Genomic DNA, 114272 nt, shown 5'->3' on the forward strand with positions numbered 1-114272 from the left:
CAGGATGATCCCGATCGCGATGCTGACCCGCAGCCCAGACAGGATCCCCGGCAAGGCCCCCGGCAGCACGATCTTGCGCACGATGCTGGCCCATGACAGGCCAAAGCTCTGGCCCATGCGGATCAGCGTGCGGTCCACGTTGTCCACCGCGCCATAGGTCGCCACGACCGTGGGGGTAAAGGTTCCCAGCGCGATCAGGGCGTATTTGCTGCCCTCGTCGATGCCGAACCAGATCACGAACAGCGGCAGCAGGGCGATCTTGGGGATCGGGAACAGCGCGGCCACCAGCGGCACCATGCCCGCCCGCACCAGGCTGAACAGCCCGATCATCACCCCCGCCGCGACCCCCGCGCTGATCCCCAGCGCTGATCCCACCGCCAACCGGCTAAGCGACGGCAACATGTGTTTCCACAATAGCCCGGTTTCGATCAGGTTGCGGAACGTCTCCAGCACGGCCGAGGGGCGCGGCAGCGTCAGGTTGGAAATCCAGCCCGTCCGCGTGCCCCATTCGATCAGTGCGATCAGCACCACGAACACGGCCAGCCCGACCCCGCGCACCCGGCGGGGACGGAAACCGCCGCCCCGGAACGGGACATCCTTGGGGGTGTCAGACATGGCCCAGCTCCTTGTCGGCCGCTTCGGCCTCTTGCCGCATCAGGTGCCACAGCCGCGCTTGATGCGCCTCCAGTGCCGGATCGCCCGCGCGCCGTTCGCCCAGCGGCGTGTCGATGGTGACGACCTCTCGGATCGTGCCGGGACGGCGCGACAGCACGACGATGCGATGACCAAGGCGCACCGCCTCGGACAGGTTGTGCGTGACGTAGACGGCGGTGAAGGGCGCGCGCTCCCACAGGGTGACCAGATCGTCCATCAGCAGCTCGCGCGTCTGGGCGTCCAGCGCCGACAGAGGCTCGTCCAGCAGCATCACCGCCGGGTTCACCGCCAGCGCCCGCGCGATGGCGACGCGTTGTTTCATCCCGCCCGACAGCTGCTTGGGCAGGGCCTTGTGGAAATCCGACAGCTTGGTGCGCGCCAGAACGTCAGCGATGATCGCCTCGGCCCGCGCGCCCCGGATGCCGTGATCCTCGAGTACCAGAGAGATATTGCCCGCCACGTCCCGCCACGGCAGCAGCGCGAAATCCTGAAAGACATAGGTCAGCGGGTTCAGGCAGCCCTCGGGCACCGGCCCCGATTGCAGCACTTGGCCGGTATCCGGCCGCTCCAACCCGCCCAGAAACCGCAGCAGGGTGGATTTTCCGCAGCCCGATGGGCCAACGATACAGACGATCTGCCCCTCGGGAATGCCAAGGGTGATGTCAGACAGCACCGTCACATCGCCATAGGCGTGTGACACGGCTTCGAGTGTCAGCTCCATCGTGGGCCTATCATTATGCGGGGCTCGCCACCGTCAAACAGCGGCGAGCCGCCGGATATCACATCGTTTTCACGTAGGACGGATCGACCAGCATCTCCATCGAGACGGTGTCCTTCACCAGCCCTTCGGCCTTGAACCAGCTCAGCTGATCCTGAACCGAGCCCATGTTCAGCGCCGCCTCCGCGTTGATCCGCATCGCGCCGTTGACGATGCCGGGCTTGGCCTTGTCATAGGGCTTGTCGCTGTAGACATACTTGTGCACCAGCTGGATCATCGCTTCGGCTTCGTCCGCGCTGGTGGTCTTGTCGACCAGCGCCGCGTTGAAATCCGCCGCCCCTTTCGAGAACGCCGCCAGGAACGCCGCGGTCTTGTCCCGCTCGTTCGCCGCGTTCCCGGCCGAGGTGAACACCGTCGTCACCTGGTAATCCGGGATGTAATCGGCCAAGTCCCCGATGATGTGCACAGCCCCCGAACCCGCCAGCGGCTTGGCGATATGCGGCACGATCGACCACGCGTCGATCTGGCCCGACTTCAGCGCGCCGATCACCGCGCCGACCTTTTGCAGCGGCACGTATTCCAGGTTGATGCCCTCGGCCGCCGCGATCTTGGCGCCCATGTAGTGGAAGGAAGACCCCGCCTGCGTCATGCCGAACTTCTTGCCGTCCAGCGCCTTGGGGGTGGTGACACCCGCCTGATAGGCCGCGTCCGACACCAGGATCTTCTGGCCGTCGATGCCCTTTTCCTCGGACAGCGCGCCGCCGATGACCTTGGCCGCGCCCTTTTCGGCAAGGCTGATCAGCCCGCCGGAAATCGCCGTCACCGCATAATCCGCATCGCCCGAGGCGATCGCCACCGCCATCGGCTGTGCGGCCTGGAAGAACTTGAATTCGACGTCCAGCCCGGCCTCGGCGAAATATCCGCGCTCGTACGCGACAAAGCTGGCCGCGTGGCTGGTGAAGTTCAGCGCCCCAACAACCACCTTGGTGTTGGCCAGCGCCGGACGGCCCAGCATCGGCAGTGCTGCAGCACCGCCCATCAGTCCCAGCGCCCCGCGGCGTGTGATCCCTGTCATGTCGTGTCCTCCCCTCATGACGTGTCAGCGCACCCTGCGGCGCCCTTGCCGGGATTGTCACCGCAAAGCGTGCCGGGGATCAACCCGCCGCGCGTACAGTAGTCCTACGGTGTCCGGACCGTAACGCAGGGGCATTGCTGCGCCGCGACATACGTGTGGGTTGCCCGCGTGCGCGCCTTCGCATAAACCCGCCGGCGCAGGACATCGAAAGGACCGACATGGCGCGCGCACCCGTCACCGTCACCGAAGAGCGTGAGAAATCCAAACGCGTGGGCGCTCTGCGCGACCTGTGGCCGTTCCTCAGCCCTTACAAGGGCATGGTCGCCCTTGCTGGCATGGCGCTGACGCTGACCGCCTCGGTCTCGCTGATCCTGCCGCTGGCCGTGCGCCGGGTCGTTGACAATTTCAACGCCCAGAACGACGCCCTGCTGAACCGCTATTTCGCCGCCGCCCTGCTGATCGCCGCCCTGCTGGCGCTGGGAACCGGCCTGCGCTACGCGCTGGTCACCCGCCTTGGGGAACGCGTCGTCGCCGACATCCGCAAGGCCGTGTTCGACCGCATCACCGGCATGTCGCCCGCCTATTTCGAAAACATCATGACCGGAGAGGTCATCAGCCGCATCACCACGGATACCACGCTAATCCTGTCGGTGATCGGCTCGTCGATTTCGGTCGCGCTGCGTAACGTGCTGATTTTCCTGGGCGGTCTGGTGCTGATGCTGTTCACTTCGGCCAAGCTGACCGGGCTGGTCCTGCTGATCGTGCCGCTGGTCATCATCCCGATCATGACGATGGGCCGCCGCCTGCGCGTGCTGTCGCGCGAAAACCAGGACTGGATCGCTGCCTCCTCGGGCAGCGCCTCCGAGGCGCTGTCCTCGATCCAGACCATTCAGGCCTTCACCGCCGAAACCGCCACCATCCGCGATTTCAACGACGTGACCGAGAAAAGCTACGACTCGGCCCGCCGCCGCATCACCACCCGCGCGATCATGACCGTGATCGTGATCTTCCTTGTGTTCTCGGGCGTGGTCGGCGTGCTGTGGATCGGCGCCAATGACGTGCGCGGCGGCACCATGAGCGCCGGTGCGCTGGTGCAATTCGTGATCTACTCGGTGATGGTCGCGGGCTCTGTCGGGGCCCTGTCCGAAATCTGGGGCGAGCTGCAACGCGCCGCCGGCGCCACCGAGCGTCTGGTCGAGCTGCTGCGCGCCACCGACACCGTTGCCGACCCTGCAAAGGCCAAACCCGTGCCGCAACCGATGACCGGCGCGATCACCTTTGACGACGTCAGCTTCCGCTACCCGTCGCGCCCCGATGTCTCGGCGCTGGATCAGGTCAACCTGACCATTCAGCCGGGCGAAAGCGTGGCCCTCGTCGGCCCCTCGGGCGCGGGCAAGACCACGATCATCCAGACGCTGCTGCGTTTCTACGACCCGCAGTCGGGCAAGATCACGCTGGACGGTACCGACCTGCGCGACATGACCCGCGCCGAGTTCCGCCAGCACATGGCGCTGGTGCCGCAGGATCCGGTGATCTTTGCCACCACCGCGCGCGAAAACATCCGCTTTGGCCGCCCCGACGCCACCGACGCCGAGGTCGAGGCCGCCGCCCGTGCCGCGGCCGCGCATGACTTCATCCTGAATCTGCCGCAGGGCTATGACAGCCAGGTCGGCGAGCGCGGCACCATGCTGTCGGGCGGTCAGAAGCAACGCATCGCCATCGCCCGCGCCATCCTGCGCGACGCGCCGGTGCTGCTGCTGGACGAGGCGACCTCGGCGCTGGATGCCGAAAGCGAGCGCGCCGTGCAGGCCGCGGTGGACGAGCTGGCCCGCACCCGCACCACGATCATCGTCGCCCACCGTCTGGCCACGGTGAAAAAGGCCGACCGCATCATCGTGATGGACGAAGGCCGCATCGTCGCCCAAGGCAGCCATGACGAACTTGTTGCCGAAGGGGGGCTTTACGCCCGCCTGGCCCGCCTGCAATTCACCGACGGCGCCGCCGCCTGATCCAAATGCGCGCCTGCGGCGCACAGGATATCTCGTCGTCCGCCTGCGGCCTCCTCCTCGGGGCGGGCGGACAGGCGACGCCCGTTGACCCGGGTTCTCGTGACGTCATCCGGGAAAGTTGCGCATCTTAGGGCAAAACTTGCGTTTTGACGTTGCGAAACTGACCTTGGGGTATTCTTGTAGAAGGGTGGAATGCCTTCCACAGTGCGCGCGAGGACTAAGGTCGGCCCTTTGGGAATGGGGCCGCGAGAGGGAGGATACCAATGGGATTTGCATCCATTCAGGACACGATCGCGATCGAAAGCGAAATGCCGTGGGCAGAGCGCGATGTGCCGAAGACGCTTTATGAACTGCTGAGCAACACCAAGGCCAAGAACGCCAATGGCAACGCCGTGACGTTCCAGCTGCTGTCCGGCCCCACCGACAAGGCCGAGACCCTGACCTGGGCCGAGCTGCACGCCCGCACCTGCCAGGTCGCCAACATGTTCCGCGATCTGGGTGTCGGCGAAAACGACGTCGTCGCCTGCATCCTGCCGAACTGCAACGAGACCGTGCTGACCCTGCTGGGCGGCGCCATCGCGGGGATCATCAACCCGATCAACCCGCTGCTGGAGCCCGAGCAGATCGCCGCCATCCTACGCGAGACCAAGGCCAAGGTCGTGGTCACCCTCAAGGCGTTCCCCAAGACCGACGTGGCCCAGAAAACCGCCGAGGCCGTGCGCCATGCGCCTTGCGTGAACACCGTGCTCGAGATCGACCTGAACCGTTATCTGACCCCGCCGAAAAGCTGGATCGTGCCGCTGGTGCGTCCGAAAAATCCCGGCGGGCACCATGCGGACGTGCTGGATTTCAACAAGACCATGCGCAAATACCCGCGCGAGCTGGCCTTTGCCGACAGCAAGGGCGACCGCGTTGCCGCCTATTTCCACACCGGCGGCACCACCGGCATGCCCAAGGTCGCGCAGCACCGCTACTCGGGGATCATCTACAACGGCTGGCTGGGCGGCACCCTGCTGTACCAGCCCGAGGACAACGTGATCTGCCCGCTGCCGCTGTTCCACGTTTTCGCCTGCCACGTCATCCTGATGGCCGTCATCACCGCCGGCGCGCATGTGGTGTTCCCGACGCCCGCCGGCTATCGCGGCGACGGCGTGTTCGACAACTTCTGGAAGCTGATCGAGCGTTGGAAGATCACCTTCATCATCACCGTGCCCACCGCGATTTCGGCGATGATGCAGCGCCCGGTGAATGCCGACATTTCCTCGGTGAAGACCTCGTTCTCGGGCTCGGCCCCGCTGCCGCTGGAGCTGTTCAAACGCTTCGAATCCGCCAGCAACGTCACCATTGTCGAGGGCTACGGCCTGACCGAGGCGACCTGCCTCGTGTCGGTGAACCCGGTGGACGGCCAGAAAAAGGTGGGCTCGGTCGGCATCCGCTTCCCGTATTGCGACGTCCGCATCTACCGCGAAGTGAACGGCGAGCCGGTCGAATGCGCACCCGACGAAGTGGGCGAGATCTGCGTCTCGAACCCCGGCGTCAACGCGCCCGACACCTATACCGAGCCGGACAAGAACAAGAAGCTGTACTACTACGGCAAGTACCTGCGCACCGGCGATCTGGGCCGCATCGACAAGGACCAGTACATCTGGATCACCGGCCGTGCCAAGGATCTGATCATCCGCGGCGGTCACAACATCGACCCCGCCGAGATCGAAGAGGCACTGCTGGCGCATCATGACGTCGCCTTTGCCGGGGCCATCGGTCAGCCGGACGTGCACGCGGGCGAAATCCCCTGCGCCTATGTCGAGCTGGTCGCCGGCGCCACCGCCACTGCCGAAGACCTGATGAAGCACTGCAAGGTCCACGTCCACGAACGCGCCGCCCAGCCCAAGTTCATCGAGGTGCTGGACGAGCTGCCCAAGACCGCCGTCGGCAAGGTCTTCAAACCCGACCTGCGCAAGCGCGCCATCACCCGCGTCTACAATCAGGCGCTGGAAGAGGCCAAGCTGAACGCCAAGGTGGTCAACGTGATCGACGACAAGAAACGCGGCCTGGTCGCGCAGGTCGAACGGTCCGGCGTCGTGCATGATGACGAGGTGGGCCATGTGCTGGGCGCCTACACCCGTCCGTGGGAATGGGTCGCCTGAGACTACCCTTCGTGACTCAAAAAGGGGCCGTCCCGCAGGGGGCGGCCCTTGTCGTTTTAGGCGTGAAATGGTCGTACCAAAACAGGCAGGAATCGTACGGTTTTCGGGGTTAACCAAACCTCTGCCCAACGTCCCCGCAGCGGCCATTCGTCCTTGGAATCATCATTTACAAAGCCCCGGCCATTGGGTATCCGGGGGCTGCTTCGGTCCGGACGGTACGCCGCCGGATAATAGGGAATGCGGTGAGGGACGAGCAGCCCAACTCCGCAACTGCCCCCGCAACTGTGAGCGGTGAGCGACGCCGGCAAATGCCACTGACGCCAGATGCGTTGGGAAGGCCCGGCCAAGCGATGACCCGCAAGTCAGGAGACCTGCCGAAGCGTTCACCCGGTCCGGGCGCGGGGCGCGTTCGAGGCGGCGGACCTTCCGTTCGTGGTGGCACTCTCACCGTCTGCGGAGGGCGCGTTCCCTTCTCGACATTGCCGAAGCAACAGGCCAAGTGCCTGAAAGTATTGGGGAACTGGTATGAAAAAAACCACCCTTCTGACCGGAGCAGCCCTTGCTGCACTCGCCACCGCGCCCGCCGTCGCGCTGGCACAGGACGCCATTGATCTGGGCGAAATCACCGTCACCGCGAACCAGGGCGAAACCACGCTGGAACGCTCGGGGACGACCGTTGAAATCGTGAACAAGGCCCAGCTGGACGCCGCACCCGAAACGCGCCTGGCCGATGTGCTCAGCGCGCTGCCCGGCATCACCCTGTCCGCAAACGGCGGCGTCGGCACCTCGACCAACCTGCGTATTCGCGGTCTGGGCGGGGCCTATGTGCCTGTTCTGCTTGACGGAATCGACATCTCTGACCCCGCCAGCAGCGGCAACGGCTTTGACTGGGGCGGCGTGACTGGCGGCACTCTGGACCGTGTCGAGGTGCTGAAGGGCTCGCAATCCGCGCGCTATGGCGTCAGCGCCGTTGGCGGCGTTGTCAGCCTGCAAAACTGGATGCCGACCGACAACGGAACCTCGGGTCAGGCCAGTGTCGAGGTCGGCACCTACAACACCCGCCGCGCCTCTCTGTCGCTGGGTCTGCGCACCGACCGGGTCGAGCTGGCCCTGGGTCTCAGCACTCTGAAAACAGACGGTTTTTCCGCCAATTCGGCCGGTACCGAGGCGGACGGCTACGAAGAGAAAACCGCCAACCTGCGCGCCATCTACCACCTGAGCGACACCGCCCTGATCGGTCTGGCGGCCTTTACCCTGACCTCGGACGGCGAGTTCGACGAATGGGGCGGCGACGGCGCGGCCCCCTATGACGAAACCAACACCCGTGACGCCAAGGGCTACCGCGTGTTCTCGGAATTCACGACCGGCGCGATCAGCCACAGCCTGGCCTATTCCTACTTTGAAACCGACCGGGCCAGCACCTCGAACGGTTGGGTCGATACCTTCAACGGCGACCGTAAGAAGGTGGAATACAAGGCGAATTTCGATCTGGGCACCATGCTGTCGATGTATGTCGGCGCTGACAACACCCGCGAAACCGCCGCTGGCGCAGACAGCGAAATCACCGGCGTTTTCGCCGAGGCGACCTATGCCCCGACCGCCGATCTGGACATCGTGACTTCGATCCGGCACGACGACCACTCGGATTTCGCGGACAAGACCACCGGCCGTATCGCGCTGTCCTGGCGCATCAAGGACGACCTGATCCTGCGTGCGCAGGCCGCGACCGGCTACAAGCCGCCCAGCCTTTACCAGCTGACCTCGTCCTACGGCAACCCGGCCTTCCAGCCCGAAGAGTCGACCAGCTACGAGCTGGGCCTGGAAAAACGCTATGGTGGCAATGACTTCGTCCGCGCGACCCTGTTCCAGACCGACATCAAGGGGCAGGTCTACTGGGACTACACCTCGGTCCGCTGCGCCAGCGGCTTCGGCTGCTACGAGGTGCAGGACTTCACCGCCAAGGGTCTGGAGCTGTCCGGCCAGAAGGCGCTGAGCCCGACGATCGACCTAGTCGCTAGCTACACGCTGACCGACACGGCCGACGGCACCGGCGCGCAGGCGCTGCGCGTGCCGCGTCACGATCTGGAGATCGGCCTGAACGCCAAGATGGGTGAAAAGACCACCGGCGGCATCAGCGTGAACCACGTGGCCGACCGCATGGACACCGTGGGCGCCGTGCCGGATTACACCGTGGTCAACGCGCATCTGGCCTATCAGGTGACAGAAAAGGCCCAGGCCTATCTGCGGGTCGAAAACCTGACGGACGAACAGTACGAAACCGCCGCTGGCTATGCGACTTCGGGTCGGGCCTTCTACTTCGGCGTCCGTGCGAATTTCTAAGCTGATATCACTGGGTGCCGCGCTGGTTTTCACTGGCGCGGCAGCCTTTGCCGATGCGGCCCCGCGCCGTATCGTGTCGATGAATCTGTGCACCGATCAGCTGGCGATGTTGCTCTCTGATCCGGATCGGATCGTCTCTTTGTCCTATCTGGCCACCGACCCGCGCAGCAGCGCCATGCACCGTGAGGCGCAGGTTTTTGCCCGCAATCAGGGTCAGGCCGAGGAGATCTACCTGCAAGAGCCAGACCTGGTTCTGGCCGGGCAATATACCGGCGTGGCCACCGTCAACATGCTGAAACGACTTGGAAAACGGGTCGAGGTGTTCTTGCCCGCCTACTCGCTGGAAGACGTGCGTGACGGCATCCTCCACATGGGGCAGGTGCTGGGGCACCAGGCGCGGGCCGAGGCGCTGGTCGCGCAGTTCGACGCCGATCTGGCCGCCCTGCGCGAGGACGTGCAGAACCGCCCGCTGGCCGCACTCTACTACGCAAATGGCTACACGACCGGCGATAAAACCCTGGCCGGGCAGATCCTGCTGGCCGCCGGTTTCGACAACGCCATCACCCGCGCAGGTCAGTCCCGCGCGGGCAACCTGCCGCTGGAATTGCTGGTGATGTTGCAGCCCGACGCGGTGGTGACAGGGGCGAAATATCCCGGCCAGTCGCGCTCCGAGGCGATCCTGGATCACCCCGTCATCCGCACGTTGCAAAAGGGGCGAGAGACCGGCACCGTGGCCGATAGCGACTGGCTGTGCGGCACGCCCTACGTGCTGCGCGCCATCGCCGATCTGGTGGCCCTGCGCCACCGCGTGGAGGAATCGCAATGAGCCGCCTGATGATCCTGCTGGCCGTGACAGTGGCGGTGCTGTTCGCCGCCTCTCTGGCCATTGGTCCGGCGGCGGCCCCGGTCGGGCGCAGCCTGTCGGCGCTGTTCGTCGACGACAACGGTCCGCTGAGCATGGTGATGCGCGAAATCCGCCTGCCGCGCGCGCTGCTGGGCCTGATGATCGGCATCTCGCTGGGCATGGCCGGGGCCGGGATGCAGGGCTATCTGCGCAACCCGCTGGCCGATCCGGGGCTGATCGGGGTGTCTGGCTCGGCGGCGTTGGGGGCCGTGATCGCCATCCACACCGGCCTGTCGGCGGCCTTCGTGCTGGGCCTGCCGCTGATGGCCTTGGCCGGGGCCTTGGGTGGCGTGTTTCTGGTGATGCTGCTGGCCGGGCCGCAGGGTGGCTCGCAAACCCTGATTCTTGCGGGGATCGCGATTTCGTCCCTGTCTGCGGCGCTTAGCTCGCTGGTGCTGAACCTGTCGCCCAATCCCTTTGCCGCCAATGAGATCGTGTTCTGGATGATGGGCTCGCTGGCGGATCGGTCCATGACCCATGTCTGGCTGGCGCTGCCCCTGATGGCCGCCGGTTGGGCGCTGCTGGCCAGCCTGCCGCGCGGGCTGGACGCGCTGACCCTGGGCGAGGACGCGGCCGAGGCCCTGGGCATCAACCTGACCCGCCTGCGGCTGAAGCTGGTGATCGGAACCGCCGCTTGCGTCGGCGCGGCCACCGCCGTTGCGGGCGCGATCGGGTTCGTCGGGCTGGTCGTCCCGCACATCCTGCGCCCCTACGTCGCCTCGCGCCCCGGCCCGCTGATCTGGGCCTCGGCGCTTGGTGGGGCGGCAATGGTGCTGGCCGCTGACATCGTGGTGCGCCTGATCCTGCCGACCCAAGACCTGAAGCTGGGCGTGCTGACCGCCATCGTCGGCGCACCGCTGTTCCTGCACCTGATCTACAAAACCCGGAGGGCCGGGGTATGAGCCTGCTCTCCCTCCACGATATGGCTGTCAGCTTGCGTGGACGGCCCGTGTTTTCCGGCGTCAGCCTGACCGTCGGCGCGGGCGAAGTCGTGGGTCTGATCGGCCCCAACGGTGCTGGCAAAACCACCCTGATGCGCGCGGCGCTGGGGCTGGTTCCGGCGTCCGGGCGCAGCTCTCTGGCCGATCTGCCCGCGCGGGACCGCGCCCGCCGCGCCGCCTGGATGCCCCAAAGCCACGAGATCGCTTGGCCGGTCGACGTCGAAACCCTCGTCACTCTGGGCCGCATTCCGCATCTGGGCGCGGGCCAATCCGTCCGCCCCGAGGACCGTGCCGCCGTGGATCGCGCCCTGTCGCAAATGGGGCTGCAAGACCTGCGCCACCGCACCGCCACCCGCCTGTCGGGGGGGGAGCAAACCCGCGCCCTGGTCGCCCGCACCCTAGCGCAAGACACGCCGCTGGTGCTGGCGGACGAACCCATCGCAGGGCTGGACCCCGCGCACCAGATCTCGACCATGCAATGCTTTCAGGACATCGCGGCGCAGGGCAAATCCGTCGTCGTCTCGATCCACGATCTGGGGCTGGCCGTGCGCCATTGCACCCGTCTGATCCTGCTGGCGGGCGGGCGTCTGGTGGCCGATGGTGCGCCCGTGGACGTGCTGACGCCGGACAACCTGCGCGCCGAATTCGGTATCTCGGCGCATTTCGTGGACACGCCGCAAGGCCCGGTTTTCCAACCGCTCGAGGTGCTGCGATGACCGTCACCGTCGATCGCCCCTGGGTCGAGTTCGACCTGGGCGAGGAGATGCGCGTGCTCAGCTGGGCGATCAGCCGCCCCGGTCTGGTTCGCGCCCGCCGCATCCTGTGGCGCGAGGTGCGCAATGCCGACCTGCCCGCCGATCTGGACGTGTATGACTGGCTGGGCGCCGAACTGGCCGCGCGTGACGCCTCGGACGCGGTGTGTTTCCTGACCTCGCGCGATGTGCGGGCGGTGACGCAGGCGCATGCTTCGGTCGGGCAGGCGGTGGCCCTTGCCGTCGCCACGACCGGCCTGTCGAACGCCGAGCGTGTCGGCACCCGCTTCCCCCGCGACCCGTCCGTCTGGGGCACGATCAACGTCGCCGTGCAGCTAAACATCGGCCTGACCGAACCCGCGCTGTTGGAGGCGATCAGCATCGCCAGCCAGGCCCGCACCGCCGCCGTGATGGAGATCGGCCTGCACCTGCCCACCGGGCAGGCCACCGGCACAGGCACCGACTGCATCGCCATCGCCGCTCCCGATGGGGCTGAACCATACGCCGGCCTGCACACCGAGGTCGGCCATGCCCTCGGCAAGGCGGTCTACGACGCGGTGCTGCAAGGCGCGCAGGAGTGGATGGTTTCGCCCGGTGCCGCCGGGCCGGGGCTGAGTTTCCGCTAAGGCCGGCACAGCGCGAACAGACTGCCGCGCGAATTGATCCCCAGCTTGGCATAGGCCCGCTTGCGGTAGGTGATGATCGACGAGGGCGCGAGGCCCAGTTCCGCCGCGATCAGCTCAGCCTTCTTGCCCGCCAGCATCCCCAGACAGACGGCGCGTTCCCGGTCCGACAGCACGTCCAGCGCGGCGGGGTAGGCGTGCTCGGGTCGCGCCTCGAAATGCAACAGGGCCAGCCGGGCCAGCAGGGCGCAAAGGTCTGGCTGCCGCACCGCGTCATCGGCCCAATAGAGGTTCACCGCCAGCCGCAACCTCTCGCCCGCGATCAGCGTGGCGGATTTTCCGGACAGATCGGGTGCCTCAAAGAACCGCGCGCGGTAGTCGGCGCTCATCCGGTCAGCCGGATCGCCGGGGCGCGATTGGCCGCCGTCCAGTGCCAGCACATCCGCGAACAGGGGGTCTTGACGGAACCAGCCGTCCAGATACTCGGCCGCCAGCCTTGCCCCCAACGCCCCGGCGCGAAAGTTGCGCGACAGCAGGCAGGCGGCGTGATCAAGCGTGTAGGAAAACACCATGATCTGGGCGGCGCCCGTCGCCTCGACCATCTCAAGGAACGGCGTCAGGAACCCGTCCTGCCCCAGCTGGGCCAGACAGGTTTCGATCTGTGTGAACTGATGCGCCGTGTCCCCCATTTCGGGGGACTTACCACGCACCCGTCCGCCTGTATAGAAATGAGGACAAAGGACGGAGGAGACATCATGCGCCCCAAGGGAAGAGGCGAGCTGGACTCGCTGTATTTCAACTACCCGACATTTGCTGCGCCCGCCGCGCGTGACGGCCTCAGCGCCCGCACGCCCGTGGCCATCGTCGGGGCCGGGCCGGTGGGCATGACGGCGGCGCTGGTGCTGGCGAAATACGGCGTCCGGTCTGTGCTGCTGGACCGCAAGGACACGTTCAACGATGGCAGCCGGGCCATCTGCATCGCGCGCCAAAGCTATTACATCCTTGAACAGGTCGGCGCGGTTCAGGCGTTTCTGGACAAATCCCTAGGCTGGACCACCGGGCGCAGTTTCTTTCGCGGCCAGCAGATCCTTGAGTTCGACATGCCCGACAGCGCGGACCAGAAATACCGACCCATGTACAATCTGGAACAGCAGTATATCGAGCAGTACCTCTATGACGCCGTCGCCGCGAACGACCTGATCGACCTGCGCTGGACCTCGGAAGTGACCGATCTGGCCGATGTCACCGGCGGGGTCGAGCTGTCTGTGACCGACGCCCAAGGCAGCTACATCCTGCCCGCCGACTGGGTTCTGGCCGCTGACGGGGCGCATAGCCCGATCCGATCCATGCGCGGGCTGCGGCTGAAGGGGCAGAATTTCGAAGGCCGCTATGTCATAGCCGACGTGCAGATGGACCACGACTATCCCACCATCCGCCGCGCCCTGTTCGACCCGGCCTGCCGCCCCGGTGGCACCGTTCTGATCCACCGCCAGCCCGACAATATCTGGCGCATCGACTACCAGCTCAAACCCGGCGAAAGCGCCGAAGAGGCCACGCGCGAGGACAACGTCCGCGCCTCGGTCGCCTCTGTCCTGCAGGAAATCGGCCATACCGGCGACTGGGATCTGGAATGGTGGAGCGTCTATTCCGCCAACACCCTTGCGCTGGACGACTACCGTGACGGGCGGGTGATTTTCATCGGCGACAGCGCCCACATCGTGCCGATTTTCGGGGTGCGTGGACTGAACAACGGCTTGGCAGATGCGCAGAATATCGGCTGGAAACTTGCCAGCGTCCTGAACGGGCTGGCGACAGGTGCGCTGCTCGACAGCTACTCGCCCGAGCGGCGCGGGGCCACGCTGGACGTCTTCGCCAACGCCTCGAAAAGCACGCGGTTCATGACGCCGCCGTCGCAGGGCTGGCAGGTGATGCGCGACGCGGCCTTGTCGCTGGCGCTGGATCGTCCCTCGATGGGGCAACTGGCCAACCCGCGCCAGATGACGCCCTACACCTACGGCGACAGCCCGATCACGCTGGCCGATGAAACGCATTTCAAACGCGGCCCCGCGCCGGGCGACGTGACGCTGGACGTGGCCGAGGAGGGCGGTTTCCTGACCGACCGGTTCGGCGATGGTTTTACCGTTTTGGCCTTTGGCGACGCGGATTTGGGCGATTTGCCGGGGGTCACGCTGGTGTCCCTGCCAGCGACCGGCCGCGCGGCGGAACTGTATGGCGCGCAGGATGGCACCGCCTTCCTGATCCGTCCCGACATGCACATCGCCGCCCGCTGGCAGCACGTCAAACCGGGGCAGGTTCTGGCCGCCCTGTCCGCAATCCTGACCAAAGGGGCACAGCATGACCCATTCTGACCTGGAAACCATTTACGAGGCTCTGGCCCAAGGTATCGACACCGCCGGTGAACACGCCCCGGTCTATCTGGCCAAGGTCGCCCTGGCCCTTGCCGAAACCCTGAACGACGCCCCCGCCGCGCTGAAGATCATCGCCGATGCGCAAGCCAATCTGACCCGCTGACCGCCCACCTTTTCGGTTCTTTGGTTTTCACGGCCCCGGCGCTACCGTCGGGGCAGGAGACCCGAAAAGATGCAGCAAAAACCCCAGCATATCCTTGCGTAGGGCGGCGAGTTGAACGACGCCGTCTGGCTGGACGTGCTGGAGGCCGTGGACCGCACCTATGCCGATCTAGTGGAGTATCAGGAAAAGCTGGAGGCGCGGAACAACGAGCTTCAGGCCCTGCGCCGCTTCCTTGGCTCGATCCTTGCCTTGATCAGCGATTACCTGATCGTGGTCGAACGCGACGGGGCGATCAGCAATGCCAGCGCCTCGTTCTGCGATGCGGTTGGGCTGGACCGCGCGATGCCGGAGGGCGCCGGCGCGGCCATCATCGGCAAGGCATTCGCCGGAGAGTCGGGCCGGTTGACGATGCGCACCCTGTTTGGCGGGGCGCGCATCGTGGATATGCTGGTGGGCGAGCAGCTGCCGCGGATCTGCTGATCAGGCGGCGGTGGCTTCGAACCCGGCTTCTTTGATTGCGGCCAGCAGCGTGGCGGCGTCGTCGGCGCTGTCGATCTCGACCATGCGGCCGGGGATGTCGAATTCCAGCAGGGCGGTCGGGTCAGCCTCGGTCACGGATTTCTGGATCGCGGCGGTGCAATGGCCGCATTTCATGGCAGGTACGTTGAATTTCGTCATCTGAGTCTCCTTGCTTTCCTCTCAGATGGACCCTTCCCGCGCTGGAAGGTCAAGAGGTGAAAGAAAAGGAAGATGTGGGTCTTGACCTTCCATCTGATGGAACCTCTATCTGGGGGATGTCGATGCAAGACAGGAGCCAGCGATGACACAGCAAATTGCAACTTTCCAGATTGAGGGAATGACCTGCGCGGCCTGTGTCGGGCGGGTGGAAAAGGCGCTGAGCGGGGTCGAGGGCGTTTCGGATGCCGCTGTGAACCTGGCCAGCGAAACCGCGCGCGTCTCGTTTGACGAGCGGACCAATGTCGATGCGCTGGTGGGCCAATTGAAATCGGCGGGCTATCCCGCGCGTCAGGCTCATGTCGTGCTGGAGATCGAGGGCATGACCTGTGCCTCCTGCGTCGGGCGCGTGGACAAGGCGCTGGAGGCCGTTCCCGGCGTGACGGCGGTGTCTGTCAATCTGGCCAGCGAAACAGCGCAGGTCGAATACCTGGAGGGCACGGTGGAGCTGGGCGCGCTGTTGCGTGCTGCGAAAGAGGCCGGGTATCCGGCGCGCGTGCAGGGTGGTGCTGAACGCCCCGTGGTGAACCGCAAGGAAGAAGAGGCCAAGGCGCTGCGCCTGCGCCTGATCCTTGCCGCGACGCTGACGTTGCCGGTGTTCATCATGGAAATGGGCGGGCACTTGGTGCCTGCGTTCCACCATTGGATCCAGATGACGATCGGCCAGCAGACCAGCTGGCTGGTGCAATTCGTGCTGACCAGCGTCGTGCTGTTCGGGCCGGGGCGCAGTTTCTACGCCAAGGGCGTGCCTGCGCTGCTGAAGGGCGCGCCGGACATGAACTCGCTGGTCGCGGTGGGGACGGCGGCGGCCTACGGGTTCTCGGTCGTGGCGACATTCCTGCCGGACGTGCTGCCGGGGGCGACGCGGGCGGTCTATTTCGAAAGTGCGGCGGTGATCGTGGTGCTGATCCTGCTGGGTCGGTTCCTAGAGGCGCGGGCCAAGGGCCGCACCGGCGAGGCCATTCGCAAGCTGCTGGGATTGCAGGCAAAAACCGCTCGGGTTGAGCGCGCGGGCGAGGTGCTGGACCTGCCCGTCGCGGACGTGGCGCCGGGCGATATCGTCATTGCGCGCCCCGGTGAGCGGATCGCCGTCGACGGTCGCGTGATCGACGGGCATTCCTATGTCGATGAAAGCATGATCACCGGCGAGCCGATCCCTGTCGCCAAAGAGGCCGGCGCGGATGTCGTCGGCGGCACGGTGAACGGCACCGGGATGCTGCGCTTCGAGGCAGTCAAGGTGGGCGACGACACGATGCTGGCCCAGATCATCCGCATGGTCGAGCAGGCGCAGGGGGCCAAGCTGCCGATCCAGGGCATGGTTGACCGGATTACGCTGTGGTTCGTGCCTGTGGTGATGGGTGTGGCCGCGCTGACGGTGCTGGCTTGGGCGGTGTTCGGGCCTTCCCCGGCGTTGACGCATGCACTGGTGGCGGGGGTCGCGGTGCTGATCATCGCATGCCCCTGCGCGATGGGTCTGGCGACGCCGACCTCGATCATGGTGGGCACCGGACGGGCCGCCGAGATGGGGGTTCTGTTCCGAAAAGGCGATGCATTGCAAGCACTTGACGGTGTTGATGTCGTGGCCTTCGACAAGACGGGCACCCTGACCCAGGGCCACCCGACCCTGACTGATTTCGTCGTGGCTGAGGGCGAGGACCGCGATGCCGTGCTGGCCAAGGTCGCGGCGGTCGAGGCGCTGTCGGAGCACCCGGTCGCGCGGGCGATCGTGGATGCTTATGGGCAGGACGTGGCGCCGGTCGAGAAGTTCGGCTCGGTCACCGGCTACGGCGTGATGGGCACGGTCGATGGCATCCGCGTGATGGTCGGCGCCGACCGCCTGATGGCGCGCCGCAAGGTCGATCTGGGCGCGTTGGAGGCGGTCGGAAAGGCGCTGGCCGAGGCCGGGAAAACCCCGCTCTACGCGGCGCTGGATGGACGGATCGCGGCGGTGATCGCAGTGTCGGACCCGGTGAAAAACTCTTCGAAATCAGTGATTAACGCGCTGCATGCCCAGGGTTTGCAGGTCGCCATGATCACCGGCGACAACGCCGCCACGGCGCGGGCCATCGGGGCCGAACTGGGCATCGACCACGTTGTCGCCGAGGTGCTGCCGCAGGGCAAGGTCGAGGTGCTGGAAGGCTTGCGGGCGGGCGGCAAGAAAGTGGCCTTTGTGGGCGACGGGATCAACGACGCACCGGCGCTGGCGCATGCGGATGTGGGCATCGCGATTGGCACCGGCACGGATGTGGCGATCGAGTCTGCAGACGTCGTGCTGATGTCCGGCGACCTGCGCGGCGTGGTTGACGCGTTCCGGATTTCGGGCCGTACCATGTTGAATATCAAGCAGAATTTGTTCTGGGCCTTCGGCTACAACACCGCGCTGATCCCGGTTGCGGCGGGGGCGTTCTACCCGGTTTTCGGCTGGCAACTGTCGCCGATGCTGGCGGCGGGCGCGATGGCGATGTCGTCGGTCTTTGTGCTGTCGAACGCGCTGCGGCTGCGTTCGGTCAAACCGTCGAATGTTGCGTAACCTATTGAAAGGAGATGGAAAATGAATATCGGAGAAGTCTCCAAACGGTCGGGTCTGCCGGCGAAAACCATCCGCTACTACGAGGATATCGGCCTGATCCAACCGCATCGCAGCGACAACGGATACCGCGCCTTTGCCGAGTCCGACCTGCATAAGCTGGCCTTTCTGGGCCGCGCCCGCGCGCTGGGGTTCAGCATCGAGGATTGCCGTAACCTGTTGACTTTGTACGAAGATCGCAGCCGCGCCAGCGCCGATGTCAAGCAGATCGCCAAGACGCACCTGACCCGGATCGACCAGAAACTGGCCGAGTTGCAAGAGATGCGGGCGACGCTGGCGGGGCTGGTTTCGGCCTGCGCGGGGGACAACCGGCCGGACTGTCCGATCCTGGCTGACCTGTCCTCTCACGATTGATTAACCGGCGAAAACGTATGATTTCCGGCGATTTTCGTACGTCGGTTTTCGCATGAAAAAGGGGCTGGCCCGTCCCCCTCAGAACAGGCCAGCCCCCGTTTGCCCAAGCGCCTTAGCGGCGGTAGTGGGCGACCTGTGCGGCCAGGCGGTCGGCGGCGGCAAAGTATTCGTTTGCCAGACGGTCGACCAGCTCGGCGGTGGGGACGACTTTCTTGACCGCGCCGATGCCCTGACCCGATCCCCAGATGGTGGACCAGCTTTTGGGTTTCTCGCGTGCCTCGCCGAAATCCATCTTTGACGGATCGGAGCGTTCCAGATTGTCCGGGTCCATGCCCGCAGCAGCGATCGAGGGTTTCAGGTAGTTGCCCCAGACGCCGGTGAACAGGTTCGAATAGACGATGTCCGACGCGCCGCTTTCGGTGATCATTTCCTTGTAGCGGTCGACGGCGTTCGCCTCTTCGGTGGCGATGAAGGCCGAGCCAGCATAGCCGCCATCCGCGCCCATCGCCTGCGCCGCCAGGATCGAGTCGCCGCGACCAATGGCGCCGGACAGGAACAGCGGGCCGTCGAACCATTCGCGGATTTCCGAGATCAGCGCCAGCGGCGACAGCGCGCCTGCGTGGCCACCGGCACCGGCGGCAACGGCGATCAGGCCGTCGGCGCCTTTCTCGATGGCCTTACGGGCGAACTTGTCGTTGATGACGTCGTGCAGAACGATCGCGCCGACCGAGTGGGCGGCCTCGTAGACCCATTCCTGCGCGCCCAGCGAGGTGATCCAGACCGGCACCTTGTGCTTGACGCAAAGTTCCACGTCACGCTCCAGACGGGCGTTCGAGCGGTGGACGATCTGGTTCACGGCAAAGGGGGCCGCGGGGCGATCGGGGTTGGCCTCGGTGTATTCGGCGAGGGTGTCGGAGATGCGCGACAGCCATTCACCCAGATCGTTGCCCTCTTTCTCGCGCGCGTTCAGGGCGGGGAAAGAGCCGACGACACCGGCCTTGCACTGGGCGATCACCAGATCCGGGTTCGAGATGATGAACAGCGGAGAGCCGATCAGCGGAATGCGCAGGTTTTGCAGGACGGGGGGTAGGGACATCTTACTTGCCTTTGAATACGGGTTTGCGTTTTTCGACGAAGGCCTGGACGCCTTCTCGGAAATCTGCGGTCTGGGTCAGGTGGCCCTGGATCTGGGCCTCGGCCGAGAACGCGTCAGAGAAGGACGCGTTGCTGATGTTACGCAGAATTTTCTTGGCACCAGCGGCGGCCAGAGGGGCGGCAGCGGCGATGCGGTTGGCCATGGCGAGGGTGGCTGTTTCCAGCTCGTCCTCGGGGACGACGTGGTTGACCAGGCCGTGTTGCAGGCATTCGGCCGCGGGGATCTTGCGGCCTTCGATGATGGCCTGCAGGGCGCGGTGATAGCCCATGCCCTTGAGCAGCAGCCAGGTGTTGCCGCCGTCAGGCACCAGCGCGATCGCGGCGAAGGCCATGTAGAGGCTGGCATTGTCGGCCATCACCACCATGTCGCAGTTCATCGCATAGGCCGCGCCGATCCCGGCGGCGGCGCCGTGGACCTGGGCGATCCAGATCTTGGGCGAGTTGGCGATGCCGACCAGGCTGGGGCGATACTCGGCTTCCAGCATGTGGTCGGTGGGCATGGCGGACAGGCCGCCCTTGAGGTCGGCGCCAGCACAGAAGCCGCGGCCTTCGCCCTTCATGATGACGACGCGGATGTCCGGGTCGGTGTCGATCTGCGCGACGGCCTGGATCAGGCCCCTGCGCAGGTCGTCGTTGATGGCGTTGAACGCGTCGGGGCGGGTCAGGGTCAGGGTGGCGATGGCGCCGTCCTTTTCGATCCGCAGCACGCCGTTGATGTCGGTGCTCATGGGGTCCTCCTCAGGTCAGGACCCCGCTGGCGCGAAGTCCGGCAATCGTTTCGGCGTCATAGCCCAACTCGGCCAGGACAGTTTCGGTATCCGCGCCGGGCGCGGGTGGGCGGCCCACCGGCCCCGGAGCCGTACGGCTGAAGCGCGGGGCGGGGGTCACCTGCGTGACGCCATCCACCTGCGTGAAGACGCCGCGGGCCTTCATGTGCGGGTGTTCGGGGGCCTCGGACCAGGTCAGCACGGGGGCGACGCAGGCATCGGAGCCATCGAACAGTGCCGTCCATTCGTCCCGAGTCCTCGTCTTGAAAACTTGTGCGTACAAGGCGTGACGCTGCGTCCAGTCGGCCTCGTCCATCTGGGTGGCTTTGTGCTCTTGCGGCAGGCCGGCCATGTCGACCAGCTGGGCAAAGAACTGCGGCTCCAGCGGGCCGACCGAGACGAATTTGCCGTCCGCGCATTCATACGAGCGGTAGAAGGGCGCGCCGCCGTCCAGCCAGTTATTTTCACGCTGTTCGGTCCAGCGGCCCATGGCGATCATCGAATGGATCAGCGCCAGCAGGGCCGGGGCCCCGTCGACCATCGCGGCGTCGATGACCTGACCCTTGCCCGAGCTTTGACGCTCGAACAGGGCGGACAGGATGCCCAGCAGCAGGAACATGGTGCCGCCCGCGTAATCCGCGCCGATGTTGAGCGGCGGGATCGGCGGCAGGTCTTTCTTGCCGATGGCGTGCAGAACGCCGGTGATGCCCAGATAGTTGATGTCATGGCCCGCCATTTGCGACATCGGGCCGGTCTGGCCCCAGCCGGTCATGCGGCCAAAGACCAGCCCCGGATTGCGCGCAAGGCAGGCGTCAGGGCCAAGGCCCATCCGCTCCATCACGCCGGGGCGGAAGCCTTCGATCAGCACGTCGGCGCCTTCGATCAGGCGCAGGGCGGCCTCGATCCCGGCGGGGTCTTTCAGGTTCAGCGCGACGGACCGCTTGCCCCGGTTGTTGATGTCGGCCTTGTTGGCCTTGCCGGATTTGCGGGTGACGAGGGTGACCTGAGCGCCAAGATCAGACAGGAATTGCCCCGCCAGGGGGGCGGGGCCGATTCCTGCCATCTCGACGACCCGAAGGCCGTGGAGTGGTCCGTTGGTCATGCGGCAAGGGCCTCCTTGTTGCGCAGGATGTCATAGGCGCTGTCGGGCAGGGCGAAGCGTTCGCCGTACTTGTCCGCCAGATCCTTGGCGCGGGCTGCGAACGCGTCGATGCCGATGCCACGGATGTACTGGATCGCGCCACCGGTATGGGCCGGGAACCCGATGGCAAAGATGCCGCCCAGGTTGGCCTCGACCTCGGAGCGCAGGACGTTTTCGTTCAGGCAGCGCAGGGTTTCGATCGCCTGACGGTAGAGCAGACGGTCGATCGCGTCCTCCATCGGGATTTCGGCGTTGCCCTTGGCGAATTGCGCCAGACCCGACCACAGGGTTTTCGAGCCGTCCGCCGCGTATTCGTAGAAGCCGCCACCGTAGTGACGCCCGCCGCGGCCTTGCTCGATCATCGCGTCGCACACGGCCTTGGAGGCGACGTTGTGCTTGCCGAAGCCCGAGTCGACGCCCAGGCGTTCGTCCAGCGCCTTGTGGGTCTTGCCGACCTTTTGCGACAGTACCAGCGAGACCTCGTCATGCACGGCCAGCGGCCCGACGGGCATGCCGGCCAGCCAGCCTGCGCGTTCCACCGCGACGGGGGACAGGCCGTCGACCATCAGCGAGATGCCTTCGTCCATGAAAGTGCCGAACACGCGGCTGGTAAAGAAACCGCGGCTGTCGTTCACCACGATCGGCATGTAGCCGATCTGCTGGACGTAATCGTAGGCCTTGCGCAGGGTTTCCTCGCTGGTCTGCTCGCCCATGATGATCTCGACGACCTTCATCTTGTCCACGGGGGAAAAGAAGTGCAGCCCGATGAACCGGGTCGGGTCGGGGCAGGCCTTGGCCAGGATCGAGATCGGCAGGGTCGAGGTGTTCGAGCCGTAGATGCCGTTCGGCCCCAGCTGCTTGAACGTCTCGGGGATGACCTTTTCCTTCAGGGCGATGTCCTCGAACACGGCTTCGATGATGATGTCGGTGCCGGCAAAGGCGGCGTCATCGGTGGCCGGGGTGATCTGAGACAGCAGGCGCTCTTTCTTGGCGTCGTCCATGCGGCCGCGCTTGATGGCCTTGTCGGCCAGCATCGCGGTGTAGGATTTGCCCTTTTCGGCCTTGTCCATCTCGGTGTCTTTCAGAACCGAGGGCAGGCCCGCGTTGGCATGCGCCCATGCGATGCCCGAGCCCATCATGCCCGCGCCCAGAATGGCGGCGTTGGCAGCCTTCCAGCGGTCGCCTTGCGGGCGGACGGCGCCGGATTTGATCGCCTGCATCCCGAAGAAGAAGGTGGTGATCGCGGCCTTGCACTCGGGCGTCATGACCAGCGCGCACAATCCGCGGCTTTCCATCCGCAGGGCGGCGTCATAGTCGATCCGCATCGAGTTGACGGCGATGTCCAGAATCTTGGCCGGTGCGGGCAGCAGGCCGCGGGTCTTGGAATAGAGGAACGCGGACGAGCCGACGATCATCTGGCGCACCTTGGGGTGCAGCACGTCGCCGCCGGGATAGCGGAAGCCCTTTTGATCCCAGGGCTGGGTGTGCGTCTCGGGGTTGGCCTTGATCCAGGCCTTGGCGGCGGGGATCAGGTCGTCGATGGCAGGCACCACGGCGTCCACCATGCCGGCCTTCAGTGCGGCTTGGGGTTTGACGGGCTTGCCTTCGGTCAGGTGGGGCAGGGCTTTTTCCAGGCCCAGCAGCTTGGTCAGACGGACCACGCCACCGGCACCGGGCAGCAGGCCCAGCGTCACCTCGGGCAGGCCGACGACGGCACCGGGGACGTCCGCGATGACGCGGTGGTTGCAGGCCAGGCACAGTTCATATCCGCCGCCCAAGGCCGCGCCGTTGATGGCGGCAACGACCGGCACGCCCAGCTGTTCGAGGTCGCGGTAGGGACGCTTGTTTTCCTCGATATAGTGAAAGGTCTCGGCGTCGGATTTCTGGATCGCCAGGATCAGTTTCAGATCGCCACCGGCAAAGAAGGTCTTCTTGGCCGAGGCAAAGACGACCCCCTTCAGATCGGGTTCGGCGCGCAGCTTGGCCAGCACCTGATCCATGCCCGGAACATAGCGTTCGTTCATGGTGTTGGCGGACTGGCCCTGCATGTCCATGGTGACGGTCACGATGCCGTCGGCGTCTTTTTCGTAAATGAAATCAGTCATGTCTGTCCCCCTCAGACGCGTTCGATGATCGAGGCGATGCCCATGCCGCCGCCCACGCACATGCAGATCAGCGCGCGTTTCAGGTTCCGGCGTTCCAGCTCGTCCAGCATGGTGCTGACCAGCATTCCGCCGGTGGCCCCCAGCGGGTGGCCCATGGCGATGGCGCCGCCGACGACGTTCAGTTTCTCGTCCGGCACGTTCAGGTCTTTCTGCAGGCGCAGGGCGACCGAGGCGAAGGCTTCGTTGATTTCCACCAAATCGATGTCGTCGATGGTCAGGCCGGCCTTTGCCAGCGCCTTTTCCGAAGCCGGGCCGGGGCCCGTCAGCATGATGGTGGGATCGGTTGCCGTCAGCGCGACGGACACAACGCGGCCACGCGGGGTCAGGCCCAGATCCTTACCGACCTGTTCGTTGCCCAGCATGATCAGCGAGGCGCCATCCACGATGCCCGAGCTGTTGCCGGGTGTGTGGACGTGGTTGATCCGCTCGACCTGCGGGTATTTGGCCAGCGCCACGGCGTCAAAGCCGAACTGGCCGGGCACGGCAAAGCTGGGCTTCAGCGCGGCCAGTTTCTGCATGTTGGTATCGGCCTTGATGAAGTCGTCACGCTCCAGAATGACCACGCCGTTTTCGTCGCGCACGGGCACGACCGAGCGGTCGAACCAGCCGGAATCACGGGCGTGGGCGGCGCGTTTTTGCGACTCGACGGCGAAGGCGTCGACGTCATCGCGGCTCCAGCCTTCGATGGTGGCGATCAGGTCGGCGCCGATGCCCTGCGGAACAAAGCCGGTCTGAATCGCGGTGGCGGGGTCTTCGGCGAAGGGGCCGCCATCGGCACCCATCGGGACGCGCGACATGGATTCGTAGCCGCCTGCGCAGACCAGATCCTCCCACCCGGACGCGATCTTGGCGGCGGCGGTGTTGAAGGTGTCCAGACCCGAGGCGCAGAACCGGTTGACCTGCGCGCCGGCGACCTTTTGATCCCAGCCCGCTTTTTGCAGGGCGATCTTGGGCAGAACGGCGCCCTGTTCCAGAACCGGAGCCACGCAGCCCAGCATCACGTCATCGACGCGGGACGTGTCCAGATCGTGGCGGGTCTGCATTTCGGTCAGCAGCGTGGTGACCAGATCGATCGGTTTCACCTCGTGCAGGGTGCCGTCGGGCTTGCCTTTGCTGCGGGGTGTTCTGATCGCGTCATAGATATAGGCTGTGTGAGTCATCTCGTTCCTCCTTCGAGCGGCATTCTAGCCAAGAATGTGCTCGCGAATTGTGCCTTCAAGCTGCACCTTGGCGAAATCGACGCGCGGGAGCGGCTCGAACGGAATGGTGGAGAGCGCGTGCGCCTCCTCCTCGGGAATGCCGACCGAACGCAAGATCAGCTCGGCCGTATCCGAGCCCGACTTGCGCCAAGTCAGAAGGCCGCCCAGCACCAGCGAGGTGGCCCCCATCACGGCGCCACCGCCCAATGCGGTGACGGAATGAATCTGGTCAGGGCGATAGGCAAACCGCCCCTGTTCAAGCCCGGTGCGCAGCAGCTGATGGGGCAATTTCCCCCAGAACTTGCCCAGCCGGGGGTCGATCATGCCGAACTGGGCGACGAAGCGGCCCCAGTCGGGTTCCTCGTACACGCGGCGGATGACCTTGCGGATGATCAGCGCCAGACGCAGGGCCGGATCTTCGATGTCACTGTCCGTCGCAAGCGAGGTCTGGCGCAGCTCGAGGTACATCAGATCGCACAGGATGTTGAACAGCTCGTCCGGGGTATCCAGGTTATTATAGATCGTCCCCCGCGACAGGCCGGCCTCTTTGGCCAGGTCGCTGATGGCAATCTGCTTGGCTCCCTTCTCGGCAAACAGGCGCAGGGCAGCGTGCAGGATGCGGGCTGTGACGGTCTTCATGCGCGGTCCTGATGGTAGTTGACAGAATTTGAACACGCGTGTTTAAATCGTGTCAATAGCGTTCATCGGTCATGGGAGGAGACAGAATGGATGCGTACAAAGGTGGACCCGTAAAGGGCCCATTCCCGGCGGAATGTCGGGCGCTTCTGTACGTCTTTGATACTGGTTCGCAGCTTTGCGCGGGCGGTAAGGGAAAGGCGGAACAATGGAACTGATTCAGCTGATCATCGGGGGGATCGCCACAGGGTGTATCTACGGGCTTGTCGCCCTTGGATTCGTCCTGATCTACAAGGCGACCGAGGGTGTGAACTTTGCCCAGGGGGACATGATGATGCTGGGGGCCTTTGTGGCGCTTGGCATGGTCAATTCGGAATTCGGGGCGCTGCCCTTCATTCCGGGTGTCATCCTGGCGGCGATCATCATGGGGGGCGTTGGCTATGGCGTGGACCGCTTTGTCGTACGCCAGATCTTTGGCCAGCCGCACTTTGCGCTGGTGATCCTGACCATCGCGATGGGCTTTGTGTTCCGCTTTGCGGCGGGCGCGATCTGGGGCTTCACGCCGCTGGTGCTGGAAACCCCGTTCGCAGGCAACACGCTGAACATCGGCGGCATCATCATCGGTTACGAGGATCTGACGACCATCATCGTCACCGCCCTGCTGACCCTGTCGCTGTGGGCGTTTTTCCAGTTCACCAAGCTGGGCCTTGCGGCGCAGGCGTCGTCGCAGAACCAGATGGCGGCCTATATCGTGGGCGTGCCGGTGCATCGGGTGAACTCGATGATCTGGGCGCTGTCGGGGGCCGTGTCGACCATCGCGGGCGTGCTGTACGCGTCCAAGGGGGCGATTGACCCGAACATTGGCCTGCTGGGGATGAAAGCCTTCGCAGCGGCGGTGATCGGCGGCTTTGGCAGCCTGCCCGGCGCGCTGCTGGGTGGCATCCTGATCGGTGTGGTCGAGCCCATCGCGGCACGTTACCTGCCCGGCGGGATCAGCCAGATGAGCCCCTATATCATCATGCTGGCGGTGCTGGTCACCCGGCCCAACGGGCTCTTCGCCCAGATCTACGCGAAGAAGGTGTGACCCGATGAAAGTGATTTTCAAGACAAGCTACGACAACGACATCGACCTGCACGAGGATTGGTGGGATCGCGGCAAGATGATCGCGCTGGTCGCGGTGATGGCGGTGCTGCCCTTCTTTCTGGGCGAGTACTACATGGCCGAGATCACCAACACGCTGATCTGGTCGCTGGCCGGTATGGGGCTGATGCTGCTGGTGGGTCACACCGGGCAGGCGAGCCTGGGCCACGCCGCATTCCTGGCGATCGGGGCCTATACGGACGCCGCGCTGATGAATGTGGGCGTGCCATGGCTGGTGGCCTTCCCGCTTGCGGGGATCGCGGCCGGGGTGTTCGGCGCCATCGTCGCCATTCCGGCGGTGCGGATGTCGGGGATCTACCTGGCCATCGCCACGCTGGCGCTGTTCGTCATCGTCGAAGAAGCCATCATCATCGCCGAGCCGATCACCGGCGGGGTGGGCGGCCTGTTCGCGCCCTCGATCACCATCGCGGGCATCGATTTCGACCGCTATGCCAGCCTGAACAACTTCTACTGGCTGTGCCTGGCCGTGGTGGTGCTGGTGACCTGGCTGTACGCCAACCTGATGCGCAGCCCGACGGGCCGCAGCTTCTTGGCTGTGCGCGACTCCGAGGTCTCGGCGCGGGCGCTGGGGATCAACATCACGCGGACGCGGTCTTTGGCCTTTGGCCTGAGCTGCGCCATGACCGGCCTGGCCGGCGCGCTGATGGGCCACTTCATCACGTTCTTCAACTACGAGCTCTTCTCGGTCTTCATCTCGATCAACCTGCTTCTGGTGGTGACGATCGGGGGGCTGGGGTTCATCCAGGGCGCGTTCTTTGGGGCAATCCTGATCACTGCGGTGCCGCAGCTGATCGCCATCCTGCGCGACGGCGCGATGTCCACGCTGGGCCTCGACCTGTCGATGCCGGGGCTGGATACGCTGGTCTTCTCGGTCATCCTGATCGGTTTCATCATCTATGAACCGACCGGCCTGTACGGCCGCTGGCTGAAGATCCGGTTCTGGCTGGAATTGTTCCCGCTGGCACGGCGCGACATGTTCCGCCGCCAGAAAACCTATCTGAAAACGGAGCGGATGAAATGAGCCTGTTGGAAGTAAAGGACCTGGCGGTCCATTTCGGCGGGGTGAAGGCGGTGGACGGCGTGTCGTTCAGCGTGGAAGAAGGCGAGGTTTTCTCGATCATCGGCCCGAACGGGGCGGGGAAATCCACGATCTTCAACCTGATCTCGCGGTTCTACAAACCCACCCGCGGCACGATCAAGTTCGACGGCCGTGACATCACCCACATGTCGGCGCATGAAATCGCGCCGATCGGCATCGCCCGCACGTTCCAGAATATCGAGCTGTTCGACCATTCCACCGTGCTGGACAACCTGCTGATGGGGCGGCACACGCATCGCAACACCAACTGGCTGCAGGACATGTGGTTCCTGCCGAAGGTGCGCCGCGAAGAGCGTGAGCATCGCCGCGTCGTCGAGGAGGTGATCGAGTTCCTGGAGCTGGAAGCCTACCGCGAAAAGCTGATCGCGGGCCTGCCTTACGGCGTGCGCAAGGTCGTGGAAATCGGCCGCGCGCTGGCGATGGGGCCCAAGATGATCCTGCTGGACGAACCGGCCTCGGGCCTGTCCGTCGAGGAAAGCCAGGAGGTCGCCTATTGGGTCGAGGACATGCGCCGCGACATGGGGCTGACCGTGCTGATGGTGGAACATGACATGAGCCTGGTGAACCAGGTCAGCGACCGCGTTCTGGCGGTGGCCCAGGGCCAGCCGCTGGCAATGGGCACCCCGGCCGAGGTCCAGTCGGACCCGCAGGTCAAGGCGGCCTATCTGGGCACGGAGGTGTACGAATGACCAAGGTTCTGGATATCCGCAACGTCGAAACCTTCTACGGCGCGATCATGGCGCTGCGGGGGGTCTCGTTGGAGGTCAAGGAAGGCGAAATCGTCACCATCCTGGGCGCCAACGGCGCAGGCAAGACGACGCTGATGAAAACCATCAGCGGACTGATGGACCCCGAAAAGGGCACCGTCGAGTTCAACGGCGAAAACATCGTCGGCAAACAGCCCGACCACATCGTGCGCAAGGGCCTGGCCCACGTGCCCGAGGGCCGCGAGGTGTTCCCCTATCTGACCATCGAGGAAAACCTGAAGATGGGCGCGTATTGCCGGGGCGGGGACATCCGCGACGACATCGCGCTGGTCTACGAGTACTTCCCGATCCTGAAGGAACGTCGCAACCAGTCGGCGGGCTTTCTGTCGGGTGGTCAGCAGCAGATGCTGGCAATCGGGCGGGGCCTTATGGCCAAGCCCAAGCTGATGCTGCTGGACGAGCCCTCGCTTGGTCTGTCGCCGCTGCTGACGCAGGAGATTTTCGCGATCATCAAACGCCTGAATGCCGAGCAGAAAGTGACGATGCTGCTGGTCGAGCAGAACGCCAACGTGGCGCTGCACACGGCGCATCAGGGCTATGTGCTGGAAATGGGCCGCATCGTGATGGCCGGTTCCTGCGAAGAGCTGCGCAAATCCGACGACATTCAGGAATTCTACCTCGGCCGCCAGGAAGAGACCCAACGGGGTCAGAAACGCTGGAAACGCCGGAAGACGTGGAGGTAACGCGATGAGCACAGATATGATCATCCCGGCCGACGCGCCCATCACGATGGACGGGTGCGATACGGTTGTGAAGCTCTGGGCGAAACGCTGCAAAGAGCTGGGCAAGAAAACCGCCCACCGCGAGAAAGAGCTGGGCATCTGGCAGTCCTACTCGTGGAACGACTACTACACCGGCGCGCGCAATACGGGCCTGGCGCTGCTGGCGATGGGCCTGGAAAAGGGCCAGCCGGTGCAGATCCTGTCCGAAGACCGGCGCGAATGGCTGTATGTCGATCTGGGCGTGGCGGCGGTGGGGGGTATTCCCTCGGGCGTCTACACGACGGACTCGGCCAATCAGCTGGCCTATCTGGTCAACGACTCGGGTGCGCCGTTCCTGTTCGTGGAAAACGACGAGCAGCTGGACAAGTTCCTGGAGGTGCGCGACCAGATGCCCGGCCTGAAGAAGGTCATCGTGTTCGATCGTGACGGTCTGGCGACCTTCAGCGATCCGATGGTGATGTTCTGGGACGAGCTGATGGACATCGGCGAGGCCGAAAACAAGGCCAACCCCAAGAAGTTCGAACAGGCGCTGGAGGCCGTTCAGCCGCGCGATCCGCGTATGCTGATCTACACCTCGGGCACCACCGGCCCGCCCAAGGGCGCGATGATCACCCACCGCAACGTCATGTACCAGATGTTCGCGGGCGAGCAGACCATCGAGTTCGAACCCACGGATGAACTCCTGTGCTTCTTGCCGCTGTGCCACGTGCTGGAGCGTCTGATCTCGGTCGAATTCCCGATCTTCGCGGGCTGCAAGGTGAACTTTGCCGAAAGCCCCGAAACCGTGTTCGACAACCTGCGCGAGGTCAGCCCGCATTCGTTCACCGGCGTGCCGCGGATCTGGGAAAAGGTCTATAGCCGCATCACCATCATGCGGTCCGAGGCCGGCTGGCTGGGCAAGAAATTCCTGGACTGGGCCATTGCCGCGGGCATGAAAAAGGTCGAGGCCAAGGAAGAGGGCAAGCACATGTCGCCCGGCGCCAAGCTGAACCTGTTCCTGGCGGACCTGCTGGTGCTGCGCAACCTGCGCCAACTGGTGGGCCTGCAACGCACCCGCCGCTGCACCACGGGGGCCGCGCCGATCTCGCCCGACCTGCTGCGCTGGTTCGAGGCGATTGGCGTGCACCTGCTGGAAGGCTACGGGATGACGGAAACCTCGGGTGTGGCCTCGGTCAACACGCTGGCGCATAACCGCATCGGCACCGTGGGTCAGGCGACCCCCGGCACGCAGCTGCGGATCGCGCCGGACGGGGAAATCCAGGTGGGCGGCCCCGCCGTGTTCGGTGGCTACTGGAACAAGCCGGAGAAAACGGCCGAAACCATGACCGAGGACGGATGGCTGCGCACCGGCGATATCGGGCGGCTGGACAACGAGGGCAACCTGACCATCACCGGCCGACTGAAAGACATCATCATCACCGCCGGGGGCAAGAACATCACCCCCGCCGAAATCGAGAGCAAGCTGAAGTTCTCGCCCTATGTCTCGGACGCGGTGGTGATCGGGGACAAGCGCAAATACCTGACATGCCTGATCATGATTGATCAGGAAAATGTTGAAAGGTTCGCGCAAGAGCGTCAAATTCCATATGCGGACTTCGCCTCGCTGACGCGGGCAAAGGAGGTGGTGGAGCTGATCGGCAAAGTGGTGAGCGAGGTGAACAAACAGTTCGCCCAGGTGGAACAGATCAAGGATTTCCGCCTGATCGACATCCTGCTGACCGCCGAAGACGAAGAGCTGACGCCCACGATGAAACTCAAGCGGAATTACGTGAACTCGCGTCATTCCGGTTTGATCGACAGCATGTACTGACCGCGCCTTTGAGGAGGGGCCCGGTCGACATAAACAGACCTTTAGGGAGGAACTAAAATAATGAAACTGTTCAAGACGTTTGCCGCCGCCGCGGCTCTGTCGCTGAGCGCGGCACTGCCGGCTCTGGCCGAGGACGGCGTGACCGACACCGAGGTCAAGATCGGTGCCGTGCACGACCTGTCGGGCATCTTCGCGCCCTTCTCGGTGCCCGCCGTGAAAGCAGCCCAGCTGTATTTCGACGAAGTGAACGCCAAGGGCGGCGTGCATGGTCGCAAGATCACCTACATCGTCGAGGATCACGGCTATCAGGTGCCCAAGGCCGTTCAGGCAGGCAACAAGCTGATCAACCGCGACAACGTCTTCGCCATGCTGCTGAACCTGGGCACGCCGATGAACATCGCGCTGTTCAAGATGATGGAGCCCAAGGGCATCCCGAACGTGGCGCCGCTGACCTCGGCCCGTCAGGTGCTGGAGCCGCCCGCGCCGTGGAAATTCATGACCGGCTCGTCCTATTATGACGGGGTGAAGCTGGCCTCGGAATACCTGGCCAAGGAACAGGGCAAGAAGACCTTCTGCCTGATGTACCTGCCCACCGACTTTGGCAAGGAAATCGAGATGGGTGTGAAGGACGGCGCGGCGGCAGCTGGCGCGGCCTTTGGCATCGAAACCCAGCACAAGCCGGACGAGACCGATTTCTCGGGCGCGCTGGGCAAGATCAAGGAAGCGGGCTGTGACACCGTTGCCACCGCCCTGGGCATCAGCCAGACCATCAACGTGATCGCCACCGCCAACAAGCTGGGCGTGGATGTTGACTTCCTGCTGTCCTCGGCCGGGTTCCACACCGTTGTCGCCAAGGGCCTGGCCGCCCAGGGCGTGATGGATGGCGTCTGGGCCGCTGCCGGCTGGCTGGATCTGGAAGCCCGCGTCAGCAACCCCGAAGTGGGTGCATGGGTGAAATCCTACACCGAAGCCACCGGCGAGAAGTTCCCCGGCACCGGCTCGCTGCTGGGCCGCTCGGCAGCTGAAACCATGGTGCGCGCCCTGGAAGCAGCCGGTCCTGACCTGACCCGCGCCAGCTTCATCGCGGCCCTGGAAAACCTGTCCTTTGACGACGTGATCATGGGCGCCAAGGTTGCTTACAGCCCCGACAGCCACGTCGGCGCCAAAGAGATCTTCATCTCGAAGGTCGAAAACGGTTCGTGGGTTCTGGTTCACACCGTCCAGTAACCTGACCAAACAACCGGGGCGGCCTTCGGGCCGCCCCGTCTTACGCAAATCCCCCTCACAGTTGTAAACCTTTGATCAGACAGGAGGTCTCCGGTGCTGAAACGGACGATCTATGACGAAGAACACGAGATGTTCCGCCGCACGGTGCGCAAATGGGCCGAGGCCGAAGTGTTCCCGCATGCCGAGGAATGGCGCGAAGCGGGCTGTGTCAGCCGCGAGGTGTGGAAAAAGGCCGGCGAGCAGGGGTTCCTGTGCATGTACGCCGACGAGAAATACGGCGGCCTGGGGCTGGACGATTTCCGCTATGACATGATCCTGGCCGAAGAGATCAACCCGAAAGAGCCGGGCTTTTTCATCGGGCTGCACAACCGCATCGTCGGCCCCTACCTGCACAAGATGGGCACCGAGGACCAGAAGGCCCGCTATATGCCGGGCATCGTGTCGGGCGAGATCGTGCTGGCCATCGCCATGACCGAACCGGGCACCGGATCGGACCTGGGCGGGGTCAAGACCCGCGCCGTGGAAATGGATGACCACTGGGTGCTGAACGGCTCGAAAACCTACATCTCGAACGGCATCCTGGCCGGGCTGGTTATTGTCGCCGCCCGCACCGGTGACGGCCACGAGATCGGCCTGTTCCTGGTCGAGGACGGCATGGAGGGCTTCAGCCGCGGCCGCCGCCTGAAAAAGATGGGCCTGCAATCGCAGGACACGGCCGAGCTGTTCTTTGACAACGTCAAGGTGCCCAAGACCAACGTGCTGGGCGACCCGCGCCGGGGCTTCAAATCCATGATGATGAACCTGGCCGAGGAACGCATCATGGGCGCGCTTGGCTTCATGGCCCGCGCTGAACACGCCTTTGGCCTGACCATGGAATACATCATGGACCGCCGCGCCTTTGGCCGCCCGATCGGCACCTTCCAGAACTCGCGCTTCAAGATGGCGTCGATGCGCACCGAACTGGACGCAGGCTGGGCGCTGACCGATCACTTGGTACGCGAACACCTGAAGGGCGAACTGAGCGCCGAAATGGCCGCCGAGGCCAAGCTGTTCACCTCCGAGGTCGAAGGCCGCGTGGTCGACGAATGCGTGCAGCTGCACGGCGGGGCGGGCTACATGGACGAGTACGAAATCTCGCGCCTCTACAGCGACGCCCGCATCAGCCGGATCTACGCAGGTACGTCGGAAATCATGCGCGAAATCATCGGTCGCGGCCTGGGCCTGGACGAACGCGGCCGCAACTAAGCGGTGCGCTGCGCGCGCAGGATTTTTAGCATAGGGGCGCAGCCCCTCTGCGCCTGCGGCGCATTCACCCCGGGATATTTGAGAAAAGAAGAAGACCAGGGCGCACGTTCCCCCCTTCTTCTTTTTCCAAATATCCCGGGGGTTTTGGGGGCAGAGCCCCCAATCGGTCCTGAGTGTTAGCCCATCCGCTCGGACGCGTAGGAGCCTGGGGAGGCCGGGAACACCACGGTCTTGTTGCCGTTCAGGAACACGCGGTGGTGGATATGGGCGTGCACGGCGCGCGCCAGAACCGAGGATTCCACGTCGCGGCCCAGGGTCACGTAGTCGTCGGGCGACTGGGCGTGGGTGACGCGGACGGTGTCCTGCTCGATGATGGGGCCTTCGTCCAGGTCGGCGGTGACGTAATGCGCGGTGGCGCCGATCAGTTTCACGCCGCGGGCATAGGCTTGCTTGTAGGGGTAGGCGCCCTTGAAGCTGGGCAGGAAGGAGTGGTGGATGTTGATGATCCGGCCCGACATCTTCTTGCACATCTCGTCCGACAGCACCTGCATGTAGCGGGCCAGAACGACCAGTTCGGCGCCGGTGTCCTCGATGATGGACATCTGCTGTGCTTCGGCCTTTTCCTTGTTGTCCTTGGTGACCTTGATGTAGTGGAACGGCAGGTCGTGGTTCACCACCAGTTTCTGGTAGTCTAGGTGGTTCGAGATCACGCCCACGATATCGATCGGCAGCGCGCCGATGCGCCAGCGGTACAGCAGGTCGTTCAGGCAATGCCCGAAGCGCGACACCATCAGAACCACCTTCATTTTCTGGTCTTCGTCATGGAAGGCATAGGTCATCCCGAATTCAGAGGCAGTGGCCTCGAAGGCTTCGGTCAGCTGGTCGATGGTGGCGCCGGTTTCGGGGCGGAAACTGATCCGCATGAAGAAGGTGTCGGTCTCGAAATCATCGTACTGGTGCGAGTCGCCGATGTTACAGCCATGCTCGGCCAGGAAGGTGGCGATCGCCGCGACGATGCCGCGGGTAGAGGTGCATTTCACGGTCAGGGCAAAGCTGTTCATCGGGGTCCATCCGTTGGCCTTGAGGGGTGTTCCCAGCGGTATACGGCACGGAAATCGGGGGGCAATGCCTTGATTGCGACTGTTTTGCGCGAAAATGCGGGCGGGGCCGAAAAATCCGTAAAACGGGTTTCCTAAAGGCGACGATCCAGCTGGATTTCGCGACTTTGGCCAAATGGGCCGGCCCGCCCCTGCTCGACAGCGGGCGGGCCGGCGGTGTGACGATACCCTTGGGGAAGGTCAGTCTTGGGATCCCTGAACCGGAGAGATGGACATCATCAGACCCAGAGACGCCAGAAGCCCTGCAAGCCCGGCCAGAAGCGCCGGAGAGGCCGAATAAAGAAGCTCGCAGAAGGCACGGGCCAGGGCAGAGGGGAAACTGCCCGCATACGGCTGGGTCAGGGCCGTAAACCACACAAACGCATGCCACGAACCGGCCGCAACGATCCAGGGAAGGGGGGCGGCGCGGTTCGTGGACTTGGAATGCCGCACCCAGAAAAGCGCGACAAGGAAACCGGGAAAAAGGGCCGGCAGGGCACTCACCTCCTGCCGGCCAGTGATGTCGAAACCGGACCAGACCGCCAGCGGGACGGCGGCGGACACAGCCACAAGGGGCGGGACCAAAACGGAAAGGGAAAAAGATTTGGTCATTGGAAAAGTCCCTTTGTTTCAACATGCTACAAATTTACTGCCCCGCGTGCGCCACATCAAATGACGAAAGCTGTCATCTTGGGAAACCTGTCAGCGCGCCGCGTTTATCTTTCGCTCATGCGTCGGATTGTGTGATTCTTGCGAAAAAACGTACGCTTGAAATCGTGCCCGTCCCGCCTGTGGCCAAGGCAGGATTTGAGTATTTTGATCAGAAAGAAACACAGGAAGTGGCGCCCTTCTCCGCCGGGGTGCGGTCGAAGGAGAGCCCTGCATTCCGGCTTCTTTCTGACAGAAATACTCACGGCGCGCCGGGGGTGCCGACGCGTCGTCTGAGAATAGAGCGCGCGGGTTCAGCTTCCGGGGACCGTGTCGATCTCGAATTGCAGGAAGGCCGGGGCGGGTTCGGCTTTTTTCTTGCGGCTGGACAGGCTGACGGCGGCGCGGGTGGTTTGGCCGAAGCCGGCCTCGTCCAGCAGGCCGGTCAGACCGCGCGGGGCCGAGCCGGCCTGGCGGGTGCGCGACAGCGGGGGTTGTTCGAGGAAGGACAGGTCTTCGACCTCGGACTGGGGATCGGCGGGTGAGACTATGACCAGCAGCCGGTCGCGGCCAAAGGCGGCGTCTGTGACTAGCACGTAATCCTCGCTCAGCGTGTCGCCGGGGTGCAGTCGGCCGTTGCCCATGAACGAGATCGAATAGTCCGACCCGACATAGAGCACGTTGAAATCCACCGCCCTGTCGTTCGGGTTGGTCAGGGTCAGGCCGATCACGTCGTCCGGGATCATGCGTGTCACGGATTGGGCCGCGACGGGCTGGTGACTGTCGGGGACAATGTCCTCGGCGTTCGGATCAAAGCGCGCGCGGGTCAGGGCGGCGGAGACCTGCACCGCCGTTCCGGAGGTCGCCGCGCCGACCTTCATCAGGTTCAGCGCCTTGCTCATGTAGGAGATGTTTTCCGAGAAAACCTCGGCCAGTTCCGTGGTGTCCTTGTCGGCGGTCGAGATCGAGAAGAGCTGGTCGAACTGGTCTTCCTCGATCAGGCCCGAGGCGGGCAGGAACCAGATCGCGTCGGGGCGGGGGCTGTCGGGGATCACGGCAAGGCGCAGGTCGGCATCGGCGCTGGCGGGCACGAAGGCGATGCGAGGGCCGATGCGGGCCATGTCGCGGGCGGCGGCGATGGCGGCGTCCAGCGCCTGTGCCGGGGCCGTGCCGGGGTCGGGCAGGGCGATTGTCAGCGACATGTCAAGGCTGGCGCTGGTCTTGCGCAGCACCGCGCCCTTGGGGATGGCGGGGGCGGTGCCTTGCGGCGTGGCCGTGGCGGTGAATGTGTCCAGCGTGGTGACGGTATAGGTGGCCAGCGCGGCGTCGTCGGGATCGGCGGGCGAGGCGAGCAAGATCAGCTCGGCCCCGTCGTCAAGCCCGTGCAGGCGGCCGGCGGGCAGGGTCAGCGTGTCGCCCTTGGCCGCGACGGGCCATTGCAGGATGCGCCCGGCAGATCCGGTGCCAAAGACGGGGTCGTCCAGCTCGCCCTCGAACAGGGGGGTGGTGCGGGCCAGGTTTTGCACCGCGTATTTGCGCAGGATTTCCTGTGACAGCTGGCGGTAGGTGATGCCCGGACGCTCGGCCAGCGTCTGGAACAGGGTGTAGGTGAAGACGCCCTGCAGGCGGCGGTCGGGGTCGCCTTTGGGCATGTTCTTTTCGGGCGTCGTCTCGGTGGTTTGGGCGGCGAAGAAGGCGGTCAGCTTGCCTTGCAGCGAGGTGGTTGAGGTCTCAACGGCGGCGGGCGGCGCGGTGCGCGGGTCGTCCAGCGCGCGGGTCTGGGATTCGGCTTCGGCCATGCGCTCGGCCGGGACGCCAAGGGCCGAGGGGGGCAGTTTGCGTTCGCGCACGTCCTCGTCCAGCGAGGGGGCGGCGCGGGTGGCGGTGCCGGAATGGCAGCTGTCGAACACCACCCAGACATCGGCCCCCTTGGAGCGGATGGCGTCGATCATCTGGCCGATCTCGTCATCGACGAGGGCGTTTTGCACGGTGCCGGTCGTGTCCTCCCACGGGCCGATGTCGACGGGCAGGAACAGTTCGTCCAGCCCGTCGGTTTCGGTGGAGGGGTCCAGCGCGGGGGCTTGGCTGCCGTGGCCGGAGAAGTGGAGGTAGACGAAATCGCCGGGCTGCACGGTGGCGGCCAGATGGGCGAAGCCGTCGCGGATCGCTTGCAGGGTCGGGGCGGGGGCACCTTCGACGCCATCGGCCAGCACGGTGATGCGGTCAGCGGCAAACGGCACCACGGGGTTCGACTGAAGGTAGGTCGCCACAAGGTCGATATCGTTGGCCGGGCCGCGCAGCCAGAACCGCTGATCCAGCGCCGGATAGGTCGAGGCACCGATCAGCAGGGCGTAATTCTCGCGCGCGGCGGCGGGCAGGGCGGACAGGGCCAGCAGACCGGCCAGGGCGGTGGATCGCAGCAGGGTCATGGCGGCCTCAGTTGGTGATCAGCGAATAGGGCGAGGACACGCCGCCCTTGTTCTTGACGATGATGGTGAAGCCCTCGGACGTGGCCGGACGCCAGCCGCAATAGGCGATGGCGGAAATATCGGTGTCCGAGCACACCAGCCGCCCCTTGGCGTCGTGGACGTAAAGGTTCAGATCGGCCGAGGCCTGACCCTCGATATAGACCTCGGCGTATTCGCCGCCGGTATAGGGCAGGGGCGGGTAGGTGTCGGTGCCGCCCGAGCGGATCGAGGTGATCGAGTAGACCTGACCGGTGGAAACGCCCTTTGTATTCTCGTCGCGCACGTCCTGGATCAGGCCCAGAAGGGCGTCGTCGCCCACGGCCAGCTCGGCGGCGGTGTCCAGCATGTCCTGCCAGCTGAGCGGCGCCTCGTCCGGATCGGCAGTGGCGGCGGCACCGTCACTGGTGGGGGCGCGGTCGATGCGGCGGAAGTTCAGCGATTTACGCAGCTTGGCGGCGGCCAGCACCAGAATCGGGTCCGAGGTTTCAACCCCGGTCAGGTACAGCTGGGCCGACAGCTCGGCGGTTTTCAAAGGGGTTTGGGCCTGCGCGGACAGGGGCAAAAGGGCTGCGGCAGACAGGGAAACGGCAAGGAAAAGGGACTTGGGAAACATCATAAAGCTCCGTCTTGGATGCCATGATAATGCGGGTGCGGGCGTGGCTTTTCAAAACCTTTCTGGCGGATTTCCGAACATGAACGGACTTGTCATGTGAGTTTACCGGGGGGCGTTGCTAGCTGTGGGGTAACGGAACAGAAAGGATGTTCACATGACCCGGATGACCCCGAATGCGACTGAACGCGGGCTTTATGCGCGCCGTATGCGCCGCCCGCTGCTGAGCCTGCTGCCGATGCTGGCCCTGTGTGTCACGCTGATTTCGGCAATCGCCGACCGGGCGCAGGCGGGTCCGATGCTGGAGCGCGGGCTGAACGCGACGCTGGTCGTGGAAACCGCGGACGGGGACGAGAAATTCCTGGGTTCGGCGGTACTGTGGCGCGACGGGCGGCTGGCGGTGACCAACGCGCATGTCGTCAAGCGCGCAACCCGCGTGGTGCTGCGGCACCGCGACGGGCGCACGGTGGTGGCGCGTGTGATCGCCCGTGATGAAAAGCGCGACCTGGCGCTGATCGAGCTGGACGAGGCCACGTTCGGCCCCGGTCTGGAACCCGCGCTGGGCCTGCCCGGTCTGGGCGACGAGGTTTATGCGCTGGGCGCGCCACTGGAAGCGGACCAGACGGTGACGCGCGGGATCGTCTCGGTCGTGGCGCGGCAGGTGCAGGCGGGCGTGCCGGTGCGCTATATCCAGCATGACGCGGCGATCAACCCGGGCAGCTCGGGCGGGCCGCTGCTGGATGGCGAGGGCCGTGTCGTGGGGCTGAACGCGCGGATCGCCGATGGCTCGCGCCTGTTCGTGGGGATTTCCTATGCGATCCCGGCGGCGCTGATTGACCGGTTCATCGCGGGCGATCTGCCCGAAGTGCCGGATCTGGGCGTGACCGCGCGCCCGATTGATGCGCGCATCGCCGCCGCGCTGGGGCTGGAGAAGGGCGCGGGCGTGCTGGTGGACAACGTGAACCCGTCCAGCCTGGGCGCGCGGGCCGGTCTGCTGGCGGGCGACGTGGTGGTGCGGGTCAATGGCCGCGCGATCGTGAAGCCGGGCGACATGGCCTTTGCGCTGGACGAACGTGACGGCGATACCGTGGTGTTCGAGGTGCTGCGCGGCGGAGAGCCGTTGATGCTGGAGCTGGAGCTGATCAAGCACTCGGTCGATATCGACGACGACGGCACCTCGCGCGAGATTGCGATCATCCGGGCCTATGATCTGGCGCGTCTGGGCCTGCAAATGGGCAGCGATGGCGTGACGGTCGAGGTGATCAGCCCCGCCAGCCCCGCCTACCTGGCCGGTCTGGATGCAGGCGACACGATCCTGTCGGTGAACGGGCAGCCGGCCTCGGCCGAGTTGCTGGAAACGCTGAAGATCTCGCGCCCGGTACTGCTGCTGGTGCGCCGCCCCGATGGCCGCACGCTGCACGTCACCGTCGACCCCTGGAGCAACGGCGCACGCAGCCAGATCATGGGCGGGGCGAATGTCCTTGACCCGGTGGTCGTAATCTTCTGATCTGGGCCGAAGGAGTTCGTTCATGAGTACCACCCCCCGTATCCTGATCGTCGAGGACGACGCCGTGGCCGCTCAGGCCATGGCCGAGGCCGCCCGCGATGTCGGCGCCGAGCCGGTGCTGCGCGCCACCTACGCCGACGGGCTGGAGGCCGCCAAGGCCGGGGCCTACGCGGTGATCCTGTTCGACCGGATGCTGCCGGGCGGCGACGGGGTGGACGCGATCGCCAAGGTGCGGGCGGCGGGCTCGACCGCGCTGGTGATGGTGGTCTCGGCGCTGGGGCGCGCGGCCAACAAGATCGAGGGGCTGGAGAAGGGCGCGGACGATTACCTGGCCAAACCCTTTGACCCAGACGAGCTGCGCGCGCGCCTGCGGGCGCTGCTGCGGCGCACGACGATGGTGGCGCTGGACAATGACGTGGTGGCCTTTGGCGATCTGGAAATCCGCATGAAGGCGCGCACCGTGCATGTCGGCACGACGCATATCGCGATCTCCCCCAAAGAGTTCAAATTGCTGAGCTATTTCGCCACGAATGCGGGTGCGCTGGTGACGCGGATGCAGCTGCTGGAGCATGTCTGGAACCTGCATTTCGACCCGCAGACCAACGTGGTGGACGTGCATGTCGGCCGTCTGCGGCGCAAGCTGGAACAGGTCGCGGGCCGCCCGATCATCCACACCGCCCGCGGCGAGGGCTATGTGTTCGACCCGGTCAAGGTGGCGGAATGAGGGGTGCGCGCCGCTCGGCCAGCCTGAGGGTATCGCTGCTGGTGGCGGCGGTGATCTCGGCGATGTCGCTGGCGGCGATGGGGCTGCAATACCGCGTGACGGCGCAGTCGCTGGACGCGCGGCAGGCGGAGTTGTTGGCGGCCGATCTGGCCTCGTTCGCGGCTTTGTACGAACAACGCCGGATCGTGGCACTGCGCGAGGCGATCGAGTTTCGCGTGGCCAGCACGCCGCCCGCGCAGGTGCTGTATCTGCTGACGGATCGCGGCGCGAAACTGGCCGGGAATATCGACGCATGGCCCGCCGGGCTGGCCCCGAATGGCAGCGATTTCGCGGCCACGGGGGCGCAGGTTTTCGCGCTGGCGGGCGTCGAATACGTGGGCGTCGCGCGTGAATTGCCGGGAGGGTTCCCGCTGCTGGTGGCGCGGGCGCGGACGGATACTCTGGCGACGCTGAACGATCTGCGGCAGCTGATCGGCTGGGTCGCGCTGGCGCTGGTGGCGGTGTCGCTGCTGGCCGGGTGGGGCATCAGCCGGGCGGTGCTGGGGCGGATCGGGCGGCTGAACGCGCTGGCCGACCGGGTGGCGGCGGGCGATCTGTCGGCGCGCTTGCCGGCCCCCGCGCGGCAGGACGAATTCGCGCTGTTGCAGGACCATATCCACGCCATGCTGGACCGGATCGAGGCGCTGAACCGCGCTACGCACCGGCTGTCGGATTCGGTGGCGCATGAGCTGCGCACGCCTCTGAACCGCATCCAGCAGCGGCTGGCAGGGCTGGGTGAGGACGACGCCGCGCTGGCCGTGCGCGAGGAGATTCGCGCCACGGTTCGGATTTTCGACGCCCTGCTGGACATCTCGGCGGCCGAGGCGGCGCAGGGGCAGCGGCCCGGTCTGGTGCCGGTGGACTTGTCTGAACTGGCCGAGGAGCTGGCCGATTTGTACGAGCCGCTGGCCGAGGACGAGGGGATGAACCTGACCACGGCGCTGGAGCCGGGCCTGCACGTGCTGGGCGAGCGTAGCCTGCTGGCGCAGCTGCTGACCAACCTGCTGGAAAACGCGATCAAATATTGCCGTCCGGGCGATGAAATCCGTCTGGGTCTGTGGGCCGAAGGCGACCGCATCGTGCTGGAGGTGCGAGACACCGGCCCCGGCATTCCCGCCGATCTGCGCGGCCAGATGTTCGACCGTTTCACCCGCGCCGAGCGCGACCGCGCCAAGGCCGGGCACGGGCTGGGGCTGGCGCTGGTGCAGGCGATCGCGGCGCGGCACGGGGCCAAACTGTTGCTGCCCGAGACCGCAAAAGGCTTTGCCATCAGGATCGTCTGCCCTAAACTTGACGCTACGGCCTGATATTTCCGGCCCGGCCTTGGGGGAGGACGATGAAGTCATTTTTTATGCTGTGTGCGGCCCTTTCGCTGACAGGCTGTGCGGCGATCAACAAACCGCTGAACCAACCGCTGCCCGAGGGGCAAAATCCCCCGCTTGCCGAGGTTACCATGACCGCCCCCACGGATGGCGAGGTCTATGTCGGGCTGGCGTTCTCGGGCGGGGGGATGCGGGCCTCGGCCTTTGCTTATGGATTGCTGGAGGAATTGCGCGCCCAGACCGCCACGCCGAAAGACCCCGACGGCGTGCTGTCCGAGGTGCGGCTGGTGACGGGGGTGTCTGGTGGCTCGGTCACGGCGGCGTATTTCGGGCTGAAAGGGCCCGCCGCGCTGGACGGCTACCGCGAGAATTACCTGCTGACCAACGCCGAGAAATACATGGCCAACAGCCCGCTGAACCCGCTGACGCTGGTGCGCGGGGTCACCGGCGGGGCCAACGGGCGCAAGACCTTCGGGCGCTATCTGGACGAAAAGTTGTTCCACGGCGCGACCTTTGGCGACCTGCGCCAGCGCAGCAACATCATCACCTGGATCAACGCCACGGACATGGCCAACCAGACGCCGTTCCTGTTCAGCCCGGAAACCTTTGACGCGCTGTGCTCGGACCTGGGCAGTTTCCCGATTTCGGACGCGGTGGCGGCCTCGGCGGCGTTTCCGCTGGTGTTCTCGCCGATCACGCTGGAGGCGCATCAGGGCAAGTGCCAGTACAAGGAGCCCGACTGGCTGACGGACGCGCGGTATAACCCCGAGGCGACCTCGGCGATGAAGGCGCAGGCGGCGGCGCTGGAAAGCTATGGCGATCCCGAAAAGGTGCAATACGTCAAGCTGCTGGACGGCGGCATCACCGACAATTTCGGCACCACGGGTCTGGCGATCGAACGGGCGCGCGCGCGCAACGGATTCGCGCCGATGACCCCGCAACAGGCAGTGCGGCTGAAGCGGTTCCTGTTCATCGTGGCCGATGCGGGCACAGAGAAAACCTATGCCTGGTCGCGCAAGCTGGGCGGGCCGGGGGGCGTGAAACTGGCGATGGGGATCGCGGGGGCCTCGATGGGGTCGGCGTCGCGCACGGGCTATGATGCGATGCGGCTGCAGCTGGACCGCTGGCAGAAGGACCTGGTGGATTACCGGTGTTCCCTGTCGCGCGGCGAGGTGGCGCGGCTACGCGGCAGCCTGTCGGGCTGGAATTGCCGGGACGTGAAGTTCTTTGTCGGCAAGATCAGCTTTGACGGGCTGGACCCGGCGCAACAAGCACAGCTGAACGAGATTCCGACGCGGCTGAAACTGAAGCCCGAACAGGTGGACATGACGATCGAGGCCGGACGGCAGGCCGCGCGGGTGAACCCCGAATTGAACGGGTTCCTGCATGCCCAACCGGGGCGCAATCCACTGGCTGCATTGAAAACCGGCACCGGAAAACAACCCAAGCGGATATCACCCATCAAGAATTGATGACAAATGCTGTCAGGGGGGCAAGCAGGCTTGATCGGTCCTTTGGGGGCTGTAATCAATAGGTCATGAAACCAATCAAAAGATCATGAAACACCGTATCGTATCCCTCTCTGCCCTGATCATCGGGATGTCGCTGGCGGCACCGGCGGTCGCGCGGACCCATGCTCTGGTGATCGGAGTGTCGGATTATCAGTACCTTGATGCCGACCTGCGCGGCCCGGCCAATGACACCGGGCTGGTCACACAGATGCTGGTGGATCGCGGGGTCGAGGCGGGCGATATCCGGCTGCTGGCCTCGGACGGGTCGCGCCATGCCGAGGGGGTCGCCATCCTGTCCGCCCCCACCCGTGCCGCGATCATGGACGAACTGGCGCGGCTGGCGGCCACGGCGCAGGCGGGTGACACGGTGTTTTTCTACTTCTCGGGGCATGGCAGCCAGGCCCCCGACCAGAACGGCGACGAGGCAGGCGGCTATGACGAGATCCTGCTGCCCGCCGACGCCACCAATTGGAAGGGCGCGATCGGGGCGGTGGAAAACGCCATCGTGGATGACGAGCTGGCGATCAGTTTCCAGGCGATCCTGGACACCGGCGCGCAGATGGTGGCAGTGCTGGACGCCTGCCACTCGGCCACCGGGTTCCGGGCGCTGGGCGCGCAGGTCGCCGCCGCGCGCTATGTCGATCCGGTCGCGCTGGGCATCCCCAAGGACCAGGTGAACGAGCCTGCGGACGTGCGCGCGCAGGCGCCGCTGCGGGGGGATTATGCGTTCCTGTATTCCTCGCAATCCAATCAGCGCAGTTTCGAATACCCGCTGGGCGACGCGGCCAATGCGGGCAACTGGTACGGCGATTTCACGCAGGCGCTGATGGGGGTTCTGTCCTCGGAGGCGTCGCTAAGCTGGTCGCAGGCGCTGCAGGCGGCCACCGATGGGATGTCGCGCAACGGCCCGGCGGCGCAGAGCCCAGACGGCGAAGGCACGCTGATGAGCAGCGGTGTTTTTGGCACCGCCAGCCCGGTGACGCGCTATGCCACGGCGGGCGATATGCTGAACGCGGGCCTGCTGGCCGGGCTGACCGAGGGAGCGCAGGTGCAGATTTACGACGCGCTGACCTCGGACACGGTGGTGGCGACGGCGACGGTGACGGATGTGAACGCCGGCAGCGCGCGGCTGCGCAGTGACCAGCCGCTGCCCGACGCGGGATATGCCGCCGTCAGCCAGCCGGGATTGCCGCAGCCGGTGCGTCTGGCCGCGCCGGTGCGGACCGATGCGATGGACGGGCAGGACTACGCGCCGCTGATGGCGATGCTGACCGGGCTGGCACAGGCCGACGCGCTGGAAGGCGTGCGCCTGAACGCGCCCGATTTCGACATGCAGCCCTATCTGGTGGACGGCACGCTTGCGCTGGCCGGACGCGACGGTGTGCTGGACCCGCAAGGGCCGGGATCCAGCCCGCGTCTGGATCTGCGCGGGGCCGAGTACCCGCAGCTGGCGCTGTCCGATTTCCTGGAGCGTGCCGCCCGCGCGCAACGCCTGAACGCGGCGCTGGCGATGGCCGAGGGTGGCTCGACCGGCGGGTTCAGCCTGTTCGGCAGCAGCGGCGTGGGCCAATCGCTGAGCTACGTGCCCGGCGTGGTCGATGGCGACACCTGCGGTGAGCCGGTCGCCGACGCGCAGGACGCGGCCAACCCGCTGTCGGTCGCCCATTGCGATCAGGTCTGGCTGACCCTGCGCAATGCCGATCTGACCGCGCAGGACGTGACCGTTCTGTACGTGGACCGCGATTACCGCATCACCGCGATCTGGCCCGAGCCGGGGATTTCCAACCGCGTCGCCTTTGGCGAGGAACAGGAAATCGGCCTGCTGATCCAGAACCCGCCCGGCCCCGATGGTCGCACTCGTGCCGGCGTGGAGGAGATCGTCGTAATCTCGACCCCCGCGCGCGACGGCGCCCCCCGGACCGAGCTGACCGCGCTGGCGGACCCGATGCAAACCCGCGATCTGCCCAGCGGTGGCGGCGCGTTGCAGGCCTATCTGGGTGCGGCGATGTCCGCCGAAGAAAGCACCCGCGATCTTTCCTTGTCCGGTGGCGGCGACATGCCCAAACTGGACGTGAAACGCTATCCGGTGATCCTGAGAGGAGACAGGTAACCATGACTACCCCCATTATTTCAAACAGTACTTCAAGAAAGGACCCCTCATGAAAGCCTTTAAGATCACAACCCTGGCACTGGCCGCCGCGCTGATGGCAGCGCCCGGTATCGCGCAGGAAATGCAGCTGCCGCAGGTCGACCAGCAGGACGCCTCGCCGTTCGATTTTGCCGAAAGCAAGAAAAAGGCCGAGCGCGCCGAGAAGATGGCCGCCGATGGCAGCGGCTCTCGTGTCGTGGGCGGTGAACTGGCCGCCGAGGGCGCATGGCCCTGGCAGGTCGGCCTGATGATCGCCGGCTACCCGGTGTCGCCCGACGCGCATTTCTGCGGCGGCTCGCTGATCCTGGATCAGTGGGTGCTGACGGCGGCGCACTGCATCCACCACCAGGACAAGAACGGCAAGTATTTCGACCTGCACCCCAGCCAGATCAGCATTCTGGTGGGCACGAACACGATCTCTCCGAATTCGGGGGACAACGTTCCGGTGGCGGGGATTTTCCGCAACCCGAACTACAACCCCGACGGCTGGGATAGCGACGTCGCGCTGATCAAGCTGGCCCGCAAGCCCAACGCCAACTACCGCACCATCAAGGTGCCGGACGCCAATTTCGGCGACGTGCTGGATCAGGCGGGCGTGCCCACCGTGGTGACCGGCTGGGGTCTGGTGAACGGCGGTACGCACCCCGACAAGATGTACCAGGCCGAGATCCAGATGATGTCGCGCGACATGTGCAACGAGGCCCTGATGAAGGCCCGCGCCCGTCCGGCCAGCCAGGCGTTCGTACAGGCGGCCTCGATCTTCAAGCTGTCGAAGAACGACATGCAGAAAGCCTGGGAAGAGCTGGTGAAACGCGCGCCCCTGCCGCTGACCGAGAACATGGTCTGCTCGGGCTCGTTCGAGGGCGGCAAGACCTCGTGCCAGGGCGACAGCGGCGGCCCGCTGGTCGTGCCGCTGCAGGACGGCAGCTATATCCAGGCGGGCATCGTCAGCTGGGGCCTGTCGGCCGGCCCGAACAAGACCTGCGCCGAGGACGCGATCTTCTCGGCCTACACCAAGGTCTCGCAGTTCCTGCCGTGGCTGGAACAGACGATCAGCCAGAACTGACCTGAGCTGAGCGACAAGAAAACCCCCGTCCGGTTGGGCGGGGGTTTTTTGTTGGGTTGGGGCGGCGGTGTCCGTGCTTAGTTCGTCAGCACATAGTAACTGTTGCGCTTGGGGCTGACGTTTTCGATCTCGGCAAAGAAGGTGCCGTTCTGGGCCGGGGTCCACGCGCAGTAAAGCTTGTCCGACGCGCCCTGTTCGGCGCAGATCGTGTTGCCCTTGTCGTCGGTCACCTTCAGGTCCAGGTTCGCACCGTTGGCGCCCAGGATGGCCAGCTCGGCCAGGGTGCCGCCTTCGTACTCGACCCGGACCATGTCGACATAGCCCGATTGCAGCCGGTTCAGCGTGCGGGTCGCGCCACCGACCTGTCCTCGCGCACCTTCGGCCTCGGCGTCCTCGATCATCATGGTCATCGCCTCGTCGCCCGAGGCCAGATCCCGCGCCACGGCGAACATCTCGGCCGCCGACACCATCGCGGGGGTGTCGTCCTCGCCCGCATCCGTACCGGGGGTGGCGCCGGGGCGGGTGTCGACCGGACGCGCGACATCCTTCACATGCACCGCGCCGGCGATCTTGGCCGCGCCCAGAACCAGCAGGGGGTCTTGCGCCTCCAGCCCGTAGGCGAACAGGTCCTGCGCCAGCGTCAGCTGCTGCAACGATCCGGGCCCCGCCACGACGGGCGAGGCAGCAAGGGCACAGGCAAACAGGGCAATCGGAAAGGCTTTCATCGCGGGCTCCGTCTTGGGGTCTGGCGCAAACCTACACAACGGCGCGGCCAAGGGGAAACGGGTTTTGCTGACAAACCCTGTCACACGCGGCCCGTAGTTTCACGGATATTGGCATTCCCTTGCGGCACCGTATGATGGGCCCGCAAGCGAGGGATATTACACGCATGAGCCGCACCCATGTTGCCATCGTCGGAGCCGGCATCGTCGGCACCGCAACCGCCATTTGGGCGCAACGCGCCGGGCTGGACGTTACCCTGATCGACAGGCTTGGCCCGGCCGAGGGCGCGTCCTTCGGCAATGGCGGCGTGCTGGCCTCTTGCGCGGTGGTGCCGGTGCCGGTGCCGGGGCTGCTGCGGGATGCGCCCGCCTACCTGCTGAACCCCGAGCGCCCGCTGTATCTGAAATGGCTGTACCTGCCGAAACTGGCGCCGTGGCTGCTGCGCTACCTGGCGCGCGCCAATGACCGCGACGCCCGGGCGACGGCGGCGGCACTGACCCCGATCATCGGCGACAGCCTGGCCGATCACCAGGCGCTGGCACAGGGCACCCCCGCCGCGCGCTATATCGAGCCGTGCGATTTCACCTATGTCTACCGCGACCGCGCCCATTTTGCGCAGGACGCCTATACCTATGCTTTGAAACGGGAAAACGGGTTCAGCTGGACAGAGTACGAGGGCGCGGCCCTGCGCGACTACGACCCTGCGCTGACCGGCAACCTCGGCTTCGGCGCGGCCTTCGGCGGGCATGGCCGGATCACCGACCCCGGGGCCTATGTCAAGGCGCTGGCCGCCCATCTGCAGGCACAGGGCGGACGGGTCATCCGCGCCGATGTCACCGACGTGGTGCGCGAAAATGGCCGCGTGACCGGCGTTATGGCCGACGGCCAGATGCTGGCCTGCGACGCCGCCGTCATCACCACCGGAGCCTGGAGCGGCCCTCTGTCCCGCCGTCTGGGCATGGCCGCCCCCGTCGAATCCGAACGCGGCTACCATGTCGAGCTGTGGAACCCCTCCTTCATGCCGCGCCACCCGATCCTCGTCGCCTCGGGGCAGTTTGTCGCCACCCCGATGGAGGGCCGCCTGCGCCTGGCTGGCATCGTGGAATTCGGCGGACTGAAGGCACCCCCGTCACGCGCCCCGTTCGAGCTACTGATGCGCCACGCCCTGGCCGCCATGCCGGGCCTGACATGGGACGAGAAAACCGAATGGATGGGTCACCGCCCCGTGCTGCCGGATTCCCTGCCCACGATCGGCGAAGTTCCCGGCGCCAAAGGTGCCTTCATGGGCTTCGGTCACCACCACGTCGGCCTGACTGGCGGCCCCAGAACCGGCCGCATCCTGGCGCAACTCGTGGCGGGCCAGCCCCCCAACCTCGACCTGTCCCCCTACGCGCCGAACCGCTTTCAAAAGGTGCGCTGACGCGCACAGGATATCTCGGCCTTGCGGCCTCGGCTGATGGGGGCTTTGCCCCCAAACCCCGAGGATATTTAGAAAAAGAAGAAGGGATGCGCCGCGCCCTTGCTTCTTCTTTTTAAAAATATCCCGGGGTGAGGCCGCAGGCCGAGGGGCAGAGCCCCTTATGCGAAGGGTTTGTCGGGGTAGCCTACGCCGGAGAGGTAGAGCCCTTGCGGCGGGCAGACCGGGCCGCAGGCGGCGCGATTGCGGGCCTCGAGCGCGGTTTTCACATCTTCGGGCGCCCATGCCCCGGCGCCGACGCGTTCGAGTGTGCCGACAAAGCTGCGGACCTGATTGTGCAGGAAAGACCGGGCGCGCAGGAAGAAGCGGATTTCGGGGCCGGACCAGCCTTCGACCCGTTCGATCCGCAGCTCGTCCAGGGTTTTCACCGGGCTGGCGGCCTGACAGATCGAGGAGCGGAAGGTGGTGAAATCGTGCAGCCCGATCAGGTGTTTGGCGGCTTTTTGCATCGGCTCCAGCTCCAACTGGTGCTGGATTTGCCAGACCAGACCGGCGTCATGCGTGGCCGGGGCGCGGCGCATCAGCAGGCGGAAGGTGTATTGCCGTTCTACCGCCGAGAACCGTGCGTGCCAGTCGTCGGCCACGCGGGCGGCGGCGCGGATCGCGACGGGCTGGGGTTTCAGGTGGAAGTTCAGCGCCTCGGACAGGCGGAAGGGATCCCAGTCTTTCACCAAGTCGCAATGGGCCACTTGCGCCAGCGCGTGCACGCCCGCATCGGTGCGGCCGGCGGCGGCGATGGTGTGGGGGCCGGGTTCCAGCTTTGCCAGCGCGTCCTCGATCGCGCCCTGAACCGAGGGCTGATCGGCCTGCCTTTGCCATCCGGCGAAGGGGGCTCCGTGGTATTCGACGTGCAGGGCGTATCTGGGCATGGGCGTTCGCATAGCCGAAAAAACGTGCGGCGCAAAGACGGGGCGGCGCAATTTGCGCAAATGCCGAGTTTTGAACAAATTTTCACGCTATGATCGGCAATGCTTCCCCCCGGCGGTGATGGTGCCTATCTTTGGGGGGACGGAATGGCAAAGGGTGTCTGGGTGTGGGACTGACCGATCTGGCCGATGGGCTGACGCGCGGCGTCGAATCCATCGGCGACAGCATATCGGAGGCGTTTTTCGAGCCGGTGATCCGGCTGGGCGTGACCGGGTTGGCGCGCTCGGGCAAGACGGTGTTCATTACCTCGCTGGTGGCCAATCTTCTGGATCGGGGCCGGATGCCGGGGCTTTTGGCCGCGTCCGAGGGGCGGATCGAGGCGGCCTATCTGCAGCCCCAGCCCGACGACACGATCGCGCGCTTTGACTATGAAAATCACCTGTCCGCGCTGACCAACCCCGCGCCGCACTGGCCCGATTCCACCCGCACGGTCAGCGAGCTGCGCCTGTCGCTGAAGGTGCGCCCCAAGGGGCTGTTGTCGGGTCTGTCGGGGCCGCGCACGATCCATCTGGACATCGTGGATTACCCCGGTGAGTGGCTGCTGGATCTGGGCCTGCTGGACAAGACCTATGCCGAGTGGTCCGCCGACACTTTGGAGCGGATCGCTAAGCGCGCGCAGGCCGCCGAGTATCTGGCTCAACTGGGCGCCACCGATGGCGATGCGCCGCATGACGAGCCCACCGCGCAGGCGCTGGCGCAGGGCTTTACCGCCTATCTGACGGCCGCGCGGGCGGCTGGCTTTTCCGATTGCACGCCGGGGCGGTTCCTGCTGCCGGGCGATCTGGCGGGCAGCCCCGTGCTGACCTTTGCACCGATGGAGGGGGCTTCGAAACGCGGTAGCCTGCGGCGCGAGATGGAGCGCCGGTTCGACGCTTACAAATCCCGCGTGGTCAAGCCGTTCTTCCGCGACCATTTCGCCCGGATCGACCGGCAGGTGGTGCTGGTCGATGCGCTGGGGGCCATTCATAACGGCCCCCAAGCGGTCGAGGATCTGCGCCGCGCTATGGCCGATATCCTGTCCGCCTTTCGCCCCGGTCGCAACGCCTGGCTGACCCGGCTGCTGCTGGGCAAACGGGTGGAAAAGATCCTGTTCGCTGCCACCAAGGCCGACCACCTGCACCACACCCAGCACCCCCGCCTGACCGCCATCATGGAGGCGCTGACCCGCGACGCCCGCGATCGGGCCGATTTCGCGGGGGCCAAGACCTCGGCCCTGGCGATTGCGTCCCTGCGCGCCACGACCGAGGACACGCTGACCCACGACGGCACCCCTCTGGACGTGGTGCGCGGCACCCTGCTGGAGACCGGCAAACGCGCTGCCTTCTACCCCGGTGCCCTGCCCGAAGACCCCGCCCGCCTGCTGTCGCCCGCCCGCGCCGGAGAGGAAAAATGGCTCGATTCCGACTACCGCATCATGTCTTTCGCCCCCGCGCCCTTGTCGCTGAAACCGGGCGAGGGGCCGCCGCATATCCGGCTGGACCGGGCCGCGCAATTCCTGATCGGGGATCGGCTATGACCCCGCGTCCCGCCCGCCCTTGGCACGTGCCATTCCTGCTGACCATCCTGTGGCTGCACACCCGCGCCGAAGGCGAGGTCAGCCGCCCCTGGCTGACCGATGCGCAGTTGATGGCGCAGGTCACGATCCGCGGCTGGGTGCGGTTTTTGCGCGACGACAAGGGGATGCTGGGCTTCATCGTGCGCGACGGGGTGCGCGTCCATGCGCTTTACGTCCATCCGCGCGCGCAGGGCATGGGCATCGGCCGCCAACTGCTGCGCGACGCGATGGAAGACAGCCCGCGGCTGGAGCTGTGGACCCTGCAAAGCAACCACATGGCCCGCGCCTTCTATCTGGCGCAGGGCTTCCGCGAAACCGTCCACACGGCGGGCGAGGGCAATGACGAAGGCCTGCCCGACGTGCAACTGGTCTGGCAGAAAGAGGGCGCGGCATGAGCAAAGGCCCGATCCTGATCGACCTCGACCACGCCCCGATGGCCGAGGGGCCGGATACCGCCCCGCCGGTGCCCGACGTCGACCGCCCCACCGGCGCTGCCATGCAACGGGCGGTGACGCTGGCGGCACGGCCTGCGCGCGGTTCGGGGCTGGCAAAATGGGCCTGGGGCCTGGGCCTGTCGCTGCTGGGCGCGGTGGTCTCTGTCGCCGCATGGGATTTCGCCACCGGGCTGATTTCGCGTATGCCGATCCTCGGCTGGGCCGTGACGGCGCTGATCGCCGCCTTCGTGCTGGTGATGCTGATCGCCGCACTGCGCGAGCTGGCTGCCTTTGCCCGCCTGTCGCGTCTGGACCGCCTGCATCGCGCCGCGACCGAGGCCAAGGCCGAAGCCAGCCTGCCCAAGGCGCGCGACGTGACATCCCGCCTGCTGGCGCTCTATGCCGCGCGCCCCGAACTGGACTGGGCCCGCGCCAACTTCACCGAGCGCAAGGACGACCAATTCGACGCCGACGCCCTGCTGGAACTGGCCGAGGCCGAGCTGCTAGCCCCCCTCGATCAAGCCGCCCTGCGCGAAGTCGAAGCGGCCGCCCGCCAGGTCGCCACGGTGACGGCAATCGTTCCGCTGGCGCTGGCGGACGTCTTCGCAGCGCTGACCTCGAACCTGCGGATGATCCGCCGCGTGGCCGAAGTCTACGGCGGCCGCGCTGGCACCCTTGGCAGCTGGCGCCTGACCCGCGCAGTTATGACCCACCTTGTCGCCACCGGCGCCGTGGCCGTGGGCGACGACCTGATCGGCTCGCTGGCAGGCGGGGGGCTGCTATCCAAACTCTCTCGCCGCTTCGGTGAAGGCGTGGTCAACGGCGCCCTCACCGCCCGCGTCGGCGTCGCCGCGATCGAGGTCTGCCGCCCCCTACCGTTTTCCCGCGGCAAACGCCCGTCTGTCACCGCCCTGGTCCGGCGCGCGCTCACGGGGCTTTTCGGTCAGGAATGAGGGGCGCTGCCCCTCGGCCTGCGGCCTCACCCCGGGATATTTGTAAAAAGAAGAAGGGATACGCCGCGCCCTTGTCTTCTTCTTTTTGAAAATATCCCGGGGGTTTGGGGGCAGAGCCCCCATGCGACGTTTCCGTTCAGAACAGGCGCGGGATGCCGTCGGCGCCGTGGACTTTCTCGACCACGCCTGCGCGCAGGGAGCGGCCGATGCGGTGGGCGAGTTCGGACCAGGCGGCGGCTTGGTCCGGGCGCAGTTCCATCCGCAGCACAAGGTCGAACAGGCCCAGCCAGGGCGCGAACATGCCGGGGCGGACGTTGCCGGCGTCCTGGTGGGCGGCCATCGGGTTGCCGGAGTAGTCGCGCTCGTACAGGATCGCGTTGGCCCAGAAGCGGATGATCTTTTCCTCGTGTTTGGGCCAGTCGGTGACATGGGCGGCGAAGACCGGTCCAAGGCCCGGATGGTCGCGCACCATCGCGTAGAACGCGTGGACGACGCGGGCAATTTCGTCGCGGGTAATGTCGAATTTGGGGGGCAGGGCGGACATGGGGCCTCCGGTCTTTGTGCCTTTGATGTAGGGCGCGGCGCCGGCCCGTGCCAGATGCCAAAGCGCCGCGCATTGTTCGCTTGTCGCCCTTCGCGCGCGGGCCTATAACGCGGGCCATGACGCATCATCTGGCGATCATTCTTCGAATTACATGCCCGGCGCTCTGAGCCAGAGCCGCCGGGACAAGGCGTATGGGTTTCCGCGCCGCCCCCAATCCCTGACAGACCACGATTATCCGAAGGACGCCCACGATGTGCGCCGACACTCCTGACTACAAAGACACGCTGAACCTGCCCCAGACCGATTTCCCGATGCGCGCGGGACTGCCCAAGCGCGAGCCCGACTGGCTGAAGCGCTGGGAAGACATGGACATCTACGGCCGCCTGCGCGCCAAGGCCGAGGGCGGCACCCGCACGCCGTTCACGCTGCATGATGGCCCTCCGTATGCCAACGGCCACTTGCATATCGGCCACGCGCTGAACAAGACCATCAAGGACATGATCGTGCGGTCCCATCAGATGATGGGCCACGATTCGCGCTATGTCCCCGGCTGGGACTGCCACGGCCTGCCGATCGAGTGGAAGATCGAGGAGCAGTACCGCGCCAAGGGCAAGAACAAGGACGAGGTGGACGTGGTGACCTTCCGCCGCGAATGCCGCGCCTTTGCCGAGAAATGGGTGGACATCCAGCGCGCCGAGTTCAAGCGCCTTGGCATCACCGGCAACTGGGATGACCCGTACCTGACGATGGATTACCACGCCGAGGCGGTCATCGCGGACGAGTTCATGAAGTTCCTGATGAACGGCACGCTGTATCAGGGTTCGAAGCCCGTGATGTGGTCGCCGGTCGAAAAGACCGCGCTGGCCGAGGCCGAGATCGAGTATCACGACCACAAGTCCCACACGATCTGGGTGCCGTTCTCGGTGGCCTCGGGTGGGGATCTGGCGGATGCCCGCGTGGTGATCTGGACGACGACCCCGTGGACGATCCCCTCGAACAAGGCCGTCGCCTATAACCCCAAGATCGCCTATGGCCTGTACCGCGTGGACGAGACGCAGGACGAAAGCTGGACCAACCCCGGCGACCTGTACCTGTTCGCCGATGCGCTGGCCGAGGATGCCTTGGGCAAGTCGCGCGTCACCAAGTTCACCCGCGTCCGCGATGTGTCGCCGGATGAATTTGACGGCATGGCGCTGAAGCACCCGTTCAACGGCATCGCCGGGGCCGATGGCTTCTGGGATTACGAAGTGCCGATGATCGACGGCGATCACGTCACCGACGATGCGGGCACGGGTTTCGTGCACACCGCGCCCAGCCACGGTGCCGACGACTATGACTGCTTCGTCAAGCGCAACTGGATGGACCGGATGACCCACAACGTGGGCGAGGAATCCGAGTTCCTGCCCCATGTGCCGTTCTTTGCGGGCCTGCAGGTGTTCGACACCAAGGGCAAGGAAGGCAAGGCCAACGCCGCCGTCATCGACAAGCTGGTCGAGGCAGGCGGGATCATCGCGCGGGGCCGCGTGACGCACTCGTACCCGCATTCGTGGCGCTCGAAGGCGCCGGTGATCTTCCGCAACACGCCGCAATGGTTCGCCGCCATCGACAAGCCGGCGGGCGGGGACAACACCTATGGCGAGACGATCCGCCAGCGGGCGCTGACCTCGATCGATCAGCTGGTCAAGTTCACCCCGCAATCGGGCCGCAACCGCCTGTTCTCGATGATCGAAGCGCGCCCCGACTGGGTGCTGTCGCGCCAGCGCGCCTGGGGCGTGCCGCTGACCTGCTTCGTGAAAAAGGGCCTGCTGCCGACCGACGAGGGCTTCTTGCTGCGCGACGCCGAAGTGAACGCCCGCATCAAGGCCGCGTTCGAGGCCGACGGCGCGGATGCCTGGTACGCCGAGGGCGCGAAGGAGCGCTTCCTTGAGGGCTATAATGCGGACGAGTACGAGCAGGTCTTTGACGTGCTGGACGTGTGGTTCGACTCCGGTTCGACCCACGCCTTCGTGCTGCGGGATCGCGCTGACGGCACCGCCGACGGCATCGCCGACGTCTACATGGAAGGCACCGACCAGCACCGCGGCTGGTTCCATTCCTCGCTGCTGCAGGCCTGCGGCACCAAGGGCCGCGCGCCCTATCGCAACGTGGTGACGCATGGCTTTACCCTGGACGAGAAGGGCAACAAGATGTCCAAATCGCTGGGCAACACCATCGTCCCCGAGGAAGTGGTGAAGCAATACGGCGCCGACATCCTGCGCCTGTGGGTGGCCCAGACCGATTACAGCACCGACCAGCGGATCGGGCCGGAAATCCTGAAAGGCACCGCCGACAGCTATCGCCGCCTGCGCAACACCATGCGCTTCATGCTGGGCTCGCTGGCGCAGTTCGAGGAATCGCAGCGCGTCGCGCCCGCCGACATGCCCGAGCTGGAACGCTGGGTCCTGCACCGTCTGGCCGAACTGGATCACAAGGTCCGCGCTGGTTACAAGGCGTTCGACTTCCAGGGCGTGTTCTCGGCCGTGTTCAACTTTGCCACGGTGGATCTGTCGGCCTTCTACTTCGACATCCGCAAGGACGTGCTGTACTGCGACGGCGACACCCTGCGCGCCAACGCCGCGCGCACCGTGCTGGACATCCTGTTCCACCGCCTGACCACCTGGCTGGCCCCGATCCTGGTCTTCACCATGGAAGAGGTCTGGCTGGAGCGGTTCCCGGGCGACGACAGCTCGGTCCACCTGCAGGACATCCCCGACACCCCCGCCGATTGGCTGAACGAACCGCTGGCCGCCAAATGGGCCGAGGTCCGTCGCGCCCGTCGCGTGGTGACGGCGGCGCTGGAAATCCAGCGTACCGACAAGGTGATCGGCGCCTCGCTGGAGGCCGCCCCCGTCGTGCACATCCGCAACGAGGCCATGCTGGCCGCGCTGAAGACCGTGCATTTCGACGACATCTGCATCACCTCGGGCCTGTCGCTGACCGCCGACCCGATCCCGGCCGAGGCGTTCCGCCTGCCCGAGATCGAAGGCGTCGGCGTGGTGTTCGAAAAGGCCGAAGGCGAGAAATGCCAGCGTTGCTGGAAAATCCTGCCCGACGTCGGCACCCACAGCCACGCAGGCACCTGCAAACGCTGCGACGAGGCCCTGGGCTAACATCGCCTGACCCAAACGAAACGGCTCCGCTTGATCGCGGGGCCGTTTTGCGTTCCTGTGACGGCATGACATCCCTGACCGTCGACACCCCCACAGGCCCCGTTACGCTGACCGAACAGGACGGCGCGATTGTCCGTTGCGAATGGGGGACGGGCGGGGCGGATCACTCGGCGCTGTTGGACCGCGCGGCGGGGCAACTGGCCGAGTATTTCGCCGGCACCCGGCAGGCGTTCGATCTGCCGCTGCGGGTCAACGCCTCGGCATTCCAACAGCAAGTGTGTGACGCGATCAGCGCCATCCCCTTCGGCCTCACCCGCACCTATGGCGACCTCGCCCGCGATCTGGGCGTGACCGCGCAGGCGATCGGGCAGGGCTGCGGCGGCAACCCGTTGCCGATCCTGATCCCGTGTCACCGGGTGCTTGGCGCCTCGGGTCTGGGCGGATTTTCCGGCCTTGGCGGGGTCGAAACCAAGGTCTGGCTCTTGCGCCACGAGGGCGCGGCCGGGCTGCTGATCTGAGCGTCAGGCAATCCCTGTGGTTTGCGGGCCAAACCCCACAAAACCCCCGGAACGGATCAGTCCCTTAGCGGGATCAGCTGCTGCGCGATGCCCACGCCCAGCAGGTAGACCGAGGTCAGAACCAGCCCCCAATGCGCCCAGCTTTCGGGGTGGAAATCGACCCATGCGGCCCATCCGGCAAAGAAGGTCCAGGCCAGCGCCATCGGCAGCGACAGCGTGCGCCAGCGTTCCGTCCGAACCGGGTGGATGAACTTCAGCGGCAGGAACATCGCCACCGCCAGCACCGAGACCAGCCCCAGAATGATCCAGAAATTCGGGTGCAGCGCGAACAGGACCAGCACCAGCATGTTCCAGCAACCGGGAAAACCGTTAAAGGAATTATCCTTGGTTTTCATGCGGTTGTCCGCAAAATACATGGCGCTGGCAAAGGTGATGATGATGATCGCGAACCAGCCCGTCCAGCCCGGCAACAGGCCGGATTTGAACAGCGCAAAGGCCGGGATGAAGACATAGGTCAGGTAGTCGATGATCAGGTCCAGCAGCACCCCGTCAAAGCGCGCGGCGTAATGTTTGACGTGATAGCGGCGCGCCAGCGGGCCATCCAGCCCGTCCACGGCAAAGGCCACGACCAGCCACAGGAACATCAGGCTCCACTTTTCCTCGACCGCCGCCAGCATCGCCAGCATGGCGAAAACGGCCCCGGTCGCGGTCAACAGATGGACGCTTAGCGCCTTGGATTCATTTGTAAAATTCATGTGTTCCCCTGTGCGATGGGGTTATGATGCCTTGGGATGGGTTCTGTCGTATACGTCCAAAAGGCGCTCCAAGTCCACCGCCGTATACGCCTGAGTGGTCGAGAGCGACGCATGGCCCAGCAGTTCCTGAATCGCGCGCAAATCGCCGCCCGCGTTCAGCAGATGCGTGGCGAAACTGTGCCGCATCGCGTGTGGCGTGGCAGTCGCGGGAAGGCCCAGCTGCATGCGGGATTTCTCCATCACCTGTTGGATGATCCGCGGGCTGAGCTTGCCGCCCCGTGCCCCGCGAAACAGCGGCTGGTCGGGCGACAGATCCCACGGGCAAAGCTGCGCGTAGTGTTCCACCGACTGACGCGCGGCGGGGATCAGGGGGACGATCCGCTCCTTGCCGCCCTTGCCAAGGATGCGCAGGCTGTCGCGCAGGGGCAGGTCGCGGCCCATCAGTCCCAGCGCCTCGGATATCCGTAGACCGCAGCCGTAAAGCAGCGTCACCACGGCCATATCCCGCGCCGCGATCCAGTCGCTGGGCGACTGAAGCGAGACCGTGTCGATCATCGCGCGGGCGGCGTCCTCGTCCAGCGGGCGGGGCAGTTTGCGGTGGAATTTCGGCGAGCGGGTGGACAGAACGGCGGAGGGGTCAAAGCCCTCACGCTCGGCCAGCCAACGGAAAAAACTCTTTACGGACGAGAGTTTACGGGCAAGCGAGCGTGACGCGATCCCGGTGCTGCGGGTGTGGGCCATCCACGCGCGCATGTCCGAGACGGTGACACGCTCCAACGCCTTCAGGCCCTGTGGTTCGCCCTTGTGGGCGGTGATGAAGGACAGGAACTCGGCCACGTCGCGGCGATAGGCGTCCAGCGTGTTGTCCGAGGCGTCGCGCAGCGCGCTCAACCCCTCCAGCCAGGTTTGCAGGGCATCCCGCGCGGCTGGAGAGATCTGGATCATGCCAGCCAGCGGCGCATCGTGCGCTCGAACACGCCGGCGAAAAAGGCCAGAAGGTCGGTGGCCTGCTGCGGGCTGAACTGGTGCGGGTCTTCGGAGGCCAAGACCAACATGCCGGGCAGGCGGTTGGGGCCGAAATCCAGCTTCAGGCAGGCCTCGGAGCGGACGAAGCCGGCATCCTCTCCATAGACGCGCAGGTCGCCTTCGTGGACCTGGCGCAGGGTGACGGGGCGGACCGGGGCGTTGCGGCCAGCAGTGATGTAGTCGTCGACGAACCCGGCACGGGCGACGGTCAGCACACCGCCGAGGCGTTTCAGAACCGGGTCTTCGTCGGTCTGGGCGGTTTCCAGAACCAGCTTGATGCTGTCGACGCGCAGCACCTCGGCCACGGGGCCGCCAAGATCGCGCAGGAAGCTCTCGAAGTTCAGCGGCTCCATCATGCGCAGGATGGCGCGGTGGATCTGGTTGGTCCCGGCAAGGTTTTCGTAGGCCGCCGCGATGACGCTGCGGTGGGTGTCCTCCAGCCGGTCAAGGCGCGCCTCGAGCCGTTCCATCGCGATGCCGCGCAGGTCGATGATGTTGTTGCCCATCGCCCGTTCATTGGCCGCGACAAGGGCCCGCATCAGGTCTTTGTCGTCCAGAATCACATCCGGTTCGGAAATGATCTTCTGACGCAGGTTTGCGTCCAGAACGGGGGTGGTGCTCATGTCTGCCTCTTGGTCTTTTGCCGGGACCATAACAAATATGTCCCGGCATTGCCTTATGTTTTTTGCAAACCGGCGCGGGGGCGCCGATCAGAGGATCTTGATATTCGCGGCCTTGATGTCGTCCAGGAAGGTGGCCAGGCCCTTGTCGGTCAGCGGGTGGCTGGCCAGCGCCTTGATGACGTTCGGCGGGGCGGTCATCACGTCGGCGCCGATGCGGGCGCAGTCCAGAACGTGGTTCACAGAGCGGATCGAGGCCGCCAGGATCTGGGTTTCGAAACCGTAGTTGTCATAGACCACGCGGATGTCCTCGATCAGGTCCATGCCATCCAGCGCGATGTCGTCCAGGCGGCCGATGAACGGGCTGATGAAGGTGGCACCGGCCTTGGCGGCCAGCAGGGCCTGATTGGCGCTGAAGCACAGGGTGACGTTGACCATCGTGCCCTCGTCGGTCAGCACCTTGCAGGCCTTCAGGCCGTCCCAGGTCAGCGGCACCTTGACGGCGATGTTTTCCGCGATCTTGGCCAGCTTGCGGCCTTCGGCGATCATCTGGTCGGCCTCGACGGCGGTGACCTCGGCCGAGACGGGGCCGGCGACCAGATCACAGATTTCCTTGGTCACTTCCAGGATGTCGCGGCCGGATTTCTTGATCAGCGAGGGGTTGGTGGTCACGCCGTCGACCATGCCCAGCTCGTTCAGCTCGGCGATGGCGTCGATCTCGGCGGTATCAACGAAGAATTTCATTTCGGGTGCCTCAAGTAGGGTTGGACTTTGCTTGGTCAGGCTTTACCCCAATGGGGATGATCCCGAAACCCTTTTCACCGGGGGACATGTGACGCAGGCGGAATTCTATCACGAGGGCGAACTGGTGGGCGTGCTGACCACGCAGCCGCTGGATCGTGTTCTGGACTACAAGGCACCCGAAGGGGGCTGCCGGGCCGGTGCCTTTGTCGAGGTGCCGCTGGGCCCGCGCAAGGTGCTGGGCGTGGTCTGGGGGCCGGGCAAGGGGGATTACGACCGCAGCAAAATCCGCAGCGTGATCCGGGTGCTGGACGTGGCGCCTATGCGCGAAGAGATGCAGATTTTCCTGACCAAAGCCGGGGATTACACGCTGACGCCGATGTCCGCGATGCTGCGGCTGGCGACGCGGGCCCCGGGGCTGAGCGATCCTCCGTCCATGCAGAAAGTGTACCGGCTGGGCGGGGCCGAACCGGACCGGATGACCGACGCGCGCACGCGGGTGCTGGAGGTGCTGCGCGATTACGGCGGGCTGGCCTTCACGCTGAGCGAGCTGGCCGAGACGGCGGGGGTGACCACCAGCGTCGTTAAGGGGCTGGTCAAGCTGGGCGCGGTTTTGGAGGAAGACCGCCCGCGCGACACGCCGTTCCAGCGGCTGGACCCCGACTATGGCGGCAAGGAGCTGACCGAGGATCAGGCGGAGGCGGCTGGCGTTTTGCGGGCCTCGGTCCGCTCGGGCAGCTATGGAACGACCTTGCTGCGCGGGGTGACCGGCTCGGGCAAGACCGAGGTGTATCTGGAGGCCGTCGCCGAATGCCTGCGCGCGGGGCGGCAGGCGCTGGTGCTGCTGCCCGAGATCGCGCTGACCGCTGAATTCCTGACGCGGGTCGAGGCGCGGTTCGGGGCGAAACCGGCCGAGTGGCACTCGGGCGTGACGATGACCGAACGCCGCCGCATCTGGAAAATGGTCGGCGAGGGCGGGGCGCAGATGGTGATCGGCGCGCGCTCGGCCCTGTTCCTGCCGTTTCAGAACCTGGGCCTGATCGTTGTCGATGAAGAGCACGACACCTCGTACAAGCAAGAGGACGGGGTGCTGTATAATGCCCGCGATATGGCGGTGCTGCGGGCCAGTATCTGCGGGGCGCGCGTGGTGCTGGCCTCGGCCACGCCGTCCTTGGAAAGCTGGACCAATGCCGAGGCGGGTAAATACGACAAGCTGACCCTGACCAGCCGCTACGGCGAGGCGGTGCTGCCCGAGATGCGGGCGATTGATATGCGCGGTGAACAACTGCCCTCGGACCGCTGGATTTCCGGCGCGTTGCAGCGCGAGGTGAATGCGCGGGTCGAAAAAGGCGAGCAGGCGCTGCTGTTCATCAACCGCCGCGGCTATGCGCCGATCACGATCTGCCGGGCCTGCGGGCACCAGATCGGCTGTGACCATTGCGACGCGCGGATGGTGGAGCACCGGTTCCTGAAACGTCTGGTCTGCCACCAATGCGGCGAGACGAAACCCATGCCAGAGACCTGTCCCAGTTGCGGGGTCGAAGGGCGCCTGGCCCCGGTCGGCCCCGGTGTGGAACGTCTGGCCGAAGAGGCGACGGCGCTGTTCCCCGAGGCGCGGGTGGTGACGCTGAGCTCGGACATGTTCGGCTCGGCCCGGGCGCTGAAGGCGCAGATCAAGGCGATTGCCGATGGCGGTGCGGACATCATCATCGGCACGCAGCTGGTGGCCAAGGGGCACAACTTTCCGCTGCTGACGCTGGTGGGGGTGATTGACGCGGATCTGGGGCTGCAAGGGTCAGACCTGCGGGCGGCGGAACGGACGTTCCAGCTGATGCGGCAGGTGGCGGGGCGCGCGGGGCGGTCCGAGCGCAAGGGGCTGGCGCTGTTGCAGACCTATCAGCCCGAACACCCGGTGATCCGCGCCATTCTGGCAGGGGACGAGGAGGGCTTTTGGCAGGCCGAGGCGGATGAGCGTCGCCACGCCAGCGTGCCCCCGTTCGGGCGGATGGCGGGGATCGTGCTGTCGTCCACGGATGTGCAAGAGGTGTTCGATCTGGGCAACGACATGGCCCGGCGTGATGGGCCGCTGCGGCAGATCGGGGCGCAGGTGTTCGGCCCGGCCCCCGCGCCGATTGCCCGCATCCGGGGGCGGCACCGGGTGCGCCTTTTGGTGAAGGCCGACAAGGGCGCGCCGTTGCAGGCGGCGCTGGCGCGGTGGCTGGCGCAGTTCCGGCCCGGGCCCCAGACCCGGATCAGCGTCGATATAGACCCGCAGACGTTTTACTGATTGAATGGCCTCGAACTCGGGGAGGGGTGCAATGCAGGATGTGGTGGTGATCGGAGCGGGGCCGGCTGGGCTGGCCTTGGGCGCGTGTTTAAAGGCGCAAGGGCTGGAGCCACTGATCCTGGAGCGCGAGGCGACCATCGGCAGCGCGTGGCGGCGGCACTATGACCGGCTGCATCTGCACACGGACAAGCGGCGCTCGGGGTTGCCGATGCGGCCCTATCCGGCCTCGGCCCCGCGCTATATCCCGCGCCAGCAGGTGGTGGAGTACCCAGAGGACTATGCTCAGCATTTCGGCCTGTCCCCACGCCTGAACTGCGCGGTCGAGAAGGTCGAGCAGATCGCGGGCGGCTGGCGCGTGACGGCGGGCGGGCAGCAGATCGAAACGCGCGCGGTGATCCCCGCAACCGGCGTCAGCGAGGTGCCCCGATACGGCGACTGGCCCGGGCTGGACGGGTTTCCCGGCCCAGTATTGCACACGCGCGACTATCGGCGTCCGGCGGACCTGCCGGGACAGCGGGTGCTGGTGATCGGCTTTGGCAACTCGGGCGGCGAGCTGGCGATGGATCTGGCCGAAGACGGGCGACAGGTGGACATGGTGGTGCGCAGCCCCGTGAACCTGCTGCCGAAAGAGCTGTTCGGCCAGCCCATCGGCAACTTTGCCCTGTTGCAGAAGATCTTTCCCTATCGGGTGGTGGACGTGCTGACCGCGCCGATCCTGCGGGCCAAGATCGGGGATTACGCGCAATACGGGCTGCAGAAATCCCCCAAGGGGCCGAACGCTCAGGTGCGCGAGGACGGGCGCATTCCGCTGATTGATCTGGGCACGCTGGGCATGATCAAGGCGGGCAAGATTACCGTGCGGCCGGGGATCGAGCGATTGGACGGCAACTCGGTGACGTTCGTCGATGGCAGTACCGGGGCCTATGACGCGATCCTGATGGCGACGGGATACGGCGTCGATCTGCGGCCGATGTTCGGGGATATGCCGGGGCTGCTGGACGATAGCGGGCGGCCGCTGGAGTCAGCCCGGCAGATGGCGCCGGGGCTGTGGTTTTGCTCGTATCACACGGTGCCGAACGGCCAGTTGAAAGAGATCAGCCTGCAAGCGCCCCGGATCGCCGCCGAGGTCGCCGCGTTTCTGGGCTAGCCGCCTCAGGCCGCTTTCGAGCGCATCCCGCGCTGGTCCAGCAGGATGTCGGTGGTCATCGCGCCGACCCACATGCAGAACAGCGCCAGCCACGCGGTGCCGGCAAAGACCGACCCGCCGGTCACACCGGCCCCGATCGCGCAACCGCCGGCCAGCATGGCGCCAAAGCCCATCAGCACGGCCCCGGTCATCGAGCGGCGCATATTGGATTCGTCCGAAAAGCCCTGGAACTTGAACTCTCCGCGCAGGAAGGACGAGGTGAACGAGCCGACCACGACACCCGGCACCAGACCGACCGAGAATTGCAGGATCTCGTTGCGGTCCAGAAAGAACATCAGAGTGTGCGCCGACGGGCCCGAGAAGGTGACGCTTTCGACGGTCACCGGGTCAAAGGCGATCTGCGACAGTGCGAAGGTGCTGACCCAGCCCACAGCCACGGCAAAGCCGACGCCCGCGCCAAAGATCAGGCGGCTCACCGAGATCTTGTTCTTCCACGACAGCACCAGCGCCAGCACGGCAAAGATGATGCCGATGGCCAGCCCGCCCCATTCCGGCAGGCCGAAAAAGGCGATCAGGTCCAGGTTGCGCCCGCCTTCGGTCACCCACAGGGATGCCACCGAGTTGCGGAAATCCGACAGGATGCCGGACAGGCTCATTTGTGCGACGACGGCGAAAATCAGTCCGGACACGACCGAGCGCAGGTTGCCTGTCGCGGCCAGAACCAGCAGGCGGCCGGAACAGCCGCGCGCCAAGACCATGCCCACGCCAAAGATCAGCCCGCCGATGATGGCACCCGACCAGCTGCCGGGAATGGCCATCTGCCGCGCGTCGGCGGCGTTGAACAGGCCCAGCAGTTGGGCGCTTTGCACCCAGACCACGGCGGTCGAGAAGGTCAGGAACCAGACGGCGACCTTGTCGCCCATCTCGCCCCGTGCGAATTGCACGGTCGCGGCGCGCAGGCAGAACTGCGAGCGTTGCGCCGAGACGCCGAAAATGATGCCTGTCGCCAGACCCAAAAGGGCGGCGGTGTAGGATTCACCCACCCATTCCACAAGTGCCAGAAGATCCATCGCGCGCCTCCGTCCCCGAATTTGTCAAGTATATGCCATGTCGTGAATATGTGCACCTTGATTCAGATCAGGTGCCCGGTTGTGCGCAGGGGGCGGGTGGACTGTGCGTCCCGGCACCCGAGGGGGCTGGAATCCGTCTCGCCAAGTTCATGAAACGGGCGTAAGGGTTTCGCATGATACGCGTGACACCCCTGAGCGAGGCGCGCCACCTGCCGTTGTGGCGCCGGCCCGTTTCGCTGCTATTCCTCATGGCTGCGGCCATGCCCGTTGCCTTTGCCACATGGTCGGCGCTGCTGAACAACTTCGTCATCGAGGTGGCGAAGTTCGACGGCTCGGACATCGGCTGGCTGCATACGGTGCGCGAGATCCCCGGCTTTTTCGCCATTGGCGTCATCGCCCTGATCATGTTCATGCGAGAGCAGGTGCTGGGCGTCGTGTCCCTGTTGCTGCTGGGGGTGGCGACGGCTGTCACCGCGTGGTTCCCTTCGCTGGGCGGGATTTTGACGATCACGATGCTCAGTTCGATCGGGTTTCACTATTACGAGACGGTCAACCAGTCGCTGCAGCTGCAATGGCTGCCCAAGGACCGCGCGCCGCAGATTCTGGGCTGGCTACTGGCGGCTGGCTCGGCCGCGACGCTGGTGGCATATGGGCTGATCGTGCTCAGCTGGAACACGCTGGGGCTGACCTATAACGTGGTCTACATGGCCGCGGGCGGTGTGACGGCGCTGATCGCGATTGTCTGCCTGCTGGCCTATCCGCAGTTCGAGGCGCCGAACCCGCAGCTCAAGAAATTCGTGCTGCGCAAGCGGTACTGGCTGTATTACGCGCTGCAATTCATGGCGGGCGCGCGGCGGCAGATCTTTACCGTGTTCGCGGGCTTCATGATGGTCGAGAAATTCGGCTTTGATGTGCATGAGGTGACCAGCCTGTACCTGATCAACCTGGTGGCCAACATGATCCTGGCCCCGGTCTTCGGCAAGATCGTCGCCCGGTTCGGAGAGCGCCGCGCGCTGGCCTTTGAATATACCGGGCTGGTGACGGTGTTCCTGCTGTATGGCGGCATCTACTGGTTCGGCTGGGGCGTGCTGCTGGCCTCGATCCTGTACGTGGTGGACCACATGTTCTTTGCGCTGGCACTGGCGCTGAAGACCTATTTCCAGAAGATCGCCGATCCGGGTGATATTGCGCCGACCGCCGCCGTGGCCTTTACCATCAACCATATCGCGGCGGTGTTCCTGCCGGCGGGGCTGGGCTATCTGTGGCTGGTCTCGCCCTCGGCGGTGTTTTTCCTGGCGGCGGGTATGGCAAGCGTGTCGCTGACGCTGGCACTGCTGATCCCGCGTCACCCGGAGCCGGGCAACGAGACCGTGTTTTCGCGCTTCCTGCCGGCGGCGGCAGAATAAGATGAGCAGACAGGCGAAATTTCTCACCGGCTCGACCATGCGGCATGTCGTGGTGATGACGCTGACCGGATCGCTGGGGCTGAGCTTCATGTTCCTGGTGGATTTCCTGGCCCTGTACTGGGTCAGCCGCCTGGGCGACGAGGCGCTGATCGCCGCCATCGGGTTTGCCGGGACGTTGCAGTTCTTTGTCATCTCGATCTCGATCGGCATGATGATCGGCGCGGTGGCGCTGGTCAGCCGGACCTTGGGCATGGGGCGGCCGCGACGGGCGCGCCGGATCGCCACCTCGGCGCTGACCTATGGCGTGGGGGCGCAGGTCGTGATCGCGGTGGTCGTGTTCGTCTTCCGCTACCCGCTGCTGCGCCTGTCCGGCGCCGAGGGCGAGGTGCTGGAGGTGGCCGCCGATTTCCTGCAGATTTCCCTGCCGTCGCTGCCACTGATCGCGGCGGGAATGATGTCGGGCGCGGTGCTGCGCGCGCTGGGGGACGCGATGCGCTCGATGATGGTGACGATGTCCGCCGGGCTGATCGCCGTGGTGCTGGACCCGCTGCTGATCCTGTACATGGGCTGGGGGATCGAGGGCGCGGCGGCGGTCATCGTGATCTCGCGCGCAGTGATGGCGGTGATCGGGCTGTATTGGCTGACCCGCACACATGACATTCTGGCCAAGCCCGCGCTGGCTGACATGGGCCTGTACCTGAAACCCTTTGCGCTGATCGCGGTGCCTGCGATTGCCACGCAGATTTCGACTCCGTTCGGGAACTGGGTGCTGGTGCGCGCGATGGCTGACCACGGAGACAGCGCGGTGGCCGGCCTGGGCGTCGTCATGCGCCTGACCATCCTGTCCTTCGGCGGCATCTTTGCACTGAGCGGTGCCATCGGCGGCATCATCGGGCAGAACGCTGGGGCGGGGCAGCTGAACCGGGTCAAAAGCGCCTACCGCGACGCGCTGCTGTTTTGCGCGGCCTATACCGGGGTTACCTGGGTGCTGCTGGCGATCTTTGCCGACCGCGTGGCGGCGGGCTTTGGCCTAAGCGGCGAGGGGGCCGAGATCGTGCACATCTTCTCTCGCTTTGCGGCGGGGTCGTTCGTGTTCACGGGGGCGCTGTTCGTGTCGAACGCCGCCTTCAACAACCTGGGCCGTCCGCTGTGGGCAACCATCGCGAACTGGAGCCGCGACGGGCTGCTGATCGGGCCGCTGGCCTTTGCGCTGGGTCTGGCCTGGGGCGCGTCCGGCGTGGTGGTGGCGCAGGCGGTGGCCAATACCGTCGTCGGCATCGGCGCGGGCTGGATGGGCTGGCGCTATGTCAAGTCGGGTCGCGGACTGGAGCCGCGCGGTGGGCGTGGAAAACGTCCCGCCGCTTGACCCCGACGCACAAGGCGCTTAGGCGCTAGGGCAACAGTTTTTGCCCCGGAGGCCGACATGCCCACCTTTACCGCTCTGACCACCCTGAAGGGAAAAGAACCCGCCGAGGCGCTTGGCCTGGCGATGGAAGAGATGTGGCCCGAACCCGAAGGCATTGGCGTGTTCGAGATCGAAGATGGCTCGGGCCTGTGGGAGGTCGGCGGCTATTTCACCGAAGCCCCGGATGAAACCGAACTGGCCCTGCTGGCCGCCGCCTATGACGCGAAACCCTTCGTGGTGTCGGAACTGCCGGAAACCGATTGGGTCGCCAAGGTCAAACGCGAGCTGGTGCCGGTGCGCGCCGGGCGCTTCTTCGTCTACGGCAGCCATGATGCGGATCAGGTGCCCGACGACGTCGAACCCCTGCTGATCGAGGCGGCGATGGCGTTCGGCACCGGCCACCACGGCACCACGCAGGGCTGCCTGCGCGCGCTGGACCGTCTGGATAACGACGGTGTGGTCTGCAAGAACGTGATCGACGTGGGCTGCGGCACCGCCGTTCTGGCGATGGGTGCGGCGCGGATCTGGCCGAACCCGGTCATGGCCAGCGATATCGACGAGGTTGCCGTGGACGTGGCCGAGGCCAACGTGAGGGTCAACAACTTGGAGGGCCGGGTGATCTGTGTCGAAGCCGCGGGCTTTGAAAACGACGCGATCAAGGCCAAGGCGCCCTTCGATCTGGTCTTTGCCAACATCCTGAAGGCCCCGCTGATCGACTTGGCCCCGGATATGGCCCGGTATCTGACCGACGGCGGCTATGCGATTCTCTCGGGGATTCTGAACGAGCAAGCCGATGAGGTTGTCGACGTTTATGCACGAAATGCGATCAATCTTATCCATCGTGAGGAGATTGGTGAGTGGACCACGCTGACCCTGCGCAAATGAAGTCATTTCAAGGCTGAATTGCAGCGAGAATTGGGCGCTCGCCCCATTTTCGCCACAATTCGCAGGTACTTAGATCATGTCGCTGGTGGGGGCCACGACAGGAGGCTGCCATGGCCGATATGTTTAATCAGTTTGACGACCGCCTTCAGCGGATCGAGGCCAATCGTGCTCGTTTGAAGCGCGGCTACTCGTTGACCGTGGACCGGGATGGTCTGATCGTCGCTCGTCCCCGTGCCACCAAGCGCAGCTTCCATATCAAGGGCATCGTTCTTTTGGTCGTCGGCTTCTTGTGCTTCAAGGCACTGCTGATCGCCTACATGGGGATTGGCACCTACCAAGACCGTGTTGCCAATCTGGAAAACGGCGCAACGACCGAGCAGGTCGGAGCCTGGTTCATGCAGGCCGACCCCGTGTCCCTGCGTGTTGCGACCGAACTGCGCAAACTGATCCGATAATCTCTCTCATCCCTTCGGAAACGAAACAGCCGCTCTCGATTGCTCGGGGGCGGCTGTTCCGATTGGGCCGAGGGACGGCCGATCTTGGGGGCGGCTTAGCGGCGCACCACCCATTCAATATCACCACGCGAAAGGCCGATATCATCCAGCTCGCGGTCGGTCAGGCGCGACAGGGCCATACGGGTGGCGCGGGCATCTTGCCAGCGCATCAGCGAATTGATGGCCACAGTGAAGGCGGTGACGACACGGCCGGCTACACCACCGGCCTGATAGGGGGCGTGGGTATTATCATAGACAGCCATATCAGAGTTCCTAATTTACAGGGGTTTCGTTTGGGTATGAGCGGCACATAATCTGAGGAAAAAATTCGCACAACGGGGGCAAATTGCATAGTTCCTATGCGGTTTTCGCATGGGTGCTGCGATGCAGCATTTTGGCGGACGGAGCGGCGATCACCAACGTCACTCCGCCGAAACGTCTGCCGGGGTGCAGGCAGATCGACGGCAATGCGGAATGATCGCCCGGTTGCATTGGTCTTGGCGTTTGTTCTCGTTTCGTGCTAATGCAGTAAAAAAGCAACAACGCAGGGGGCAGAGATGCGGGTATTGGGCATAGATCCCGGGCTGCGCAACATGGGCTGGGGCGTGATTGAGGCCGAAGGCAGCCGCCTGAGCCACGTCGCCAACGGCATTTGCCACTCGGATGGCGATGACCTGGCCGAGCGTTTGCTGTCCCTGTACAACCAACTGACCGAGATCGTGGCGCGCTTTGCGCCGGACACGGCGGCGGTCGAGCAGACCTTTGTCAACAAGGATGCGGTGGGGACGCTGAAACTGGGCCAGGCGCGGGCGATTGCCCTTTTGGTGCCGGCGCAGGCGGGGGTTCCCATCGGGGAATACGCCCCCAACAAGGTGAAAAAGACCGTTGTCGGCGTGGGTCACGCGGCCAAGGTTCAGGTGGATCACATGGTGAAGATGCAATTGCCCGGCGTGGTCATCAACGGCCCCGACGCGGCGGACGCGCTGGCGATCGCGATTTGCCACGCACATTACTCGCGCGGGTCAGCGGCGGCGTTGCGCATCAAGGGGGCAGCATGATCGGCAAGCTGACCGGGCGGGTGGATTACCGCGGCGAGGATCACGTGCTGATTGACGTGCGCGGGGTGGGCTATATCGTCTATTGCTCGGACCGGGTGCTGGCCTCGCTGCCGCGCAACGGGGAATCGGTGTCGCTATACACCGACCTGTTGGTGCGCGAGGACCTGATGCAGCTGTTCGGCTTCCCGACCCTGCTGGAGAAGGAATGGCACCGCCTGCTGATGAGCGTGCAGGGGATCGGCGCGAAGGCGTCCTTGGCGATTCTGGGCACGCTGGGCCCCGAAGGCGTGGGGCGGGCGATCACGCTGGGCGATGTGAATGCGATCAAGGCGGCCAAGGGCATCGGCCCCAAGACCGCGCAGCGCGTGGTGATCGAGTTGAAGGACAAGGCCCCCGGCGTGATGGCGCTTGGCGGGACGCTGGCACAGGCAAGCGGGACGGTCGTGGCCGAGGTCGAGGACGTAATCGACGACACCCCCGCACCGAAAGCCAAGCCCGCGCCGAAACCGGTTCAGACCAGCGCGGCCGCGCAATCGGATGCGCTGTCGGCGCTGTCCAATCTGGGCTATGCCCCGTCCGAGGCGGCCTCTGCCATAGCGCAGGCCGCACAAGACGCGCCCGAGGCAGACACGGCGGCGCTGATCCGGGCGGCGCTGAAGCTGCTGGCTCCGAAAGGCTAAGGCATGGCACATCCCGATCCCACTTTGCGCCCCGATCCGCTGCCCGAGGATAACGACCGCGCCCTGCGTCCACAGGCGCTGGACGAATTCATCGGTCAGGCCGAGGCGCGCGCGAACCTGAAGGTGTTCATCCAATCCGCCCGCCAGCGTGGCGAGGCTATGGATCACACGTTGTTCCACGGCCCTCCGGGCCTGGGGAAAACCACGCTGGCACAGATCATGGCGCGGGAATTGGGGGTGAACTTCCGCATGACCTCTGGCCCCGTGCTGGCCAAGGCGGGCGATCTGGCGGCGATCCTGACCAACCTCGAAGCGCGCGACGTGCTGTTCATCGACGAAATCCACCGGCTTAACCCGGCGGTCGAAGAAGTTCTGTATCCGGCGCTGGAAGATTACGAGCTGGACCTGGTGATCGGAGAAGGCCCCGCCGCGCGGACGGTTCGGATCGAGTTGCAGCCGTTCACTCTGGTCGGTGCGACGACCCGTCTGGGCCTGCTGACGACGCCCCTGCGCGACCGGTTCGGCATCCCGACGCGGCTGCAATTCTACAACGTGGACGAACTGAACGAGATCGTCACCCGCAACGCCCGCCTGCTGGGCGCACCTGCTGACCCCGAAGGTGCGCGCGAGATTGCCAAACGATCCCGCGGGACGCCGCGGATTGCGGGGCGCTTGCTGCGGCGCGTGGTGGATTTCGCGGTGGTCGAGGGCAACGGGCGCGTTACGCAAGCGATTGCCGATCACGCACTGACCCGGCTGGGGGTGGATCACCTGGGGCTGGACGGGGCCGACCGGCGCTATCTGCGCTTGATCGCAGAAAACTACGGCGGTGGGCCGGTGGGGATTGAAACCATCAGCGCCGCCCTGTCCGAAAGCCGCGACGCGCTGGAGGAAGTGATCGAGCCGTTCCTGCTGCAACAGGGCCTGATCCAGCGCACCCCGCGCGGTCGGATGCTGGCGCAAAAGGGGTGGACCCATCTGGGGCTGGATGCGCCCAAGGCGCCGGGTCAGACGGATCTGTTTGGCTGAGCGCTGGCAGTCGCTGCCGGATTTGAGTATGCGGGGCGAGATGAAAGCGAGGGGGAAGGCCCCCCTCAGTCAGGAGTGCCTATGACCCCCGATCAGATCGAAGCCCTGTTCACCCGCGCCGATGGAACCTATGCCTTTGCCCGCTGGGGCCGGCCGATTTGCCCCATCGTGTTCGGGGTGCAGGATCAGACGCTGGAAGTGGTCAAGGGCGCGCTGGAGGCGGTGGTCGGCATGGCTGGGCACCACATGGCCGAGACAGACCCCGAGATGGGCGTCAACCTGATGTTCTTTTTCTTCCGCGATTGGGACGAACTGCTGGACGTACCTGATCTGGGCGCTCTGATCCCCGACCTGTGGGCGCTGGTCGGGCGCCTGAAAGAGGCAGGGGCGACGCAGTATCGCGGCTTCCGTTTCGACAAGGCGGGGGCGATCAAGGCGGCCTTCGTGTTCCTGCGGATGGACGGCGCGCTGGCGAAGATGCCAGCGGACGAGCTGGCCCTGTCGCAGGTCGCGCAGGTGATGCTGCTGTGGGGGGATCGGGCCTTTGCCGAGACCTCTCCGTTGGCGGTGGCGGGCGAAACCACGGTTCTGCGCCCCGAGATCGCGGCACTGATCCGCGCGGGCTATGACCGGCTGATGCCTGCGGCGACCAACGATTCCAGCCATGCCTTGCGGCTGTTCGCGCGGGTGCAGGGGGGCTGATGCGGCTTTTCGTAGCGCTGGACCTGCCCGACGGGCTACGGGAGGCGCTGTTCGAGGTGCAGGACGATCTGGGGTTCGCCCGCGAGGTGCCCGAGGAAAACCTGCACCTGACGTTGGCCTTTCTGGACGACCAGCCGCCGCAAGTTGCACAGGCGCTGCACGAGGGGCTGAGCGAGATCCGCGCGCCCCGGATGGACTTGGCAGTCCGTGGGGCCGAGGTGTTCGGCGGTGCGCGCCCGACACTGCTGGCGGCGCTGGTGGAACGAACGCCCGAACTGGCCGCGCTGCATGACAAGGTGGGGCAGGTGGCCCGGATGGCGGGCGTTGATCTGCCACGCAAGCGGTTCAAGCCGCATGTCACGCTGCTGCGGTTCCCCCGACGCCTGCCCGATGGCGCGCAGCACCGGATCGGCGCTTGGCTGGCCGATAATGGCACCCTGTCCGCGCAAGGGCAGGCCGAGACGTTCAGCCTGATCCGCTCGACCCTGCACGAGGACGGCCCGCGCTACGAGGCGCTGGCCACCTATCCGCTGTTGCCCTGACGGGTTGCACGCCCCCGTCCGCCCGCCTAGGGTGCCGCCACAAGCGCAGGGAGAGCGGCGATGAACATGCACAAGATGAACATCCGGGTCTATTACGAGGACACGGATATGGCCGGGATCGTCTATTACGCCAACTACCTGCGGTACATCGAACGCGCCCGCAGCGAATGGGTGCGCGAGCTGGGAATCGACCAGCGCGAGATGAAGGAAAACGGCCTGGTCTTCGTCGTGCGCCGGGTCGAAGCGGACTACCTTGCCCCCGCCCGTCTGGACGATCTGCTGACCGTGGAAACCGAGACGACGCAGCTGACCGGCGTGCGCTGGATTCTGGAACAGCGCGTCAAACGCGGGGATACAGACCTGTTCCACGCGGTCGTGACGGTGGTGATGATGACAGATACCGGCCATCCGGCCCGAATGCCGGCAAATATCCGCCAGCTTATTCACTAATTCGTGGCCAACCCCTGCCGATGACGCAGATGTGTTGGCTTTCCCCCTGAGCTTCGGCTAGAATCGCCTGTAATCAAAGGTCCACGACAGAACCGGGCCAAAACAAAGAGCAGGCTAATGGAAACAGAGACCCTCGCACTGGCGCAGGAGATTGATTTCTCCATGTTTGCGCTTTTCGCGCGTGCGACCCTGACCGTGAAACTGGTGATGATCATGCTGATCGTCGCCTCGTTCTGGTCCTGGTCCATCATCATTCAGAAAACCATCAACTACCGCGCGGCCCGGCGCGAGGCGGATCGGTTCGACCGCGCCTTCTGGTCGGGTGAGCCGCTGGACGAGCTGTTCGACCAGATCGGGCCAGAACCGGCAGGCAGTTCGCAGCGGATTTTCGCGGCGGGGATGATCGAATGGCGACGCTCGCACCGCAATGATGGCGGGATGATCGCTGGGGCTCATGCACGGATCGACCGCTCGATGGATGTGGCAATCGCGAAAGAGGCCGACGCGCTGTCGCGGGGACTGCCGGTGCTGGCGACCGTGGGTTCGACCGCGCCCTTCGTGGGCCTGTTCGGGACGGTCTGGGGCATCATGCACGCCTTCATCAACATCGCCGAGCAGCAGAACACCAACCTGGCCGTCGTCGCCCCCGGTATCGCCGAGGCGCTGCTGGCCACGGGTCTGGGCCTGCTGGCGGCCATTCCGGCGGTGGTTTTCTACAACAAGCTGAGCGCGGATAGCGACCGGATCATCGCGGGCTACGAGGCCTTCGCGGACGAGTTCGCCACCATCCTCAGCCGCCAGCTGGACAGCTGAGCCATGGGCGCGGGTGTCATGCAAAAGGGCGGGGGCGGCGGACGCCGCCGTCGCCATCGTCGCGGAGGGGCGCGCCCCATGTCCGAGATCAACATCACGCCCTTCGTGGACGTGATGCTGGTGCTTCTGATCATCTTCATGGTAGCCGCACCGCTGATGACGGTCGGCGTGCCGGTTGAACTGCCGAAAACCGCCGCCAACGCGCTGCCCACCGAACAGGAAGAACCCCTGAGCGTCACCATCACCGCCGAGGGCGTCGTGATGATCCAGAAGACCGAGGTGCCGCTGGACGATCTGGTCAACCGCCTGCGTGCCATCGCCGCCGAGCGTGAAGGCGACCGCGTCTTCCTGCGGGCCGATGGGGCTGTGCCTTATGAACAGGTCGTGCAGGTGATGGGCGCGCTGAACCGGGGCGGGTTCTCGAATATCGGGCTGGTCACGGATACGGGCGGCCCGAAACTGGACGGTGCTGAACCTACGGGGCAGGGAAACTGAGCCGCAGATGAATACGGGGCAGTATATCTCGGGGATCGGCCATGTGGGGCTGATCGCGTGGCTGTTGCTGGGCAATGTGTTTGACCCGGCGCCGGAACCTTTCGAGGTGACCGAGGTGGCCGTGATTTCCCCAGAGGAATACGAGCGTATCGTCGGCGCGCAGCAGCCTCCGTCGCCCGTCACCGAGGCGCCGCAACCGCCGCAGCCCGAGGCCGAGCCAGAGCCGCAGCCCGAGCAGCCCAGACCGCCGACTCCGCCTGAACGCCCGCAGCCCGAACCCGCGCCGGAAACCCCGCCGCAGGATGACAGCCCGGACGTGTCCAAGGTACAACCGCCCGAACCCGCCGAGGTGACGGACGAGCCGCCGCAGATCGCGCCGCCTCCGCAGGAAGAGGTCGTGGATGCGCCGAAGGAAGCCGATCGCCCGCAGCCGCGCCCGTCGCAGCGCGTGGCCCCCGAACCTGTCGCGCCGCCTCCGCCCGAGACCAAGCCGGACGATGTGGTGCGCGAAGAGGTCCGCAAGGATGCTGCCGGTGACGTGAAGAAAGACGAATCCGAAGCGACCGCCCCCGAGGAGGCCGCCAAGGAAATCGTGACCGAAGCGCAAGAGCCGCCGGCGCGCGCGCCGGTGACCTCGCTTCGGCCCAAGACACGCCCGCCGGTCCCCGAAAAGGTGGCCGAGAAGCCCGCCGAGAAACCGGCGGCCAAGCCCGAAACGAAACCGGCCGCCAAGCCGGAGGAGAAACCCGCAGCCCCCTCGGACGACATGCGCAGCGCCATCGAAAAGGCCGTTGCGGATGCGGCTGCCGGGGCGTCCTCGCCTGCCGATACGGCGGATGCGCCCGCAGGCCCGCCGCTGACCGCTGGCGAGAAGGACTCGTTGCGTGTGGCGGTTCAGAAATGCTGGAACACCGGCTCTCTGTCCTCGGACGCATTGCGCACCACCGTCGTGGTCGAGGTGCGGCTGAGCGAGGACGGCAAACCCGATGCAGGCTCGATCCGCATGACGTCCAGCTCGGGCGGCAGCGCGGATTCGGCGCGCCAGGCGTTCGAAGCTGCCCGCCGCGCGATCATTCGCTGCGGCGCAAGTGGCTTTAAGCTGCCGAAAGACAAGTACGCGCAGTGGCGCGATATTGAAATGACATTCAATCCGGAGAAAATGAGGATCAAATGATGAAACAAGTCCTGACCCTCCTGTCCGCAATCCTGTTCCTGGTCAGTCCCGGATTGATCCAAGCCGCCCCGCTGCGGATCGAGATCACCGAAGGCGTGATCGAGCCGCTGCCCTACGCGGTGCCCGATTTCGTCCCCGAGAACGCAGCGGCCGCGCAGGTTGCGCGCGACATAGCCCGCGTGGTGGCCGAGGATCTGACCGGCACGGGGCTGTTCCGTGAAATCCCCGCCAGCGCCCATATCAGCAAGGTGACCAGCTTCAGCTCTCCGGTGCAGTTCGCGGACTGGAAGGCCATCAATGCGCAGGCCCTGATCACCGGGGCCGTCAGCCTGCAATCGGGGGGGCGTCTGGTGGTGAAATTCCGCGTCTATGACGTGTTCGCCGGTCAAGAGCTGGGCAATGGTCTGCAATTCGCAGGCACGCAGGATGGTTGGCGTCGGATGGCGCATAAGGTGGCCGACGCCGTCTACAGCCGTATCACCGGCGAGGGCGGGTATTTCGACAGCCGCGTGGTGTATGTGGCCGAGGCCGGAGCCAAGGATGACCGCAAAAAGCGGATCGCCATCATGGATTACGACGGGGCCAATGTGCAGTACCTGACCGACAGCACCTCGATCGTGCTGGCACCGCGCTTTTCGCCGACCGGAGATCGCATCCTGTACACCAGCTATGAAACCGGCTTCCCCCGCATCTACGTGCTGGACGTGGCCAGCGTTGGCCGCCGCATGTTGCAGGACCAGCCCGGCACGATGAGCTTTGCGCCGCGGTTCTCTCCGGATGGGCGGACGGTGGTCTATTCGCTGACGCAGGACGGCAATACCGACCTGTACACGATGGACGTGGCCTCGGGTCGGTCGCAGCGGCTGACCAGCGCGCCGTCGATCGAGACCGCGCCCTCCTACAGCCCGGATGGCAGCCGGATCGTGTTCGAAAGCGACCGCAGCGGCACCCAGCAGCTGTATATCATGAGCGCCAGCGGCGGCGAGCCGACCCGCATCAGCTTTGGTCAGGGTCGCTATGGCACGCCTGTCTGGTCGCCGCGCGGCGATCTGGTGGCGTTCACCAAACAACACAAGGGCCGGTTCCACATCGGCGTGATGCGCACTGATGGCTCGGAAGAGCGCCTGCTGACCGCGTCCTTCCTGGACGAAGGCCCCAGCTGGGCCCCCAACGGCCGTGTCATCATGTTCACCCGCGAAACACAGGGCGCAGCTGGCACGGCCAGCCTGTACACGGTGGACATCACCGGGCGGAACCTGAAACGTGTGAAAACGATGGGCGGCGCGTCGGACCCGGCCTGGTCACCTTTGCAAGACTGAGATTGCGCATCCGTTTCCACGACGGGAACAATGTGCTAAAACAACAAAAAACAACCAAACATCGAGTAGGACAAAACCATGAAAATCCTGACGCGGGCCATTCTGCTGACCTCGGCGCTTGCCTTGGCGGCGTGCTCCAGCCCCGACCGCTTTCGCGGCGACGAAGTGAACCTGGGCGGTGCCGGCGGGTCCGGATCGGCCAGCGATCCGACCTCGCCGCTGTATTTCCAGGAAACCGTTGGCGACCGCGTGCTGTTCGCCGTGGACCAGTCGAACCTGAGCTACGAGGCGCAATCGACGCTGGACGGTCAGGCACAGTGGCTGATGGCCAACGCCGACTACAACGCCATCATCGAAGGCCATGCCGACGAACAAGGCACCCGTGAATACAACCTGGCCCTGGGCGCACGCCGCGCCAACGCGGTGCAGGAATACCTGGTACAGCAGGGCGTCGCCGCGTCGCGCCTGAAGGTCGTCAGCTACGGCAAGGAACGCCCGATCGAGATCTGCTCGCAAGAGGCGTGCTATGCCAAGAACCGTCGCGCCGTGACGGTGATTTCGGCCGACTACAACAGCTGAGGACGTTTCGATGCGCTGGATTTCCGTCGTCGCCCTGACCGTATTGCTGCTGCCTGTCCTGCCGGGACGCGGCATTGCGCAGGATCGGACGCAGACCCTGGCCGATATTCGCCAGGAATTGTCTGTTCTGTACGTCGACATCCAGCGCCTGAAACGAGAGTTGAGCACCACGGGCGCCCCTGCGGGGACGGCCGGCGGCTCGGTTCTGAACCGGGTTGATGCCATCGAGGCGCAGCTGCAGATGCTGACCTCGAAGACCGAACAACTGGAATTCCGGGTCAACAAGATCGTGCAGGACGGCACCAACCGCATCGGCGATCTGGAGTTCCGTCTGGTCGAGCTGGAAGGCGGCGACGTCTCGAAGCTGGGCAAGACCACGACACTGGGCGGCGACGATCAGGGCGCCGTCTCGGTGCCCGCGACTCCGCCCGTCAGCGGTGGGGCGGACGCGGAACTGGCCATCGGCGAAAAGGCGGATTTCGACGCGGCGCAGGCGGCGCTGGACGGTGGAAACCATGCCGATGCTGCCGCGAAATTCGCGGCCTTCCTTGATGACTATCCGGGCAGTCCGCTGACCGCCCGCGCGCATTTGCAGCGTGGCCGGGCGCTGGCGCAGACCGGTGACACGGCCGCCGCGGCCCGCTCTTATCTGAACGCGTTCAGCGGCGACCCCGAAGGCGAAGTCGCCCCCGAGGCGTTGTTCCTGCTGGGGCAGTCGCTGGGCGAACTGGGCCAGACGAACGAGGCCTGCGTGACACTGGCCGAAGTCGGCGTCCGCTTCCCGACCTCGTCCTCGGTCGAGCCCGCGCGCGGGGCGATGCAACGCCTGGGGTGCCAGTGACGCCCGAAGCGGCAATCGCGGATTTCCTGAACGGATTCAGCCATCCGAAATTAGGACTGGCGGTATCGGGCGGTGGGGATTCCATCGCTATGCTGCATCTTGCGGCACAGGGAAGTGTTCCCTTGCTGGCCGTCACGGTCGATCACGGCCTGCGCCCCGAAGCTGCTGACGAGGCGCGCTTTGTCGCCTCGGTCTGTGTGGATTTGGGTGTGCCCCACTGGACCCTGCGTTGGCGGGGCTGGGACGGCCACGGCAACCTGCAGGATCAAGCGCGGCGGGCGCGGTATCAGCTGATCGCCGAATGGGCGCGTGCGCAAGGTGTTGGGCATGTGGCGCTGGCGCATACGCTGGACGATCAGGCCGAGACATTCTTGATGCGGCTGGCGCGATCCTCGGGCGTGGATGGGCTGTCGGAGATGACAGCGCGTCAGGTGGATGATGTGACCTTTGTGCGCCCATTGCTGGGGGTATCGCGCGCCGATCTGCGACAGATGCTAAAGCAGCGTGGGGCGGACTGGGTCGAGGACCCTTCGAACCACGATCCCCATTATGATCGGGTCAAGGTCCGGCAGCATTTGGTTGGGCTGACTGATTTGGGGATCACCGCCAAAGGTATCGCCGATACCTCGGCGGCGCTGGCGCAGGCGCGCGAGGCGTTGAACTGGGCTGCCCACGGGTTTGCGGCGCAGCACATGCATATGGTCGGGCCGGACGTGACCATCGACATCGGGGCGTTCGCCGATCTGCCCGCGGAATTGCAACGGCGGCTGCTGGTCCACGTCCTGCGCTGGTTGTCAGGGGCCGAGTACAGCCCGCGTCGTCAGGCCGTTGCAGACCTCATTCAGACCGCATTGGACGGAGGCAAGGCAACGCTGCACGGATGCGCCATGTCCGTTCGGAAGGGGCGGATCTGGCTGTTTCGGGAATATGCGGCGGTTCAGTCGACCTCGGCGTCGGTGGGGCATGTCTGGGATAATCGCTTTGTCATCTCTGGCCCCGCAACGAACGCCCGCATTGCCGCTTTGGGGGCCGAAGGGCTGCAACAGCTGCCAAACTGGCGCGCGTCGGGGCGCCCCGCAGCAGCTGTCATGGCGGACCCTGCCGTCTGGCTGGATGACCGCGTGATCGCCGCCCCGCTGATCGCTGAGACGCAGGGTTGGCGCGCAGAACCGGCGCCTGGGCGCACAGATTGCCATTCAGCCCTTTTAACGCATTGAAGAAGGTTGCATGATCTCTATTTAAGAACGGTGGCCGCTGTGATAGGCGCAGGGCCAACCGAATTATTGGGAGAGTTTCCTTGGGCAACGCGAAAAACATCGCCTTCTGGGTCATCCTTTTTCTGCTGATCCTGGCGCTGTTCAACCTGTTCAGCGGGTCGGGCTCGACCCTGCAAAGCCAGTCGATCAGCTACTCGGATTTCGTCCAGGCCGTGGATCAGGAAAAGGTCAGCAAGGTCACATTGGACGGCGAGAAGGTGCGCTATCGGGGTACGGACGGGCGCGACTACGTGACGATCAGACCGGATGACGCCAAGATCACCGATATGCTGATCGAAAAAGGCATCCCGGTCGCCGCCGAAAGCCAAGAGCAATCCGGCTTCCAAGCCTTCATCCTCAGCCTGTTGCCCTTCCTGCTGCTGATCGGTGTGTGGATTTATTTCATGAACCGGATGCAGGGCGGCGGCAAAGGCGGCGCCATGGGTTTTGGTAAATCCAAGGCCAAGCTGCTGACCGAAAAGCAGGGTCGCGTGACCTTTGACGACGTGGCGGGCATCGACGAGGCCAAGGAAGAACTGGAAGAGATCGTCGAATTCCTGCGCAACCCGCAGAAATTCAGCCGTCTGGGCGGCAAGATCCCCAAAGGCGCGCTGCTGGTGGGCCCTCCGGGTACCGGTAAGACGCTGCTGGCGCGCGCAATCGCGGGCGAGGCAGGCGTGCCGTTCTTCACCATCTCGGGCTCGGATTTCGTGGAAATGTTCGTGGGTGTGGGCGCGTCCCGCGTCCGCGACATGTTCGAACAGGCCAAGAAAAACGCGCCTTGTATCGTGTTCATCGACGAGATCGACGCCGTGGGCCGTGCGCGTGGCGCAGGCTATGGCGGCGGTAATGACGAGCGCGAGCAGACCCTGAACCAGCTGCTGGTCGAAATGGACGGGTTCGAGGCGAACGAGGGTGTGATCATCCTGGCCGCCACCAACCGCCGCGACGTGCTGGACCCCGCGCTGCTGCGCCCGGGCCGTTTTGACCGTCAGGTCACTGTGCCGAACCCGGATATCAAGGGCCGCGAAAAGATCCTGGGCGTCCATGCCCGCAAGACCCCGCTAGGCCCGGATGTCGACCTGCGCATCATCGCGCGCGGCACTCCCGGTTTCTCGGGTGCGGACCTGATGAACCTGGTGAACGAGGCCGCCCTGATGGCTGCCCGCGTTGGCCGTCGCTTTGTCACCATGGAGGACTTCGAGAACGCGAAGGACAAGGTGATGATGGGGGCCGAGCGTCGCTCGATGGTGCTGACGCAGGACCAGAAGGAAAAGACCGCCTATCACGAAGCCGGTCACGCCGTCGTCGGCCTGGCGCTGCCGAAATGCGATCCGGTCTACAAGGCAACGATCATCCCGCGCGGTGGTGCGCTGGGGATGGTGGTCAGCCTGCCGGAAATCGACCGCCTGAACTGGCACAAGTCCGAGTGTGAGCAGAAGCTGGCCATGACCATGGCAGGCAAAGCAGCTGAAATCCTGAAATACGGCGAGGAGAACGTCTCGAACGGCCCCGCCGGGGATATTCAGCAGGCATCGAGCCTGGCACGCGCGATGGTGCTGCGCTGGGGCATGTCGGACAAGGTCGGCAACATCGACTATTCCGAGGCGCACGAGGGCTACTCGGGCCAGACCCCCGGTTTCTCGGTCTCGGCGCATACCAAAGAGCTGATCGAGGAAGAAGTGAAACGCTTCATCCAGGACGGCTATGCCGAGGCGTTCCGCATCCTGACCGAGCGTAAGGACGAGTGGGAACGTCTGGCGCAGGGCCTGCTGGAATACGAGACCCTGACCGGCGAAGAGATCGAGCGCGTGATGCGCGGCGAGCCGCCCCAGCCGGGGCCGGATCACCACGACACGCCCGATCAGGGTTCCTCGGTCACGGCGATCCCCAAGACCAAGCCCAAGGCGAAACCCACCGGTGACGGCGGGATGGAGCCGGAGCCGATGGCATAAGAGACAAGGCCGGGGGAAACCCCGGCCTTTCTTCTTGCTGGCGGTAATTGTGCGGTATACCTTTGTATGCAAAGCAGGAGGCCGCCTTGGACTGGAACCCCGACACCTACGCCCGTTTCTCGGATCACCGGTTGCGTCCGGCGCTGGACTTGCTGGCCTCGGTCGGGCCGCTGCCGGACGGCCCGGTCGTCGATCTGGGCTGCGGGGCGGGGGCCGTGGGGCCGGATTTGCAGGCGCGCTACGGCGAGCGGGTGCTGACGGGCGTCGACAACTCGCCCGCGATGTTGGCCAAGGCGCAGGCCAAGGGCGCTTATGACGCGCTGCGCGAGGCGGACATCGCCCAATGGCAGGGCGGCCCCTTCGCGCTGATCTACTCGAACGCGACGCTGCATTGGCTGGGCGATCACGACGCGCTGCTGCCGCGTCTGGCCGGGATGCTGGAGCCCGGCGGTACGCTGGCCGTGCAGGTGCCGCACCAGAACGATGCGCCGTCGCACGCGACTTGGGTTCGGTTGATGGATGGCATGTTTCCGGGCCGACGCGCGCCCGATGGCCCCGGCATCCTGACCGCGCCCGAGTATTTCGAAATCCTCGCCCCCCTCGGCGCCGCGCAGGTCTGGGAGACGGAGTATCTGCAACGCCTGGAACCCGTCGCGCAGGGCCACCCTGTGCGCCATTTCACCGAATCCACCTTTGCCCGGCCGATCCTGAACGCGCTGAGCGCGCCTGAGCAGTCCGACCTGATCGCCGCCTATGAGGCCGAGATGGCGCAGGCGTATCCCCTGCGTCCGGACGGATCGGCCCTGTTCCCGTTCCGGCGACTGTTCTTCACGCTGACCATTCCGGGAGGTGAGATCTGAAATCACAAAGCGTAGGTTGCCCTGACGCGCGACGCAGGCCACAACTCTGACAAACAGGAGACAGACATGCCCGCGCTCAAACCGACCTCATTCACCGCCACCGTCACCTATCTGGGCCGCGTGCCGGACCGCGATGCCTCGCTCCGCTCCGAACCGCTGGATCAGGCGATGCTGACCTGGGCCGGGATCGAGGGCGAGGCGCATGGTGGGGTCACGCGTCCCTCGTGCAGCCGGGTGATGTCGCAGCATCCGCGCGACACGGAAATCCGCAACGTGCGGCAGCTGTCGATCCTGTCCGAGGAGGAACTGGCGGATGTCGCAGCAAAAATCGGGGTCGAGGCGTTCGATCCGGCTTGGGTCGGGGCGTCGCTGATCCTGCGTGGGATCCCCGATTTCACCCATGTACCGCCGTCCTCGCGCCTGCAGGCGCCGTCGGGCGCGACGCTGGTCATCGACATGGAGAACCGCCCCTGCACGCTGCCCGCCCCGGTGATCGAGGCTGATGCCCCCGGCGCGGGCAAACGCTTCAAACCCGCCGCCGCTGGCAAGCGCGGCGTGACCGCATGGGTCGAACGCCCCGGCCTGATCCGCGTAGGCGATACCCTGACCCTGCACATCCCCGATCAGCCCGTCTGGGCACATCTGGACGCCGCGCGGGCCTGACGCGGCGATTTGTGACGCGAATAGGTCGGATTTGCGGGGCGCATGTCATTTCTGCTTAAGGTATAGGCAGTTATGACAGCGATAACTGCAAAGGTGAGGGGACATGACCGTCAAATCCGATATCGAGATCGCACGCGAAGCCAAGAAACGCCCGATTCAAGAGATTGGCGCAGGGTTGGGCATCCCCTCGGAGCATCTGCTGCCCTACGGGCATGACAAGGCGAAAATCGGTCAGGACTTCATCAATTCGGTCCAGGATCGCCCGAACGGCAAGCTGATCCTGGTCACCGCGATCAACCCGACCCCGGCGGGCGAGGGCAAGACCACGACCACCGTCGGCTTGGTGGACGGGCTGAACAAGATCGGCAAGAAGGCCGCTGTGTGCATCCGCGAGGCGTCCTTGGGTCCGTGCTTCGGCATGAAGGGCGGGGCCGCGGGTGGCGGCTATGCGCAGGTGGTGCCGATGGAGGAGATGAACCTTCATTTCACCGGCGATTTCCACGCGATCACGGCCGCGCACAACCTGCTGTCGGCGATGATCGATAACCATATCCACTGGGGCAACGAGCTGGAAATCGACGAGCGCCGGGTCACCTGGCGGCGTGTGATGGACATGAACGACCGGGCGCTGCGGGACATCGTGACCTCGCTGGGCGGGGTGGCCAACGGGTTCCCGCGCCAGACCGGGTTCGATATCACGGTGGCATCCGAAGTCATGGCGATCCTGTGTTTGTCGCGCGATCTCAATGACTTGCAAAAACGTTTGGGTGACATCATCGTGGCCTACCGGCGCGACCGCAGCCCGATCTACTGTCGCGATATTCAGGCAGATGGGGCGATGACGGTGCTGCTGAAGGACGCGATGCAGCCCAACCTGGTGCAGACGCTGGAGAACAACCCCGCCTTCGTCCACGGTGGCCCGTTTGCCAATATCGCGCATGGCTGCAACTCGGTCATCGCGACGACGACCGCGCTGAAACTGGCCGATTACGTGGTGACCGAGGCTGGCTTTGGCGCCGATCTGGGCGCGGAAAAATTCATGAATATCAAGTGCCGCAAGGCCGGGATCGCACCGGATGCGGTGGTGATCGTGGCCACGGTGCGCGCGATGAAGATGAACGGCGGCGTGGCCAAGGCCGATCTCGGCTCGGAAAATGTCGAGGCCGTGCAGAAGGGCTGCCCGAACCTGGGCCGCCACATCGCCAACGTGAAATCCTTTGGTGTGCCTGTCGTCGTGGCGATCAACCACTTCATCACCGACACTGACGCCGAGGTGCAGGCGGTGAAGGATTATGTGGCCAAACAGGGCAGTCAGGCCATCGTTTCGCGCCACTGGGAACTGGGCGGCGAGGGCGCGGTTGATCTGGCCAAGCGGGTGGTTGAACTGGCCGAAAGCGGCTGGTCGCACTTCGCGCCGCTCTATCCCGACGACATGCCGCTGTTCCAGAAGATCGAGACCATCGCCAAGCGAATTTACCATGCCGACGAGGTGCTGGCGGACAAGAAAATCCGCACGCAGCTGCGCGACTGGGAAGAAGCTGGATACGGTAACCTACCGATTTGTATGGCAAAAACGCAATACAGCTTCTCGACTGATCCCAACCTGCGCGGTGCGCCGACGGGGCATTCCGTGCCGATCCGCGAGGTTCGGCTGAGCGCGGGCGCGGGCTTTGTCGTGGTGATCTGCGGGGAAATCATGACGATGCCGGGCCTGCCGCGGCACCCAGCGGCCGAGCAAATTCACCTGAATGATCTGGGTCAGATCGAGGGGCTGTTCTGACCTGCGCGGCCTTCGCACTGGCAGAAACTGGCCATTTGTCGTAAGGGGCGGTCAACGAAATGAATCGGCACCACGAAGGAGCGGATATGAGCGCGACGATCATCGACGGCAAGGCCTTTGCGGCCAAGGTGCGGGGCCAAGTGGCAGAGCATGTGGCGCGGCTGAAGGGCGATCACGGGATCACTCCGGGGCTGGCCGTGGTGCTGGTGGGCGAGGATCCGGCGAGCCAGGTTTACGTCCGCTCGAAGGGCAAGATGACCGTCGAAGTGGGCATGAACTCGTACGAGCACAAGCTGTCCGCCGACACATCCGAAGATGATTTGCTGAGCCTTATCAACCAGTTGAACAATGATCCGGGAGTGCATGGCATTCTGGTTCAGCTGCCGCTGCCGAAACATCTGAACGAGGATCTGGTGATCAACTCGATCGATCCGGCGAAGGATGTGGACGGGTTCCATATCTCGAACGTGGGTCTGCTGGGCACCGGGCAGAAGGCGATGGTACCCTGCACGCCGCTGGGTTGCCTGATGATGCTGCGCGACCATCACGGCAGCCTGTCGGGGATGAACGCGGTGGTGATCGGGCGCTCGAACATCGTGGGCAAGCCGATGGCGCAATTGCTGCTGGGCGACAGCTGCACCGTGACCATCGCGCATAGCCGCACCAAGGATCTGCCTGCGGTCGTGCGTGGGGCAGATATTGTGGTTGCAGCCGTGGGTCGCCCCCAGATGGTGCCGGGCGACTGGATCAAACCGGGTGCCACTGTGATCGACGTGGGCATCAACCGGATTGACGCGCCGGAAAAGGGCGAGGGCAAAACCCGTCTGGTGGGCGACGTCGATTTCGACAGCGCGGTGCAGGTTGCGGGGGCGATTACCCCGGTTCCGGGCGGCGTGGGGCCGATGACGATTGCCTGCCTGCTGGCCAATACCGTGACCGCCTGCTGCCGGGCAAATGGTCTGGCCGAGCCTGAGGGGCTGACCGCCTGAACGGCGCGCTCACATCCGGTTAACCGGCGAAATTGTATGAAAACGGGGGCGGATCGTACGATTCGTCCCCGTCTCTTTTCAGGCCCTGAAACTGCGGATGGCGCGGCCCAGAAAGGTGCCGGCGCAGAGGCCCAGCACCAACGCAAAGCCGGTCTGAAACGGCGCGCCGGACAGGGCGTCGGCGGCGAGGACCCGCATCACGCCGCCCGCGAAGTTGGACCAGAAGATCAGCATGGCGGTGGCGAGGGTCAGCCATTCGCCGCGCAGTTGGAGCCATGGGCCGTCGCGCGAGATCAGCCAGCGGGTTTGCAGGCGGTGGCCGAGGGCCGTGCCCAGCAGGATGGCGATCGCCCAGATGGGCCAGACGATCATCGGGTCGGGCAGGGTGGACAGGCTGCGCAGGCTGAGTACGCCCAGCAGCGGCAGGGCGAGGACCAGCGCCAGCGGCGCGCGGCGGGGGCGGGTAGCGCGCAGGCCGACGATCAGCAGCAGCACGAACAGTGGCCAGACCCAGAGGGGGACGTTTGCGAGGACGGTCATGCTCAGCCCCCCAGAACGACGGCGTGCATGATGCGGCCGGGCAGCAGGGTGAAGGCTCCGGCACCGATCAGCGCGCCCCAGACCAGCGAGAGCATGGCCAGACGGTGACGGCGCGCGTTGCGGCGGCGGATTTGCCAGATCGCATAGGCCAGCGAACAGAGCGAGAGCACGGACAGCAGGTGGACCGGGCTGAACGGTCCGACCAGCTTGATCCCGTTGATCCAGAAGCTGGAGATCGCCACGGCGGCCATGCCGGTGACCCAGGCCCAGCCCAAGCGTTTGTGCATCGGGCTGCCTCGGCGAAGGGTGAACAGGGCGACGGTCAGCGGGATCAGCGCAAGGGCGGCGATGGCATGGATCTGGATGATCGGGGGCGCTTGCAACAGCGGGGTCAGGGTCATTCTTTGCATCCTTGGTTTCGTGGTCTAAAAACGGATGCGGGTTGGCCGGGGGCCGGTCCAGCGGGTGTGCGTGACGGGCTGAAGGGATACGTGAATGACCGGGAAGGCGGGGCAATTGCCGTTGACGCTTCGTGAGTGGCGGGGGGTTTGGGTGCCTGTCGTGGTCTGGATCGTGGCCACGGGCGTGGCGGCACTGACCGGCCCGTTTGAAACGTACGAGAGGCTGGGCGCACTGGCGCGGACGGGATACTGGGCGCTGGTGGTCGGGGTCTCGGTGCTGTGCGACGCGGGGTTCCGCTGGCTGATGCGGGGACGGTCGACGGCGGTGCGGTTGTTGGCGCGGCTGGGCTTTGCGGCGGTGCTGGGCGGGGCGGTGCACCTGATCAACGGCGTCGTGTTTTCCGGTTGGGGCGGCTGGGGGCGTTGGCTGTGGCTGCTGGGAGTGATCTGGGCCGTGGCGATGGCGGTCGAGGCGCTGGTCGCGCTGAGCCGACACGCCCACGGGGCGGCGCCAGAGGCGGAGCCGCAAGAGGCGCCCGACGCGGCCTTTCAACGTCGTTTGCCGCATGACCGGCGCGGAGCGCTGATCCGGCTGGAGGCGCAGGACCATTACCTGAAGGCGGTGACGGCAAAGGGCGAGGCGCTGATCCTGATGCGTCTGGCCGATGCCGAGGCCGAGCTGGCGGGCTGCGACGGGCTGCGCGTGCATCGCAGCCACTGGGTGGCGCGCGGGCAGGTGGCACGCGTGCTGCGGCGCGAGGGGCGGCTGGTGTTGTGCACCACGGACGGGGCCGAGGTGCCGGTCAGCCGCAGCTATCGCGCAGAGGTCGAGGCAGCGGGGCTGACGCCCTAAAGCGGGACGGGCACCATCGTGCCCTGCAGGATCGCCACCAGCTTTTCCTGATCGCCGGTGCGGGCGACGACCTCGGACGTGACGATGACCAGCTTGCGGCCGGGCTTGATGACGCGGCCCGTGGCGATCAGCAGATCGCCGCGCGCGGGCGCCAGAAGGTTGATCTTGATCTCGGCGGTGACGACCTCGTGGTCGTCGGGGATCATGGTCAGGGCAGAATAACCCGCAGCCGAATCCCCGATCGCAAAGGTCAGTGCAGCATGGCCGTGGCCCTGTTGCTGGGTCGAGCCGGGCAGGATCGGCGCGGTGATCTGTACCGTGCCGGGTGCCACCGAATGCAGGCGCGCGCCCAGCGTGGTCATCATCGCCTGCCGGTCAAAACTGGCGGAAATCCGGGCCGTTAGGGTGTCTGTCATCTGATCCTCCTGCCGTGACGGTAACGAAGCTGTGACCGTGGCGCAATCCACGCGCGCTGTTGCAACCCAGCGATGTTTGATTATAACAGGCTGATATCAATTATTTTTATTGTGCTTTGGGTGGTGGGAACACGATTATGTTGTCTGGGCTGAGGAATACGCTGCGTCACGTGTTGCGCCCGGCGACACTGCTGCCCTGGTTCATGTTCTCGCTGGCGGCCACCGTGACGGGGCCGTTCAACACCCTGGCCCTGCTGGATGACCTGCCGCGCGCGGTGTACTGGGCGGGTATCGTGGGCGGTGCGATGGTGCTGTCGCATCTGCTGTCCCAGGCGATCTTTCTCTGGATACCCGACCGCAGCAGCCGGATGTTCGATCTGGCGCGCGTGTGTGCGATGGTGGTGGTGTTCTCGCCGCTGGCCTATGGCTGGACGCGGATCATGATCCCGGCCCGCGTGGCGCATTCGCCCAGCATGGCCAAGATCGGCCTGTTCGTGGCGCTGATCGGGACGGTGGTGCATATCAGCAAGCGGATTTTGCGCGGGCAGGACCCGTTCGTGCGGCAGACGGACGGCGCGCTGACCCTTGGGTTCCCCGAGCCGGAAACGCCCGAGGTCGAGGCCACGCCCGAGCCGCGCCTGATGCGTCGACTGCCCGAGGGGGCGACGGGGCCGGTGCTGCGGCTGTCGGCCAGCGATCACTTTGTCGAGGTGGTGCTGGCAGAGGGAGCGCACAGTCTGCGGATGCGCTTTACCGACGCGATCGACGAGATGGACGGGATCGAGGGCTATTGCAGTCACCGCAGCCACTGGGTGACGCGCGCAGCAATTGCCGGGGTCGAGCGGGACGGCGCGAAAATCGCGCTTCGGCTGGTCAATGGCGACGAGATTCCGGTCAGCCGGACCTATAAGCCACAGCTGGAAGAGGCCGGTATCCTTTAGCGCGGCATCGGGATCGGGCGGGGGATCGCGCCGGTCAGGATGGCCAACGCCTCGGGGCGCATGAGGTCCGAGAGCGCGGTGTTGTCGCTGCGCAGCCCGCCAGTGAAGGTGCCGTAAGCGGGCAGGATCAGGCGGTCGGAATCCAGCAGGAAACAGGGGCGCGACAGGGATTGGCCGCGCGTGCGCAGGCGGGCCTTGGGGTGGTAATGGCCCGAGACCTCTCCGGATGCGCCGGGGCGGGCGATGTGGCGGAAGGCCAGCGGCGGCAGCGGCAGTTCGGCCAAATGGGTGCCGCCCAGCTGGATCGGGCCGGCATCGTGGTTGCCCTCGATCCAGACCCAGCGGCGTCCGGCCTGAAGACGGGCGATCCACAGGGCCTCAGCCTCGGTCAGTTCGTGCAGCGCGGTCATGTCGTCGAACGTATCGCCCAGGCAGACGACGGTGGCGGCGCCGGTGGCGGCCAGGTCCGCTTCGAGCCGGGTCAGCGTGTCGTGGGTTTCGTAGGGCGGCAGTTGCGCGCCGCCGTGACGCGCCGCGCGTTCAGCCTTGCCAAAGTGCAGGTCCGAGACGCAGAGCAGCCGCTGGTCCGGCCAGTACAGCGCGCCGGACCCCAGCGCCTGCAATTTCGCGCCAGCCAGAGTGAAATCGAATACGTTCATGATATGTTCATGCCTTGCCGCGTACACCATTGCAAGAGTGCAGCGCGGGGTCAGGCCAGCCCGGCGGCCTGCATTAGGCGGTCTGCCTCGTCGGCCAGCAACCGGTCCTGCGCGGTGCCCTGAATCGGCACCTTGCCCACCTCCAGCAGCAGGGGGGCGGCCAGGGGCGTGACGCGAGGCAGGATGTTGTGGGTGATGCGGCCCTGAATGCGGGTCAGCATCTCTTCGATGCGGCCGAAATCAACAAGGCCGCGCATCGCCTCGTCGCGGGTGATGCGTAGCAACAGGTGGTCAGGGTCATACTTGGCCAGCGTGTCATACAGAATGTCGGAGGAGAACGTCGCCTGCCGCCCCGATTTGCGCTGGCCCTGATGGCTGCGCTGGATCAGCCCGGCGATGGTGGCCGAGGCGCGGAAGGTGCGTTTCATCACCGCGTTGCCGCGCAGCCACCCTTCGAGCCCGTCGGCCAGGGCCTGGGGGTCAAACAGCGGGGCGGGGTCGGTGACGGGGTCCAGCCCCCAGACCAGCGTGGCGTAGTCGGTTGCGACAAAGCCGAGCGGGGCGAGGTTCAGCGCCTCCATCCGTTTGGTCAGCAGCAGGCCCAGCGTTTGCTGCGCGTTGCGACCGGCAAAACCGTAGGCGCACAGGTGCTGGCGCCCGTCATGGGGAAAGGTTTCGACCAGCAGCGCCCCCGGTTCGGGCAAAGATGACACATCGGCCTGAAGCCGCAGCCAGTCGGTGGTGTGGTCGGGCAGGGCGCTGAAATCGCCATCCTGAAACAGGCGCAGGATGCGGTGCGACAGCTGCGTCGAGGTCGAGAACTTGGTGCCCGAGAAGGTCGCCACCTTGGGTTTGCGGCCCTTGTCGCGGCTGACCTCGACGGTCATTTCGCGCAGGCCCTCGTAGCGCACGATCTGGCCACCGATCAGGAAGGTGTCGCCGGGGGTCAGGCTGGCGGCAAAGCTTTCCTCGACCTCGCCCAGGGCGGGGCCGCGGCCGCGCATCCGCACCTTCAGCAGGTCGCTGTCCTGAATGGTGCCGATGTTCTGGCGGATCAGCACGGCGCTGCGCGGGTCGCGCAACTGCCAGAGGCCGTCTGGGCGCTGTTGCAGGCGCTGCCAGCGGTCATAGGCGCGCAGGGCATATCCGCCGGTGGCCACGAAATCGAGGCAGTCGTCGAACTGCGCGCGGGTCAGGGTGGCGTAGGGGCCAGCGCTGCGGAACTCGGCCAGAAGGGCGTTGGCGTCGAAGGGACCGGCGCAGGCGGCGATCAGGATGTGCTGGCACAGCACATCCAGCGGGCCGGGGCCGCGCGGGTCGCCGTCCAGATCATGCGCCTTGACGGCTTCGAGGGCGGCAAGGCATTCGACGACCTCGAACCGGTTGGCGGGGACCAAAAGCGCCTTGGAGGGGGCGTTGTAGCGGTGGTTGGCGCGGCCGATGCGCTGGACCAGACGTTTGACGTTCTTGGGGGCGCCGACCTGGATCACCAGATCGACATCGCCCCAGTCCAGCCCCAGATCGAGCGAGCCGGTGCAGACGATGGCGCGCAACTGGCCGGCGACCATCGCGGCCTCGACCCGTTCCCGCTGGGCGCGGTCAAGGCTGCCGTGGTGAATGCCGATGGGCAGGGCGTCGTCATTGGCCAGCCACAGGTTGTGAAAGAAGATCTCGGCCTGGGCGCGGGTGTTGTGAAAGATCAGCGTGGTGCGGTGCTGGCGGACCTGATCCAGCACGGCCGGAATGGCATAGGCCGCCCCGCCGCCGGACCAGGGCGGGGGCTGGTCGGTGACCAGCATGCGGATGTCGGGGTCGGGGCCGGGATCGGCCTGCAGGATGGCGCAATCGTCGGGGTGACGGGCCAGAAAGCGGGCAATCGCGGCGGGGTCATCGACGGTAGCGGACAGGCCGACACGGCGCAGGCCGGGGGCGAGGGTTTGCAGGCGGGCCAGCGCCAGCATCAGCTGATCGCCCCGCTTGCTTTCGGACAGGGCGTGGATTTCATCGACGACGACGCGTTGCAGCCCGGCAAAGATGCGCGGCGCGTCCGGGTAGCTGACCAGCAGGGCCAGCGACTCGGGCGTGGTCAGCAGGATATGGGGCGGGTCGGCGCGCTGGCGGCGTTTCTGGGTGTAGGTGGTGTCGCCGGTGCGGTCCTCGATCCGGATGGGCAGGGCCATCTGTTCGACCGGGCCGGTCAGGTTACGGCGGATGTCTGCGGCCAGCGCCTTGAGCGGCGAGACATAGAGCGTGTGCATCCCCTGATGGGTGCCGTCGGCCAGTTCCAGCAGGGTGGGCAGGAACCCGGCCAGCGTCTTGCCGCCGCCGGTGGGGGCGATCAGCAGCAGGGCGGGATCGGCGCGGCGGGCCAGCATCTGGGACTGGTGCGGATGCAGCGACCAGCCTTTGGCGGCAAACCAGTCAGAGAAGGGCGCGGGAAGCGGCGTCATGCCCCAGAGCTAGTGCAAAGCCCCGCACCGCGCCAGACCGATCGGCATAGACAGCGCCGATCCAAGGTCATGCGGAGGCTTCATTGGCCCTGTCGGCAAAGCTGCGGGATAGTCGGGGCGTTCATCCGGGGCTTGGCGGCGTGATCTTCCCGTGAACATGTCGCTGCGGATGGATGCGAAAGGGGGCCGTGCAGGGCCCCCTTTTGATTTTTGTGGATGGGTCAGGCGGGGAAAATCTCGAACAGGCCCGCAGCGCCCATGCCGCCCGCGATGCACATCGAGACCACGCCGTATTTGGCGCCGCGACGGCGGCCTTCGATCAGCAGATGGCCCGCAAGGCGCGCGCCGGTCATGCCGAACGGGTGGCCGACCGAGATCGAGCCGCCGTTGACGTTCAGCTTGGCCGGGTCGATGCCCAGCGTGTCAGCACAGTAGAGCGCCTGCGAAGCGAAAGCCTCGTTCAACTCCCACAGGTCGATGTCGTCCATCGTCAGGCCGGTCTGTTTCAGCAGCTTGGGGATGGCGTAGACGGGGCCGATGCCCATCTCGTCGGGTTCACAGCCCGCGACGGCGAACCCGCGCAGGGCACCCAGCGGGGTGGCACCGGATTGGGCGGCCAGAGACGCCTCCATCACCACGCAGGCCGACGCGCCGTCGGACAGTTGCGAGGCGTTGCCTGCGGTGACGAACTTCTCCGGGCCCATCACCGGGTCCAGCCCGGCGAGGCTGTCGAGCGTGGTCGAGGGGCGGTTGCATTCGTCGCGGGTGACGGTGACGGGCTGCATGGAAACCTTGCCGGTCTCGCGGTCCTTCACGGCCATCAGCGTGTCCATCGGGACGATCTCATCGTCAAACGCCCCGGCGGCCTGCGCGGCGGCGGTGCGCTGCTGGCTGGTGAGCGAGAACGCATCCTGCGCGGCGCGGCTGATCCCGTAGCGGGCGGCGACGATGTCAGCGGTGTCGATCATCTGCATGTAAACGGCGGGTTTGTGCTCTTTCAGCCAGGCCTCTTCCAGCTGGTTCTTGTTCAGGACTGGCTGGACCAGCGAGATCGACTCGACGCCCCCCGCGACCACGGCCTGGGTCTGGCCCAAGGTGACCGCGTTCGAGGCCATCGCGATCGCTTGCAGGCCCGAAGCGCAGAAGCGATTGACGGTTTGGGCCGCGCTGCCGACGGGCAGGCCCGCGCGGATCGCGGATTGGCGGGCGATGTTCATGCCGGTTGCCGCCTCGGGGAAGCCGCAGCCAAGGATCACGTCGTCGATCAGGGCGGGGTCCAGTTTGGCGCGGTCCACGGCATGGCGGACGACATGCGCGCCCATCGTGGCGCCGTGGGTGGCGTTCAGCGATCCGCGAAAGCTTTTGGCCAGGCCGGTGCGGGCGGTCGAGACGATGACGGCGTCTTTCATTGGGTGGTATCCTTGGATTTGGCGTTTTCACGTTCTTGCAGCTCGCGCCACAGCACCTTGCCCGAGCCGGATTTCGGCAGGGCGGTCACGATTTCCAGCAGGCGCGGCACCTTGTAGGCGGCCATGTGGTCATGCGCCCAGGTGGACAGTTCCTTGGCGGTCAGGGTCGCGCCGGGTTTCAGCACCGCCACGGCCTTGACGGTTTCGCCGCGATAGGGGTCGGTGGAGGCGATGATGCAGGCCTCTTCGATGGCGGGGTGGTGGTAAAGCTTGGCCTCGACCTCGGTCGGCCAGACCTTGTAGCCCGAGGCGTTGATCATGCGTTTCAGGCGGTCGACGATGAAGATGTAGCCGTTCTCATCCAGATACCCCAGATCGCCGGAACGCAGGAACCGCTGGTTTTCGAGGGTGACGAAGGATTCGGCGTTGGCCTCGTCATTGTTCCAGTAGGCCAGCATGACCTGCGGGCCGGAAATCAGGATTTCGCCGGTTTCGCCTTGGGGCATGGGGGTCAGCGTGTCGGGGTCCACGATGGCGACATCGGTGTTGAACACCGGGATGCCCGCGCATTGCGGTTTGGGCAGGTGCGGCGGGTTGGCGCTGGTGGGGGCGATGGTTTCGGTCATGCCGTAGCCTTCGAGGAAGGTCAGGCCGGTGAGGCGGCGCAGCTTCTCGGCCACGGCCTCGGGCATCGCAATCCCGCCGCCCCAAAGGACGCGCAGGGTGGCCAGATCGTCGTCGCGCAGGGTGGGGCGGTTGAGGAAGTCGATGATCATCGTCGGCACGCAGGGCCAGGCGGTGACGCCGAATTCGCGGATCAGGTGGGCGGCGATTTCGCGGTCCCAGCGGGGCAGGATCACGGATGTGCCACCAGCCTGAATGGCCGAGTTCAGGCCAGCCTGAAGGCCGACGACGTGGAACATGGGCGCGACGCAGAAGAACACGTCCTCCCCGCCCAGACCGAACCAATCCACCATCGAGTTGATGGCGTGGATCGCGGTCTGATGGCTATGCATGCAGCCCTTGCCGCGGCCGGTGGAGCCCGAGGTGTAGGGCATCACGGCCAGATCCTGTGGCGTGCGGGTGAACGGCGCGGGGGTTTCGTTGGCGGCGATCATCTCGGCCCATGCTGTGCAATGGCCGGGCAGGGTGGCGCGGGGGGCGGCGATCTCGGGCGGCAGGTTCTCGTGCGGGTCGGCGGGCAGCTCGTCGGAATAGGTGGCGACGATCACGTGGTCGAGGATGTTCTGGGCCAGAAGCGGCTCCAGCTCGCGCTCGCGGTCCTGCGCGGTGAAAAGGGTGCGGATGCCGGCGTCCTCGACGATATAGTCCGTCTCATCCGTCAGGTTCATCGGGTTGATCGGCACGGCCACGGCCCCGGCGCGGATGATGCCGTAGAAGGCAGCCACCCATTGCGGCGAGTTTTGCAGCTGGATGCCCACGCGGTCGCCGGGCTGTACGCCGCAGCGGTTTTGCAGCCAACCGGCAATGCGGGTGGCCTGATCGCCCAGCTGGGCATAGGTCGTCACGCGGCCATAGAACACCAGCGCCGCCTTGTCGGGGGTGGCGGCGGCATGGCGGAACAGGTTGTCGTTCAGCGTATGCGCGGGCGCGGGAATATCGTGGGGCCGGCCCAGCGGCCAGACCTTGTGGTGCAGTCGTTCCAAATCATCCTCCCATTTGGCCGGTCAGGCCGTTGCGCCGCCATCCACGGCCAGGCATTGCCCGGTAACATGCCGGGCGGCCGGGCTGACCAGGAAAATGGCAGCACCTTTCAGGTCTTCATCCCCGCCGAAGCGGTGCAGCGGGATCGAGGGAAGCAGGGTCTGCTCCAACCGGTCGATCAGCTTTTCCGACATTTTGGAGGGGAAAAATCCGGGCGCAAGCGCGTTCACGTTGATGCCGTGACGGCCCCATTCGGTGGCCAGCGCACGGGTGAAGTTGATCATCGCCGCCTTCGAGCTGTTATAGGCGATGGTGAACATGTCGCTGTCGGCGCGGTTGCCGGACAGGCCACCAATCGAGGCGACGTTCAGGATATTGCCGGTCTTGCGCGGCAGGAACGAGGCTTTCGCCACCGCCTGTGTCAGCACGAAGGGCGCGGTCAGGTTCAGGGTCATGACCTTGTTCCAGCCGTCCAGCGGGTGATCCTCGGTCGGCGAGGCCCAGCTGGTGCCCGCGTTGTTCACCAGAATGTCGATGGGGCCGAAAATCGCGTTGGCCTGATCGACGACGCCGGGGATGCTGTCCAGATCGGACAGGTCACAGGCGATGGTAGCGACGCGGGGTGTGATCTTTTGCAGATGGGCCTGTGCGTCGTCCAGCTCGGCCTGTTTGCGGGCGGTCAGGATGACGGCGGCGCCAGCCTCGGCCAGCCCTTCGGCGATTTGCAGGCCCAGCCCGCGCGAGCCGCCGGTGATCAGGGCGACCTTGCCGGTCAGGTCAAACAGGCGCATGGGTGGCCTCCTTTAGCGAAGCGGGGATTTGCCAGGCGGTGTCGGCGCGGCCGCTGAGTGCGCCGTAGTGGCGGGCCAGATCCAGCACGTTATCGACGCCCAGTTCCTGCGCCAGACGGATCGGCCCGGCCAGTGCGGCCGGAAAGCCGTAGCCGGTGGTGTAGACCACGTCGATATCCGAGCCGCGGCGGGCGCGGTGTTCGGGGATCAGGGCCAATGCCTCGACCATCAGGGCGGTGATGACGCGACCCACGATTTCGGCGGCGGGGATGGCGCGGCGGGTCAGGCCGAGGTCCTGACTGGTGCGCGAAATCAGCGCCTGTATGTCCTCGTAATTGCGGCCCTTGGGGGTGGCGGCGTCGTACAGATACCAGCCGCGTCCGGTTTTCTGGCCGTGCAGGCCGGCCTCGCACAGGGCGTCGCCGATGCGGGGTTGATGCGGCGGGTTGGGGCGCTCGGCGCGTTGTTTGCGCACGCCCCAGGGGATGTCGTTGCCGACGAGATCCAGCGCGCGGAAGGGGCCGATGGCCATGCCCCAGCGTTCCAGCGCGTCGTCCACGTCTTGCGGCCAGGCGCCTTCCTCAAGCAGGTACATCGCCTCTTGGTGGAAGCGGTCAAACAGGCGGTTGCCGATGAAACCGTCGCCATTGGCGGCGATAACGGCGCGTTTGCGGATGGTCTGGGCCAGCGCCAGAACGGTCGTCAGGGTGGCATCCGAAGTGGTCTGGGCGGGGATCAATTCCAGCAGGGGATTGACCTGCGCGGGCATGAAAAAATGCGTAGCGACAAAGCGCGAAGGATCAGCCATAGCGCCCGCAATGGCGTCCACATCCAGCGTCGAGGTGTTGGAGGTGATCAGCGTGTCAGGGGCGACGGTGCGCTCGATTTCAGCCATGACCTGCTGTTTGAGGGACAGGATTTCGGGCACCGCCTCGACCACCAGATCGGCCTTGGCAAAGGCGGAAATCGCGTCGGAAAAGCTGAAGCGCGCCATCTGGGCGGCGGCCTGATCGGCGGTCAGCTTGCCCTTGGCGGCGCTGCGGTCGGTCAGGGATTGCAGATGGGTGCGGGCTGTGTCCAGCGCCTGTTCGGAGGGGGCCACCAGGATGACCTGATGGCCGGTCTGGGCGAAGGCCATGGCGATGCCACGGCCCATCGCACCGGCCCCCAATACGCCCACGACCCGGATTGTGGAGGGGTCGCGATGCGGCGTGTCAGGCACCTGGCCCGCGATCTGGGCGGCCTGCGTCAGGTAGGACGCAGCGCCGTCGATCGCGGTCAGCTGGAAAAGCCGGTCTTCGGTGCTCATTCCGCGGCCTCGGCAGCCTTGCGGGCGGCGATTGCGGCGGCGATGCCGGGACGGATGTCGGTTTCCGACGCGCGATCCGGCACGGTGTAGAAGCGGTGCGAGTTCATCGGACCGTTTTGCGCGGCCTTGACCAGCGAACGACCGAGCGAGCGCAGGTGCACCTCGTCGGGGCCATCGGCCAGACGCAGCGAACGCGCCATCGTCCACAGATCGGGCAGCGGCGTGTCGCCGGTCACACCCATGCCGCCGAAAATCTGGATCGCGCGATCCACGACTTTCAGGTGCATTTCCGGGACCACGACCTTGATCATGGCGATCTCGTCCTTGGCGGCCTTGGCGCCGACGTTGTCGATCATCCACGCGGCTTTCAGCACCAGCAGGCGGGCCTGTTCGATCTCCATGCGGGAACGGGCGATCATCTCCATCACGACGCCCTGTTCGTGCAGGTATTTGCCGAAGGTTTTGCGCTCCAGCGCGCGCTCGGTCATCAGTTCCAGCGCCAGTTCGGCCTGCCCGATCGAGCGCATCATGTGGTGGATGCGGCCCGGTCCAAGGCGCGCCTGTGCCAGTGCAAAGCCCGAGCCTTCGGTGCCCAGCAGGTTCGAGACGGGGACGCGGACGTTCTTGTAGACGACCTCGCAGTGGCTTTCGTAGCTTTCGTGGTTCATCACCGTCAGGTTGCGGGTGATGGTGATGCCGGGGGTGTCCATTGGCACCAGGATCATGGATTGCTGCGAATGGCGCGGCGCGTCGGGGTCGGTTTTGCCCATGACGATGCACAGCTTGCAGCGCGGCGAGGCGGCGCCGGTCGAGAACCACTTGCGGCCGTTGATGACGTATTCATCCCCGTCGCGGCGGATCAGGGTCTGCACGTTGGTGGCATCGGACGAGGCGACATCGGGTTCCGTCATGCCAAAGCAGGAACGAATCTCGCCGTTCATCAGGGGCTTGAGCCACTTTTCCTTCTGCTCGGGCGTGCCGAACATGTGCAGGATTTCCATGTTGCCGGTGTCGGGGGCCGAGCAGTTGAACACCTCGGACGCCCAGGGCAGGCGGCCCATGATCTCGGCCAGCGGGGCGTAGTCGAGGTTCGACATGCGGGTGCCGGGCTCGTCATCCTTCAACGAGGGCAGGAACATGTTCCACAGCCCTTCGGATTTCGCCAGCGCCTTCAGGTCGTCCATGAAGGACAGGGTGAAGGTGCCGTTGTGCTGCTCGGCCACGAAATCGCGGTGCCGGGGGATGACGTGATCCTCCATGAAGTTGCGCACGCGGGCCTGCATTTCGAGGCTTTTCTCAGAGAAGGTGAATTCCATGTTATTCTCCTGCAAGGTCTAGTCCGTGCCGGGCCCAGACCCGGCTGAGATGGTCGATGCCTTCGGCGCTGCCGATGCCCTTGGCCGCGCGGGCGACGATGCCCTCGAAGATCACGGCAAGGCGGAAATAGGCGAAGGCGGTGTAGAAGGGGCTGTCATCGACAGGCAGCCCCCGGGTCGCGAAATAGCGGGCGGTGTAGGCGGCGGCGTCGGGGATACCCAGCGCGGCCAGATCGCGGTCGCCCAGACCGTGGTATTCCTCGGCCAGGTTGGTCCAGGGCATCAGGTTATAGCCCAGGTCCGAGAGCGGATGGCCCAGCGTGGACAGCTCCCAATCCAGCACGCCCAGCACTTCGGGCTTGGTGGGGTGGAAGATCAGGTTGCCAAGGCGGAAATCGCCATGCACCAGCGTGGTTTCATCGCTGGCGGGCTTGTGCGCGTCCAGCCATGCGGCGAGTTGCGGGATCTCGTCGATCTCGCGGGTTTTGCCGGCCTCGTATTGCTTGGTCCAGCGGCCAATCTGGCGGGTGTAGAAATCGCCGTGGCGGCCGAAATCCGACAGGCCCGCAGCGTCCAGATCGACGGAGTGCAGTTTCGCCAGCGTGTCGCACATCGACTGGAACATCGCGGTGCGGTCGGCGGGGGCGATGCCCGGCAGGCTGTTGTCGTGGAAAACGCGACCGTCCAGACGCTCCATCAGGTAGAACGGGGTTCCGATCACCTCGCGGTCGGCGCAGTAATGCGGCGCGGCGGGGACGGGGACATCAGTGGCGGCCAGCGCGTTGATGACGCGGAATTCGCGGTCGATGGCATGGGCCGAGGGCAGCAGTTCACCAGGCGGTTGCTTGCGCAGAACGTAGCGCGCGCCGCCGAAATCCATGAAATAGGTCGGGTTGGAATGGCCGCCGGCGATCTGTTCCAGCGCCACGGGGCCGGTGCCCGGCAGCACGCCGCTCAGGTAATCCGCCAGCCGGTTCGGATCGAACGGCAGGGTGGGTGTTTTGGTCATTGGTCTTGCCTCCCTGTTGACAGATCGCACATTCAGAACTCATAAGAAAATGAATTACCAAGATGTATTGGCATAGATGAGATGAATATATCGCGCACCGACCTGAACCTGTTCGTGGTATTCGAGGCGATCTACTCGCAGGGGGGCGTTACCCGCGCCGCCGAGATGCTGCACCTGACGCAGCCAACGATTTCGCACGCCTTGGGGCGGTTGCGTGAACGGGTGGGCGATCCGCTGTTCGTGCGGCATGGGCAGCGGCTGGTGCCGACGCCGCTGGCACAAAAGATGATCGGCCCGACCCGCGAGGCGCTGAAACTGTTCGAAACCACGCTGGGCGAGCTGGACGGATTCGACCCGGCGACGGCGTCGATGCATTTCTCGATCGGGATGCGGTCGCTGATGGAGAACAGCTTTTTCCTGCCGCTGGTGATGCTGGTGAACTCGGTCGCGCCCAAGGTGACGCTGGCCTCGGCGCAGCTGGACCGGCGGCGGATCGAGGGGGATTTGTCCTCGGGCGAGTTGAACGCCGCGATTGACGTGTTCCTGCCGCTGGGCGCGGATATCCGGCGCGAGCATCTGATCTCCAGCCCGTCGGTGGTGGTGGCACGGCGCGGGCATCCGTTGGTGCAGGGCCAGATCACGCTGGACGATTATCTGGCGCTGGATCATGTCATCGTCACCTCGCGCCCGCGCGGCGCGGGCCCCGAGGACATCGCCCTGTCGCGCGAAGGAAAGACGCGCCAGATCGCGGCGCGCTGCCAGCAGATCAACACGGCGATGCGGGCGGTGGCGTCCTCGGACCTGGTGCTGACGATGGCCGAGACCTTCGCGCGGCGGGCCAATGTGTGGTTCGACAACCAGATCGTGCCGGTCCCGTTCGAGGCACCGCGCATCGACGCCTACCTGTATTGGCACGCCAACACGGATGCGGACCCCGCCAACCTGTGGCTGCGCAGCACGATCAAGAGCTGCGTCGCCGAGGCCGATTGGGCGGGGCCCGCTCAGACGCTCTAGAAGAACGCGTGGGTGGCCAGCATCCCAACCACCAGCAGCAGGTCAGCCAACAGGAAGGGCAGGATGCCCGCAAAGATCTGTTCCAGCTTGACCAGATCCTTGGCGACCGAGTGGATGACGAACACGTTTAACCCAACGGGTGGCGTGATCATCCCGATCTCGAGCAGTTTCGCCAGCAGGATGCCGAACCAGATCACGTCGACCCCGTGCGCCTTGATCAGGGGCAGGAACAGCGGCAGGGTCAGCAGCATGGCCCCGATCGGTTCCAGGAACATCCCCAGCGCCAGGTAGATCAGGGTGATCAGGATCAGGATGCCCAGCACGCCCAGGCCCAGGCTTTCGATGCCGGTGCCGATCCAGCGCGACAGGCCGGACAGGGCGACCAGACGGGTGAACAGGTTCGCGCCGATGGCGATCATGAACAGCGAGCCCGAGGACAGCAGCGTATCGACGCAGCTTTCCATGAACAGCTTCCACGACAGGGTTCTGCGCGCCACGCCGATGAGGATCGAGATGACGGCGCCGACGGCCCCGGCCTCGGTCGCGGTGAACAGTCCGGAGAACAGCCCGCCAAAGACGATGGCGATCATCACCATGACCGGCCAGACCTCTTTGACGCCTGCGATACGCTCGTCCCAGTTCGAGGCGGCGGCGCGGGGCAGGCGTTCGGGCGCCAGAACATAGCTGACCAGCACCGCGGCGATGTACAGGCCCAGCGAAATCAGGCCGACGACCAGACCGCCCATGAACAGCTTGGTGATGGACACCTCGGCCTGGATGCCGAACAGGATCAGCAGGATCGAGGGCGGGATCAGCGCGCCGATGGTGCCGCCCGCCGCGACCGAGCCGGTGGCGATGCGGATGTCATAGCCCATGCGGTGCATTTCCGGCACGGCGATACGGCCGATGGCGGCGGAACAGGCGATGGAGCTACCGGTGACGGCGGCAAAGCCACCCGCCCCCGCCAGCGAGGCAATCGCCAACCCGCCGGGCATCCAGCCCAGCCAGGCGCGTGCGCCTTCGAACATGCCGCGGGTCAGGCCCGAGTGATAGGCGACATAGCCCATCAGCAGGAACATCGGCACCGAGGACAGGGTCCAGCTGGCGGCGAAGTTATAGGGCACGGTGGACAGCATCGACATGGCCGGGCGCTCGCCCACGATGGCCCAGATGCCGACGAAGGAAACGAAGATCAGCGCGACGGCAATCGGCACGCGCAGCATGATCAGGCCAAGCACACCGACGACGGCGAACAGACCAATGCTCATCGGGTCCATGTTCAGTCCTCTTTCTCGATGGGGTCAGTGATGATGGCCGGATCGGCGGGCGCATCCCGGAAGTGGCCCGAGGCCAGCTCGATGATGCGCAGGGCGATCACGATGAACATCAGCACAAAGCAGACGGGCAGAATCCACGCGCCGGGCCAGGTGTAGAAATCCATCGCGCCGGCCTCGACATAGGCGCCGCGCTTGGTTTGCACCCACGCCTCGGAGGCGGTGCCATAGGCCAGGATGCCGTAGACGATCAGCGACAGCACGAAGCCCAAGGCATAGATCGGCCCGTGGGTCCATTTCGGCATCATATCGGTGAAGATGGACGCCTCGACATGGCGACGCTGCACCTCGGCATAGGCGATCGGCAGAAAGCTGACGGCCAGCATGTAGTACTTTGAGACGACCTCGGCGGTGGCCGGGAACCCGGCCCCCACGAGGTTTCGCATCGCCACGTCGATCACGATCTGAAGCGCCATCAGGATAAGGATGGCGCTTCCGACCCATTTCGTCGTGGACGCGATGAAGCGATCCGCGAAACCCATGTCTGTTTATTGACCGTAGGTGTTGAAGTCGACCTTCGACCAGATCTCGGCAAAGCGCAGCTCGGCCAGTTCGTCCGAGGTGTGGACGTTCTGAACCAGGCCTTCCCACTTGGCCAGCAGGGCCTTGTAGCGCTCGATCTTGGCGGCGGCGTCTTTCACGCCACGGCTTTCGAGGGTGGCTGCGGCACCGGCCAGGTGTGCTTCGCGGAACTCGGCGGCCTTGGCTTTAAGACCCTCGTCGGGGGTGATGAACTCAACGCCTTTTTCTTCGCCGGTTTTGCGGGCCTCATCGGTGGTGTCGATCCAGCTTTGCACGCCGATGGTCTGCGCATATTGCGAGGCATGGGCCAGTGCGGCGCGGTCTTCGGCGGACATGCGGCCCCACAGCATCGACGAGGCGTTGGTCATCGCGGCGGCGTTGAACACGCCCTGGTCGATCATGGTGACGTATTTCACGACGTCATACAGTTGCGCGTTCTTCAGGTCGGCAACCGAGGAATAGGTCGCGTTGATGACGCCCGAGGACAGGCCTTCGAACAGTTCCGACGAGGGCATCTGCACGGGTTCGGCACCCAGCGATTCCACGAAACGGGTGAAAACCGAGCCAGCGGTACGGATGCGCACGCCCTTCATGTCGTCCAGGGTGCGGATCGGCTTGGAGGACAGGAACTCGTAGTTGGTGGTGGCGTCCGAGCCCAGGAAGACGTGGCCGGCGCGGGCGAATTCTGCCTGGCACTCGGCGCAGGTCGCGATGTATTCGGTCACCGCCGACGAGATCGCGCGGTTGTCGGTGCCCAGGATCGACAGCTCGCCCACGATGCCGGATTCGGGGTAATCGGCGGCGAAATAGGGCAGGATGATCGGGCCGAGATCGGAAATGCCGTCGCGCAGGCCGGTGTTCATCTCGTTCGGGGCCAGCAGGCCCGACGGGGTGTCGTAACCGGTCCAGCGACCAGCGGTGAATTCCTCGAGCTTTTTGAACAGCGCGGGGTAGCCAGCGGTGGCCAGCACGTGGCTGGGCCCGAAGGACGAGGTGGCGCGGATTTCATCGGCAGCGGCGGGCAGCGCGATGGCGGCGCTGATGGTGGCTGCGGTAAAGACGTGTTTCAGGTTCATGGGGACCTCCCTTAGGCAACTGCGTTGAGGCCGTCCTTTGGGCATGGCTCCGCCAGGGCCGGGCCTGTGGGTCCGGTCTGATCTGGGGCTGTGCTGTCAAGGCGTGGGGCCTGTCATCCGGCTGGGCGAGGGGTGCCCGTGGTCAGTCTCCTCTGGTGCGACCGGACCGGATGGGGAGGATAATACATGACCCAGATCAATTTTGAATTGGCCTTGGCATGAATTGTATTCATGACATGTCATGGGGGGCGTCAATGATTTCGCGCCGCGCGTTCACCCTGTGACGCGTGGGGTCATGACTCGCAGCAGGGCCTGGATCGCGCGGGGGGCCGAGATGTCGGCCCCCTCGGGCGCGGCATCCAGCGCGCTTTCGACGTCCTTGATCAGGATCGCGATGGTGTTGTCGGGGGCCAGCCCGTCGCGCGAAAACTCGATCGCGTCGAAGTTCGAGGCGAACCAGTTCTGTCCTGAAGAGGTGTGCATCAGCGCCAGAAGGCGGGTTTCGTCCAGACCGGCGTCGTCGGCCCAGTCCAGCACCATCCGGGTCAGCGCGGTGTTGGCGGCGGCCAGTATGTTGTTCAGAACCTTGGCCTGCATCCCGTTGCCATAAGGGCCCATGCGGTGGAAATGCTTGCCCATCGCGTCGAACAGCGGCTGGGCGGCGTCCAGATCGGCCTCGGCCCCGCCCAGCATGAAGGACAGGCGGCGTTCCTGCGCGGCGATGGCGGCGCCGGACATGGGCGCGTCGATCAGGGTGATATGCGCGGGGACACGATCCCGCAGCGCGCGGACGTATTTAGGCGACAGGGTGGACGAGACGATGACCCGCCGCAGGCTGGGGCAGGCGGCAAAGCCTTGGGCGCCAAAGAGCACGTCATCCGTCTGGGCGATGTCGCGCACCACGGTGATCAGCGTGGTCAGCCCGTCGGCGAACCCCTCGGCATCGCGCATTAGCGAGCCAAGCTCGGGCACCGGGCGCACGTCGAACCCGCGCGCGTCGAACCCGGCGGCGTCGAGGGCGGCCAGCATGGGCGCGCCCATCCGGCCACAGCCGGCGACGCCGATTACTTCACGATCTTCTCGTCCTTCACGAACATGTTGGCCCATGCGCGGTCTATCAGCTCCGGTGACATCTGGTAGGGAATGCCCTCAAACTCGCAGATGGCGATCATCTGATCAATCAGGAAGACCGGCTGATAGTTGGCGTAGACGTTGTTGATCGTCGGGTACTTGTTCTGGAGCAGGTGGATCAGCGCGCTTTCGTCCAGCGGCATCTCTTTTTTCCGGGCGACCAGCGCAAAGATCTTCAGGAAGTTTTCCTGGCTCGGCCCGTCGATCTTGATCTTGAAGAAGATCCGGCGCAGCGCGGCCTGGTCGAAGATTTCATTCGGGTGGTAGTTGGTCGAGAAGATCACCAGCGTGTCGAACGGCACCTCGAACTTTTCGCCCGATTGCAGGGCCAGGATGTCCTTGCCCTCTTCCAGCGGAACGATCCAGCGGTTGACCAGCTTTTGCGGCGGCTCGGACTGGCGGCCAAGGTCGTCGACGATAAAGATGCCGCCCGAGGATTTGAACTGCAGCGGCGCCTGATAAGTGCGCGCGGTCGGGTTGTAGACCAGATCCAGCATGTCCAGCGTCAGCTCGCCGCCGGTAATCACGGTGGGGCGGTCGCAGCGCACGTAACGGGTGTCAAAGGTGCGGCGACGGCGCAGAGAGTTGGGATCGTCGATCTCGACCTCGGCCTTGGAATGCACGATCGGGTCGTAGACGGTGATCACCTGCCCGGAATATTCGACGGCACGCGGGATGTAGATCTTGTCGCCCATCGCGTCGCGGATGCCGTTCGAGATCGAGGATTTCCCGTTGCCCGGCGGGCCATACATCAGTATCGAGCGGCCCGAGCTGACGGCGGGCCCCAGATTGGACAGCAGATCGGGCGGCAGCACCAGATGGCCCATCGCGTCGGTCAGTTGCTGACGGCTGATCATGATGTTGCGGATCGACTGGCGTTTGACCTGTTCGCGGTAGACGGCCAGCGGCACCGGCATCGCGCCGAAATATTCCGACTGCGACAGCGCATCCAGCGCGCGGGCCTTGCCGGCGTCGGTCAGCTGATAGCCCATCTCGTTGCCGTTGTTGGCGTTCAGGGTGCCGGTCGCCTCCAGCAGGCGCTGGTCGCGGGCCATGTCGATCAGCTCTTGCGTGACTTGGCGCGGCAGGCAGATCGCCTCGGATACCTCAGAGACCATCGAGACGTTCTTGCGGAACATCGTCTTCAACAGGATGTCGCGCATCATCGGCAGCGGCAGTCGCATGTCTTCGATAGAGGAGGGCGGCGGAGGGGGCGTGACCCGGCTGGTGGCCTGAGGCTGCATGTTCATGGCGTCTGTCGTCCTGATTCACACGGGTTTGGCCCCGAACCGGGGCGCGTTTGCCCGACACTGCCGCAACAAGTTGGCGAAAAGATGGTCAGCCCGTGGAAATTTCGCCGGGATCAGGCGCCGTACAGCGCGCCCAGCAGCAGGTAGATCGACAGGGTCGAGGCCAGCGGCAGGCCCATCGGGAAATCGCGCTTGCGGGTCCAGCTTTCCCACTCGGGGGCCATGCGGCGCAGGGGCGTGAACTTGGCGATGCGGTGCGTGGCGTAACCGGCCAGCAGGCAAGCGGCGAACAGCGCGATCAGGAAGCGCAGGTCGCCAAAGGCGATGTAGGGCGCGGCGGCGGCGGCGAATTTCGCGTCGCCCGCACCGACCAAACCGGCGGCGTTCATCACGATCCCCAACAGCAGGATCACCACCAGATGCAGCAGCTGCCAGCCCACGGTTTCCAGCGGCATCGTGAACGGAGCAACCAGCACGAACAGCAGGGCCAGAAGCGCAACCGACATGTTGGGAATACGCATGGCGCGCATGTCCGACCAGGCGACCCAGACGCAGATCGGCAGCGACAGCATGAACAACGGCAGCGCCGCCCCGTGCGGGATCGCCAGAGACAGTTGAGAAAACACGCTACCCACGACTTAGTTGGTGGCGTTGGCTTCGAGCGCGCGCAGGCTGCGGACGGCGGCCTCGAAATGCTGCGGATGGGTGTCGATTGCCTCGCGCAGCAGGCCCTTGCCGGTGGTGACGTCGCCCTGCTTGACCGCGCTCAGGCCCAGCGTGTGCAGCAGTTGCGCGCGTTCGACCTGGGTCATCGGAATGACCGGCAGGGTGTAGTTGCGCTGTGCGCCGCGCGCCAGGACCAAGTTGTTTTTCGCGGTGAACAGCTTGTCGTCGTTGCGGATCGAGTCACTGAACAGGCGCTCGGCCTCGGCGAAATCGCCGCGCGTCAGTTTCGAGTAGCCCCAGTTGTTCAGCACGCCCGCGGGGCGCGTCGTCAGGCCCACGGCGACCTCGTAGAAGCTGTCGGCCTTTTTCCATTCCTGGTTCGAGTCCGCGACCATCGCCTCCAGCCGGTAGCGTTTGAACGTCTCGAAGGTGGGCGGGACCGAGTCCAGCACCTTGTCGGCCTCGGCCCAGGCGCCGGTGCGGATCAGGGCATCGGCCAGATCAACGCGGTCGTCATTGGTGGCTTCGGGGTGTTCGACGACCTTTTTCCAGACTGGGACCGCCTCGGTGGTGCGGTTGGCGCGGATCAGCGAGGTCGCCAGACCGCGTTGCAGGTCGATGCGGTCGGGGTTGTCCTTGACCGAGCGGGTGAAGTAGGTCACCGCCTCGTTCGGGTCGGCCACCGTCAGCATGATGTCCGAAAGATTGTTTTCATCCACCGCGTTGACGGCGCTGAGCGCGCGATCAACCTCGTTCTGGCCACGCATCTTATCGCATGCGGACAACCCGACCGTCCCGGCCAGGCACAGGGTTAGGATGAGAGGGTGGCGCATTGTTTGCGTCCTTTTACTGCTCTTGCCCGATCATGGTATCTGGCGGATCAGATAGTCGCTGCTACCGCGCCGTACCAATTTATAATCTTGTTCTTCCTCAGCATCATAAGCTGTATTTTCAGATTTTGCGAGTGCCAAGCGCAAATTATCCCGAATTGAATCACTTTCGCCGTTGTCCAGCGCGTAGGCGGTGCGCAGGATTTGCACGGCTTCGGCGGTCTTGCCGCGTTCGATCAACACCACGCCCAGGTTGTTCCACACTTCGGGGATGGCCTGATCGGTCGCAACTGCCCGTCGCAAAAGGGTTTCTGCCTGCCCCAGACGGCCCAGGCCAAGGTTTGCGGTGCCCATTCCGGCCAGCACGTCCACGGTCAGGCCGTTGGCCAGAGCGGCGCGATTGTACGCTTTCAGCGCCAATTCGTACTCTCCGGCATCCATCAGACGCTGGGCGACGACCAGCCCGTCCTCGGCGCGTTCGCCGGTGTCCAGACCGGGCGCGGTCATGCCGTCCCTGGATGCGCCAAGGCCGCCTGCGGTACAGGCGGCCAGAGCGGTGGCTGTCAGCAGGGTCAGCCCTGCCTTGGCGATGGTCATTTATCTGCTCACTTGCCCAGTTCCAGAATGCCGATGGCCGAAGGCGCAACCAGAATGATCAGCAGCGGCGGCACGGTCAGGGCCATTGTGGCAAGGGTCATCTTCGTGGGCAACTTGTTTGCGGCCTCTTCGGCGCGCATCACGCGTTTGTCCCGCATCTCGCCGGCGTAGACGCGCAGGGCCTCGGCGATCGAGGTACCGAAAGTGGCCGATTGCACCAGCACCGTCACGAAGGACGACACGTCGGCCACGCCGCAGCGTTCGCCCATGTCGGCCAGAACGGTGGGTTTGTCCTTACCGGCCTTGATCTGGTGGCTGACGATCTCGAATTCATCGGCCAGCGCGGGGAAGGACGAGCGGATTTCCTTGCTGACGCGGATGATCGACTGGTCCAGCGACTGGCCGGCCTCGACGCAGACCAGCATCATGTCCAGCGCGTCAGGGAAGCCTTGGGTGATTTCCTCTTGCCGCTTTTGCTGGCGCTTGGTGACCCAGTATTTGGGCAGCATGTAGCCACCGCAGCCGGGGCCGAGGATCCACATCATGGTCTGCTGGGTCGTCGGTTCCTTGCCCGACAGCACCAGCATGAAATAGGCAACGCCGATGATCAGGCCGATCAGACCCAGCGCGAATTGCGCGAAGTGGTAAAAGCGCACCGAGTCCTTGGAGCGATAGCCCGCCTGCAGCAGCTTTTGACGGACGGCCGAATATTCCTTCTCGTTCTGGGGTTCGAGGAAGGTCGAGTACTTCTCCAGCTTGTCGTTCGACTTGGCCGTGCGCAGGCCGCCGCCCTTGGCGACCTTCTTGGTCAGCTTTTCGGGGCTGGCCTCTTTGTTCAGCTTTTCAAGCGGGTCGGCCTTTTGGTTCAGGAAGATGAAGGCCGCGACGACGATCAGCGCCAGCGCCAGGAAACCGACCAGCAGCAGGGGCGCGATGGCGCCCAGTTCCGGGCCAAGGATCGAAGTGAAGATATCCATTGCTGCCTCCTCAGACCTTGATGTTCACAAGCATGCGCATGATGATCAGGTTCGCACCCAGGAACATGCCCACCGCGATACAGGCGGGCACGAACAGGTAGTGATCCAGGACGTTGTCGTAGTAATGCGGGTCCATCACGTTGATGGCGATCAGCGCCAGCACCGGGAAGGCCGACAGGAAGTTGCCGGACCATTGGGCCTCGGCGGTGATGGCTTTCACGCGGCGGAACAGGCGGAAACGGGCGCGGATCACCTTGGCCAGACCGGCCAGGATCTCGGCCAGGTTGCCGCCCGATTGCTGCTGGATCGTCACGGCGACGGCCAGAAAGCGCATGTCCTGCATGTCCAGACGTTCGGCCATGTCTTTCAGCGCCTCGCCGACGTCGCGGCCATATTGCGCCTCGTCCGCGATCATGCCGAATTCGGTGGCCAGGGGGTCGGCGACCTCTTTGGCGACGATCTGGATGGCCGAGCTGAACGGGTGACCGACGCGCAAGGAACGCACCATCAGTTCGACGGCGTCGGGCAGCTGTTCCTCGATCATGCCCATGCGTTTCTTGGCCTTCGAGTTCACCCAGAAATAGATGCCGCCGACGCCCATCGCGACCGATACAAAGCCACGCACGGCGGCCGAGGTGTCGGTGCCCACGGTCAGGCCGATGAAGGCGACGACGGTCAGCAGCGCCATCATCATCATCAGCTGGGTCGGCGAGAACGCGATCGCGGCCTTCTGCGCCCGGTCCGCCAGAATGGCGTAGATCGGGATCGAGCGCGACTTCATGTGCTGGGTCATCTCCTTGCGGAGGGTCTCCATCACTTCAGAGCGGTTGGAGCCTTTTTCCAGCATCTCCAGCCGGCGATTGACGCGGCTGTTGAGGCTGATCGAGCGGCCGAACACGGTCAGGTAGACGCCTTCGACCAGCACCAGGACGCCGACGAAGATTAGACCGTAAATAAGGGGTTCCATGCTGATGGCCATGGCGATTACTCCGCAGCGTGGGGTTCGAAGATCGAGGCGGGCAGGTCATAGCCCCACAGACGGAAGCGTTCCGAGAAGTGAGAGCGCACGCCGGTGGCCGTGAAATGGCCGATGATCTTGTTTTCAGGGGTCAGGCCGACGCGCTGGAAGCGGAAGACCTCTTGCATCGAGATCACGTCGCCCTCCATCCCGGTGATCTCGGTGATCGAGGTCATCCGGCGCGAACCATCCTGCAGACGGCTGGCCTGCACGATCAGGTTCACAGCCGAGGAGATCTGGCTGCGCACTGCCTTGATCGGCATTTCGATCCCGGCCATCGCGATCATGTTTTCCAGACGCGACACACCATCGCGCGCCGAGTTGGCGTGGATCGTGGTCATCGACCCGTCGTGGCCGGTATTCATGGCCTGCAGCATGTCGATCACTTCCTCGCCGCGGGTTTCGCCGACGATAATGCGGTCAGGACGCATACGCAGGGCGTTGCGCAGACAGTCACGCTGGGTGACGGCGCCTTTGCCCTCGACGTTCGGGGGGCGGGATTCCATGCGGCCCACGTGGACCTGTTGCAGCTGAAGTTCCGCCGTATCCTCGATCGTCAGGATACGTTCGGAGTTGTCGATGAACGAGCTGAGCGCGTTCAGCGTGGTGGTTTTACCCGAACCCGTACCGCCCGAGACGATCACGTTCAGGCGGGTGGCGACGGCGGCTTGCAGGTAGGCGGCCATTTCCTCGGAAAACGCGCCAAAGCGCACCAGGTCATCGACGCCCAGCTTTTCCTTTTTGAACTTACGGATCGACACCAGCGAGCCATCCACCGCGATGGGGGGCACCATCGCGTTGAAACGCGAACCATCGGCCAGACGGGCGTCAACATAGGGGTTGGATTCATCGACGCGGCGACCCACGGCCGACACGATCTTGTCGATGATCCGCAGCAGGTGCTTTTCGTCCTTGAAGGTGATGTCGGTCAGCTGCAGCTTGCCTGCGCGTTCCACAAAGATGCGCTGGGGGCCGTTGACCAGAATATCGTTGACCGAGTCGTCCTTGAGCAGCGTTTCCAGCGGGCCAAGGCCGGTGACTTCGTCATAGAGTTCCTGGTTCAGGGTGGTGCGATCCTCGCGGTTCAGCACGATGCCCTTTTCCTCGAGGATCTCGGTCGAGATCGAGCTGATTTCCGAACGCAGCTCGGCCTCGGTCGCGGTTTCCAGCGCGGCCAGGTTCAGGTTGTCCAGCAGCGCGCGGTGCAGTTCCAGCTTGATCTCGGACAGGCGTTCCTTGCGCTTGCGTTCCTTGTCCACGGCAGGGGCCTGTGCGGCGACCTTGGGCATCGGCTTGCGGATGACCACGGGTTTGGGCGCGGTGTCGCCAACGGGGGCGGTTTTCGGCATCTCGGGGGCCGATTTGACCGAAGCCAGAGGGGCGGCCTTGCCTGCGGGTTTCTTGTAACGCGAAAACATCTGTATCTACCCCTTTGTCTCAGCTGGCCTCGGCGACCTGCTGCCCCAGGTCATGAAGCGTGCCGGCGAGCTTGGCGATTTCCTTGCGAAGCGGGTTTTTCGGCGCGCTTTGCGCCAGCGGCAGGCCGTGATCGCCCGCCTGCGTGACCTGTTTGCCGCCGTCCGGCATCTGCAGTTCGATCGCGATGCCCAGGCTTTCGGCCAGCCGCTTGACGCGCGACTTGCCGTTCAGGTCGGTGAATTTCGGGCTGCGGTTCAGTACGAAGCGGATCTTGTCAAAGGGCAGGGCTTCGGCCTGAAGCGCGCGCTTCAGACGAAGCGCGTTCTGGGCCGAACGCATGTCCAGCTCGATCGTGGCCAGGTAGATATGCGCGTTGCTGAGGATCGCCTCGGTCCATTGCACGATGGTTTTGGGCATGTCGACGATGACGTAATCGAAATGCTTGCGGGCCATCTCGATCACGCGCATCACCTCTTCGCTGCCCAGCAGGTCCAACGGGATGATGTCGGCGGGGGCGGTCAGGACGTGCAGCTTGTCCTCGAAGCTCATGAGCGCCTGCATGAACACGTCGTCATCCATCGACTCGGTGTCCGAGAGCATCTCGAACACGGCGTCGCGGCGCGGCAGGTCGAAATAGGTCGAGACCGAGCCGAACTGGAAATCCAGGTCGATCAGGCAGACGCGGGGCGGCGTTTCGCCCTTTTTCGCGGCTACGACCAGTTCCCAGCCCAGGTTGACGGCCAGCGTGGTGGCCCCGGTGCCGCCGGCCAGACCGTGCACGGCCATCAGCACGCCCTCGCGGTTATGCGTGGACTTGTTGGCGGCGCGGGGCGCGGGTTCGGGGTGGTACTGGATCTCGGGCTCGGGTGTGCGGATGCGTTCGACCGCGGCCATCAACTCGTTTTCCGGCAGAGGGTAGGGGACGAATTCGTCGGCACCCTGGCGCAGCAGTTGGTGCAGCGCGGCGGGGCTGACGTCATCGGCGATCAGGATCACCTTGATGCCACGCGCCTTGGCCTGGCTGATGATCTCGCCCAGCAGGATCAGGTTGTCTTCGTCCTCGGAATCGACGGCCATCGCCACGAATTCCAGGGATTCGGCGTCGGGTTGCTGGAAAAACGGCAGCGCGTCGGAAAAACCAAGATCGCCCCAGGCCTCGCCCAAGAGCGTCTCCATGTCTTCAATCAACAAGTCGAAATTCTGCACGTCCCGACTGATGGTACAAGCCAGCAAGGGGCTTGCCTCGGGTTGCAGATTGGCTTCACTCGTCATTGCCTCGTCTTCCTTTTCAGGTTCGCAAGGCACAGCGGGCGGCCGGTATGTTTGTTTCCAAGACTGCCCCAACTGTGCTTGCTGTGCTCCGCCACGCGGAACGCACCAATCCCATTGCAGCCAAGATCGTCGTCAACTTTGGCGGAAATAGGGCCAAAAGATCGTAATTGTTGGGATTCTTGTGACGATCCCGGCGAAGCGCCGGGATTGTTCAGGTTACTGCGTAGTCTGGAAATCCGAGCCCGTGATGGTCGACAGGGTCGTCGCCGGGCGGGCGCTGGCCAGATATTCGCGGTACACGACCTCGGCGTATTTGCCGTCCATGATCGAGGGATGCTTCTGGATGAAGCCGCTGACTTCGGTCACGGTGCGGCGGTTCTGACGCTCGCGGCCTTCGGTCACGATCAGCGGCTGCGTTTCGCCGTAGGAAACGACCGCTTCCAGACGGGACCGGCTGATCCCCTGCGAGGACAGATAGGCGACGACGGCCTGCGCGCGGCGCATCCCCAGCGATTTGTTATACGCGTTCGAGCCGACCGCATCGGTGTGGCCGTAGACGCGGAACCGCACCTCGGGGAACTGGCGAATCCAGTCGGCCTGTTTGCGCAGGGCAATGCGGGCGGTTTCGTCCAGCAGGGACGAATTGAATTCGAAATTCACGGTCGAGCCAACATCGGCGTCAAAACGACGTGCCAGATCAATGACATAGTTCTTTTCGCCACTCATGATCATGGTGTTGTTCATGGTCGAGTTGCCGAAATCGCCGCCCCCGATCAGGGCCCCGGCTTCGCGGGTGAACGAGGAGTAGGACTTGGTCCCGGCGCAGCCCGAAACGGCCAGCAGGCTACCAATCAGAAGAACAGAGAGAACCGGAGATTTCTGCATTTCCATCAATCCATCACGTAGCCATAAGAGCCGCTGAAATCCTGACGCGCCACTTCGCCTGCAGCGCCCTTCAGCTTGCGGCTGTTGTCGCGGGCGACCTTGCCGTTCAGGAACAGGTCTTTTTCCGACGGCGGGGTGATGCGGTCGGTGGGCAGGGCCAAAGCCTCGCCGCGGGTGGGGGTGACCAGGTGCGCCGTGATGATGATGACCAGCTCGGACTGCGAGCGCTGGTATTGCGCGCTGCGGAACAGGGTGCCCAGGATCGGGATGTCGCCCAGCCACGGAACCTGCCCGTTGGTGTCAACAAAGTCGTCCTGCAACAGACCGGCGACGGCAAAGCTTTCGCCATCGCGCAGTTCTACGGTGGTCGAGGTTTCGCGGCGACGGAAGGCGTCCACGGTGAAGGCGTTCGAGGTGAAGCCGTTGGTGGGGTCGATCGACGACACGGCGGCCTCAAGCTCCAGGTTGATCAGATCGCCATCGACGACGCGCGGGATGAAGTTCAGCTCAACCCCGAACGGCTTGTATTCCACGGTGATCGAGCCGTTATCCTGGCTGACCGGCACGGGGTATTCGCCACCGGCGAGGAACTTCGCCTCTTGTCCCGACAGGGC

106 protein-coding genes, 1 pseudogene and 1 riboswitch (2 of these 108 cut by a window edge) are annotated in these 114272 nt (G+C 65.2%); of the genes and pseudogenes, 58 read left to right on the top strand and 49 right to left on the bottom strand.

Translation table 11 applies throughout. From position 1 onward, the window contains the following. The 3 genes in view from E7681_RS13025 to E7681_RS13035 are tightly spaced (at most 58 nt apart) and all read right to left on the bottom strand, a layout consistent with a single transcriptional unit that may run on beyond the window. Window positions 1-615 carry the 5' portion of an ABC transporter permease gene (locus E7681_RS13025; RefSeq protein ID WP_136339741.1) on the bottom strand. Its footprint begins 180 nt before the window's first position, so 615 of the gene's 795 nt are visible here — the first part of the coding sequence; its start codon is at window positions 613-615; its stop codon lies off the left edge, out of view. Next, the gene (locus E7681_RS13030) at window positions 608-1375 is read right to left on the bottom strand and encodes an ABC transporter ATP-binding protein (protein ID WP_136339742.1); all 768 of its coding nucleotides are present in this window, start codon (window positions 1373-1375) and stop codon (window positions 608-610) included. Before E7681_RS13030 ends, E7681_RS13025 begins: the two co-directional genes overlap by 8 nt. A gap of 58 nt (window positions 1376-1433) precedes the next feature. Next, a complete protein-coding gene (locus E7681_RS13035; RefSeq protein WP_136339743.1) occupies window positions 1434-2447 on the bottom strand; it encodes an ABC transporter substrate-binding protein in 1014 nt (337 codons plus the stop codon). 218 nt (window positions 2448-2665) lie between these two features. On the opposite strand from E7681_RS13035, the gene E7681_RS13040 reads away from it, so the two are divergent. From E7681_RS13040 to E7681_RS13070, 7 genes are all read left to right on the top strand, one after another. Next, a complete protein-coding gene (locus tag E7681_RS13040; protein WP_136339744.1) occupies window positions 2666-4456 on the top strand; it encodes an ABC transporter transmembrane domain-containing protein in 1791 nt (596 codons plus the stop codon). A 263-nt stretch (window positions 4457-4719) separates the two neighbouring features. Further along, entirely contained in the window at window positions 4720-6603 is a 1884-nt protein-coding gene (locus E7681_RS13045; protein ID WP_136339745.1) for an acyl-CoA synthetase, read from the top strand. Between the two features lie 187 nt (window positions 6604-6790). Beyond that, window positions 6791-6996, top strand: a riboswitch (cobalamin riboswitch). Window positions 6997-7128: 132 nt separating this feature from the next. After that, on the top strand, window positions 7129-8943 hold the full coding sequence (locus E7681_RS13050; RefSeq protein ID WP_136339746.1) for a TonB-dependent receptor plug domain-containing protein: 1815 nt from the start codon (window positions 7129-7131) through the stop codon (window positions 8941-8943). Continuing rightward, on the top strand, window positions 8930-9769 hold the full coding sequence (locus tag E7681_RS13055; RefSeq protein ID WP_246032481.1) for an ABC transporter substrate-binding protein: 840 nt from the start codon (window positions 8930-8932) through the stop codon (window positions 9767-9769). The genes E7681_RS13050 and E7681_RS13055 overlap by 14 nt, the downstream gene beginning before the upstream one ends. Next, entirely contained in the window at window positions 9766-10749 is a 984-nt protein-coding gene (locus tag E7681_RS13060) for a FecCD family ABC transporter permease (protein WP_136339748.1), read from the top strand. Before E7681_RS13055 ends, E7681_RS13060 begins: the two co-directional genes overlap by 4 nt. Next, complete coding sequence (locus E7681_RS13065) at window positions 10746-11504, top strand: ABC transporter ATP-binding protein (RefSeq protein ID WP_136339749.1); 759 nt, start codon at window positions 10746-10748, stop codon at window positions 11502-11504. Before E7681_RS13060 ends, E7681_RS13065 begins: the two co-directional genes overlap by 4 nt. Further along, entirely contained in the window at window positions 11501-12166 is a 666-nt protein-coding gene (locus E7681_RS13070) for an adenosylcobinamide amidohydrolase (protein ID WP_136339750.1), read from the top strand. Before E7681_RS13065 ends, E7681_RS13070 begins: the two co-directional genes overlap by 4 nt. On the opposite strand, the gene E7681_RS13075 is transcribed toward E7681_RS13070, so the two are convergent. Then, window positions 12163-12873 carry a helix-turn-helix transcriptional regulator gene (locus tag E7681_RS13075; protein ID WP_136339751.1) on the bottom strand — a complete coding sequence of 237 codons (711 nt, stop codon included), beginning with the start codon at window positions 12871-12873 and terminating at the stop codon, window positions 12163-12165. The genes E7681_RS13070 and E7681_RS13075 overlap by 4 nt on opposite strands. A gap of 45 nt (window positions 12874-12918) precedes the next feature. On the opposite strand from E7681_RS13075, the gene E7681_RS13080 reads away from it, so the two are divergent. The 3 genes and pseudogenes from E7681_RS13080 to E7681_RS19305 form a co-directional block, all read left to right on the top strand. Next, the gene (locus E7681_RS13080) at window positions 12919-14532 is read left to right on the top strand and encodes an FAD-dependent monooxygenase (RefSeq protein ID WP_136339752.1); all 1614 of its coding nucleotides are present in this window, start codon (window positions 12919-12921) and stop codon (window positions 14530-14532) included. Beyond that, complete coding sequence (locus E7681_RS13085) at window positions 14519-14695, top strand: DUF2783 domain-containing protein (protein WP_136339753.1); 177 nt, start codon at window positions 14519-14521, stop codon at window positions 14693-14695. Before E7681_RS13080 ends, E7681_RS13085 begins: the two co-directional genes overlap by 14 nt. A gap of 321 nt (window positions 14696-15016) precedes the next feature. Continuing rightward, window positions 15017-15175, top strand: a pseudogene (locus E7681_RS19305) (hydrogenase expression/formation protein HypE); the annotation flags it as partial. On the opposite strand, the gene E7681_RS13095 reads toward E7681_RS19305, so the two are convergent. Then, on the bottom strand, window positions 15176-15373 hold the full coding sequence (locus E7681_RS13095) for a heavy-metal-associated domain-containing protein (protein ID WP_136339754.1): 198 nt from the start codon (window positions 15371-15373) through the stop codon (window positions 15176-15178). A 142-nt stretch (window positions 15374-15515) separates the two neighbouring features. Here E7681_RS13095 and E7681_RS13100 point away from each other — a divergent pair, with 142 nt between their 5' ends. Further along, complete coding sequence (locus E7681_RS13100) at window positions 15516-17960, top strand: heavy metal translocating P-type ATPase (protein ID WP_136339755.1); 2445 nt, start codon at window positions 15516-15518, stop codon at window positions 17958-17960. A gap of 21 nt (window positions 17961-17981) precedes the next feature. Then, window positions 17982-18371, top strand: coding sequence for a Cu(I)-responsive transcriptional regulator (cueR, locus tag E7681_RS13105; RefSeq protein WP_136339756.1), 390 nt, complete (start codon window positions 17982-17984; stop codon window positions 18369-18371). Window positions 18372-18483: 112 nt separating this feature from the next. Here cueR and E7681_RS13110 read toward each other — a convergent pair whose 3' ends face one another. Genes E7681_RS13110 through E7681_RS13135 form a run of 6 tightly spaced genes read right to left on the bottom strand, consistent with a single transcriptional unit; the run spans window position 18484 to window position 25437 of the window. Further along, entirely contained in the window at window positions 18484-19467 is a 984-nt protein-coding gene (locus E7681_RS13110) for an NAD(P)H-dependent flavin oxidoreductase (RefSeq protein ID WP_136339757.1), read from the bottom strand. A 1-nt stretch (window position 19468) separates the two neighbouring features. Then, complete coding sequence (locus E7681_RS13115) at window positions 19469-20254, bottom strand: enoyl-CoA hydratase-related protein (protein ID WP_136339758.1); 786 nt, start codon at window positions 20252-20254, stop codon at window positions 19469-19471. A gap of 10 nt (window positions 20255-20264) precedes the next feature. After that, entirely contained in the window at window positions 20265-21395 is a 1131-nt protein-coding gene (locus tag E7681_RS13120) for a CaiB/BaiF CoA transferase family protein (RefSeq protein WP_136339759.1), read from the bottom strand. Next, on the bottom strand, window positions 21392-23539 hold the full coding sequence (locus tag E7681_RS13125) for a 3-hydroxyacyl-CoA dehydrogenase NAD-binding domain-containing protein (protein WP_136339760.1): 2148 nt from the start codon (window positions 23537-23539) through the stop codon (window positions 21392-21394). The genes E7681_RS13120 and E7681_RS13125 overlap by 4 nt, the downstream gene beginning before the upstream one ends. An 11-nt stretch (window positions 23540-23550) precedes the next feature. Beyond that, window positions 23551-24759 carry an acetyl-CoA C-acetyltransferase gene (locus E7681_RS13130; RefSeq protein ID WP_136339761.1) on the bottom strand — a complete coding sequence of 403 codons (1209 nt, stop codon included), beginning with the start codon at window positions 24757-24759 and terminating at the stop codon, window positions 23551-23553. A 24-nt stretch (window positions 24760-24783) separates the two neighbouring features. Then, window positions 24784-25437 (bottom strand): TetR/AcrR family transcriptional regulator, encoded by a 654-nt coding sequence (locus tag E7681_RS13135; protein ID WP_136339762.1) that lies wholly within the window; start codon window positions 25435-25437, stop codon window positions 24784-24786. Between the two features lie 205 nt (window positions 25438-25642). Between E7681_RS13135 and E7681_RS13140 the strand changes: the two genes are divergently transcribed. The 7 genes from E7681_RS13140 (at window position 25643) to E7681_RS13170 (ending at window position 33466) form a co-directional block, all read left to right on the top strand. Next, window positions 25643-26518, top strand: a complete 876-nt coding sequence (locus tag E7681_RS13140) for a branched-chain amino acid ABC transporter permease (RefSeq protein WP_136339763.1) — start codon at window positions 25643-25645, stop codon at window positions 26516-26518. Window positions 26519-26522: 4 nt separating this feature from the next. Then, entirely contained in the window at window positions 26523-27617 is a 1095-nt protein-coding gene (locus tag E7681_RS13145) for a branched-chain amino acid ABC transporter permease (RefSeq protein ID WP_136339764.1), read from the top strand. Beyond that, window positions 27614-28384, top strand: a complete 771-nt coding sequence (locus E7681_RS13150; RefSeq protein ID WP_136339765.1) for an ABC transporter ATP-binding protein — start codon at window positions 27614-27616, stop codon at window positions 28382-28384. Before E7681_RS13145 ends, E7681_RS13150 begins: the two co-directional genes overlap by 4 nt. Continuing rightward, the gene (locus tag E7681_RS13155) at window positions 28381-29145 is read left to right on the top strand and encodes an ABC transporter ATP-binding protein (RefSeq protein ID WP_136339766.1); all 765 of its coding nucleotides are present in this window, start codon (window positions 28381-28383) and stop codon (window positions 29143-29145) included. Before E7681_RS13150 ends, E7681_RS13155 begins: the two co-directional genes overlap by 4 nt. Window positions 29146-29149: 4 nt before the next feature. Further along, window positions 29150-30994, top strand: coding sequence for an AMP-dependent synthetase/ligase (locus E7681_RS13160; protein ID WP_136339767.1), 1845 nt, complete (start codon window positions 29150-29152; stop codon window positions 30992-30994). A gap of 60 nt (window positions 30995-31054) precedes the next feature. Beyond that, window positions 31055-32221: an ABC transporter substrate-binding protein gene (locus E7681_RS13165; protein ID WP_136339768.1), complete on the top strand. Its 1167-nt coding sequence runs from the start codon at window positions 31055-31057 to the stop codon at window positions 32219-32221. Window positions 32222-32314: 93 nt separating this feature from the next. Continuing rightward, window positions 32315-33466, top strand: a complete 1152-nt coding sequence (locus E7681_RS13170) for an acyl-CoA dehydrogenase family protein (RefSeq protein ID WP_136339769.1) — start codon at window positions 32315-32317, stop codon at window positions 33464-33466. 176 nt (window positions 33467-33642) lie between these two features. Here E7681_RS13170 and purU read toward each other — a convergent pair whose 3' ends face one another. The 4 genes from purU to E7681_RS13190 all read right to left on the bottom strand — a co-directional run bounded on the left by purU (window position 33643) and on the right by E7681_RS13190 (window position 38292). Then, window positions 33643-34527 carry a formyltetrahydrofolate deformylase gene (gene purU / locus E7681_RS13175; RefSeq protein WP_136339770.1) on the bottom strand — a complete coding sequence of 295 codons (885 nt, stop codon included), beginning with the start codon at window positions 34525-34527 and terminating at the stop codon, window positions 33643-33645. A 237-nt stretch (window positions 34528-34764) separates the two neighbouring features. Beyond that, window positions 34765-35127: a hypothetical protein gene (locus E7681_RS13180; RefSeq protein ID WP_136339771.1), complete on the bottom strand. Its 363-nt coding sequence runs from the start codon at window positions 35125-35127 to the stop codon at window positions 34765-34767. 398 nt (window positions 35128-35525) lie between these two features. Then, window positions 35526-37640, bottom strand: coding sequence for a caspase family protein (locus tag E7681_RS13185; protein WP_136339772.1), 2115 nt, complete (start codon window positions 37638-37640; stop codon window positions 35526-35528). 7 nt (window positions 37641-37647) lie between these two features. Beyond that, window positions 37648-38292, bottom strand: a complete 645-nt coding sequence (locus E7681_RS13190; protein WP_136339773.1) for a hypothetical protein — start codon at window positions 38290-38292, stop codon at window positions 37648-37650. 154 nt (window positions 38293-38446) lie between these two features. Here E7681_RS13190 and E7681_RS13195 point away from each other — a divergent pair, with 154 nt between their 5' ends. From E7681_RS13195 to E7681_RS13220, 6 genes are all read left to right on the top strand, one after another. Further along, the gene (locus E7681_RS13195; protein WP_136339774.1) at window positions 38447-39796 is read left to right on the top strand and encodes a S1C family serine protease; all 1350 of its coding nucleotides are present in this window, start codon (window positions 38447-38449) and stop codon (window positions 39794-39796) included. 22 nt (window positions 39797-39818) lie between these two features. Further along, entirely contained in the window at window positions 39819-40520 is a 702-nt protein-coding gene (locus E7681_RS13200) for a response regulator transcription factor (protein ID WP_136339775.1), read from the top strand. Continuing rightward, entirely contained in the window at window positions 40517-41866 is a 1350-nt protein-coding gene (locus tag E7681_RS13205) for a sensor histidine kinase (RefSeq protein ID WP_136339776.1), read from the top strand. Before E7681_RS13200 ends, E7681_RS13205 begins: the two co-directional genes overlap by 4 nt. A 29-nt stretch (window positions 41867-41895) precedes the next feature. Beyond that, a complete protein-coding gene (locus E7681_RS13210) occupies window positions 41896-43353 on the top strand; it encodes a patatin-like phospholipase family protein (protein ID WP_136339777.1) in 1458 nt (485 codons plus the stop codon). A gap of 85 nt (window positions 43354-43438) precedes the next feature. Continuing rightward, complete coding sequence (locus E7681_RS13215) at window positions 43439-45502, top strand: caspase family protein (RefSeq protein WP_136339778.1); 2064 nt, start codon at window positions 43439-43441, stop codon at window positions 45500-45502. A 49-nt stretch (window positions 45503-45551) separates the two neighbouring features. After that, complete coding sequence (locus tag E7681_RS13220) at window positions 45552-46607, top strand: serine protease (protein WP_136339779.1); 1056 nt, start codon at window positions 45552-45554, stop codon at window positions 46605-46607. Between the two features lie 77 nt (window positions 46608-46684). On the opposite strand, the gene E7681_RS13225 is transcribed toward E7681_RS13220, so the two are convergent. Further along, window positions 46685-47332 carry a hypothetical protein gene (locus tag E7681_RS13225; RefSeq protein ID WP_136339780.1) on the bottom strand — a complete coding sequence of 216 codons (648 nt, stop codon included), beginning with the start codon at window positions 47330-47332 and terminating at the stop codon, window positions 46685-46687. A 164-nt stretch (window positions 47333-47496) separates the two neighbouring features. On the opposite strand from E7681_RS13225, the gene E7681_RS13230 reads away from it, so the two are divergent. Then, on the top strand, window positions 47497-48750 hold the full coding sequence (locus E7681_RS13230; protein ID WP_136339781.1) for an NAD(P)/FAD-dependent oxidoreductase: 1254 nt from the start codon (window positions 47497-47499) through the stop codon (window positions 48748-48750). A 158-nt stretch (window positions 48751-48908) separates the two neighbouring features. Here the strand turns inward: E7681_RS13230 and truA are convergent, their stop codons facing one another. Next, window positions 48909-49676, bottom strand: a complete 768-nt coding sequence (gene truA / locus E7681_RS13235) for a tRNA pseudouridine(38-40) synthase TruA (protein WP_136339782.1) — start codon at window positions 49674-49676, stop codon at window positions 48909-48911. 164 nt (window positions 49677-49840) lie between these two features. Here truA and E7681_RS13240 point away from each other — a divergent pair, with 164 nt between their 5' ends. The 3 genes from E7681_RS13240 to E7681_RS13250 are packed head-to-tail and all read left to right on the top strand — an operon-like array spanning window position 49841 to window position 52676. After that, window positions 49841-51250 (top strand): YcjX family GTP-binding protein, encoded by a 1410-nt coding sequence (locus E7681_RS13240; protein WP_136339783.1) that lies wholly within the window; start codon window positions 49841-49843, stop codon window positions 51248-51250. Continuing rightward, window positions 51247-51684 carry a GNAT family N-acetyltransferase gene (locus E7681_RS13245; protein WP_136339784.1) on the top strand — a complete coding sequence of 146 codons (438 nt, stop codon included), beginning with the start codon at window positions 51247-51249 and terminating at the stop codon, window positions 51682-51684. Before E7681_RS13240 ends, E7681_RS13245 begins: the two co-directional genes overlap by 4 nt. Continuing rightward, the gene (locus tag E7681_RS13250; RefSeq protein WP_136339785.1) at window positions 51681-52676 is read left to right on the top strand and encodes a YcjF family protein; all 996 of its coding nucleotides are present in this window, start codon (window positions 51681-51683) and stop codon (window positions 52674-52676) included. Before E7681_RS13245 ends, E7681_RS13250 begins: the two co-directional genes overlap by 4 nt. Before the next feature lie 136 nt (window positions 52677-52812). On the opposite strand, the gene E7681_RS13255 is transcribed toward E7681_RS13250, so the two are convergent. After that, window positions 52813-53220 (bottom strand): group III truncated hemoglobin, encoded by a 408-nt coding sequence (locus E7681_RS13255; RefSeq protein ID WP_136339786.1) that lies wholly within the window; start codon window positions 53218-53220, stop codon window positions 52813-52815. 251 nt (window positions 53221-53471) lie between these two features. On the opposite strand from E7681_RS13255, the gene ileS reads away from it, so the two are divergent. Both ileS and E7681_RS13265 read left to right on the top strand, forming a co-directional pair. Beyond that, window positions 53472-56369, top strand: coding sequence for an isoleucine--tRNA ligase (ileS, locus tag E7681_RS13260; protein WP_136339787.1), 2898 nt, complete (start codon window positions 53472-53474; stop codon window positions 56367-56369). Window positions 56370-56434: 65 nt separating this feature from the next. Beyond that, on the top strand, window positions 56435-56887 hold the full coding sequence (locus E7681_RS13265) for a methylated-DNA--[protein]-cysteine S-methyltransferase (RefSeq protein ID WP_136339788.1): 453 nt from the start codon (window positions 56435-56437) through the stop codon (window positions 56885-56887). Between the two features lie 56 nt (window positions 56888-56943). Here E7681_RS13265 and E7681_RS13270 read toward each other — a convergent pair whose 3' ends face one another. The 4 genes from E7681_RS13270 to fsa all read right to left on the bottom strand — a co-directional run bounded on the left by E7681_RS13270 (window position 56944) and on the right by fsa (window position 60032). Beyond that, a complete protein-coding gene (locus E7681_RS13270) occupies window positions 56944-57642 on the bottom strand; it encodes a CDP-alcohol phosphatidyltransferase family protein (RefSeq protein WP_136339789.1) in 699 nt (232 codons plus the stop codon). A 21-nt stretch (window positions 57643-57663) separates the two neighbouring features. After that, a complete protein-coding gene (locus tag E7681_RS13275; protein WP_136339790.1) occupies window positions 57664-58587 on the bottom strand; it encodes a tyrosine recombinase XerC in 924 nt (307 codons plus the stop codon). Continuing rightward, the gene (locus tag E7681_RS13280) at window positions 58584-59291 is read right to left on the bottom strand and encodes a DUF484 family protein (protein ID WP_136339791.1); all 708 of its coding nucleotides are present in this window, start codon (window positions 59289-59291) and stop codon (window positions 58584-58586) included. Before E7681_RS13280 ends, E7681_RS13275 begins: the two co-directional genes overlap by 4 nt. 87 nt (window positions 59292-59378) lie before the next feature. Next, window positions 59379-60032 (bottom strand): fructose-6-phosphate aldolase, encoded by a 654-nt coding sequence (fsa, locus tag E7681_RS13285; protein WP_136339792.1) that lies wholly within the window; start codon window positions 60030-60032, stop codon window positions 59379-59381. 88 nt (window positions 60033-60120) lie between these two features. On the opposite strand from fsa, the gene E7681_RS13290 reads away from it, so the two are divergent. Beyond that, window positions 60121-62316: a primosomal protein N' gene (locus E7681_RS13290; protein ID WP_246032482.1), complete on the top strand. Its 2196-nt coding sequence runs from the start codon at window positions 60121-60123 to the stop codon at window positions 62314-62316. A gap of 31 nt (window positions 62317-62347) precedes the next feature. Further along, window positions 62348-63463, top strand: a complete 1116-nt coding sequence (locus E7681_RS13295) for a flavin-containing monooxygenase (protein WP_168733208.1) — start codon at window positions 62348-62350, stop codon at window positions 63461-63463. Between the two features lie 5 nt (window positions 63464-63468). On the opposite strand, the gene E7681_RS13300 is transcribed toward E7681_RS13295, so the two are convergent. Then, window positions 63469-64533, bottom strand: coding sequence for a YeeE/YedE family protein (locus E7681_RS13300; RefSeq protein ID WP_136339794.1), 1065 nt, complete (start codon window positions 64531-64533; stop codon window positions 63469-63471). Between the two features lie 173 nt (window positions 64534-64706). On the opposite strand from E7681_RS13300, the gene E7681_RS13305 reads away from it, so the two are divergent. The 4 genes from E7681_RS13305 to E7681_RS13320 all read left to right on the top strand — a co-directional run bounded on the left by E7681_RS13305 (window position 64707) and on the right by E7681_RS13320 (window position 68684). Beyond that, window positions 64707-65939: an MFS transporter gene (locus E7681_RS13305; protein WP_136339795.1), complete on the top strand. Its 1233-nt coding sequence runs from the start codon at window positions 64707-64709 to the stop codon at window positions 65937-65939. Window position 65940: 1 nt separating this feature from the next. After that, window positions 65941-67305, top strand: a complete 1365-nt coding sequence (locus tag E7681_RS13310) for an MATE family efflux transporter (RefSeq protein WP_136339796.1) — start codon at window positions 65941-65943, stop codon at window positions 67303-67305. Between the two features lie 57 nt (window positions 67306-67362). Next, window positions 67363-68229 carry a 50S ribosomal protein L11 methyltransferase gene (locus tag E7681_RS13315; protein ID WP_136339797.1) on the top strand — a complete coding sequence of 289 codons (867 nt, stop codon included), beginning with the start codon at window positions 67363-67365 and terminating at the stop codon, window positions 68227-68229. Window positions 68230-68339: 110 nt separating this feature from the next. Continuing rightward, the gene (locus tag E7681_RS13320; RefSeq protein ID WP_136339798.1) at window positions 68340-68684 is read left to right on the top strand and encodes a hypothetical protein; all 345 of its coding nucleotides are present in this window, start codon (window positions 68340-68342) and stop codon (window positions 68682-68684) included. A 95-nt stretch (window positions 68685-68779) separates the two neighbouring features. Here the strand turns inward: E7681_RS13320 and E7681_RS13325 are convergent, their stop codons facing one another. Then, window positions 68780-68986, bottom strand: coding sequence for a DUF1127 domain-containing protein (locus E7681_RS13325; protein ID WP_136339799.1), 207 nt, complete (start codon window positions 68984-68986; stop codon window positions 68780-68782). A gap of 294 nt (window positions 68987-69280) precedes the next feature. Here E7681_RS13325 and ruvC point away from each other — a divergent pair, with 294 nt between their 5' ends. The 18 genes from ruvC to folD all read left to right on the top strand — a co-directional run bounded on the left by ruvC (window position 69281) and on the right by folD (window position 85908). After that, entirely contained in the window at window positions 69281-69781 is a 501-nt protein-coding gene (gene ruvC / locus E7681_RS13330; RefSeq protein ID WP_136339800.1) for a crossover junction endodeoxyribonuclease RuvC, read from the top strand. Then, window positions 69778-70461, top strand: a complete 684-nt coding sequence (gene ruvA, locus E7681_RS13335) for a Holliday junction branch migration protein RuvA (RefSeq protein WP_136339801.1) — start codon at window positions 69778-69780, stop codon at window positions 70459-70461. The genes ruvC and ruvA overlap by 4 nt, the downstream gene beginning before the upstream one ends. Before the next feature lie 3 nt (window positions 70462-70464). After that, window positions 70465-71490 carry a Holliday junction branch migration DNA helicase RuvB gene (gene ruvB / locus E7681_RS13340; protein ID WP_136339802.1) on the top strand — a complete coding sequence of 342 codons (1026 nt, stop codon included), beginning with the start codon at window positions 70465-70467 and terminating at the stop codon, window positions 71488-71490. An 81-nt stretch (window positions 71491-71571) separates the two neighbouring features. Further along, a complete protein-coding gene (locus E7681_RS13345) occupies window positions 71572-72192 on the top strand; it encodes a type 2 periplasmic-binding domain-containing protein (protein WP_136339803.1) in 621 nt (206 codons plus the stop codon). Next, a complete protein-coding gene (thpR, locus tag E7681_RS13350; protein WP_136339804.1) occupies window positions 72192-72734 on the top strand; it encodes an RNA 2',3'-cyclic phosphodiesterase in 543 nt (180 codons plus the stop codon). The genes E7681_RS13345 and thpR overlap by 1 nt, the downstream gene beginning before the upstream one ends. Window positions 72735-72800: 66 nt before the next feature. Next, entirely contained in the window at window positions 72801-73184 is a 384-nt protein-coding gene (ybgC, locus tag E7681_RS13355) for a tol-pal system-associated acyl-CoA thioesterase (RefSeq protein ID WP_136339947.1), read from the top strand. A 117-nt stretch (window positions 73185-73301) separates the two neighbouring features. Then, window positions 73302-73997 (top strand): protein TolQ, encoded by a 696-nt coding sequence (gene tolQ / locus E7681_RS13360; protein WP_136339805.1) that lies wholly within the window; start codon window positions 73302-73304, stop codon window positions 73995-73997. A 3-nt stretch (window positions 73998-74000) separates the two neighbouring features. After that, entirely contained in the window at window positions 74001-74492 is a 492-nt protein-coding gene (tolR, locus tag E7681_RS13365; RefSeq protein WP_136339806.1) for a protein TolR, read from the top strand. 7 nt (window positions 74493-74499) lie between these two features. Next, window positions 74500-75666 (top strand): energy transducer TonB, encoded by a 1167-nt coding sequence (locus tag E7681_RS13370; protein WP_136339807.1) that lies wholly within the window; start codon window positions 74500-74502, stop codon window positions 75664-75666. After that, window positions 75666-76985, top strand: a complete 1320-nt coding sequence (tolB, locus tag E7681_RS13375) for a Tol-Pal system beta propeller repeat protein TolB (RefSeq protein WP_425471392.1) — start codon at window positions 75666-75668, stop codon at window positions 76983-76985. Before E7681_RS13370 ends, tolB begins: the two co-directional genes overlap by 1 nt. Window positions 76986-77063: 78 nt before the next feature. Beyond that, a complete protein-coding gene (gene pal / locus E7681_RS13380; protein WP_136339809.1) occupies window positions 77064-77564 on the top strand; it encodes a peptidoglycan-associated lipoprotein Pal in 501 nt (166 codons plus the stop codon). 10 nt (window positions 77565-77574) lie between these two features. Further along, window positions 77575-78405, top strand: a complete 831-nt coding sequence (gene ybgF / locus E7681_RS13385) for a tol-pal system protein YbgF (protein WP_136339810.1) — start codon at window positions 77575-77577, stop codon at window positions 78403-78405. Beyond that, window positions 78402-79622, top strand: a complete 1221-nt coding sequence (tilS, locus tag E7681_RS13390; protein ID WP_136339811.1) for a tRNA lysidine(34) synthetase TilS — start codon at window positions 78402-78404, stop codon at window positions 79620-79622. The genes ybgF and tilS overlap by 4 nt, the downstream gene beginning before the upstream one ends. Before the next feature lie 80 nt (window positions 79623-79702). Further along, complete coding sequence (ftsH, locus tag E7681_RS13395) at window positions 79703-81616, top strand: ATP-dependent zinc metalloprotease FtsH (RefSeq protein WP_136339812.1); 1914 nt, start codon at window positions 79703-79705, stop codon at window positions 81614-81616. An 86-nt stretch (window positions 81617-81702) separates the two neighbouring features. After that, window positions 81703-82476 carry a methyltransferase domain-containing protein gene (locus tag E7681_RS13400; protein WP_246032483.1) on the top strand — a complete coding sequence of 258 codons (774 nt, stop codon included), beginning with the start codon at window positions 81703-81705 and terminating at the stop codon, window positions 82474-82476. 66 nt (window positions 82477-82542) lie between these two features. Continuing rightward, the gene (locus E7681_RS13405; RefSeq protein ID WP_136339814.1) at window positions 82543-83139 is read left to right on the top strand and encodes an MOSC domain-containing protein; all 597 of its coding nucleotides are present in this window, start codon (window positions 82543-82545) and stop codon (window positions 83137-83139) included. A gap of 103 nt (window positions 83140-83242) precedes the next feature. Next, a complete protein-coding gene (locus tag E7681_RS13410) occupies window positions 83243-84919 on the top strand; it encodes a formate--tetrahydrofolate ligase (RefSeq protein ID WP_136339815.1) in 1677 nt (558 codons plus the stop codon). Window positions 84920-85005: 86 nt separating this feature from the next. Next, window positions 85006-85908, top strand: coding sequence for a bifunctional methylenetetrahydrofolate dehydrogenase/methenyltetrahydrofolate cyclohydrolase FolD (folD, locus tag E7681_RS13415; RefSeq protein ID WP_136339816.1), 903 nt, complete (start codon window positions 85006-85008; stop codon window positions 85906-85908). A gap of 78 nt (window positions 85909-85986) precedes the next feature. On the opposite strand, the gene E7681_RS13420 is transcribed toward folD, so the two are convergent. Then, complete coding sequence (locus E7681_RS13420; protein WP_136339817.1) at window positions 85987-86448, bottom strand: hypothetical protein; 462 nt, start codon at window positions 86446-86448, stop codon at window positions 85987-85989. A gap of 2 nt (window positions 86449-86450) precedes the next feature. After that, window positions 86451-86849 carry a DUF2306 domain-containing protein gene (locus tag E7681_RS13425; protein WP_136339818.1) on the bottom strand — a complete coding sequence of 133 codons (399 nt, stop codon included), beginning with the start codon at window positions 86847-86849 and terminating at the stop codon, window positions 86451-86453. 94 nt (window positions 86850-86943) lie between these two features. Between E7681_RS13425 and E7681_RS19310 the strand changes: the two genes are divergently transcribed. Then, on the top strand, window positions 86944-87702 hold the full coding sequence (locus E7681_RS19310) for a LytTR family DNA-binding domain-containing protein (RefSeq protein ID WP_136339819.1): 759 nt from the start codon (window positions 86944-86946) through the stop codon (window positions 87700-87702). On the opposite strand, the gene E7681_RS13435 is transcribed toward E7681_RS19310, so the two are convergent. Next, window positions 87699-88118: a PaaI family thioesterase gene (locus E7681_RS13435; protein WP_136339820.1), complete on the bottom strand. Its 420-nt coding sequence runs from the start codon at window positions 88116-88118 to the stop codon at window positions 87699-87701. The two genes, E7681_RS19310 and E7681_RS13435, sit on opposite strands and share 4 nt — an antisense overlap. A gap of 137 nt (window positions 88119-88255) precedes the next feature. Here E7681_RS13435 and E7681_RS13440 point away from each other — a divergent pair, with 137 nt between their 5' ends. After that, window positions 88256-89059 carry a LytTR family DNA-binding domain-containing protein gene (locus tag E7681_RS13440; protein WP_136339821.1) on the top strand — a complete coding sequence of 268 codons (804 nt, stop codon included), beginning with the start codon at window positions 88256-88258 and terminating at the stop codon, window positions 89057-89059. On the opposite strand, the gene pdeM is transcribed toward E7681_RS13440, so the two are convergent. The 8 genes from pdeM to E7681_RS13480 all read right to left on the bottom strand — a co-directional run bounded on the left by pdeM (window position 89056) and on the right by E7681_RS13480 (window position 99667). Beyond that, entirely contained in the window at window positions 89056-89718 is a 663-nt protein-coding gene (pdeM, locus tag E7681_RS13445) for a ligase-associated DNA damage response endonuclease PdeM (protein WP_136339822.1), read from the bottom strand. The genes E7681_RS13440 and pdeM overlap by 4 nt on opposite strands. Window positions 89719-89768: 50 nt before the next feature. Next, on the bottom strand, window positions 89769-92168 hold the full coding sequence (locus E7681_RS13450) for a ligase-associated DNA damage response DEXH box helicase (RefSeq protein WP_136339823.1): 2400 nt from the start codon (window positions 92166-92168) through the stop codon (window positions 89769-89771). A gap of 221 nt (window positions 92169-92389) precedes the next feature. After that, the gene (locus tag E7681_RS13455; RefSeq protein WP_136339824.1) at window positions 92390-93577 is read right to left on the bottom strand and encodes an acetyl-CoA C-acyltransferase; all 1188 of its coding nucleotides are present in this window, start codon (window positions 93575-93577) and stop codon (window positions 92390-92392) included. Then, on the bottom strand, window positions 93574-95244 hold the full coding sequence (locus E7681_RS13460; RefSeq protein ID WP_136339825.1) for a long-chain-fatty-acid--CoA ligase: 1671 nt from the start codon (window positions 95242-95244) through the stop codon (window positions 93574-93576). Before E7681_RS13460 ends, E7681_RS13455 begins: the two co-directional genes overlap by 4 nt. 21 nt (window positions 95245-95265) lie before the next feature. Then, window positions 95266-96033: an SDR family oxidoreductase gene (locus E7681_RS13465; RefSeq protein ID WP_136339826.1), complete on the bottom strand. Its 768-nt coding sequence runs from the start codon at window positions 96031-96033 to the stop codon at window positions 95266-95268. Then, on the bottom strand, window positions 96020-97342 hold the full coding sequence (locus E7681_RS13470) for a 3-hydroxyacyl-CoA dehydrogenase (RefSeq protein ID WP_136339827.1): 1323 nt from the start codon (window positions 97340-97342) through the stop codon (window positions 96020-96022). Before E7681_RS13470 ends, E7681_RS13465 begins: the two co-directional genes overlap by 14 nt. Beyond that, on the bottom strand, window positions 97339-98658 hold the full coding sequence (locus tag E7681_RS13475) for an acyl-CoA dehydrogenase family protein (protein WP_136339828.1): 1320 nt from the start codon (window positions 98656-98658) through the stop codon (window positions 97339-97341). The genes E7681_RS13470 and E7681_RS13475 overlap by 4 nt, the downstream gene beginning before the upstream one ends. A gap of 1 nt (window position 98659) precedes the next feature. Further along, window positions 98660-99667, bottom strand: coding sequence for a phosphotransferase family protein (locus E7681_RS13480; RefSeq protein ID WP_136339829.1), 1008 nt, complete (start codon window positions 99665-99667; stop codon window positions 98660-98662). A gap of 81 nt (window positions 99668-99748) precedes the next feature. On the opposite strand from E7681_RS13480, the gene E7681_RS13485 reads away from it, so the two are divergent. After that, window positions 99749-100681 carry a LysR family transcriptional regulator gene (locus E7681_RS13485; RefSeq protein WP_136339830.1) on the top strand — a complete coding sequence of 311 codons (933 nt, stop codon included), beginning with the start codon at window positions 99749-99751 and terminating at the stop codon, window positions 100679-100681. Here the strand turns inward: E7681_RS13485 and E7681_RS13490 are convergent. The 14 genes from E7681_RS13490 to E7681_RS13555 form a co-directional block, all read right to left on the bottom strand. After that, complete coding sequence (locus tag E7681_RS13490) at window positions 100678-101958, bottom strand: TRAP transporter large permease (RefSeq protein ID WP_136339831.1); 1281 nt, start codon at window positions 101956-101958, stop codon at window positions 100678-100680. The genes E7681_RS13485 and E7681_RS13490 overlap by 4 nt on opposite strands. 2 nt (window positions 101959-101960) lie before the next feature. After that, a complete protein-coding gene (locus tag E7681_RS13495; RefSeq protein WP_136339832.1) occupies window positions 101961-102497 on the bottom strand; it encodes a TRAP transporter small permease in 537 nt (178 codons plus the stop codon). A gap of 6 nt (window positions 102498-102503) precedes the next feature. Continuing rightward, entirely contained in the window at window positions 102504-103613 is a 1110-nt protein-coding gene (locus E7681_RS13500; protein WP_168733209.1) for a C4-dicarboxylate TRAP transporter substrate-binding protein, read from the bottom strand. A gap of 273 nt (window positions 103614-103886) precedes the next feature. Further along, complete coding sequence (locus E7681_RS13505; protein WP_136339833.1) at window positions 103887-104720, bottom strand: NAD(P)-dependent oxidoreductase; 834 nt, start codon at window positions 104718-104720, stop codon at window positions 103887-103889. Continuing rightward, window positions 104678-105994, bottom strand: coding sequence for an ATPase (locus tag E7681_RS13510; RefSeq protein WP_136339834.1), 1317 nt, complete (start codon window positions 105992-105994; stop codon window positions 104678-104680). The genes E7681_RS13505 and E7681_RS13510 overlap by 43 nt, the downstream gene beginning before the upstream one ends. Window positions 105995-106107: 113 nt before the next feature. After that, window positions 106108-106620 carry a prepilin peptidase gene (locus tag E7681_RS13515; RefSeq protein ID WP_246032485.1) on the bottom strand — a complete coding sequence of 171 codons (513 nt, stop codon included), beginning with the start codon at window positions 106618-106620 and terminating at the stop codon, window positions 106108-106110. Between the two features lie 12 nt (window positions 106621-106632). Further along, on the bottom strand, window positions 106633-107493 hold the full coding sequence (locus E7681_RS13520) for a tetratricopeptide repeat protein (protein ID WP_136339835.1): 861 nt from the start codon (window positions 107491-107493) through the stop codon (window positions 106633-106635). Between the two features lie 30 nt (window positions 107494-107523). After that, a complete protein-coding gene (locus E7681_RS13525) occupies window positions 107524-108087 on the bottom strand; it encodes a tetratricopeptide repeat protein (protein WP_211089799.1) in 564 nt (187 codons plus the stop codon). Between the two features lie 8 nt (window positions 108088-108095). After that, window positions 108096-109064 (bottom strand): type II secretion system F family protein, encoded by a 969-nt coding sequence (locus E7681_RS13530; protein WP_136339836.1) that lies wholly within the window; start codon window positions 109062-109064, stop codon window positions 108096-108098. Window positions 109065-109074: 10 nt separating this feature from the next. Further along, window positions 109075-110043, bottom strand: a complete 969-nt coding sequence (locus E7681_RS13535) for a type II secretion system F family protein (protein WP_211089800.1) — start codon at window positions 110041-110043, stop codon at window positions 109075-109077. A 5-nt stretch (window positions 110044-110048) separates the two neighbouring features. Continuing rightward, window positions 110049-111500 carry a TadA family conjugal transfer-associated ATPase gene (locus tag E7681_RS13540; protein WP_136339837.1) on the bottom strand — a complete coding sequence of 484 codons (1452 nt, stop codon included), beginning with the start codon at window positions 111498-111500 and terminating at the stop codon, window positions 110049-110051. 19 nt (window positions 111501-111519) lie between these two features. Next, window positions 111520-112773, bottom strand: a complete 1254-nt coding sequence (locus E7681_RS13545) for a CpaE/TadZ family protein (protein WP_136339838.1) — start codon at window positions 112771-112773, stop codon at window positions 111520-111522. Between the two features lie 216 nt (window positions 112774-112989). Further along, the gene (locus E7681_RS13550; protein WP_136339952.1) at window positions 112990-113658 is read right to left on the bottom strand and encodes an OmpA family protein; all 669 of its coding nucleotides are present in this window, start codon (window positions 113656-113658) and stop codon (window positions 112990-112992) included. A gap of 5 nt (window positions 113659-113663) precedes the next feature. Continuing rightward, window positions 113664-114272, bottom strand: partial view of a type II and III secretion system protein family protein gene (locus tag E7681_RS13555; protein WP_136339839.1) — the 3' end only. 825 nt of this gene lie beyond the right edge of the window; only the last 609 of its 1434 coding nucleotides appear in the window; its start codon lies beyond the right edge, outside the window — the gene reads right to left on this strand; it ends in the stop codon at window positions 113664-113666.

It is taken from the genome of Thalassobius vesicularis (assembly GCF_004799325.1).
GTDB lineage: Bacteria > Pseudomonadota > Alphaproteobacteria > Rhodobacterales > Rhodobacteraceae > Thalassobius > Thalassobius vesicularis.

Coding starts and splice junctions, on each gene's coding strand:
- E7681_RS13300 (WP_136339794.1), bottom strand. CDS start 64,533: ATGGATCTTCTGGCACTTGTGGAATGGGTGGGTGAATCCTACACCGCC.
- E7681_RS13150 (WP_136339765.1), top strand. CDS start 27,614: ATGAGCCTGTTGGAAGTAAAGGACCTGGCGGTCCATTTCGGCGGGGTG.
- E7681_RS13370 (WP_136339807.1), top strand. CDS start 74,500: ATGAATACGGGGCAGTATATCTCGGGGATCGGCCATGTGGGGCTGATC.
- E7681_RS13065 (WP_136339749.1), top strand. CDS start 10,746: ATGAGCCTGCTCTCCCTCCACGATATGGCTGTCAGCTTGCGTGGACGG.
- E7681_RS13155 (WP_136339766.1), top strand. CDS start 28,381: ATGACCAAGGTTCTGGATATCCGCAACGTCGAAACCTTCTACGGCGCG.
- E7681_RS13510 (WP_136339834.1), bottom strand. CDS start 105,994: ATGAACATGCAGCCTCAGGCCACCAGCCGGGTCACGCCCCCTCCGCCG.
- cueR (WP_136339756.1), top strand. CDS start 17,982: ATGAATATCGGAGAAGTCTCCAAACGGTCGGGTCTGCCGGCGAAAACC.
- tolR (WP_136339806.1), top strand. CDS start 74,001: ATGGGCGCGGGTGTCATGCAAAAGGGCGGGGGCGGCGGACGCCGCCGT.
- E7681_RS13145 (WP_136339764.1), top strand. CDS start 26,523: ATGAAAGTGATTTTCAAGACAAGCTACGACAACGACATCGACCTGCAC.
- E7681_RS13525 (WP_211089799.1), bottom strand. CDS start 108,087: ATGACCATCGCCAAGGCAGGGCTGACCCTGCTGACAGCCACCGCTCTG.
- E7681_RS13540 (WP_136339837.1), bottom strand. CDS start 111,500: ATGTTTTCGCGTTACAAGAAACCCGCAGGCAAGGCCGCCCCTCTGGCT.
- pdeM (WP_136339822.1), bottom strand. CDS start 89,718: ATGAACGTATTCGATTTCACTCTGGCTGGCGCGAAATTGCAGGCGCTG.
- E7681_RS13040 (WP_136339744.1), top strand. CDS start 2,666: ATGGCGCGCGCACCCGTCACCGTCACCGAAGAGCGTGAGAAATCCAAA.
- E7681_RS13205 (WP_136339776.1), top strand. CDS start 40,517: ATGAGGGGTGCGCGCCGCTCGGCCAGCCTGAGGGTATCGCTGCTGGTG.
- E7681_RS13070 (WP_136339750.1), top strand. CDS start 11,501: ATGACCGTCACCGTCGATCGCCCCTGGGTCGAGTTCGACCTGGGCGAG.
- E7681_RS13275 (WP_136339790.1), bottom strand. CDS start 58,587: ATGATCCAGATCTCTCCAGCCGCGCGGGATGCCCTGCAAACCTGGCTG.
- E7681_RS13220 (WP_136339779.1), top strand. CDS start 45,552: ATGAAAGCCTTTAAGATCACAACCCTGGCACTGGCCGCCGCGCTGATG.
- E7681_RS13520 (WP_136339835.1), bottom strand. CDS start 107,493: ATGCGCCACCCTCTCATCCTAACCCTGTGCCTGGCCGGGACGGTCGGG.
- E7681_RS13530 (WP_136339836.1), bottom strand. CDS start 109,064: ATGGATATCTTCACTTCGATCCTTGGCCCGGAACTGGGCGCCATCGCG.
- E7681_RS19310 (WP_136339819.1), top strand. CDS start 86,944: ATGACCGGGAAGGCGGGGCAATTGCCGTTGACGCTTCGTGAGTGGCGG.
- E7681_RS13245 (WP_136339784.1), top strand. CDS start 51,247: ATGACCCCGCGTCCCGCCCGCCCTTGGCACGTGCCATTCCTGCTGACC.
- E7681_RS13120 (WP_136339759.1), bottom strand. CDS start 21,395: ATGACCAACGGACCACTCCACGGCCTTCGGGTCGTCGAGATGGCAGGA.
- E7681_RS13470 (WP_136339827.1), bottom strand. CDS start 97,342: ATGAGCACCGAAGACCGGCTTTTCCAGCTGACCGCGATCGACGGCGCT.
- E7681_RS13405 (WP_136339814.1), top strand. CDS start 82,543: ATGCCCGCGCTCAAACCGACCTCATTCACCGCCACCGTCACCTATCTG.
- E7681_RS13315 (WP_136339797.1), top strand. CDS start 67,363: ATGCCCACCTTTACCGCTCTGACCACCCTGAAGGGAAAAGAACCCGCC.
- E7681_RS13165 (WP_136339768.1), top strand. CDS start 31,055: ATGAAACTGTTCAAGACGTTTGCCGCCGCCGCGGCTCTGTCGCTGAGC.
- E7681_RS13100 (WP_136339755.1), top strand. CDS start 15,516: ATGACACAGCAAATTGCAACTTTCCAGATTGAGGGAATGACCTGCGCG.
- E7681_RS13140 (WP_136339763.1), top strand. CDS start 25,643: ATGGAACTGATTCAGCTGATCATCGGGGGGATCGCCACAGGGTGTATC.
- E7681_RS13410 (WP_136339815.1), top strand. CDS start 83,243: ATGACCGTCAAATCCGATATCGAGATCGCACGCGAAGCCAAGAAACGC.
- E7681_RS13255 (WP_136339786.1), bottom strand. CDS start 53,220: ATGTCCGCCCTGCCCCCCAAATTCGACATTACCCGCGACGAAATTGCC.
- E7681_RS13035 (WP_136339743.1), bottom strand. CDS start 2,447: ATGACAGGGATCACACGCCGCGGGGCGCTGGGACTGATGGGCGGTGCT.
- E7681_RS13110 (WP_136339757.1), bottom strand. CDS start 19,467: ATGTCCCTACCCCCCGTCCTGCAAAACCTGCGCATTCCGCTGATCGGC.
- E7681_RS13495 (WP_136339832.1), bottom strand. CDS start 102,497: ATGGGTTTCGCGGATCGCTTCATCGCGTCCACGACGAAATGGGTCGGA.
- E7681_RS13440 (WP_136339821.1), top strand. CDS start 88,256: ATGTTGTCTGGGCTGAGGAATACGCTGCGTCACGTGTTGCGCCCGGCG.
- E7681_RS13490 (WP_136339831.1), bottom strand. CDS start 101,958: ATGGACCCGATGAGCATTGGTCTGTTCGCCGTCGTCGGTGTGCTTGGC.
- E7681_RS13420 (WP_136339817.1), bottom strand. CDS start 86,448: ATGACCGTCCTCGCAAACGTCCCCCTCTGGGTCTGGCCACTGTTCGTG.
- purU (WP_136339770.1), bottom strand. CDS start 34,527: ATGAACAGCTTTGCCCTGACCGTGAAATGCACCTCTACCCGCGGCATC.
- E7681_RS13230 (WP_136339781.1), top strand. CDS start 47,497: ATGAGCCGCACCCATGTTGCCATCGTCGGAGCCGGCATCGTCGGCACC.
- E7681_RS13465 (WP_136339826.1), bottom strand. CDS start 96,033: ATGCGCCTGTTTGACCTGACCGGCAAGGTCGCCCTGATCACCGGCGGC.
- E7681_RS13310 (WP_136339796.1), top strand. CDS start 65,941: ATGAGCAGACAGGCGAAATTTCTCACCGGCTCGACCATGCGGCATGTC.
- E7681_RS13550 (WP_136339952.1), bottom strand. CDS start 113,658: ATGCAGAAATCTCCGGTTCTCTCTGTTCTTCTGATTGGTAGCCTGCTG.
- E7681_RS13080 (WP_136339752.1), top strand. CDS start 12,919: ATGCGCCCCAAGGGAAGAGGCGAGCTGGACTCGCTGTATTTCAACTAC.
- E7681_RS13115 (WP_136339758.1), bottom strand. CDS start 20,254: ATGAGCACCGACATCAACGGCGTGCTGCGGATCGAAAAGGACGGCGCC.
- E7681_RS13305 (WP_136339795.1), top strand. CDS start 64,707: ATGATACGCGTGACACCCCTGAGCGAGGCGCGCCACCTGCCGTTGTGG.
- pal (WP_136339809.1), top strand. CDS start 77,064: ATGAAAATCCTGACGCGGGCCATTCTGCTGACCTCGGCGCTTGCCTTG.
- E7681_RS13095 (WP_136339754.1), bottom strand. CDS start 15,373: ATGACGAAATTCAACGTACCTGCCATGAAATGCGGCCATTGCACCGCC.
- thpR (WP_136339804.1), top strand. CDS start 72,192: ATGCGGCTTTTCGTAGCGCTGGACCTGCCCGACGGGCTACGGGAGGCG.
- E7681_RS13030 (WP_136339742.1), bottom strand. CDS start 1,375: ATGGAGCTGACACTCGAAGCCGTGTCACACGCCTATGGCGATGTGACG.
- E7681_RS13325 (WP_136339799.1), bottom strand. CDS start 68,986: ATGGCTGTCTATGATAATACCCACGCCCCCTATCAGGCCGGTGGTGTA.
- E7681_RS13505 (WP_136339833.1), bottom strand. CDS start 104,720: ATGGGCCAACATGTTCGTGAAGGACGAGAAGATCGTGAAGTAATCGGC.
- ruvB (WP_136339802.1), top strand. CDS start 70,465: ATGGCACATCCCGATCCCACTTTGCGCCCCGATCCGCTGCCCGAGGAT.
- E7681_RS13250 (WP_136339785.1), top strand. CDS start 51,681: ATGAGCAAAGGCCCGATCCTGATCGACCTCGACCACGCCCCGATGGCC.
- E7681_RS13085 (WP_136339753.1), top strand. CDS start 14,519: ATGACCCATTCTGACCTGGAAACCATTTACGAGGCTCTGGCCCAAGGT.
- E7681_RS13500 (WP_168733209.1), bottom strand. CDS start 103,613: ATGAACCTGAAACACGTCTTTACCGCAGCCACCATCAGCGCCGCCATC.
- tolQ (WP_136339805.1), top strand. CDS start 73,302: ATGGAAACAGAGACCCTCGCACTGGCGCAGGAGATTGATTTCTCCATG.
- fsa (WP_136339792.1), bottom strand. CDS start 60,032: ATGAAATTCTTCGTTGATACCGCCGAGATCGACGCCATCGCCGAGCTG.
- E7681_RS13535 (WP_211089800.1), bottom strand. CDS start 110,043: ATGGCCATCAGCATGGAACCCCTTATTTACGGTCTAATCTTCGTCGGC.
- E7681_RS13265 (WP_136339788.1), top strand. CDS start 56,435: ATGACATCCCTGACCGTCGACACCCCCACAGGCCCCGTTACGCTGACC.
- E7681_RS13480 (WP_136339829.1), bottom strand. CDS start 99,667: ATGACCAAAACACCCACCCTGCCGTTCGATCCGAACCGGCTGGCGGAT.
- E7681_RS13060 (WP_136339748.1), top strand. CDS start 9,766: ATGAGCCGCCTGATGATCCTGCTGGCCGTGACAGTGGCGGTGCTGTTC.
- E7681_RS13425 (WP_136339818.1), bottom strand. CDS start 86,849: ATGACCCTGACCCCGCTGTTGCAAGCGCCCCCGATCATCCAGATCCAT.
- E7681_RS13280 (WP_136339791.1), bottom strand. CDS start 59,291: ATGAGCACCACCCCCGTTCTGGACGCAAACCTGCGTCAGAAGATCATT.
- E7681_RS13185 (WP_136339772.1), bottom strand. CDS start 37,640: ATGACCCTGCTGCGATCCACCGCCCTGGCCGGTCTGCTGGCCCTGTCC.
- ybgF (WP_136339810.1), top strand. CDS start 77,575: ATGCGCTGGATTTCCGTCGTCGCCCTGACCGTATTGCTGCTGCCTGTC.
- E7681_RS13320 (WP_136339798.1), top strand. CDS start 68,340: ATGGCCGATATGTTTAATCAGTTTGACGACCGCCTTCAGCGGATCGAG.
- E7681_RS13050 (WP_136339746.1), top strand. CDS start 7,129: ATGAAAAAAACCACCCTTCTGACCGGAGCAGCCCTTGCTGCACTCGCC.
- ybgC (WP_136339947.1), top strand. CDS start 72,801: ATGCACAAGATGAACATCCGGGTCTATTACGAGGACACGGATATGGCC.
- E7681_RS13195 (WP_136339774.1), top strand. CDS start 38,447: ATGACCCGGATGACCCCGAATGCGACTGAACGCGGGCTTTATGCGCGC.
- E7681_RS13190 (WP_136339773.1), bottom strand. CDS start 38,292: ATGTTTCCCAAGTCCCTTTTCCTTGCCGTTTCCCTGTCTGCCGCAGCC.
- ruvA (WP_136339801.1), top strand. CDS start 69,778: ATGATCGGCAAGCTGACCGGGCGGGTGGATTACCGCGGCGAGGATCAC.
- E7681_RS13345 (WP_136339803.1), top strand. CDS start 71,572: ATGACCCCCGATCAGATCGAAGCCCTGTTCACCCGCGCCGATGGAACC.
- E7681_RS13435 (WP_136339820.1), bottom strand. CDS start 88,118: ATGACAGACACCCTAACGGCCCGGATTTCCGCCAGTTTTGACCGGCAG.
- E7681_RS13475 (WP_136339828.1), bottom strand. CDS start 98,658: ATGGAATTCACCTTCTCTGAGAAAAGCCTCGAAATGCAGGCCCGCGTG.
- E7681_RS13270 (WP_136339789.1), bottom strand. CDS start 57,642: ATGAATTTTACAAATGAATCCAAGGCGCTAAGCGTCCATCTGTTGACC.
- E7681_RS13045 (WP_136339745.1), top strand. CDS start 4,720: ATGGGATTTGCATCCATTCAGGACACGATCGCGATCGAAAGCGAAATG.
- truA (WP_136339782.1), bottom strand. CDS start 49,676: ATGCCCAGATACGCCCTGCACGTCGAATACCACGGAGCCCCCTTCGCC.
- E7681_RS13200 (WP_136339775.1), top strand. CDS start 39,819: ATGAGTACCACCCCCCGTATCCTGATCGTCGAGGACGACGCCGTGGCC.
- E7681_RS13545 (WP_136339838.1), bottom strand. CDS start 112,773: ATGACGAGTGAAGCCAATCTGCAACCCGAGGCAAGCCCCTTGCTGGCT.
- E7681_RS13210 (WP_136339777.1), top strand. CDS start 41,896: ATGAAGTCATTTTTTATGCTGTGTGCGGCCCTTTCGCTGACAGGCTGT.
- E7681_RS13125 (WP_136339760.1), bottom strand. CDS start 23,539: ATGACTGATTTCATTTACGAAAAAGACGCCGACGGCATCGTGACCGTC.
- ileS (WP_136339787.1), top strand. CDS start 53,472: ATGTGCGCCGACACTCCTGACTACAAAGACACGCTGAACCTGCCCCAG.
- E7681_RS13295 (WP_168733208.1), top strand. CDS start 62,348: ATGCAGGATGTGGTGGTGATCGGAGCGGGGCCGGCTGGGCTGGCCTTG.
- E7681_RS13135 (WP_136339762.1), bottom strand. CDS start 25,437: ATGAAGACCGTCACAGCCCGCATCCTGCACGCTGCCCTGCGCCTGTTT.
- E7681_RS13160 (WP_136339767.1), top strand. CDS start 29,150: ATGAGCACAGATATGATCATCCCGGCCGACGCGCCCATCACGATGGAC.
- folD (WP_136339816.1), top strand. CDS start 85,006: ATGAGCGCGACGATCATCGACGGCAAGGCCTTTGCGGCCAAGGTGCGG.
- E7681_RS13455 (WP_136339824.1), bottom strand. CDS start 93,577: ATGAAAGACGCCGTCATCGTCTCGACCGCCCGCACCGGCCTGGCCAAA.
- E7681_RS13450 (WP_136339823.1), bottom strand. CDS start 92,168: ATGACGCCGCTTCCCGCGCCCTTCTCTGACTGGTTTGCCGCCAAAGGC.
- ruvC (WP_136339800.1), top strand. CDS start 69,281: ATGCGGGTATTGGGCATAGATCCCGGGCTGCGCAACATGGGCTGGGGC.
- E7681_RS13225 (WP_136339780.1), bottom strand. CDS start 47,332: ATGAAAGCCTTTCCGATTGCCCTGTTTGCCTGTGCCCTTGCTGCCTCG.
- E7681_RS13485 (WP_136339830.1), top strand. CDS start 99,749: ATGAATATATCGCGCACCGACCTGAACCTGTTCGTGGTATTCGAGGCG.
- tolB (WP_425471392.1), top strand. CDS start 75,666: ATGAAACAAGTCCTGACCCTCCTGTCCGCAATCCTGTTCCTGGTCAGT.
- E7681_RS13130 (WP_136339761.1), bottom strand. CDS start 24,759: ATGACTCACACAGCCTATATCTATGACGCGATCAGAACACCCCGCAGC.
- E7681_RS13215 (WP_136339778.1), top strand. CDS start 43,439: ATGAAACACCGTATCGTATCCCTCTCTGCCCTGATCATCGGGATGTCG.